98 protein-coding genes, 1 tRNA gene and 1 other RNA gene (2 of these 100 only partly in view) are annotated in these 112084 nt (G+C 72.5%); 54 read left to right on the plus strand and 46 right to left on the minus strand.

Features of this window, described 5'->3' with window-relative positions; genetic code table 11:
- The 5 genes from AC2EAQ_RS00275 to AC2EAQ_RS00295 all read left to right on the plus strand — a co-directional run.
- Positions 1–644, plus strand: partial view of a histone deacetylase family protein gene (locus tag AC2EAQ_RS00275; protein ID WP_484639664.1) — the 3' portion only. 313 nt of this gene lie to the left of the window's left edge; the window shows 644 of its 957 coding nt (coding positions 314–957); its start codon lies beyond the left edge, outside the window; its stop codon occupies positions 642–644.
- 27 nt (positions 645–671) lie between these two features.
- Positions 672–1397, plus strand: coding sequence for a nitroreductase (locus tag AC2EAQ_RS00280; RefSeq protein WP_484639665.1), 726 nt, complete (start codon positions 672–674; stop codon positions 1395–1397).
- An 11-nt stretch (positions 1398–1408) separates the two neighbouring features.
- Positions 1409–2143: a pseudouridine synthase gene (locus tag AC2EAQ_RS00285; protein ID WP_484639666.1), complete on the plus strand. Its 735-nt coding sequence runs from the start codon at positions 1409–1411 to the stop codon at positions 2141–2143.
- Between the two features lie 93 nt (positions 2144–2236).
- The gene (locus tag AC2EAQ_RS00290) at positions 2237–3661 is read left to right on the plus strand and encodes a sodium:proton antiporter (protein WP_484639667.1); all 1425 of its coding nucleotides are present in this window, start codon (positions 2237–2239) and stop codon (positions 3659–3661) included.
- 13 nt (positions 3662–3674) lie between these two features.
- A complete protein-coding gene (locus tag AC2EAQ_RS00295; RefSeq protein WP_484639668.1) occupies positions 3675–4649 on the plus strand; it encodes a 2-hydroxyacid dehydrogenase in 975 nt (324 codons plus the stop codon).
- Positions 4650–4680: 31 nt separating this feature from the next.
- Here AC2EAQ_RS00295 and AC2EAQ_RS00300 read toward each other — a convergent pair whose 3' ends face one another.
- Positions 4681–7386, minus strand: coding sequence for a PAS domain-containing protein (locus AC2EAQ_RS00300; RefSeq protein ID WP_484639669.1), 2706 nt, complete (start codon positions 7384–7386; stop codon positions 4681–4683).
- Positions 7387–7457: 71 nt separating this feature from the next.
- Here AC2EAQ_RS00300 and AC2EAQ_RS00305 point away from each other — a divergent pair, with 71 nt between their 5' ends.
- From AC2EAQ_RS00305 to AC2EAQ_RS00315, 3 genes are all read left to right on the plus strand, one after another.
- Positions 7458–8441, plus strand: coding sequence for an alpha/beta hydrolase family protein (locus tag AC2EAQ_RS00305; protein WP_484639670.1), 984 nt, complete (start codon positions 7458–7460; stop codon positions 8439–8441).
- Positions 8442–8513: 72 nt separating this feature from the next.
- Entirely contained in the window at positions 8514–9530 is a 1017-nt protein-coding gene (locus AC2EAQ_RS00310) for a methionine synthase (protein ID WP_484639671.1), read from the plus strand.
- 10 nt (positions 9531–9540) lie between these two features.
- Positions 9541–10272 (plus strand): 2OG-Fe dioxygenase family protein, encoded by a 732-nt coding sequence (locus AC2EAQ_RS00315; protein WP_484639672.1) that lies wholly within the window; start codon positions 9541–9543, stop codon positions 10270–10272.
- Here the strand turns inward: AC2EAQ_RS00315 and AC2EAQ_RS00320 are convergent.
- From AC2EAQ_RS00320 to AC2EAQ_RS00335, 4 genes are all read right to left on the minus strand, one after another.
- Positions 10238–10951 carry a DUF502 domain-containing protein gene (locus tag AC2EAQ_RS00320; protein WP_484639673.1) on the minus strand — a complete coding sequence of 238 codons (714 nt, stop codon included), beginning with the start codon at positions 10949–10951 and terminating at the stop codon, positions 10238–10240. The genes AC2EAQ_RS00315 and AC2EAQ_RS00320 overlap by 35 nt on opposite strands.
- 31 nt (positions 10952–10982) lie before the next feature.
- Positions 10983–11990, minus strand: coding sequence for a Gfo/Idh/MocA family protein (locus AC2EAQ_RS00325; protein WP_484639674.1), 1008 nt, complete (start codon positions 11988–11990; stop codon positions 10983–10985).
- A complete protein-coding gene (locus tag AC2EAQ_RS00330; RefSeq protein ID WP_484639675.1) occupies positions 11983–13884 on the minus strand; it encodes an ABC transporter ATP-binding protein in 1902 nt (633 codons plus the stop codon). Before AC2EAQ_RS00330 ends, AC2EAQ_RS00325 begins: the two co-directional genes overlap by 8 nt.
- A gap of 203 nt (positions 13885–14087) precedes the next feature.
- Positions 14088–16346: a TonB-dependent receptor plug domain-containing protein gene (locus AC2EAQ_RS00335; RefSeq protein ID WP_484639676.1), complete on the minus strand. Its 2259-nt coding sequence runs from the start codon at positions 16344–16346 to the stop codon at positions 14088–14090.
- Positions 16347–16421: 75 nt separating this feature from the next.
- Between AC2EAQ_RS00335 and AC2EAQ_RS00340 the strand changes: the two genes are divergently transcribed.
- From AC2EAQ_RS00340 to AC2EAQ_RS00350, 3 genes are all read left to right on the plus strand, one after another.
- The gene (locus AC2EAQ_RS00340) at positions 16422–17048 is read left to right on the plus strand and encodes an RluA family pseudouridine synthase (protein WP_484639677.1); all 627 of its coding nucleotides are present in this window, start codon (positions 16422–16424) and stop codon (positions 17046–17048) included.
- Positions 17049–17125: 77 nt separating this feature from the next.
- Positions 17126–17761, plus strand: coding sequence for a dioxygenase family protein (locus AC2EAQ_RS00345; RefSeq protein ID WP_484639678.1), 636 nt, complete (start codon positions 17126–17128; stop codon positions 17759–17761).
- 62 nt (positions 17762–17823) lie between these two features.
- Positions 17824–18564 (plus strand): SDR family NAD(P)-dependent oxidoreductase, encoded by a 741-nt coding sequence (locus tag AC2EAQ_RS00350; protein ID WP_484639679.1) that lies wholly within the window; start codon positions 17824–17826, stop codon positions 18562–18564.
- A 40-nt stretch (positions 18565–18604) separates the two neighbouring features.
- On the opposite strand, the gene AC2EAQ_RS00355 is transcribed toward AC2EAQ_RS00350, so the two are convergent.
- The 3 genes from AC2EAQ_RS00355 to AC2EAQ_RS00365 form a co-directional block, all read right to left on the minus strand.
- The gene (locus tag AC2EAQ_RS00355; protein WP_484639680.1) at positions 18605–19732 is read right to left on the minus strand and encodes a YbdK family carboxylate-amine ligase; all 1128 of its coding nucleotides are present in this window, start codon (positions 19730–19732) and stop codon (positions 18605–18607) included.
- Positions 19729–20958, minus strand: a complete 1230-nt coding sequence (locus AC2EAQ_RS00360) for a cation:proton antiporter (protein WP_484639681.1) — start codon at positions 20956–20958, stop codon at positions 19729–19731. The genes AC2EAQ_RS00355 and AC2EAQ_RS00360 overlap by 4 nt, the downstream gene beginning before the upstream one ends.
- A gap of 281 nt (positions 20959–21239) precedes the next feature.
- Positions 21240–22730, minus strand: coding sequence for a S10 family peptidase (locus AC2EAQ_RS00365; protein WP_484639682.1), 1491 nt, complete (start codon positions 22728–22730; stop codon positions 21240–21242).
- A gap of 52 nt (positions 22731–22782) precedes the next feature.
- Here AC2EAQ_RS00365 and AC2EAQ_RS00370 point away from each other — a divergent pair, with 52 nt between their 5' ends.
- The 3 genes from AC2EAQ_RS00370 to AC2EAQ_RS00380 all read left to right on the plus strand — a co-directional run bounded on the left by AC2EAQ_RS00370 (position 22783) and on the right by AC2EAQ_RS00380 (position 26679).
- A complete protein-coding gene (locus tag AC2EAQ_RS00370; RefSeq protein ID WP_484639683.1) occupies positions 22783–25101 on the plus strand; it encodes a YgiQ family radical SAM protein in 2319 nt (772 codons plus the stop codon).
- Between the two features lie 64 nt (positions 25102–25165).
- Positions 25166–25840, plus strand: a complete 675-nt coding sequence (locus AC2EAQ_RS00375) for a hypothetical protein (RefSeq protein WP_484639684.1) — start codon at positions 25166–25168, stop codon at positions 25838–25840.
- 2 nt (positions 25841–25842) lie between these two features.
- Positions 25843–26679: a cytochrome P460 family protein gene (locus AC2EAQ_RS00380; RefSeq protein ID WP_484639685.1), complete on the plus strand. Its 837-nt coding sequence runs from the start codon at positions 25843–25845 to the stop codon at positions 26677–26679.
- 30 nt (positions 26680–26709) lie between these two features.
- Here the strand turns inward: AC2EAQ_RS00380 and AC2EAQ_RS00385 are convergent, their stop codons facing one another.
- The 4 genes from AC2EAQ_RS00385 to AC2EAQ_RS00400 all read right to left on the minus strand — a co-directional run bounded on the left by AC2EAQ_RS00385 (position 26710) and on the right by AC2EAQ_RS00400 (position 29502).
- Positions 26710–27366, minus strand: coding sequence for a hypothetical protein (locus AC2EAQ_RS00385; protein ID WP_484639686.1), 657 nt, complete (start codon positions 27364–27366; stop codon positions 26710–26712).
- Positions 27367–27405: 39 nt separating this feature from the next.
- The gene (msrA, locus tag AC2EAQ_RS00390; protein WP_484639687.1) at positions 27406–28086 is read right to left on the minus strand and encodes a peptide-methionine (S)-S-oxide reductase MsrA; all 681 of its coding nucleotides are present in this window, start codon (positions 28084–28086) and stop codon (positions 27406–27408) included.
- Complete coding sequence (gene msrB / locus AC2EAQ_RS00395; RefSeq protein ID WP_484639688.1) at positions 28083–28577, minus strand: peptide-methionine (R)-S-oxide reductase MsrB; 495 nt, start codon at positions 28575–28577, stop codon at positions 28083–28085. The genes msrA and msrB overlap by 4 nt, the downstream gene beginning before the upstream one ends.
- Positions 28578–28815: 238 nt before the next feature.
- The gene (locus AC2EAQ_RS00400) at positions 28816–29502 is read right to left on the minus strand and encodes a DUF2726 domain-containing protein (RefSeq protein ID WP_484639689.1); all 687 of its coding nucleotides are present in this window, start codon (positions 29500–29502) and stop codon (positions 28816–28818) included.
- A gap of 228 nt (positions 29503–29730) precedes the next feature.
- Between AC2EAQ_RS00400 and AC2EAQ_RS00405 the strand changes: the two genes are divergently transcribed.
- The gene (locus AC2EAQ_RS00405; RefSeq protein ID WP_484639690.1) at positions 29731–30657 is read left to right on the plus strand and encodes a DUF808 domain-containing protein; all 927 of its coding nucleotides are present in this window, start codon (positions 29731–29733) and stop codon (positions 30655–30657) included.
- Positions 30654–30959, plus strand: coding sequence for a ComEA family DNA-binding protein (locus AC2EAQ_RS00410; protein ID WP_484639691.1), 306 nt, complete (start codon positions 30654–30656; stop codon positions 30957–30959). Before AC2EAQ_RS00405 ends, AC2EAQ_RS00410 begins: the two co-directional genes overlap by 4 nt.
- 24 nt (positions 30960–30983) lie before the next feature.
- Here the strand turns inward: AC2EAQ_RS00410 and AC2EAQ_RS00415 are convergent, their stop codons facing one another.
- The 7 genes from AC2EAQ_RS00415 to AC2EAQ_RS00445 all read right to left on the minus strand — a co-directional run bounded on the left by AC2EAQ_RS00415 (position 30984) and on the right by AC2EAQ_RS00445 (position 37781).
- On the minus strand, positions 30984–31394 hold the full coding sequence (locus AC2EAQ_RS00415; RefSeq protein ID WP_484639692.1) for an FKBP-type peptidyl-prolyl cis-trans isomerase: 411 nt from the start codon (positions 31392–31394) through the stop codon (positions 30984–30986).
- A gap of 64 nt (positions 31395–31458) precedes the next feature.
- Entirely contained in the window at positions 31459–33243 is a 1785-nt protein-coding gene (locus AC2EAQ_RS00420) for a glutamine--tRNA ligase/YqeY domain fusion protein (RefSeq protein WP_484639693.1), read from the minus strand.
- Between the two features lie 39 nt (positions 33244–33282).
- Positions 33283–33708 (minus strand): DUF2306 domain-containing protein, encoded by a 426-nt coding sequence (locus AC2EAQ_RS00425; RefSeq protein WP_484639694.1) that lies wholly within the window; start codon positions 33706–33708, stop codon positions 33283–33285.
- Between the two features lie 102 nt (positions 33709–33810).
- Positions 33811–34614, minus strand: coding sequence for a LytR/AlgR family response regulator transcription factor (locus AC2EAQ_RS00430; protein ID WP_484639695.1), 804 nt, complete (start codon positions 34612–34614; stop codon positions 33811–33813).
- Positions 34611–35669, minus strand: coding sequence for a sensor histidine kinase (locus AC2EAQ_RS00435; protein WP_484639696.1), 1059 nt, complete (start codon positions 35667–35669; stop codon positions 34611–34613). Before AC2EAQ_RS00435 ends, AC2EAQ_RS00430 begins: the two co-directional genes overlap by 4 nt.
- A gap of 88 nt (positions 35670–35757) precedes the next feature.
- Entirely contained in the window at positions 35758–36237 is a 480-nt protein-coding gene (locus tag AC2EAQ_RS00440; RefSeq protein WP_484639697.1) for a DUF1499 domain-containing protein, read from the minus strand.
- Between the two features lie 17 nt (positions 36238–36254).
- On the minus strand, positions 36255–37781 hold the full coding sequence (locus tag AC2EAQ_RS00445) for a helicase HerA-like C-terminal domain-containing protein (RefSeq protein ID WP_484639698.1): 1527 nt from the start codon (positions 37779–37781) through the stop codon (positions 36255–36257).
- Between the two features lie 112 nt (positions 37782–37893).
- Between AC2EAQ_RS00445 and AC2EAQ_RS00450 the strand changes: the two genes are divergently transcribed.
- From AC2EAQ_RS00450 to rng, 9 genes are read left to right on the plus strand one after another with little or no spacing between them, the layout of a single operon-like run.
- On the plus strand, positions 37894–38619 hold the full coding sequence (locus AC2EAQ_RS00450; RefSeq protein ID WP_484639699.1) for a YebC/PmpR family DNA-binding transcriptional regulator: 726 nt from the start codon (positions 37894–37896) through the stop codon (positions 38617–38619).
- On the plus strand, positions 38616–39908 hold the full coding sequence (gene purD, locus AC2EAQ_RS00455; protein WP_484639700.1) for a phosphoribosylamine--glycine ligase: 1293 nt from the start codon (positions 38616–38618) through the stop codon (positions 39906–39908). The genes AC2EAQ_RS00450 and purD overlap by 4 nt, the downstream gene beginning before the upstream one ends.
- Before the next feature lie 9 nt (positions 39909–39917).
- Positions 39918–40592, plus strand: coding sequence for a 1-acyl-sn-glycerol-3-phosphate acyltransferase (locus AC2EAQ_RS00460; RefSeq protein WP_484639701.1), 675 nt, complete (start codon positions 39918–39920; stop codon positions 40590–40592).
- The gene (hemF, locus tag AC2EAQ_RS00465) at positions 40589–41536 is read left to right on the plus strand and encodes an oxygen-dependent coproporphyrinogen oxidase (protein WP_484639702.1); all 948 of its coding nucleotides are present in this window, start codon (positions 40589–40591) and stop codon (positions 41534–41536) included. Before AC2EAQ_RS00460 ends, hemF begins: the two co-directional genes overlap by 4 nt.
- The gene (nadD, locus tag AC2EAQ_RS00470; RefSeq protein ID WP_484639703.1) at positions 41533–42114 is read left to right on the plus strand and encodes a nicotinate-nucleotide adenylyltransferase; all 582 of its coding nucleotides are present in this window, start codon (positions 41533–41535) and stop codon (positions 42112–42114) included. Before hemF ends, nadD begins: the two co-directional genes overlap by 4 nt.
- Positions 42115–42750 (plus strand): ribosome silencing factor, encoded by a 636-nt coding sequence (gene rsfS, locus AC2EAQ_RS00475; protein ID WP_484639704.1) that lies wholly within the window; start codon positions 42115–42117, stop codon positions 42748–42750. It abuts the gene before it with no gap.
- Entirely contained in the window at positions 42747–43217 is a 471-nt protein-coding gene (gene rlmH, locus AC2EAQ_RS00480) for a 23S rRNA (pseudouridine(1915)-N(3))-methyltransferase RlmH (RefSeq protein ID WP_484639705.1), read from the plus strand. The genes rsfS and rlmH overlap by 4 nt, the downstream gene beginning before the upstream one ends.
- Before the next feature lie 4 nt (positions 43218–43221).
- Positions 43222–43848, plus strand: a complete 627-nt coding sequence (locus tag AC2EAQ_RS00485; RefSeq protein WP_484639706.1) for a Maf family protein — start codon at positions 43222–43224, stop codon at positions 43846–43848.
- Positions 43849–43857: 9 nt separating this feature from the next.
- Positions 43858–45375, plus strand: coding sequence for a ribonuclease G (gene rng / locus AC2EAQ_RS00490; protein WP_484639707.1), 1518 nt, complete (start codon positions 43858–43860; stop codon positions 45373–45375).
- On the opposite strand, the gene AC2EAQ_RS00495 is transcribed toward rng, so the two are convergent.
- The 4 genes from AC2EAQ_RS00495 to AC2EAQ_RS00510 all read right to left on the minus strand — a co-directional run bounded on the left by AC2EAQ_RS00495 (position 45341) and on the right by AC2EAQ_RS00510 (position 50203).
- Entirely contained in the window at positions 45341–45823 is a 483-nt protein-coding gene (locus tag AC2EAQ_RS00495) for a hypothetical protein (protein WP_484639708.1), read from the minus strand. The genes rng and AC2EAQ_RS00495 overlap by 35 nt on opposite strands.
- The gene (locus tag AC2EAQ_RS00500) at positions 45820–47508 is read right to left on the minus strand and encodes a Vgb family protein (protein ID WP_484639709.1); all 1689 of its coding nucleotides are present in this window, start codon (positions 47506–47508) and stop codon (positions 45820–45822) included. Before AC2EAQ_RS00500 ends, AC2EAQ_RS00495 begins: the two co-directional genes overlap by 4 nt.
- An 81-nt stretch (positions 47509–47589) precedes the next feature.
- On the minus strand, positions 47590–49161 hold the full coding sequence (locus AC2EAQ_RS00505; protein ID WP_484639710.1) for a hypothetical protein: 1572 nt from the start codon (positions 49159–49161) through the stop codon (positions 47590–47592).
- A 40-nt stretch (positions 49162–49201) separates the two neighbouring features.
- Positions 49202–50203, minus strand: coding sequence for a Bug family tripartite tricarboxylate transporter substrate binding protein (locus AC2EAQ_RS00510; protein ID WP_484639711.1), 1002 nt, complete (start codon positions 50201–50203; stop codon positions 49202–49204).
- A 144-nt stretch (positions 50204–50347) separates the two neighbouring features.
- Here AC2EAQ_RS00510 and AC2EAQ_RS00515 point away from each other — a divergent pair, with 144 nt between their 5' ends.
- Positions 50348–51079: a GntR family transcriptional regulator gene (locus tag AC2EAQ_RS00515; RefSeq protein ID WP_484639712.1), complete on the plus strand. Its 732-nt coding sequence runs from the start codon at positions 50348–50350 to the stop codon at positions 51077–51079.
- Between the two features lie 81 nt (positions 51080–51160).
- Here the strand turns inward: AC2EAQ_RS00515 and AC2EAQ_RS00520 are convergent, their stop codons facing one another.
- From AC2EAQ_RS00520 to AC2EAQ_RS00555, 8 genes are all read right to left on the minus strand, one after another.
- On the minus strand, positions 51161–52423 hold the full coding sequence (locus tag AC2EAQ_RS00520; RefSeq protein WP_484639713.1) for a cytochrome P450: 1263 nt from the start codon (positions 52421–52423) through the stop codon (positions 51161–51163).
- A 134-nt stretch (positions 52424–52557) separates the two neighbouring features.
- On the minus strand, positions 52558–53637 hold the full coding sequence (locus AC2EAQ_RS00525; RefSeq protein WP_484639714.1) for an alpha/beta fold hydrolase: 1080 nt from the start codon (positions 53635–53637) through the stop codon (positions 52558–52560).
- Between the two features lie 44 nt (positions 53638–53681).
- Positions 53682–54428 (minus strand): arginyltransferase, encoded by a 747-nt coding sequence (locus AC2EAQ_RS00530; protein ID WP_484639715.1) that lies wholly within the window; start codon positions 54426–54428, stop codon positions 53682–53684.
- Positions 54425–55186 (minus strand): leucyl/phenylalanyl-tRNA--protein transferase, encoded by a 762-nt coding sequence (aat, locus tag AC2EAQ_RS00535; protein WP_484639716.1) that lies wholly within the window; start codon positions 55184–55186, stop codon positions 54425–54427. Before aat ends, AC2EAQ_RS00530 begins: the two co-directional genes overlap by 4 nt.
- Positions 55187–55193: 7 nt before the next feature.
- Positions 55194–56225, minus strand: coding sequence for a VWA domain-containing protein (locus tag AC2EAQ_RS00540; protein ID WP_484639717.1), 1032 nt, complete (start codon positions 56223–56225; stop codon positions 55194–55196).
- Positions 56222–57169: a DUF58 domain-containing protein gene (locus tag AC2EAQ_RS00545; protein ID WP_484639718.1), complete on the minus strand. Its 948-nt coding sequence runs from the start codon at positions 57167–57169 to the stop codon at positions 56222–56224. Before AC2EAQ_RS00545 ends, AC2EAQ_RS00540 begins: the two co-directional genes overlap by 4 nt.
- Positions 57170–57186: 17 nt before the next feature.
- The gene (locus tag AC2EAQ_RS00550; RefSeq protein ID WP_484639719.1) at positions 57187–58197 is read right to left on the minus strand and encodes an AAA family ATPase; all 1011 of its coding nucleotides are present in this window, start codon (positions 58195–58197) and stop codon (positions 57187–57189) included.
- Between the two features lie 19 nt (positions 58198–58216).
- Complete coding sequence (locus tag AC2EAQ_RS00555; protein ID WP_484639720.1) at positions 58217–59215, minus strand: S1C family serine protease; 999 nt, start codon at positions 59213–59215, stop codon at positions 58217–58219.
- A gap of 68 nt (positions 59216–59283) precedes the next feature.
- On the opposite strand from AC2EAQ_RS00555, the gene AC2EAQ_RS00560 reads away from it, so the two are divergent.
- The 15 genes from AC2EAQ_RS00560 to AC2EAQ_RS00630 all read left to right on the plus strand — a co-directional run bounded on the left by AC2EAQ_RS00560 (position 59284) and on the right by AC2EAQ_RS00630 (position 76378).
- Positions 59284–60159 (plus strand): TatD family hydrolase, encoded by an 876-nt coding sequence (locus tag AC2EAQ_RS00560; RefSeq protein ID WP_484639721.1) that lies wholly within the window; start codon positions 59284–59286, stop codon positions 60157–60159.
- Positions 60156–60707 carry a DNA-deoxyinosine glycosylase gene (locus AC2EAQ_RS00565; protein WP_484639722.1) on the plus strand — a complete coding sequence of 184 codons (552 nt, stop codon included), beginning with the start codon at positions 60156–60158 and terminating at the stop codon, positions 60705–60707. Before AC2EAQ_RS00560 ends, AC2EAQ_RS00565 begins: the two co-directional genes overlap by 4 nt.
- Entirely contained in the window at positions 60704–61459 is a 756-nt protein-coding gene (locus AC2EAQ_RS00570; RefSeq protein WP_484639723.1) for a spermine/spermidine synthase domain-containing protein, read from the plus strand. Before AC2EAQ_RS00565 ends, AC2EAQ_RS00570 begins: the two co-directional genes overlap by 4 nt.
- Positions 61459–63264, plus strand: coding sequence for a GspE/PulE family protein (locus AC2EAQ_RS00575; protein ID WP_484639724.1), 1806 nt, complete (start codon positions 61459–61461; stop codon positions 63262–63264). The genes AC2EAQ_RS00570 and AC2EAQ_RS00575 overlap by 1 nt, the downstream gene beginning before the upstream one ends.
- 111 nt (positions 63265–63375) lie before the next feature.
- Positions 63376–63843, plus strand: coding sequence for a tripartite tricarboxylate transporter TctB family protein (locus tag AC2EAQ_RS00580; RefSeq protein ID WP_484639725.1), 468 nt, complete (start codon positions 63376–63378; stop codon positions 63841–63843).
- 13 nt (positions 63844–63856) lie between these two features.
- Positions 63857–65365 (plus strand): tripartite tricarboxylate transporter permease, encoded by a 1509-nt coding sequence (locus tag AC2EAQ_RS00585; RefSeq protein ID WP_484639726.1) that lies wholly within the window; start codon positions 63857–63859, stop codon positions 65363–65365.
- Between the two features lie 4 nt (positions 65366–65369).
- Positions 65370–66563 (plus strand): 4-hydroxybenzoate 3-monooxygenase, encoded by a 1194-nt coding sequence (gene pobA, locus AC2EAQ_RS00590; protein ID WP_484639727.1) that lies wholly within the window; start codon positions 65370–65372, stop codon positions 66561–66563.
- A 17-nt stretch (positions 66564–66580) separates the two neighbouring features.
- On the plus strand, positions 66581–67828 hold the full coding sequence (gene otnK / locus AC2EAQ_RS00595; protein WP_484639728.1) for a 3-oxo-tetronate kinase: 1248 nt from the start codon (positions 66581–66583) through the stop codon (positions 67826–67828).
- On the plus strand, positions 67828–68487 hold the full coding sequence (locus tag AC2EAQ_RS00600; RefSeq protein WP_484639729.1) for a class II aldolase/adducin family protein: 660 nt from the start codon (positions 67828–67830) through the stop codon (positions 68485–68487). The genes otnK and AC2EAQ_RS00600 overlap by 1 nt, the downstream gene beginning before the upstream one ends.
- The gene (locus AC2EAQ_RS00605; RefSeq protein WP_484639730.1) at positions 68487–70109 is read left to right on the plus strand and encodes an MFS transporter; all 1623 of its coding nucleotides are present in this window, start codon (positions 68487–68489) and stop codon (positions 70107–70109) included. The genes AC2EAQ_RS00600 and AC2EAQ_RS00605 overlap by 1 nt, the downstream gene beginning before the upstream one ends.
- Positions 70106–71734 (plus strand): gamma-glutamyltransferase family protein, encoded by a 1629-nt coding sequence (locus AC2EAQ_RS00610; RefSeq protein ID WP_484639731.1) that lies wholly within the window; start codon positions 70106–70108, stop codon positions 71732–71734. Before AC2EAQ_RS00605 ends, AC2EAQ_RS00610 begins: the two co-directional genes overlap by 4 nt.
- A gap of 15 nt (positions 71735–71749) precedes the next feature.
- Positions 71750–72652, plus strand: a complete 903-nt coding sequence (locus AC2EAQ_RS00615; RefSeq protein WP_484639732.1) for a DMT family transporter — start codon at positions 71750–71752, stop codon at positions 72650–72652.
- A gap of 19 nt (positions 72653–72671) precedes the next feature.
- Positions 72672–73460 (plus strand): SDR family oxidoreductase, encoded by a 789-nt coding sequence (locus AC2EAQ_RS00620; protein WP_484639733.1) that lies wholly within the window; start codon positions 72672–72674, stop codon positions 73458–73460.
- 30 nt (positions 73461–73490) lie between these two features.
- Entirely contained in the window at positions 73491–75227 is a 1737-nt protein-coding gene (locus AC2EAQ_RS00625) for a M61 family metallopeptidase (protein ID WP_484639734.1), read from the plus strand.
- Between the two features lie 74 nt (positions 75228–75301).
- The gene (locus AC2EAQ_RS00630; RefSeq protein WP_484639735.1) at positions 75302–76378 is read left to right on the plus strand and encodes a DUF3108 domain-containing protein; all 1077 of its coding nucleotides are present in this window, start codon (positions 75302–75304) and stop codon (positions 76376–76378) included.
- A gap of 9 nt (positions 76379–76387) precedes the next feature.
- On the opposite strand, the gene AC2EAQ_RS00635 is transcribed toward AC2EAQ_RS00630, so the two are convergent.
- A complete protein-coding gene (locus tag AC2EAQ_RS00635) occupies positions 76388–76891 on the minus strand; it encodes a hypothetical protein (RefSeq protein ID WP_484639736.1) in 504 nt (167 codons plus the stop codon).
- A gap of 131 nt (positions 76892–77022) precedes the next feature.
- Between AC2EAQ_RS00635 and AC2EAQ_RS00640 the strand changes: the two genes are divergently transcribed.
- Positions 77023–77817, plus strand: coding sequence for an enoyl-CoA hydratase (locus AC2EAQ_RS00640; RefSeq protein ID WP_484639737.1), 795 nt, complete (start codon positions 77023–77025; stop codon positions 77815–77817).
- Between the two features lie 34 nt (positions 77818–77851).
- Here the strand turns inward: AC2EAQ_RS00640 and AC2EAQ_RS00645 are convergent, their stop codons facing one another.
- Together AC2EAQ_RS00645 and AC2EAQ_RS00650 are read right to left on the minus strand one after the other, a co-directional pair.
- Positions 77852–78871, minus strand: a complete 1020-nt coding sequence (locus tag AC2EAQ_RS00645; RefSeq protein WP_484639738.1) for a CsgG/HfaB family protein — start codon at positions 78869–78871, stop codon at positions 77852–77854.
- A 112-nt stretch (positions 78872–78983) separates the two neighbouring features.
- Positions 78984–80021, minus strand: coding sequence for a CDP-6-deoxy-delta-3,4-glucoseen reductase (locus AC2EAQ_RS00650; protein ID WP_484639739.1), 1038 nt, complete (start codon positions 80019–80021; stop codon positions 78984–78986).
- A 53-nt stretch (positions 80022–80074) separates the two neighbouring features.
- Here AC2EAQ_RS00650 and AC2EAQ_RS00655 point away from each other — a divergent pair, with 53 nt between their 5' ends.
- Positions 80075–80983, plus strand: coding sequence for an NAD-dependent epimerase/dehydratase family protein (locus AC2EAQ_RS00655; RefSeq protein WP_484639740.1), 909 nt, complete (start codon positions 80075–80077; stop codon positions 80981–80983).
- On the opposite strand, the gene AC2EAQ_RS00660 is transcribed toward AC2EAQ_RS00655, so the two are convergent.
- The 3 genes from AC2EAQ_RS00660 to AC2EAQ_RS00670 form a co-directional block, all read right to left on the minus strand.
- Positions 80980–82008, minus strand: a complete 1029-nt coding sequence (locus tag AC2EAQ_RS00660; RefSeq protein ID WP_484639741.1) for a S1C family serine protease — start codon at positions 82006–82008, stop codon at positions 80980–80982. The genes AC2EAQ_RS00655 and AC2EAQ_RS00660 overlap by 4 nt on opposite strands.
- A gap of 61 nt (positions 82009–82069) precedes the next feature.
- Positions 82070–82663, minus strand: coding sequence for a rhomboid family intramembrane serine protease (locus AC2EAQ_RS00665; protein WP_484639742.1), 594 nt, complete (start codon positions 82661–82663; stop codon positions 82070–82072).
- 22 nt (positions 82664–82685) lie between these two features.
- Positions 82686–82770: transfer RNA gene (locus AC2EAQ_RS00670), tRNA-Leu, on the minus strand.
- An 83-nt stretch (positions 82771–82853) separates the two neighbouring features.
- On the opposite strand from AC2EAQ_RS00670, the gene cysM reads away from it, so the two are divergent.
- Both cysM and AC2EAQ_RS00680 read left to right on the plus strand, forming a co-directional pair.
- On the plus strand, positions 82854–83759 hold the full coding sequence (cysM, locus tag AC2EAQ_RS00675) for a cysteine synthase CysM (RefSeq protein WP_484639743.1): 906 nt from the start codon (positions 82854–82856) through the stop codon (positions 83757–83759).
- A gap of 70 nt (positions 83760–83829) precedes the next feature.
- Entirely contained in the window at positions 83830–84057 is a 228-nt protein-coding gene (locus tag AC2EAQ_RS00680; RefSeq protein ID WP_484639744.1) for a sulfurtransferase TusA family protein, read from the plus strand.
- A 43-nt stretch (positions 84058–84100) separates the two neighbouring features.
- On the opposite strand, the gene galU is transcribed toward AC2EAQ_RS00680, so the two are convergent.
- On the minus strand, positions 84101–84967 hold the full coding sequence (galU, locus tag AC2EAQ_RS00685; RefSeq protein WP_484639745.1) for a UTP--glucose-1-phosphate uridylyltransferase GalU: 867 nt from the start codon (positions 84965–84967) through the stop codon (positions 84101–84103).
- Positions 84968–85051: 84 nt separating this feature from the next.
- On the opposite strand from galU, the gene AC2EAQ_RS00690 reads away from it, so the two are divergent.
- Positions 85052–86029, plus strand: coding sequence for an NAD(P)-dependent oxidoreductase (locus AC2EAQ_RS00690; RefSeq protein ID WP_484639746.1), 978 nt, complete (start codon positions 85052–85054; stop codon positions 86027–86029).
- Here AC2EAQ_RS00690 and AC2EAQ_RS00695 read toward each other — a convergent pair.
- Positions 85974–88805 (minus strand): valine--tRNA ligase, encoded by a 2832-nt coding sequence (locus AC2EAQ_RS00695; protein WP_484641127.1) that lies wholly within the window; start codon positions 88803–88805, stop codon positions 85974–85976. The genes AC2EAQ_RS00690 and AC2EAQ_RS00695 overlap by 56 nt on opposite strands.
- Before the next feature lie 134 nt (positions 88806–88939).
- Between AC2EAQ_RS00695 and AC2EAQ_RS00700 the strand changes: the two genes are divergently transcribed.
- Positions 88940–90352: a S41 family peptidase gene (locus tag AC2EAQ_RS00700; protein WP_484639747.1), complete on the plus strand. Its 1413-nt coding sequence runs from the start codon at positions 88940–88942 to the stop codon at positions 90350–90352.
- A 37-nt stretch (positions 90353–90389) separates the two neighbouring features.
- Here AC2EAQ_RS00700 and AC2EAQ_RS00705 read toward each other — a convergent pair whose 3' ends face one another.
- Complete coding sequence (locus tag AC2EAQ_RS00705) at positions 90390–91367, minus strand: GMP reductase (RefSeq protein ID WP_484639748.1); 978 nt, start codon at positions 91365–91367, stop codon at positions 90390–90392.
- Between the two features lie 252 nt (positions 91368–91619).
- On the opposite strand from AC2EAQ_RS00705, the gene AC2EAQ_RS00710 reads away from it, so the two are divergent.
- Both AC2EAQ_RS00710 and AC2EAQ_RS00715 read left to right on the plus strand, forming a co-directional pair.
- A complete protein-coding gene (locus AC2EAQ_RS00710; protein WP_484639749.1) occupies positions 91620–93467 on the plus strand; it encodes a putative bifunctional diguanylate cyclase/phosphodiesterase in 1848 nt (615 codons plus the stop codon).
- Between the two features lie 52 nt (positions 93468–93519).
- Positions 93520–95871: a UvrD-helicase domain-containing protein gene (locus AC2EAQ_RS00715; RefSeq protein WP_484639750.1), complete on the plus strand. Its 2352-nt coding sequence runs from the start codon at positions 93520–93522 to the stop codon at positions 95869–95871.
- Positions 95872–95905: 34 nt separating this feature from the next.
- Here AC2EAQ_RS00715 and AC2EAQ_RS00720 read toward each other — a convergent pair whose 3' ends face one another.
- The 4 genes from AC2EAQ_RS00720 to trxA all read right to left on the minus strand — a co-directional run bounded on the left by AC2EAQ_RS00720 (position 95906) and on the right by trxA (position 99862).
- Positions 95906–97582, minus strand: a complete 1677-nt coding sequence (locus tag AC2EAQ_RS00720) for a hypothetical protein (RefSeq protein WP_484639751.1) — start codon at positions 97580–97582, stop codon at positions 95906–95908.
- Positions 97583–97657: 75 nt separating this feature from the next.
- On the minus strand, positions 97658–97915 hold the full coding sequence (locus AC2EAQ_RS00725) for a type B 50S ribosomal protein L31 (RefSeq protein ID WP_484639752.1): 258 nt from the start codon (positions 97913–97915) through the stop codon (positions 97658–97660).
- A gap of 117 nt (positions 97916–98032) precedes the next feature.
- Positions 98033–99298, minus strand: coding sequence for a transcription termination factor Rho (gene rho, locus AC2EAQ_RS00730; protein ID WP_484639753.1), 1266 nt, complete (start codon positions 99296–99298; stop codon positions 98033–98035).
- Positions 99299–99532: 234 nt separating this feature from the next.
- Positions 99533–99862: a thioredoxin TrxA gene (trxA, locus tag AC2EAQ_RS00735; RefSeq protein ID WP_484639754.1), complete on the minus strand. Its 330-nt coding sequence runs from the start codon at positions 99860–99862 to the stop codon at positions 99533–99535.
- A gap of 103 nt (positions 99863–99965) precedes the next feature.
- Here trxA and AC2EAQ_RS00740 point away from each other — a divergent pair, with 103 nt between their 5' ends.
- From AC2EAQ_RS00740 to AC2EAQ_RS00755, 4 genes are all read left to right on the plus strand, one after another.
- Positions 99966–102539 carry a PD-(D/E)XK nuclease family protein gene (locus AC2EAQ_RS00740; RefSeq protein WP_484639755.1) on the plus strand — a complete coding sequence of 858 codons (2574 nt, stop codon included), beginning with the start codon at positions 99966–99968 and terminating at the stop codon, positions 102537–102539.
- Positions 102536–105826 carry a UvrD-helicase domain-containing protein gene (locus AC2EAQ_RS00745; RefSeq protein WP_484639756.1) on the plus strand — a complete coding sequence of 1097 codons (3291 nt, stop codon included), beginning with the start codon at positions 102536–102538 and terminating at the stop codon, positions 105824–105826. The genes AC2EAQ_RS00740 and AC2EAQ_RS00745 overlap by 4 nt, the downstream gene beginning before the upstream one ends.
- A gap of 183 nt (positions 105827–106009) precedes the next feature.
- Positions 106010–107806: a serine/threonine protein kinase gene (locus AC2EAQ_RS00750; protein WP_484639757.1), complete on the plus strand. Its 1797-nt coding sequence runs from the start codon at positions 106010–106012 to the stop codon at positions 107804–107806.
- Positions 107803–110250 (plus strand): protein kinase domain-containing protein, encoded by a 2448-nt coding sequence (locus tag AC2EAQ_RS00755; protein ID WP_484639758.1) that lies wholly within the window; start codon positions 107803–107805, stop codon positions 110248–110250. The genes AC2EAQ_RS00750 and AC2EAQ_RS00755 overlap by 4 nt, the downstream gene beginning before the upstream one ends.
- Here AC2EAQ_RS00755 and ffs read toward each other — a convergent pair.
- Positions 110246–110343, minus strand: an RNA gene (ffs, locus tag AC2EAQ_RS00760) — signal recognition particle sRNA small type. The genes AC2EAQ_RS00755 and ffs overlap by 5 nt on opposite strands.
- A 45-nt stretch (positions 110344–110388) precedes the next feature.
- Entirely contained in the window at positions 110389–111498 is a 1110-nt protein-coding gene (locus AC2EAQ_RS00765) for an AIR synthase-related protein (RefSeq protein WP_484639759.1), read from the minus strand.
- A 65-nt stretch (positions 111499–111563) separates the two neighbouring features.
- Between AC2EAQ_RS00765 and dnaX the strand changes: the two genes are divergently transcribed.
- On the plus strand, positions 111564–112084 hold the 5' portion of the coding sequence (gene dnaX / locus AC2EAQ_RS00770) for a DNA polymerase III subunit gamma/tau (protein WP_484639760.1). 1297 nt of this gene lie beyond the right edge of the window; the window shows 521 of its 1818 coding nt (coding positions 1–521); its start codon is at positions 111564–111566; its stop codon lies beyond the right edge, outside the window.

Below are 112084 nucleotides of genomic sequence, written 5' to 3' on the forward strand. Positions count from 1 at the left end.
ACGGCGAAGGCGTGGCCGCCAACCTGGCCGGGGGCACCCACCACGCCCAGGCCGACCGCGGCAGCGGCTACTGCGTGTTCAACGACGCCGCCGTCGCGGCGCGGCTGATGCAGGCCGATTGGCATCGCCTGCACCGCCAGCTCCTGCGGGTGGCGGTGATCGACCTCGACGTGCACCAGGGCAACGGCACGGCGTCGATCTTCCAGGACGACGACACCGTCTTCACGCTGTCGCTGCACGGGGCGAAGAACTTCCCCTTCCGCAAGCAGGCCGGCGACCTCGACGTGGACCTGCCCGACGGCTGCACCGACGAACCCTACCTGCAGGCCCTGGACGGTGCGCTGGACGCACTGTGGCGCCGCCATGGCGACACGCCGCCCGGGCTCGTGTTCTACCTGGCGGGCGCCGACCCGCACGAGGGCGACCGGCTCGGCCGGCTGCGGCTGACCGCGCAAGGGCTGGCCGAACGCGACCGCCGCGTGTTCGACGCCTGCCACGACCGCGGCATCCCGGTGGCCGTGAGCATGGCCGGGGGCTACGGCCGCGACATCGACGCCACCGTGGACGTGCACCTGACCACGTTGAAGACCGCCTTCCAGGCCTGGCAGCGCCGGGCCTCCGATTCACCCCGACAGGCGGCCTGAGCCCGCCCCACCGCACCGACGCCCTCCATGAGCATCCTCTCGCCCGCCCCGATCACGCCTGCCACCACCGCCGCCGTCGACGCCGCCATCGCCTCGCGGCGCTCGATCCGCGCCTTCCTGCCCACGCCGGTGCCGCGCGCCACCATCGAGGAGATCCTCGCCGTGTCGTCGCGCGCGCCGTCGGGCGTGAACACGCAGCCCTGGAAGGTGACGGTGCTCACCGGCGAGGCCAAGGCCGGCCTGTCGCGACGCATCCTGGCCGCGCACGACGCCAACGCGGCGTCGGGCTCCACCGGCGCCGACGTGGGCGAGTACGACTACTACCCGACCGAGTGGGTGTCGCCCTACATCGAGCGCCGGCGCAAGGTGGGCTGGGACCTGTACGGCCTGCTGGGCATCGCCAAGGGCGACAAGCCGCGCATGCATGCGCAGCACGGCCGCAACTACACCTTCTTCGACGCACCGGTGGGGCTGATCTTCACCATCGACCGCATCCTGCGCCAGGGCTCGTGGCTCGACTACGGCATGTTTCTCGAGAACGTGATGATCGCCGCGCGCGGCCGCGGCCTGGACACCTGCCCGCAGGCCGCGTTCATCGGCTTCCACAAGGAGATCGCCGCGCATCTGGCCCTGCCGCCGGGGGAGATGGTGGTGTGCGGCATGGCGCTGGGCTGGGCCGACGAGTCGGCGCCGGAGAACCGCCTCGTCACCGAGCGCGAGCCGGTGTCGGCCTTCGCCCGCTTCCTGGACTGAGCCGGCGCCCGATGCGCTGGTCGCAGGTGCTGTTCTCGCAGGGCTTCGGCACGCGGCGCGAGTGCGCGGCACTGCTGGCCGGCGGTGCCGTCGGCCACGCCGGGCAGGTGGTCGACGACGACGCCGACGTCGACACCGACGGCCTGGTGTTCGAGGTGGACGGGCGCGCCTGGCCCTTCCACGAGCGCGCGCTGGTGCTGCTGCACAAGCCGGCCGGCTACGAGTGCTCGCAGCGCCCGCGCCACCACCCGGGCGTGCTGACGCTGCTGCCGCCGCCGCTGCGGGTGCGCGGCGTGCAGCCCGTGGGCCGCCTCGACGAGGACACCACCGGGCTGCTGCTGCTCACCGACGACGGCGCGCTGATCCATCGCCTGACCTCGCCGCGACATCACGTGCCCAAGGTCTACGAGGTGGGATGCCGGCACCCGCTGGACGCGACGCAGGTGCAGCGCCTGCTCGACGGCGTGGTGCTCGACGACGACCCCGCGCCGGTGAGCGCGGCGGCGGCCGTGCAGGCCGGCCCGAGGGACCTGCGGCTGACACTGACGCAGGGCAAGTACCACCAGGTCAAGCGCATGCTGGCGGCGGTGGGCAACCGCGTGGACACGCTGCACCGCAGCGCCTTCGGCGGCCTCACGCTCGAAGGCGTGCCCGAGCCCGGCCAGTGGCGCTGGGTCCCGGCGGCCGAACGCGCGGCCCTGCTGGCGGCGCCGGCGCCGTCAGGTTCCGGTCAAGTGCCCGCCTAGAATCGCCCCGCCTCGACGCCGCTGGCGACCGTGCGTGCAGCAGCGCTGCAGAGCCGGGCCGGTTGCCGGTCCGACCCTTCACCGCCCGACGCCATGCCGCTTTCGATCCCGCGCCTTCCACGGTCCCTGGCCCTCGGCGCCGGCCTGGCCCTGCCGAGCCTGCCGTCGATGGCCGCCGATCTCGACGGCAGCCGACTCAGCGCGTGGTGGGGCCTGCCCTTCGCCGGGGTGCTGCTGTCGATCGCCCTGATGCCGCTGCTGCTGCCGCGGGTCTGGCACCACCACTTCGGCAAGATCGCCGCGGGCTGGGCCCTGCTGTTCGTGCTGCCGTTCGCGGCCACGCAGGGCGCGGCCATCACCGGGGGCCTGCTGGTGCACACGCTCGTGGCCGAGTACATCCCGTTCATCGTGCTGCTGGTGGCGCTGTACACCGCGGCCGGCGGCATCTACGTGCGCGGCAACCTGCACGGCAGTCCGGCCACCAACGTCGCGATCATGGGCGTGGGCTCGGTCCTGGCCAGCATCATGGGCACGACCGGCGCGTCGATGCTGCTGATCCGCCCGCTGATCCGTGCCAACGACAACCGCAAGCATGTGGCGCACGTGGTGGTGTTCTTCATCTTCACGGTCAGCAACGCCGGCGGCTCGCTGACGCCGCTGGGCGACCCGCCGCTGTTCCTCGGCTTCCTCAAGGGCGTCGACTTCTTCTGGACCGCGAAGCACATCTTCCCGGAGACCCTGCTGCTGCTGGGTTCGCTGCTGGCGATCTTCTACGTGATCGACACGTACTACTACCGCAAGGAGGGCGTGCTGCCCACCGACCCGACGCCCGACACGGCGCGATTCGGCCTCGACGGCGCGATCAACTTCCTGCCGCTGGGCCTGGTGGTCGGCCTGGTGCTGATGAGCGGCACCTGGAAGCCCGGCGTCTCGTTCGACGTGTGGGGTACGCAGGTCGAGCTGCAGCAGATCGTGCGGGACGTGCTGCTGGTGGGCGTGGCCCTGCTGTCCCTGGCGATCACGCCCAAGGGCGTGCGCGAGAAGAACCACTTCAGCTGGGCGCCGATGCAGGAGGTGGGCAAGCTGTTCATCGGCATCTTCGTCACCATGGTGCCCGTGCTGGCCATGCTGCGCGCCGGCGAGGCCGGGCCCTTCGCCGCGGTGGCCCGCGCGGTCACGGACGGGACCGGCGCGAACCTGCCCTGGGCCTACTTCTGGCTGTCGGGCGGGCTCAGTTCGTTCCTCGACAACGCACCGACCTACCTGGTGTTCTTCAACCTGGCCGGCGGCGACCCGGCGGCCCTGATGACCACCCATGCCGCCACGCTGGCCGCGATCTCCGCGGGCTCGGTGTTCATGGGCGCCAACACCTACATCGGCAACGCCCCGAACTTCATGGTCAAGGCGATTGCCGAGGACCGCGGCATCGCCATGCCGAGCTTCTTCGGCTACATGGCCTGGAGCGGCGTGGTGCTGCTGCCGCTGTTCGTGCTGATGACCTTCCTGTTCTTCGTCTAGCGAGGCATCGCCGATGCGTCCGTCCGTCCTGATCGCGCGCCAGATCTTCCCCGAGGTGCTGGCGCGCCTGCGTGAGCACTTCGACGTCAGCGTCAACGACGCGCCGGTGGACTGGCCGCGCGACGAGCTGGTGCGCCGGCTGCAGGGTCGGCAGGGCCTGTTCGTCGCGGCCAGCGAGCCCGTCGACGCCACCCTGGTGGCCGCCTGCCCGGACCTGCGCGCCGTGTGCTCCATGGCGGTGGGCTACAACAACATCGACGTGGCGGCGTGCGCCGCGCGCGGCATCGTGGTGACCAACGCGCCGGACGTGCTCACCGAGACCACCGCCGACTTCGGCTTCGCGCTGATGATGGCCACCGCGCGCCGCGTCGCCGAAGGCGAGCGGTTCCTGCGCGCCGGCCAGTGGAAGCGCTGGTCGCACGATTTCTTCTGCGGCGCCGACGTCCACGGGGCCACCCTCGGCATCCTGGGCATGGGCCGCATCGGCCAGGCCATCGCCCGCCGCGGCGCGCTCGGCTTCGGCATGAAGGTGATCTATCACAACCGAAGCCGCCTCGACCCGGCGCAGGAAGCGCCGCTGGGCGCACGCTGGGTCGACAAGGCCACGCTGCTGGCCGAGGCGGACCACCTCGTGCTGGTGGTGCCGTACTCGCCGTCGAGCCATCACGCCATCGGCGCGGCCGAGCTGGCGCAGATGAAGCCCACGGCCACGCTGACCAACGTGGCGCGCGGCGGCGTGGTCGACGACGCCGCGCTGGCGCAGGCGCTGGCCGAGCGCCGCATCGCCGCGGCGGGCCTGGACGTGTTCGAGGGCGAGCCGGCGGTGCACCCGGCGCTGCTGCAGGTGCCCAACGTGGTGCTCACGCCGCACATCGCCAGTGCCACGCTGGCCACGCGCATGAAGATGGCGATGCTGGCCGCCGACAACCTGATCGCCGTGCTGTCGGGCCGTGCACCGCTGACGCCGGTGACGCCCGCCGCGCGCTAGCGCGCGGGGCAGGGCGCCTGCCCGGCCCGCGTCAGGCCGTGTCCGGCACCGGCAGCAGCGCGTCGATCGCCTCGAGGAACCGGGTCAGGTCGATCGGCTTGGTCCAGTAGTCCGCGAAGCCGGCAGCCCGTGCGCGCTGCATGTCCTCGGCCATCGCATTGGCCGACAGCGCCACGCAGCGGGTGCCGGCGATGCGCGGGTCGGCGCGCAGCCGGCGCAGCACCTCCAGACCGTCGATGTCGGGCAGCTGCATGTCCACCAGCAGCAGGGCCGGGCGCAGCTCGGCGGCCAGGGCCAGCCCGCGCAGCCCGTCGGGCGCGCCGTGGAAGGCGATGTGCGGTCGCTGCGTCAGCAGCTCGCGCACGATCATCATGTTGACCTCGTTGTCCTCGATGTAGAGCACCGTCGGCCGGCCGGGGGCGCCGGCCGCGGGCGCGCGGCTGGCGGCCAGCGGCAGCCGCAGCTCGAACAGGCTGCCCTCGCCGCCGGTGCGCGCCAGGCGGATCGACCCGCCCATGCGCTGCGCCTGCGCCTGGGCGATGGCCAGGCCCAGGCCGTGCCCCTGCACCAGCGTGCTCTCGAAGGCCTCGAACAGCCGCTGTGCCACGGCCGGGTCGATGCCGGGCCCGCTGTCGGCCACCGTGAGCACCGCCTCGTGTTCGTCCTGCCGGGCGCTGATGCGGATCGAGCCGCCGGGACGGTTGAACTTGACGGCATTGCCCACCAGCTGGGCCACCACCTGCTGCACCCGCGACGGGTGCCCCCACACCAGGGCCGACAGGTTGCCGCGCACCACCTGCTGGCCGCGCACGGCGATGGTGGTGGCCAGCGGCGTCAGCGCGGCGTCCACCGCCGCCGCCAGGCTGACCGGCTCGCCCCCGGAGTCCGGCGCCGCCGGCTCGCTCAGGTCGAGCACACCGTCCACCAGCGTCAGCAGGCTCTCGCCGGCGGCCTGGATCTGCTCCAGCCGGCGCCGTCGCTGGGCCGGGTCGGTGCGGTCGCCCTCGGCCAGCAGCAGCTGCGTGAAGCCGAGCACCGCGTTCAGCGGCGTGCGCAGCTCGTGGCTGATGCGCGAGAACAGCAGGGACTTGGAGCGGCTTTCGCGCAGGGCCAGCTCGCGCTCGCGCTGCGCCCGCTCGAGCGAGCGCGACTCGGTCACGTCCCAGTTGACGCCCAGGCGCCGGATCACCCGGCCGTCGGCGTCGGTCAGCGCGACCGAGCGCGACGCGATCGTGCGCACCTCGCCGTCCGGGCGCCGGATGCGGAACTCGTAGGCGATCGGGTCGGCGCTTTCCAGCAGCGGCCGCGCCGCCGCCTCGGCCACGGCGCGGTCCTCGGGCAGCACCAGCTCGAGGCGCTCCGCCAGCGTCAGCGCGCGGTCGCGCGGGGGCAGGCCGCGCAGGCGGAACATCTGCTCGTCCCAGACGTCCTCGGACGTGGCCACGTCGTGCGACCAGGTGCCCATGCCGACGCTGGACACGGCCAGCGTCACGCTCTCGTGCGCCTCGCGCAGCCGCGTCAGCACCTCGCGCGGCTCGGTCACGTCGAGCATCACGCCGAAGGCGCGGCGCACGCCGTCGGAGTCGACCTCCTGCGCGCCGCGGATCTCCATCCAGCGCACCGCACCGTCGGGCCGGACGATGCGCGACTCGACCACCAGCGGCGTGCCCACCGGGCCGCGGAACCATTCCAGCACCTGCTGCGCGACACGGTCGCGGTCGGCCGGGTGCGCGTAGTGGCGCAGCGAGTCGCCCAGCCGCAGCGCGCCCAGGGCCGGGTCATGGCCGAGCAGCGTGAACATGCGCGAGCTCCACTGGGTGGAGCTGCCGTCCAGTGCCACCGACCACAGGCCCACGCGCGCCGCCTCGGCCGCGGCGTCGAGCCGGCGCGCCAGCTGCAGGGCCTGTTCGGTGCGGGCCTGCTGCTCGGTCACGTCCAGGCCCACGCCGATCATCGTGACCGGCTCGCCGCCGGCGCCGCGCTGGACCACGCGGCGCGTCAGGATGGTGCGATAGGTGCCGTCGGCGTGCCGGTAGCGCGTCTGCGTGTCGACCGGCAGGCCGGTGTCCACGGCCTTCTGGAACGCGAGGCGGAGTTCCTCCAGGTCGTCCGGGTGCACCCAGTCGCGCACCGTCTCGATCGGCACGCCCTCCGGGCCCATCGAGCGCCCCACCTGCTGCTGCACGCGCTCGTCGTGGTGGATGCGGCCGGTGGCGAAGTCGTAGCGCCACAGGCCGATGCCGGCCACCTGCAGCGCCATGTCGAGCTGGGCCGAGGCGCGCTGGGCCTGCACCGCGAGGCCGTGCGTCTCGGTGTCGTCGAGCATCACGCCGATCACCTTGTCGGGCCGCCCCTGCGCGTCGGCCGCGACGCGCCAGTGGGAGTGGATGTGCTTGAGCGAGCCGTCGGGCTGGCGCACGCGGTAGCGGTGCGAGTACAGGCCGGGCCGGCTCAGCGAGGCGAGGAACGCCTCGTCCAGACGGTCCTCCGGCAGGATGCGCTGCGAGGCCACGCCGAACGGCGGCGTGGAAGAGGCGTCCGCCTCGAAGCCGAAGAAGCGGAACACATGCCGGTCCCAGCGGCCTTCCAGCGTCCGCGGGTCGCGCTCCCAGATGCCGATGCGGCCGAAGTCCTGCGCCATGTCGAGCAGATCGTTCAGGCGGCGGTTCTCGGCCTGAAGGCGCGCCACCTCGGCCAGCGCGCGCTGCAATGCGTCCGTATCGTCGGGTCGTGACATCCTGTTCCGGAGTCTATGCGGTCGTTGCGGCCGGCAACACGGCGTTCACACGGGGTCGGCAGCATGCCGCCATGGACCGACGCAGTCTGCTGGCCGGCATCGCGGCCGCCACCACCCCGTTCGGCCCCGGCATCGCCCGGGCCTCGGCCGCCCACGAGGACCTGACCTGGCGCGACCCGGCCCGCGGCCGCGATCTGCCGCTGCGGGTGCGCTGGCCCGACGGCGACGCCCCCTGCGGCCTCGTGATCCACTCGCACGGCCTGGGCGGCAGCCGCGAGGGCGGCGACGTGTTCGGGCGGGCCTGGCGCGACGCCGGCCTCGCGGTGGTTCACGTGCAGCACCCGGGCAGTGACAGCCAGACGCTGCGCGATGGCCTGGTCGCACTGCGGCGGGCGGCCAGCGCCGACCAGCTGCTGGCGCGCGTGGGCGACGTGCGGTTCGTGCTCGACGAGGTGCTGCGCCGCGTTCGCGAACCGGGTTCGCCCTGGGCCCGCGTGCGGCCCGACGCCATCGGCGCGTCCGGTCATTCCTTCGGGGCCCAGACCGTGCTGGGCCTGGCCGGCAAGGCCTACCCGCGGCGCGGGCCGGTGCTGGCCGACCCCCGGTTCGCCGCCTTCGTGGCCTTCAGCCCCGCACCCGGTCGCGACGACCCGCAGGCTGCCGGCGCGCCGTTCGGCGACCTGCAGCGGCCGCTGCTGCTGCTGACCGGCTCGCTCGACGGCGACCCGCTGGGTCAGGCGTTCGGCGGCGAGGACCGGGCCCGTGTCTACGACGGCCTGCCGGCCGGCATCGACCGGCGGGCGCTGCTGTGGCTCGACGGCGCCGACCACATGACCTTCGGCGGCAACGAGGACCGGCGGCTCGCCGGTCGGGCCCGCGGCGGCCGCGGGGCGCGCGAGGCCCGCACGCTCGCGCTCGAGGCCGCCCACCAGGCGCTGATCGCGCGCATCACCACGCTGTGGTGGCACGGCCGGCTGCTGGGTGACGCGCAGGCGCGCGCTGCGCTGCAGCCGCCGGCCGGCCTCGGCCCCGGCGACCGCTGGCAGGCGGACTGAGCCGCGGGCGGCGCGGCACGCCCGCGCGCGGCGGGGCGGCTATCCTCGCAGCCCCACGACAGGAGACGCACCATGTTCCGCACCGCCATCGCCGGCAGCCTGCCCAAGCCGCACTGGCTGGCCGAGACGGGCAAGCTGTGGCCGCGCTGGCAGGCCGAGGGCGAGGCGCTGGCGCAGGCCCAGCGCGACGCCACGCTGCTGTGGATCAAGACGCAGGAGGACGCCGGGCTGTCGACCATCGGCGACGGCGAGCAGTCGCGCCAGCACTTCGTGCACGGCTTCCTCGAGCGGGTGCAGGGCATCGACTTCGAGCACAAGGTCGAGATGGGCATCCGCGCCGACCGCTACAAGGCGATGGTGCCGCAGGTGGTGGGGCCGCTGCGTCTGGACTGCCGCGTGCACGAGCCCGAGGCGAAGCTGCTGCGCGCCCATACGACACGCACCACCAAGTTCACGCTGCCCGGGCCGATGACCATCGTCGACACCGTGGCCGACCGCCACTACGGCGACCGCGCGAAGCTCGCCTTCGCGTTCGCCGAACTGCTCAACCGCGAGGCGCTGGCGCTGCAGGCCGACGGCATCGACATCGTGCAGTTCGACGAGCCGGCGTTCAATGTCTACATGGCCGAAGCCGCCGACTGGGGCGTGGCTGCGCTCGAGCGCGCCGCCCAGGGCCTGACCTGCCGCACCGCGGTGCACATCTGCTATGGCTACGGCATCGACGCGAACCGGCAGTGGAAGGACACGCTCGGACAGGAGTGGCGCCAGTACGCGCAGGTGTTCCCGGCGCTGGCGCGCAGCCGCATCGACCAGGTCAGCCTGGAGTGCATGCACTCGCACGTGCCGCTGGACCTGATCGGTCTGCTGGAAGGCAAGGACGTGATGGTGGGCGTGATCGACGTGGCCAGCGATGCGATCGAGACGCCCGACGAGGTGGCCGACACCATCGGCCGCGCGCTGCAGTTCGTGGCGCGTGACCGGCTCATCGCCTGCACCAACTGCGGCATGGCACCGATGGACCGCGGCGTGGCGCAGGCCAAGCTGCAGGCGCTGGCGCGCGGGGCCGAGGCCGCCGCGGCGCGCGCCTGAGGGCCGCGCCTTGCTCGCGCCCCCCATCACCGCACCGGCCGAGGTGGACGCGGCGCTGCGGCGCGACGGCCGCGCCGTGCTCGACGCCGCCGGTCTGTACCGCCTGCTCGGCGTGGCCTCCGGCGCGCTCGACCCCTGGAAGCCGTTCTGGGACCGGCTGCCACCGGACGCCCACCTGCGCGACGGCGGCCGCTACCGCCAGCGCCGGCACGGCTCCTTCGTCGTCGACACCGACCGCGTCACGCTGGCGCCGCACCGTGCGCACTGGCAACCGGTGGAATACAACGCGCTGCACGGCGGCATCGAGCGCTGGTTCGAGCCGATCGAGGCTGCACTGACGGCCGACGCCCTGTGGCCGCGCCTGCTGCGGATGCTGGCCGACCGCGCCGACGCGCTGCGCGGCGTGCAGCCCTGGTACGTGGAGGCGCATCCGTTCCGCATCGACACCGCGGGCGGCATCGGCCGTCCCACGCCCGAGGGCGCGCACCGCGACGGAGTGGACCTGGTGGCCGTGATCCTGGTGGCGCGCGAGGGCGTCAAGGGCGGCGAGACGCGCGTGTTCGACGCCGACGGGCCGGCCGGGCTGCGCTTCACGCTGGCCGAGCCCTGGTCGGCGCTGCTGCTCGACGACGCGCGCGTGATCCACGAGACCACGCCGATCCAGCCGCTGGACGCGTCGCGGCCGGGGCACCGCGACACGCTCGTGGTCACGCTGCGGGCGGGGGGCTTCCAGGGGCCGTGATCGCGGCCGGCCCGCCGTCGGCGCGCGGCAGGTACTGCGGCGAGGTCAGGCCCATCGACACGTAGATGCTGGTCACGGCCTCGACGCCGATGTCCGCCGGCGTGATCCAGGACTCGGGCACGTAGAGCAGGCCGCCGCCCACCGGCACCGGCGCGGTGGGGATCAGCACCGCCAGGCAGCGCTGGCCGTTCACCAGCACCGGCACGTCGCTGCCCAGCAGGGCCAGCGCCGCGCTGCTGCCCTGTGCGCTCGGCCCGCCGAAGTGGCACCACACCGCGCTCATCGACTTCAGGCCGCGCCCGTCGCCGGCCTCGTTGCTGCGCAGCAGGCCGACCATGCGCTGGATCAGGTCGTATACCGAGCCCACCAGCGGGATGCGCGACAGCAGCGCATGGGCGGCCGCGGCCAGGCCGCGCTGCAGCCCGGCTTCCACCAGCAGGCCCAGGCCGAAGATCGCCACCGCGACGATGGCCACGCCGATGGCGTAGCCCACCACCTCGGAAGCCCCGACGCCCAGGCCGATCGACACCAGCGTGCGCCCGACCACGCTGTCCGGGCCCAGCCACTTGATCAACACGCCGGCGGCCCAGGCGAAGATCAGCAGCGTGGCGGCCAGCGGCAGTGCGGCCAGCGCGCCGGTGGCGAAGATGCGCAGCAGGGTGCGGACGGGACGGATCATGCGCCGCGATGATACGGACCGCGCCGGCCCGTCATTCGAAGGGGTAACGCACGCCGATGCGCTCGCGCATGGCGTCCATCAGCTCGACCACCGCGAGCGACTCCGCCGGCGGCAGCACCGGGCTGGCCGCGAGACCGGCGCTCACGCAGCGCATCGTCTCCTCGATCTCGTATTCGAAGCCGTTGACGCGGAACGGGGTCTGCACGGTCTGCGGCGGTGCGCCGTCGCGCTCCAGCGTGGCGGCGGTGGCCTGCCAGAAGCCGCCACCGTGCACCACGATGCGGCCGCGCTCGCCCTGGATGCGGAACGCGTTGCTGCCGCTGCCGAACCAGCCGCAGGAAAACTGCGAGGTGCGGCCGTCGCCGAAGTCCAGCGTGGCGGCCAGCTGCACGTCCACCGGCTCGTCGCCCAGGCGCGCGCGCACGTCGAAGCCCTGCACCGGCACGCCGGGCAGCACCATGCGCGACACCGTGATGCTGTAGATGCCGATGTCCAGCAGCGTGCCGCCACCCAGCGCCGCGGTGTAGCGCCGGTCGCCGGGCCGTGGCGGGCGGTCGATCACGAAGTCGGACTGCATCGCCCGCACCGTGCCGATCTCGCCCGCGTCGAGCCAGGCACGCACCTCGGCGTACACCGGCAGGAAGCGGGTCCACACCGCTTCCATCAGGAACACGCCCCGTGCGGCGGCCAGTTCCACCAGCGGCCGCGTGGCCGCGGCACTGGGCGTGAGCGGCTTCTCGCACAGCACCGGCTTGCCGGCCAGCAGCGCGGCGCGCACCGGCGCCGCGTGGTGCGGGTGCGGCGTGCACACGTAGACCGCCTGCACGTCGTCGCGCGTCAGCAAGGCGGTGAGGTCGCTGCCGTGCACCGCCGGCGCCGTGCCGGGCACGGACCACTCGCGGGCGAAGGCCTCGGCGCGGCCGGCGTCGCGGCCGGCCACCACCGCCAGGCGTGCGCCCGGCACGCCGCGCAGCGCGCCCGCGAAGCGGCGCGCGATGTTGCCGGGGCCCACCAGGGCCCAACCGAAGGTGTCAGTCATCGACGAGCGAGTCCTTCTCGGGTGCGGGCCGGCCGGAAGCAACGGCCTCTTCGTCGACCTCCTCGCCGAGGAAGCCGCCGCTCTGGTGTTCCCACAGCCGCGCGTAGATGCCGCCGCGCGCCAGCAGCTCGCGGTGCGTGCCCTGTTCGACGATGCGGCCCTTGTCCATCACCACCAGCCGGTCCATCGCCGCGATGGTGGACAGCCGGTGCGCGATCGCCACCACCGTCTTGCCCTCCATCAGCCGGTACAGGCTGGCCTGGATCGCGGCCTCGACCTCGCTGTCGAGCGCGCTGGTGGCCTCGTCCAGCAGCAGGATCGGCGCGTCCTTGAGCATCACGCGGGCGATGGCGATGCGCTGGCGCTGGCCGCCGGACAACTTGACGCCGCGCTCGCCCACGTGGGCGTCGTAGCCCTTGCGGCCCTTGGGATCGACCAGGCTCTCGATGAACTCGCCGGCCTCGGCCCGCGCCGCCGCGGCGCGCATCTGCTCCTCGGTGGCGTCGGGACGGCCGTACAGGATGTTCTCGCGCACCGACCGGTGCAGCAGCGAGGTGTCCTGCGTGACCATGCCGATGTTGGCGCGCAGGCTTTCCTGCGTCACCGCGGAAATGTCCTGCCCGTCGACCAGGATGCGTCCCTGCTGGATGTCGTAGAAGCGCAGCAGCAGGTTCACCACCGTGCTCTTGCCGGCGCCGGACCGACCCACCAGGCCGATCTTCTCGCCCGGGCGGATGGTCAGCGAGAGGTCCTCGATCACGTGCCGCGTCGGCGCCGCGTCGGTGCCGTAGTGGAAGCCCACCGCGTCGAAGCGCACCTCGCCGCGCGGCACGGCGAGCGTGCCGGCACCGGGCTTGTCCACCACGCTGTGATGGCGCGACAGGATGCCGATGCCGTCGGCCACGGTGCCGATGTGCTCGAACAGCGACGCCAGCTCCCACATGATCCAGTGCGCGATGCCGTTCAGGCGCAGCGCCATCGCACTGGACGCGGCCACCGCGCCGGCGCCCACCTGGCCCTCGGACCACAGCCACAGCGCCAGGCCCATCGAGCTGCCGATCAGCGCCACCGACAGCGCCTGGTTGATCTGGTCGACCATTGTCACCAGGCGCATCTGCTGGTGCACCGTGCCGAGGAACTCGCCCATCGCCGAGCGCGCATAGGCCGCCTCGCGGTGCGTGTGCGAGAACAGCTTGACGGTGGCGATGTTGGTGTAGGCGTCGGTGATGCGGCCGGTCATCAGCGAGCGCGCGTCCGCCTGCTCCTTGGCCACCGCCGCCAGCTTGGGCACGAAGTACCACAGCGACGCGGTGTACAGCAGCAGCCAGCCCAGGAAGGGCGCCAGCAGCCAGGCGTCGAAGCCGGCCAGCACCCCGATCAGGGTCAGGAAATACACCACCACGTAGACCAGGATGTCCGACGCGATCATCCAGCAGTCGCGCACCGCCAGCGCCGTCTGCATCAGCTTGGTGGCGATGCGGCCGGCGAACTCGTCCTGGTAGAAGCTCATGCTCTGGCCGAGCAGCAGCCGGTGGAACTGCCAGCGCAGCCGCATCGGGAAGTTGCCCGCCATGGTGTTGAAGCGCATCAGCGCCCAGGCCAGCGTGACCACGAGGCTGGCGCCCAGCGCCACCGCGAGCCAGCCCAGGGTGTTGCCGTGGCGCTCCCACAGCTGCGCCGGCGGCACCGAGGCCAGCCAGTCGACGATGCGGCCCATGAACGCGAACATCAGGCCTTCGAAGGCACCGATGGCCGCGGCCAGCAGCGTCATCGCCAGCAGGTGCGGCCGCAGCCCGGCGGTGCAGGCCCACAGGAAGGGCAGCAGCCGGTCCGGCGCCGGTCGCACGGCGGCTTCGGGGTAGGGCGGGATCAGCCGTTCGAAGAAGGCGAACAAGGAAGGCGGCCTCGAGCGTGAAAAAGGGCGCAAGCGTAGCGCAGATGGGGCCGGTCCCCGGTGCTGTTCCGGGGACCGCGGCGCTGCGGCAACGCTAGGATGGCGGCTACTTCTGGCGAGCAATCGACCGCAACACTGGGCGGACCCCGGAACCCGTCACCGGCGCCGAAGTACCCCATCCCCCCGCGACGGCCGCGCCGTCGCTACAGCTTCATCTCCAGCCGCAGCTGCGCATTCACCCACGACCGCACGGTCGTGCGCGTGGATTGAAGCTGACCCTGGCTCTGCACCAGGGTCGTGTTCCAGGTGTCGGGCGCCAGCACGTTGGACAGCGTCAGCCGCAGCTTGGTGTCGGCGTCGAGCGCCCACAGCGCATAGGCGTCGACCACCGTCTTGCGCGACTGCACCGCCACCCGGTCGGCGTCCAGGCGCGTGCGGTAGCCGGGCGTGTGGTTGATGTTGCCGCCGAGCGTGAACGGCGTGCCGCGGAAGCGGTGGTCGGCGCCGAGGTTGAGCGTGCCGCCGGGCTGCTCGGCCAGACGGTTGTCGGGCCCCGGCACGGCGTCCACACGCGAGCTGTACAGCGATGCGTTGGCGCGCACCTCGGTGCGCGGGCCGTCGGTCACGAGCTGGTCGAGGCGGAACTTCGCCTCCAGCTCGATGCCGCGCGACAGCGCATTGCCGATGTTCTGCGGCCGCGACACGTAGCGCGGCTGGCCGGGCGACCAGCTCACGTCCTCCAGCGCCACCACGTTGCGGATCAGGTCGGTGATGCGGCGCACGAACAGGTTGGCCGACAGCACGCCGCCCTCGGCCAGGTAGCGCTCGGCGGCGAGGTCGATGCCCAGCGCGACCTCCGGCCGCAGGGCCGGATTGCCGGCCGTATCGGCCGAGATCTCGCTGTTGGGTCCCGGCGCCGGCTCGACCCGGTTCACCGAGGGGCGGCCGATCAGCTGGCCCAGGCCCGGGGCGCGGTAGCTGCGCGTCAGGCTGGCCCGCAGCTGGTCGCGCGCGCCGGGGGAGGGCTTCCACACCGCGTGCAGCAGCGGCGTCGTGACGCGGCTGCGGTTGCGGTTCTCGTCCTGGCCCTCGCCCTGGCCCCGGGTCGTGATGCCCTCGATGCGCAGACCCGCATGCACCGACCACTGCGGGTTGACGGTCCACTCGTCCTGCGCGTAGAGCGCGTAGCGGCGCGACGAGGCCTCCAGGTTCTCGCCGAACTCCGTGAGCTGCGGCACGCCGTTGCGCAGCGTCGTCTTGCTCTCGCGGCGCTGGTTGTCTTCCAGTTCGATGCCGCCCACCGCCTGGTGTCCGTCGCCCAGCAGCGACGACACCTTCAGGCTCAGCGTCGCATTGCGGTCGCGGTTGTCGGTGTCCTCGTCGTAGGTCTGGCTCAGCGTGTCCGTGGCGTCGAACTCGTCGCGGTGCTGCCGGCCGCGCCAATGCCCGTCGCCGAAGCCGGCGCGCCACTCCACGCGCGGGCCTGCGCCGAGGCGGTGGTTGACGTTGGCATTGAGCCGCGCCAACCGGAAGCGGCCTTCGGTGAGCGTGTCGCTGCGCGCGAACTCCGGCGGCGTGGCGCCGAACGGCTGGTCGAGCGTGCCGCGGCCGCGGTTGTCGCCCTCGCTGGCGATCAGCAGCGGCATCAGCATCAGGCTCGTGCCCTGGTCGTCGCGCCACTGGAGCCGGGCACTGGCATGCAGGCCGCGGCGCTGGTCGTCGCTGCGGAACAGGCCCGTGCGCTGCAGCACCGGCACGCCGGTGGCTTCGACGGTGTCGAGGCGGTCGCTTCGGCTCGGGGTGACGGTGCGGCGGTCGAACAGGGACAGCGAGCCGTTGACGATCCAGGGGCCGAAGGTGTCGTTGCGGGTCCAGGACAGCGACGGCGACACATGGCCGTCCTCGACGGCCAGGGCCACGTTCAGGTCGTTCAGGCGCTTGCGGAAGCCCTCGCGCAGCACGATGTTGATGGTGCCGGCGATCGCGCGCGCGCCGGTCTCGGCGGTGGGCGCGCGCAGGATCTCGATGCGCTCGATCTGCTCCGGCGGGATCGAGTCGAGCGAGAAGCCGGGCGCGATGCGCTCGCCGTCGACGAGGATCTGCGTGTAGCCGCCGGCCATGCCGCGCATGCGCGGGTTGCCGCCGCGGCCGGGCGCGCCGGGCACGGTGACGCCGGGCAGGCGCTTGAGCACCTCCAGCGTATTGGCGTCGCCGAAGCGCTCGATCTCCTCGCGGCCGATCACGATCTTGGCGGCGGTGGAGCGGCGCCGCTGCTGCTCGTCGTCGCCGCGCTGGCCACTGATTTCCACCCGCTGCGGTGCCCCGGCCTCCGGTGCCGGCGCGGGCGAAGGGGCGGGCGCGGGTGCGGGCGCCGGGGCCGGCGTCTGCGCCTGCGCACCGTGCGGCACCCAGGCGGCGGCCGTCACGGCGAGCATCAGGGGGCGCCATGCGAATGCAGTCATGGGAAATGATTGTGGTCGAGCGCTGCGGCCGTTGCCCGCGTCGGGGCTTGTCGCCGCCGCCGGACAATCCGGCCCGTGCAAGGCCTCACGCTGCTGTACTGCGACGACACGCTGCTGGCGGTGGACAAGCCCGCCGGCCTGCTGGCGGTGCCCGGCCGCGGGCCCGGCAAGAGCGACTGCGTCGCCGCGCGCGTGCAGTCCGACTGGCCCGACGCGCGGGTGGTGCACCGGCTGGACGAGGCCACCTCGGGCGTGATGCTGTTCGGCCGCGGCGCGGCCGCGCAGCGGGCGCTGTCGCAGGCCTTCGCCGGGCGCCAGGTGGACAAGCGCTACGAGGCCGTGGTGCATGGCCTGACGGCCGACGACGCCGGGCGCATCGAGCTGCCGCTGGCGGCCGACTGGCCGCGCCGGCCGCGCCAGAAGGTCGACGTCGAGCGGGGCAAGCCGTCGCGCACCGACTGGACGGTGCTGTCGCGCGACGCGCTCCTTCGGCGCACCCGGCTCGCGCTGGCGCCGCTGACCGGCCGCTCGCACCAGCTGCGCGTGCATCTGGCGTCGCAGGGGCATCCGATCGTCGGCGATGCGCTCTATGGCGACGGCACCGACGCCGAGCCCCGGCTGCTGCTGCATGCCTGCGAGCTGCGCCTGACGCATCCGGTGACCGGCCGGCCGGTCACCCTCGCCAGCCCGGTGCCGTTCTAGGGGCGGCGTGCAGGCATCGGGAACCCATGCCAGCATCGACGCTCCTACCGCGATCCCCTGGCCTGCCGGAGCCGCCGATGACCATGCCGTCGAACCACCGTCGCCACCTGCTGCGCCTGGCCGCCGCCAGCGTGGCGCTGCCCGCGCTGCACCTCGGGGCGCGCGCCCAGGCCGGCACGCGGCTGCGTCCGACGCCGGCCCAGACCGAGGGCCCGTTCTACCCGGTGGCGCTGCCGGCCGACAGCGACGCCGACCTGCTGAGCAACGGCGCACTGCGCTATGCGCAGGGCCGGCCGGCCTGGGTCGAGGGCACGCTGACCGACCTGGAAGGGCGCGCCCTGCGCGGCGGTGCGGTGGAGATCTGGCAGTGCGACCACCAGGGGCGCTACCACCATCCCGGCGACGGCGACCGCGCCGACCGCGCGTTCCAGGGGTTCGGCCGCGTCGAGGCCGACGCGCAGGGCCGCTGGCGCTTCCGCACGCTGCGGCCGGTGGCCTACGGCAGTCGCGCGCCGCACATCCACGTCAAGGTGAAGCTGGGGTCGCGCGAGCTGCTGACGACGCAGCTCTACGTCGAGGGCGACCCGGGCAATGCGCGCGACTTCGTCTGGTCGCGTCTGGGCGCCGAGGACCGCGCCCTGGTGACCGTGCCTTATGTCGCCGGCGCCGAGGGGCACCTCGCCGCGCGCTACGCGCTGGCCGTGGCCGCCTGACCGAGTCGCCGGACGCGCCGGCCTGACGGGCCCGCCCGCGCGGGGCCGCGTATCCTTGCGGCATGACCCCGCAACACCTCTTCATCGTCACCGGCGCGTCGCGCGGCCTGGGCCGGGCCGTGGCCGAACGGCTGGCGGGCACGGTCGGTCACGTCGTGCTCGGCCTGTCGCGAAAGGCGCCGCCGGCGCCCCCCGGCATCGAGCAATGGGCCGTCGACCTGGCCGACCCGCAGCCGGTGGCCGAGCGCCTCGCGGCGTGGCTCGGCGCCATCGACGCGTCGCGCTTCGCCAGCGCCAGCCTCGTCAACAACGCAGCGCTGCTGACGCCCCCCGCGCCGCTGGCGGACACCGACCTGGCCCTGCTGTCGAAGGCGGCGCGCGTGGGCCTGGAGGCACCGCTGCTGCTGTCGGCGGCATTCCTGCGCGCCACCCGCGGCTGGGCCGGGGTGCGGCGCGTGCTGCACGTGTCGTCGGGGCTCGGTCGGCGCGCGATGGCGTCGTCGGGGCCCTACTGCGCGGTCAAGGCCGGGCTCGACCACCTCGCCCGCGCCCAGGCGCTCGAGGAGGCGCTGCAGCCGAACGGGGCCCGCGTGTGCTCGCTGGCGCCGGGCGTGATCGACACCGACATGCAGGTGCAGTTGCGCAGCGCCGATGCGTCGGCGTTTCCGGACGTGGCCAACTTCCGCCAGATGAAGTCCGAGGGTCGGCTCGACACGCCGGCCGCGGCCGCCGCCCGGCTGGTGGCGTTCCTGCTGCGCGACGACTTCGGCAGCAAGCCGGTGGCCGACGTGCGGCAGGACTGACGCGCGGGCCGGTCGCGGCCCGGTCGGCGGCGCGGCGGGCTCAGGCCGGCCCGCCCTCGAAGCGCAGGCATTGCTGGCGCACCACCTCGGGCAGGTACTGCTCGCGCCCCTGTGCCGCGCGCAGCCAGGCCGCGTCGGTGCCCAGCGGCTGGTCCAGCGCCTCGCGCACCAGGGCCAGGCCGCGTTCGGCGTGCAGCTCGATGGCGTGCATCTCCACCGCCGCCAGGGTCTCGCGGATCAGCTCGCGCAGCGGCCGGTGCTCGGCGGTCTGCGCGTCCACCACCTCGCCGTCGAGGCCGAAGCGGCAGGCCTGGAAGCGGTTGTAGGTGTAGGCGAGATAGTCGTCCTCCTGCGGCTCGAAGGGGCGCTCGCGCGCCAGCCAGCGCGCCACGCATTGCAGGTAGGCGGCGATGGCCGCGGCACGTTCCACCGTCAGCGGCGTGTCCATCACCCGCACCTCGATCGTGCCGTACTCGGGCTTGGGGCGGATGTCCCAGTAGAAGTCCTTCATCGAGTCGACCACGCCCGTGCGCCGCATCTTCTCGAAGTAGACCTTGAACGCGTCCCAGGTCAGGTGGAAGGGCGAGCGCCCGGACAGCGGGAAGGCGAACACCGAGTTCAGGCGCGCCGATTGGAAGCCGGTGTCGGTGCCCTGCACGTAGGGCGACGACGCCGACAGCGCGATGACGTGCGGCACGTAGCGGCTCATCGCGTGCAGCAGCCACAGCGCCTCGTCCGGGCCGGGGCAGCCGATGTGCACGTGCTGGCCGAACACCGTGAACTGCTTGGACAGGTAACCGTACAGCTGCGACACCTGCTTGAAGCGCGGCGTGTCGAAGATGCGGCGCCGGCTCCAGTCCTGGAAGGCGTGCGTGCCGCCGCCGGCCAGGCGCAGGTTCAGGCGCCCGGCGTCTTCTACCAGCGCGTCGCGCACCTCGTGCAGCTGGCCGATCACGTCGCGGTGGCGCTCGCACACGCCGGTGGACAGTTCGATCATCGAGCTGGTGATCTCGGGCTTGACGTCGGCGGCCAGCTTGCGCCGGCCGGTCAGGCGCAGCAGGTCGGCCGCGCCGGGCGCGAGGTCGTAGTCGTGCCGGTTGACGATCTGCAGTTCCAGCTCGACGCCTAGCGTGAACGCGCGCGAGGGGGCGAACTCGCCGAGGCTCATCGCAGGGCCTCGCGTCGCGGCGGCTGCATGTCCACCTCGCCGGCGGCGCGCAGGCCGGCCATCACCGCCAGCGGCGCGGCCAGCTCCAGCAGCGCGATCACCGCCAGCATCACCGGCATCAGCTGCGCGCCGATGGCCGGGTGCTGGGCCGAGAAGTCCAGCGCCAGCACCCAGGCGGTGGCCGACATCGGCGTCAGGCCGATCGCCAGGCACGCGGCCTGGCCATAGCCCAGACCGCTCGGGCGCGCCGTGGCCATCACCGCCAGACCCTTGGCCAGCGCCCGTGCGGCCACCAGCGCCAGTGCCACGCCGGCCGCGGCGGCCAGCGCCTCCAGGGTCCAGGCCGACGACACGGCCACGAACATCACCAGCACCAGCACGCTGCCGGCGCTGCCGAAATGGCGCGGCCAGACCCAGGGCCGTTCGCTGCGGTTGGCCAGCCACATGCCCGCCAGCAGCGGCACCAGCAGCGCGGACAGCTGAAGCGTCTTGGCCAGCACCAGGGCCAGCAGCACGGCGGCCAGCAGCAGCACCATCGCGTTGTCCTCGCGCAGGTCGAAGCGGCGCGCGATCAGCGCCAGCCCCTCGCCGAGCGCGGCGCCGAGCAGGATCGAGCCGCAGAACGAGAACAGCACCGGCGACAGCGCGTCGAGCCAGGTGCGCGGGTCCGACAGCAGCAGGCCTGCCGACAGCAGCTTCATCGCCAGCACCGCGTACAGGGTGTTCAGCGCGGCCAGCGCGAGCAGGCGCTCGGTCACCTGGCCGGCCGCGTGCAGCTCGCCCACCACGCGCTGCAGCACCGCGGGCGACACGCACACGGCCAGGATGGCCAGCGGCGTGGCCACGTCGCCGCCCACGCCCAGCGCCTGTAGCACCACGAACACCGCCACGCCGGCGAGCAGCGCCTCCGCGATGCTGGTCACCAGCAGCCAGGGGTTGCGCACCAGCCAGCGCAGGCGAAGCCGGGCGCCGGCCTCGAACAGCAGCAGCGCCAGCGCGCCGTCGATGGCCACGCGCAGGGCCGGCTCGTCGCCTTCGGCGCCGCGGCCGGCGATCGCCAGCGCCGTGCCCACCAGCGCGTAGCCCACCAGGCGCGGCCAGCGCATCAGGCGCCACACCGCCTCGCCCACCAGGGCGGCGATCACCGCCAGCAGTGTGGCGCCGAGCAGCGTGTCGGGCGCCAGGGTCCAGGGGGTGGTGACGAGGGGCCAGAGGGAGTCGAGCATGGCGTCCAGTCGTGGTGTCGGGGCGGGTCGCGCATCGTGACCGCGCGCGGCGAAGCCCCTGTGTCAGAACGTGCACCAAAAAAGAACCCCACGGCCCGTGGGGTTCGAAAGCTCCTGACCTCGCGCAGTGCCGCGGACGGCGGGCTGCGTTCGGTAGGCCGACCTTACGCCAGCAGGGGGGAGGTCGAATCGGGGTATGCGAGCGGGAACTCCGGCGCCCGCGGCGGATCAAGGGCCGGCGCGGGCGCTGCGGGGCACGGGCGAGCCCATGGGGGGCCGCCTCATGCGGCCGCCAGCCAGGCCGCGAGGTCGCGGGCGAGCTTGTCCAGGTCGGCCTGCCGCGTGTACATCATGTGGCCCGCGTCGTAGTAGTGGTGCTGCACCCGCGCCATCACGTCGGCGGGCACGTCGAGCTGCGCCAGCGACCAGTCGCTGGCGCTGTAGGGCGTGCCCAGGTCGTAGCGGCCGCTGGCCACCAGCACGCGCAGGTGCGGGTTGCGGCGCAGCGCGCGCGACAGGTCGTTGCTGGTCGAGCAGAAGGCGTTGCCCATGTCGTCGCCGCGGTTCCAGTTCCAGGCCTTGTTCGTGTCCATCGACAGCAGCTCGTAGCGGCGCTCGTCCACCAGCCCGAGGGCGTCGGCGAAGTAGGCCAGCGCGGCCATGCCGTAGGGCGCGGCGATGGCCTCGATGCCGGGGTCGAACTCGAAGGCGCGGCCGCGCCGCGCACCCATCGGGCCGGTGGCGCGCGCGTCGAGCCGGCCCACCTGCCGCCCCTGGTCGCGCAGCAGTTCGAAGAAGAAGGTCTGGTCGTCGATGCGCAGGTTGTGCGCCTCGACCAGCGCGGCGGGCAGGCCGGTCAGCTCCGCCACGCGGCGCGCGATGCGGCGGCGCGCTGCGCCGCCCAGGCGCGCGCCGGCCTGCAGCGCCGCCACGTAGTCATCGGCCACGAAGGCCTCGGCGGCCTCGCGGGCCGCCTCGGGCGACGCGCCCGGCGCACCGCGCAGGCGGCCGTGGTACTGGGCCGTGGCGGCGAAGCCGGGCAGGAACAGCGAGTACGGCAGGTCGTTGCGCGGCGCGAAGACGAGGCTCTGCAGGTCCATCGCGCAGGACACGAGCACGAGGCCGGCCAGCGCCACGTTGGCGTTCTGCAGCGCGTCGGCCAGTGCGGCGCCGCGCGTGGTGCCGTAGCTTTCGCCGGCCAGATAGACTTTCGAGCCCCAGCGGCGGTGCCGCGTGAGCCAGCCGCGCATCACCTCGGCCAGCGCGGCGACGTCGCCGTCCACCGACAGCAGCGTCTTGCGGGCGTCGTCGCCCGCGGCGATCGACCAGCCGGTGTGCGGCGGGTCGATGAACACGAGGTCGAAGTGCGCCAGCCAGGTCAGCGGGTTGTCGGCGACCGCGTAGGGCGGGGCGGGCATGCTGCCATCGTCGGGCACCACCACGCGCTTGGGTCCGAGCGCGCCCAGGTGCAGCCACACCGACGACGAGCCCGGCCCGCCGTTGAAGGCGAAGCACACCGGTCGCTCGCCGGCGGTCGCGCCGTCGCATTGGTAGGCGGTGGTGAAGACGGCGGCCTGCGGCTCGCCGCGGTCGCTGCCGAAGCCCGTGGCCACGACCGGCAGGTACTCGCAGGTGCTGCGGTAGCTCAGCACGCGGCCGTCGGCCAGGGCGACGCGGCCGGTGGAGGCCACGGGCGCGCGGGCGAGGCGTTCCTCCACCGCCTTCTTCTCGCGGTCCTTGGTGTCGTCGGCGGGCTTGGTGTCGTCGGCCATGGTGTCGTGGGGTCTTGGAGGTGAATCGAGTGTAGGGGGGACAATAGCGCCGGTGAGCACCGCCACCCCCACCGCGCCGGCGCCCGCGCGCGCCCTGACGGGCTACCGCCCCTACTGGGCCAAGCGCTTCGGGCCCGCCCCCTTCCTGCCGATGAGCCGCGCCGAGATGGACGCGCTGGGCTGGGACGCGTGCGACATCATCATCGTCAGCGGCGACGCCTACGTGGACCATCCCAGCTTCGGCATGGCCGTGATCGGCCGCGTGCTGGAAGCGCAGGGCTTTCGCGTCGGGATCATCGCGCAGCCGGATTGGCAGTCGCCCGACGCCTTCCGCGCGCTTGGCCGGCCCACGCTGTTCTTCGGCGTGGCCGCCGGGAACATGGACTCGATGATCAACCACTACACCGCGGACCGGAAGATCCGCAGCGACGACGCCTACACGCCGGGCGGCGTGGCCGGCCGGCGCCCCGACCGCGCCACCCTGGTCTACACGCAGCGCTGCCAGGAGGCGTTCAAGGACGTGCCGGTGGTCATCGGCGGCATCGAGGCCAGCCTGCGCCGCATCGCGCACTACGACTACTGGCAGGACAAGGTGCGCCGCAGCATCCTGGCCGACAGCAAGGCCGACCTGCTGGTGTACGGCAACGCCGAGCGCGCCATCGTCGAGATCGCGCACCGCCTCGCGCGCCGCGAGCCGATCGAGGCCATGACCGACATCCGCGGCACCGCCTTCATGGTGCGCCAGGGCCGCGAGCCCGAGGGCTTCATGGCCATCGACTCCACCGAGGTGGACCAGCCCGGCCGCATCGACGACCACATCAACCCCTACCTGAGCACCGAGGACGCCGCGGCCTCGCAGGGGCAGGCCTGCGCGAAGGACGGCGACGCTGCGCCCGCCGCGACGGCCGTTCCCGCTACCGCGGTGGTGGCGATGCCGGTGTCGCGCCGCACCGGCGCGGTGAAGATGCCGCCGCGCGAGCGCACGGTGGTGCGCCTGCCGTCCTACGAGCAGGTGCGCGCCGACCCGGTGCTCTACGCGCATGCCAACCGCGTGCTGCACCTGGAGACCAACCCGGGCAACGCGCGCGCCCTGGTGCAGCGCCACGGCGAGCGCGACCTGTGGGTCAACCCGCCGCCGATCCCGCTGGCCACCGCCGAGATGGACCACGTGTTCGACCTGCCGTATGCGCGCAGCCCGCACCCGGCCTATGCCGACGAGACCGGCGGCCACGACGGGCCGACCAAGATCCCGGCCTGGGAGATGATCCGCTTTTCCGTGAACATCATGCGCGGCTGCTTCGGCGGCTGCACCTTCTGCTCGATCACCGAGCACGAGGGCCGCATCATCCAGAGCCGCAGCGAGGACTCGATCATCCGCGAGATCGAGGACATGCGCGACAAGGTGCGCGGCTTCACCGGCGTGGTCAGCGACCTGGGCGGCCCCACGGCCAACATGTACCGCATCGGCTGCAAGAGCCGCGAGATCGAGGCGGCCTGCCGCAAGCCCAGCTGCGTCTACCCCGGCATCTGCCCCAACCTGAACACCGACCACGGGCCGCTGGTGCGGCTGTACCGCCGGGCGCGCGCGCTGCGCGGCGTCAAGAAGATCCTGATCGGCTCGGGCCTGCGCTACGACCTCGCCGTGCGCAGCCCCGAGTACGTGAAGGAACTGGTCACGCACCACGTGGGCGGCTACCTGAAGATCGCCCCCGAGCACACCGAGAGCGGCCCGCTGTCGAAGATGATGAAGCCAGGCATTGGCAGCTACGACCGCTTCAAGCAGATGTTCGAGCAGTTCAGCGCCGAGGCGGGCAAAAAGCAGTACCTGATCCCGTACTTCATCGCGGCGCATCCGGGCACGAGCGACGAGGACATGATGAACCTCGCGCTCTGGCTCAAGCGCAACGGTTTCAAGGCCGACCAGGTGCAGACCTTTTACCCGTCGCCGATGGCCACCGCCACCGCGATGTACCACACGGATCTGAACCCGCTCAAGGGCATCAGCCGTGTCGAGGGCCGGGCGGACAGCGTGGACGTGGTGCGCGGCGAGCGGCGGCGGCGGCTGCACAAGGCCTTCCTGCGCTGGCACGACCCGAACAACTGGCCGCTGCTGCGCGACGCGCTCAAGCGCATGGGCCGCGCCGACCTGATCGGCAGCGGCAAGCACCAGCTGATCCCGACCTACCAGCCGGCCACCGACGGCGGTTACACCAGCGCGCGGCGCAAGAACTCCACGCCGCCGCGACCCGCGCGCGGCACCGTGCTCACCCAGCACACCGGCCTGCCGCCGCGCGCCGGCGTGGCGTCCGCGTCCGCGGCGGGCAAGCCCAAAGGCAAAGCGCGTGCCGGGCGCAAACCGGGAACACCCTGAGGCAGGAAACGGGGCGCTGCTGCGTAATCCGGGCACCTTCAACCGAAAAACCGGAGTCCCGCCCATGCGTCAAGCCCGCGTCCTGGCCCTCGCCGCCGCTTCCGCCGTCCTGCTCGCCGCCTGTGCCACCACGCCGCCCACGGGCCCGATGAGCTTCTTCATCACCAGCGTGGGCAGCGGCAAGGGCGCCGACCTTGGCGGTCTGGCCGGCGCCGACGCGCACTGCCAGAAGCTCGCTGCCGCCGCCGGCGCGGGCGGCAAGACCTGGCGCGCCTACCTGAGCGTGCCGCCGACCTTCCCGCAGGGCGCCACCCCCGGCGTGCCGGCCGTCAATGCGCGCGACCGCATCGGCAACGGCCCGTGGTTCAACGCCAAGGGCGAGATGATCGCGCGCGACGTGGCCCACCTGCACAACGGCAACAACATCACCAAGCAGACCGCGCTCGACGAGAAGGGCGGCATCGTGCGCGGCCGTGGCGACACCCCCAACGAGCACGACATCCTGACCGGCTCGCGCGCCGACGGCACCGCCTTCGCGCCGCAGACCGACACCACCTGCAAGGCGTGGACGAGCAGCACCGACGGCTCGGCCATCGTCGGCCACCACGACCGCATCGGCCCGATGCCCGAGAACTGGGCCAAGTCCTGGAACTTCTCGCACCAGAGCGCCGGCTGCAGCCAGGAAGCGCTGGTGCGCACCGGCGGCTCGGGCCGCTTCTACTGCTTCGCGACGAACTGACCATGGCCGCGGTGTCCGTGCGCGGGTCGGTGGCCCTGGCGGGCGCGGTGCTCGCGCTCGGCGCCAGCTGGGTGGCGGTGGGCCAGCAGGCCACCGTCGCGCCCGGGCCCAACAAGGTGGCGTTCCCGGAGAACTGGTCCAAGGGGGTGATGTACGGCACCGTGGACCGGCCGGACACCAAGCAGTACCGGGAGTTCTACACCACGCCCGACGTGATCGACGCCGTGCGCGCCGGCCGCCCGGTGCCCGACGGCGCGGTCATCGTGCTGGCCGCCTATGCGGCGCAGGTCGACGCCGCGGGCGTGCCGCTGAAGGACGCCAACGGCCGCTTCGTCAAGGGCAACCTCGTGGCGGTGAACGTGCAGCAGAAGAAGAAGGGGCACGGCGACGACATCCCGGCGTCGATCCGCAACGGTGACTGGCAGTACCAGTCGTTCGCGCCCGACGGCAAGGTCAACGACAAGGCCAACCTCACGGCCTGCTACCAGTGCCACCTGCCGTTCGCGCGCGACGAGTACCTGAGCAACCTGGCCAAGCTCAAGGGCACGTTTCCGAGCCAGGCGCAGGTGGCCGCGCGCAGCGGGCCGACCGAGGTGGCGATCGCCGGCTTCCAGTTCGGCCCGGGGGCGCTGAAGATCGCGGCCGGGCAGAAGGTCACCTGGACCAATGCCGACGACACGCCGCACCAGGTCACGCTGACCGGCGCCGACGGCCGGCGCAGCGACGTGATGCTCAAGGGCCAGAGCGCGACGATGCAGTTCGACGCCGCCGGCAACATCGCCTACGTGTGCGGCCTGCACCCGACGATGAAGGGCACGATCGAGGTCGCGGCGAAGTAGCGCCCGGCCGGGGCGCGCGCGTTGTGCGCGTCAGCTTCCGATGCGCGTGCCGAGCACCCGGCCGGTCTTCGGGTCCACCGAGCAGTGGTACGTGAAGTGCGTGGACGGCGCGTCGGACGCCGGCTGCGCCGTGCCCTGGCCGCGCAGCGCCGCATTGCCCAGGCTGTCCTGGTCCATCGCGCGCGTGTCGGGGTTGAACGCGATGCGCGACACGGTGGGCCAGCGCTTCTTCAGCGCAGCGGCGGCCGCCGACTCGCAGGCCAGCGGCGACACGTTGCTCAGGTCCGGCTCGACGCTGCGCACGGTCGGGGCGGCACTGTCGCCCGAGGGCGCCGCCTCGCGCACCACCACGCCGGTGACCTCGGCGCTGCGGGTGTCGAAGTTGCAGTTGTAGCTGAAGGGGCGCACGCCCGCCGCGGTCTTGACGCGGCCGGCGCCGCGCAGCACCACCTCGGCCGAATCGGCCGGGCCCGGCACGGGCGACGGTGCGGCGGTAAAGCTCACGTCGGTGGCGCCGGGGCGGGTGGATCCCATCGTGGCGCGCGCGGCGCGCTCGCAGGCTGCGGCGGCGGGCGACGCACCGGAGGCCGGGCGCGCCGCCGCAGCGGCGGACGCGGCCTGGGCGGCGGCAGGGCCGGCGCACACCGCGGCGCCGACGGCGATCAGGGCCAGTGACAAGGCACGCATGGGCGCAGTGTAGGCCCGTGCGCGGCGGCCCGGGCCCACCTACTTGCTGGTGGCGCCCGGGGGCACGGGCAGCCCGCCCCACAGCTCGCGCAGGCGCTCGTCGCGGCCGCAACCGTTGCGGTAGTAGCGGTAGCGCACCGGGTTCTTCTTGTAATAGTCCTGGTGGTATTCCTCGGCTGCGTAGAAGGGGCCGGCCAGGGTGATCTCGGTCACCACAGGCTCCTTGAACGGCTTGGTCTTCTCGAGCTTCTCGAGCGAGGCGCGGGCGGCGGCGAGCTGCTGCGCGTCGTGCACGAAGAGGCCGGTGCGGTAGGGCGAGCCGGCGTCGCAGAACTGGCGGTCCTTCGTGGTCGGGTCGATCGTGCGCCAGAAGTACTCGACCAGCTGCTCGTAGCTCACCACCTTGGGGTCGTAGATCACCTCCACCGCCTCGGCATGGCCGGTGCCCTTGGCCGCCACCTGCTCGTAGGTGGGGTTGGCGACCTTGCCGCCGATGTAGCCGGACACGGTGGACTTGACGCCCGGCACCTTGTCGAAGTCGGCCTCGACGCACCAGAAGCAGCCGCCCGCGAAGGTGGCCTTGGCCAGACCCGCCGGCGCCGCGGCGGGCGTGCGCGTGGTCTGCGCCTGCGGCGCGCCGAGCGCGAACAGCAGGCCCAGGGCCAGCGCCGCCAGGGCGCCGGCCGTCGCACGCCGGGACAGCAGGGCGGCGCGCATCATGCGGCCGCCGGCACGAACTTCAGTGCCACGCCGTTGTTGCAGTAGCGCAGCCCGGTGGGTCGCGGCCCGTCGTCGAAGACATGGCCGTGGTGACCGCCGCAGCGCGCGCAGTGGTACTCGGTGCGCGGCAGCACGAGCTTGAAGTCGCGCTTGGTGCCGAACACGCCCGGCAGCGTGGTGAAGAAGCTCGGCCAGCCGGTGCCGCTGTCGAACTTCATGTCGCTGGTGAACAGCGGCAGGTCGCAGCCGGCGCAGTGGAACGTGCCCTTGCGCTTCTCGTCGTTGAGCGGGCTGGTGAAGGCGCGCTCGGTGCCTTCCTCGCGCAGCACGTGGTACTGCGCCGGCGTCAGGCGCTGGCGCCACTGCGCGTCGGTCAGCACCAGCGGCTCGGGCCGCGGCGTGCCCGGCGGCGTGTCGGTCTTGCGCTGCGCCGCGGCGCTGCCGCCGAGGCCCAGGCCGGAAAGCAGGCCAAGCCAGTCGCGTCGTGTCATCGGAAACCTCGTTCGGTGGGGTGGTGCTGCACCAGTCGCACGGACAGCGCGCACCTTACACCCACGGAAAGAGCCTTGCAGAGCAGGCCCGGGCCGCCCCGACTCACGAAGGCCCGCCTCCAGCGCCGCGAAGCCGGCGCCGTTCCAGCAGACGCCGCGGATCCGGCTATGCCGGTCCGCCGGCGTCGCCCCCCCTGGGGGGGAGCGGCGAAGCCGCAACGGGGGGGGGGGGGCGTCGCTACGCCGCCCGTCGCGCCCCCCGCAGGTCCACCTGGTCGTCGTAGAAGCCCGAGGGCACCGGTTCGAGCTTGCCGTAGTCGGTGCTGTCGCCGTCGGCCAGCAGTTCCTGGATCTCGGCCACCGGCAGCAGGCGTCGCCCGCCGGCGTCGATGCGGGCCTGCTCCTCCTTCGACGCCGACTTCGGCACGAACAGCTCGCGCGCCTCGGCCACGCTGGGCAGGTCGTCCTCGTTCCACTCGTACACCTCGATGCCGGCGGCGCGCAGCACCTCCATCAGCCGCTGGTGGCGGCGCGCGGAGCGCTGCGATTCCTCGGCCGTGCGGACCTCGATGGCGGCGATGGCGCGCGAACTCGAATCGCACACCAGCACGTCCACCGCGAGCCGGCCGGCTCGCTGCAGCCATTGCTGGTACGGGTTGCGCGTGGGCACGCTGATGAAGCGCGACAGCGGCACCTGCGACAGGATCACGTGCCCCGGCAGGGCGCGGCGCAGCACCTCGAAGGCCTGGCGTTCGCCCAGCGTCATCACGCGCACGGCCTGCGGCGGCCAGGCCGCCACGGTGTCGAGCGAATCGTCGCGCTGGGGCGGGGGCGCCGCCTGGCGGCGGCGGATCAGCATGGCCGCCAGCAGCAGTCCCAGGCTGGCGATCAGGGCGGCGAGGGTGGTGGGCGTGAGCAGTTCCATGGGCTGGACAACGAAGGGTCGATGGGACGGAGGCGGTCGCCGGGTTATCGACAAGGCTAGGGCCCGCTCGATGCGCCGGCAAGGCGCCTTCCCGAGTTGTCGGCGTGAAATGTTCATTCCTTCGCATCGCGACGCGCCAATTCGGTAAGCAGGTGTTTCGCGGCCTGCCGCGACGCGTCGCATCGGCCCTCGGCTAAGCTGCGACCCCCTGCCCGACCCCCCAGCGCCATGGCCGCCAGCAGCCTGCTTGCCCTCATCGACGACATCGCCACCGTGCTCGACGACGTGGCGGTGCTGACCAAGGTGGCCACCAAGAAGACCGCCGGCGTGCTGGGCGACGACCTCGCGCTCAATGCCCAGCAGGTCGCCGGCGTGCGCGCCGAGCGCGAACTGCCCGTGGTGTGGTCGGTGGCCAAGGGCTCGGCGGTCAACAAGGCGATCCTGGTGCCGGCGGCGCTGGCCATCAGCGCGCTGGCGCCGTGGCTGATCACGCCGCTGCTGATCCTGGGCGGCCTGTTCCTCTGCTTCGAGGGCGTCGAGAAGCTCGCGCACAAGCTGCTGCACGACAAGGCCGACGACGACGCGCACCACGCCGATCTCACCCGCGCCCTGGCCGATCCCTCGGCCGACCTCGCCGCGCTGGAGCGCGACAAGATCAAGGGCGCGATCCGCACCGACTTCATCCTGTCGGCCGAGATCATCGTCATCGCCCTGGGCACCGTGGCCGGGCGGCCGCTGGGCACGCAGGTCGCGGTGCTGGTGGGCATCGCGCTGCTGATGACCGTGGGCGTCTACGGGCTGGTGGCGGCGATCGTCAAGCTCGACGACTTCGGCCTGCTGCTCACGCGCCGCGGCGGCGCGTCGGCGGCCGTGGGCCGTGGCATCCTGCGCGCCGCGCCGTGGCTCATGAAGGGCCTGTCGGTGGCCGGCACCGCGGCGATGTTCCTCGTCGGCGGCGGCATCCTGGTGCACGGTGCGCCGGCGCTGCACCACGCGCTCGAGGCGCTGCTGCAGCGCGTGGGGGGCGCGATGGCGCCGCTGGCCGAGATGCTCGGCAATGCGGTGGCCGGCATCGTCGCCGGTGCCGTGGTGCTGGCCGGGGTGACCGCGGTGCAATGGCTCTGGCGCCGCCTGCGTCCGGCGCAGCCTGCGTGACCCTGCGGCAGGCCGCTGCGGCCGCCCTCGCCACGCTGGTCCTGACGGCCCTGATGGCGCTGATGGCCGGCCCGGCCCGGGCCGCCGACCTCGACCTCGCCCGCGTCAACCGCGCCCAGCTCGAGCAGCTGCGTGGCATCGGCCCGCCATTGGCCGAAGCCATCCTCGCCGAACGCGCGGTGCGCCCCTTCGCCGACTGGCCCGACCTGATCGCCCGCGTCAAGGGCATCCGCGAGTCCAAGGCGCGCCAGCTCTCCGCCCAGGGCCTGCGCATCGACGGCAAGGCCTACGAAGCGCCGTAGCGGCGAAGCCGCTAAGGGGGACCGCTACTTCTTGATGCCCAGAAGCTCCACCTCGAAGTGCAGCGTCGCATTCGGCGGGATCGGCCCACCCGGCGTGCCGCGTTCGCCGTAGGCAATGCCCGGCGGGCAGGTGAGCTTGGCCTTGCCGCCCACCTTCATCTTCTGCACGCCCTCGGTCCAGCACTTGATGACCCCGTCGAGCGGGAACTCCGCCGGCTGGCCGCGGCCGTACGAGCTGTCGAACTCCTTGCCGTTGGGAAACGTGCCGCGGTAGTGCACGCGCACGACATCGGTGGCGGCGGGGCTGGCCCCCCTGCCGTCCTTCAGGGACTGGTAGACCAGCCCCGACGGTGTCGGGGCCTCGGCCTTCTTGGCCTGGGCGAAGGCGGGCGTCAGGGTCGCGCACAGCAGGGTCAGGGCGAGGATTGGTTTCATCGGTCGTGCGGGAGAGTCGGTTCGGAAGTGCGGATCATGGCACTGCGGCCGGCAACCAGGGGCTTCAGCGGCCCCAGCCGTCCTTCAGGCCGGTGATGCGGTTGAACACCGGGCGTCCGGCTGCGTGGTCGGTGCGGTCGGCGACGAAGTAGCCGTGGCGCTCGAACTGAAGCCGCGTCTCGCGCCCGCAGGCTCCGGCCGCCGGCTCGACATAGCCCTGCACGACGCGGCGGCTGGCCGGGTTGAGCACGCTGCGGAAGTCGCGACCGTCGGCGTCGGGCTGGTCCTCGGTGAACAGGCGCTCGAACAGGCGCAGCTCCGCGCCCACCGCGTCGTGCGCGCCGACCCAGGTGATCGTGCCCTTGACCTTGACCGCGTCGGCGCCGGGCGTGCCGCTCTTGGTGTCGGGCACCACGGCGGCCAGCACCGCCGTCACGCGGCCCGAAGCGTCCTTCTCGCAGCCGGTGCACTCGACCACCATGCCGTACTTCAGGCGCACCTTGTTGCCGGGGAAGAGGCGGAAGAAGCCCTTGGGCGGCACTTCGGCGAAGTCGTCGCGCTCGACCCAGACGCGCGGCCCGAGCGAGAAGCGGCGCTGGCCCAGGTCGGGCCGCTGCGGATGGGCCGGTGCCTCGCAGGGTTCGCGGTGCGCGTCGCTGCCGAACACGTCGGCCCAGTTGGTCAGGCGCAGCTCCACCGGATCGATCACCGCCATCGCCCGCGGCGCCTGGCCCTCCAGGTCCTCGCGCAGCGCGCCGTCGAGCACCGACATGTCGACCCAGATGTTGGTCTTGCTGGCGCCGGTGCGCTCGGCCATCAGGCGCAGGCTGGCCGGCGTGTAGCCGCGCCGGCGCAGGCCGAAGATGGTGGGCATGCGCGGGTCGTCCCATCCCTGCACGTGGCCCTCGTCGACCAGCGCCTTGAGCTTGCGCTTGCTGGTCATCACGCCATTGACGTTGAGGCGGCCGAACTCGTACTGCTTCGGCAGCGGCGCGGCCAGCAGCCCCAGGCGCGCCAGGTGCTCGAGCAGCCAGTCGTAGAAGGGGCGCTGGTCCTCGAACTCGAGCGTGCAGATGCTGTGCGTGATGCGTTCGAGCGCGTCCTCGATCGGGTGCGCGAACGTGTACATCGGGTACACGCACCAGGCGTCGCCGGTGGCGTGGTGCGTCGCATGCTTGATGCGGTAGAGGGCCGGGTCGCGCAGGTTGATGTTGGGCGAGGCCATGTCGATCTTCGCCCGCAGCACCGCGGCGCCGTCGGGCAGGCGGCCGCTCTTCATGTCGGCCCAGCGCGCGAGGTTCTCGTCGACGCTGCGGCCGCGGAACGGGCTGTCGGTGCCGGGCGTGCCGAAGTCGCCGCGGCGTGCGCGCATCTCCTCGGGCGACTGTTCGTCCACGTAGGCCAGGCCGTCGCGGATCAGCGCCTCGGCGGCGCGCGCCATGAAGTCGAAGTAGCTGCTGGCGTAGAACAGGTGGCTGGTGCCGCCTGCGTTCCAGTCGAAGCCGAGCCAGTGCACGGCCTCGATGATGGCGTCGACGTACTCCTGCTCCTCCTTCTCGGGGTTGGTGTCGTCGAAGCGCAGGTGGCACACGCCGCCGTAGTCGGCTGCCAGACCGAAGTTCAGGCAGATGCTCTTGGCATGGCCGATGTGCAGGTAGCCGTTGGGCTCGGGCGGGAACCGGGTGCGGACGCGCGCCGGGTCCGGTGCACCGGCGGCATGGTGGACGGCGTCGCCGGGCGTGCCGGCGAAGCGGCGGCCATCGTAGGTGCCGGCCGCGAGGTCGCGCTCGATGATCTGGCGCAGGAAGTTGGTGGGCTTGGCCGCGTCGGCAGGCTTGTCGGAGGACATGCGATCGATTCTATCGACCGGTTTCGCGGCGCCCCTCGCTCAGCCCACCAGCGTGCTCACGGCGCCCCAGAACTGGCGCCCGAGGAAGCGGCCGGGCAGCAGCGTGAACAGTCCGGCGACGACGCAGCCGCCGATGTAGAGCCCGCGCATCGCCTGGCGGTGGGCCTCGACCTGGCCGTTGCGGATCGCCAGCACCGCCCGCGGCAGCTGCACCGCCACCAGCACGGTGAAGAAGTGGATCGGCGTGAAGCCGGCGAGGTTGGGCATGCGGTAATCGCGGATGAAGGCGCTGCTGACCGTGGCGCCGGCCATCAGCAGCACCCAGGTCCAGCCGAGCGCGCGGTGCGACGGGGTGCCCTTGCGCCGTGCGAGCACGATGGCGCCGATCGCGACGGCGGCCGCGGCGCAGACGAGGTGGAAGAAGATCAGCGGCCGCTGCGACAGGAGTTGGGCGAAGGCTTGCATGCGGGGCAGTGTCGGCAGCCCTGCGCGCCGGGACCAGCGCGGCGGGACGAATCGACGAAGGCCGCGACGAAGCGGCGCCGTCACGCCGCGGCCGGGGGCGGCCTAAAGGCCCTTGAACAGGTGCGCGTACAGCCGGCTGGCCGTCAGCGTCTCGGGGCGGCCGCGCAGCATCAGCGTCACCTTGCCGGACTCCTCGCGCCGCGCCTGTGCGATGCAGCGCGCCTGCACGATGGTGCCGCGGTGCACCTGCCAGAAGCGCTGCGGATCGAGCTGGGGCAGCAGCTCCTTCAACGACAGCCGGATCAGGTGCTCGCGATCGGCGGTGATCACGCGCACGTACTTGTCGGCCGCCTCGAAGTAGATCACCTCGTCCACCGGCACCAGGTGCACGATGGCACCGACCTGGGCCTGGATCACGTCCAGGCGCGGCGCGGCCGGTACGGCCGCCACGCCGAGCAGGCTGCGCAGCTGCTCCACCGAGCGCTGCAGCGCGTCGGCCTGCGGCCCGCGTGCGGCCAGGCGCTCGCGCAGCCGCGCCACGCAGGCCGCCAGCCGCTCGCGCTGCACCGGCTTGACGACGTAGTCGACGGCCTGGGCGTCGAAGGCCTGCAGCGCGTACTGGTCGTACGCCGTCACGAACACCAGCAGCGGGAAGGGCCGGCCGGCATCGCCGCCCGGCCAGTCCTCGGCCAGGGCGCGCGCGGCCTCCAGGCCGTCGGCGCCGGGCATGCGGATGTCCAGGAAGCACACGTCGGGCGCTCGGGCCAGCGCCTGCGCCTGCGCCGTCAGGCCGTCGCCCACGGTGGCCACCACGTCCAGTTCGGGCCACAGCGCGGCCAGCTCCTGGCGCAGCGCGGCGGCGAGCAGGGGTTCGTCTTCGGCGATCAGCGCGGTGGGGCGGTTCATGTCGGTGACGTGGTGCGGGGAAGGGTGATGCGGGCCAGCGTGCCGCCGCCCGGCGCCGGGCCGAGCGTGAACGACGCGGCGCTGCCGTAGAGCGCCGCCAGCCGTTCGCGCACCTGGTGCGTGCCGAAGCCGGTGCCGGCCGGCGAGCGGGCCCCGGTCAGGCCCACGCCGCTGTCCTGCACGGTGAGCACGATCGAGTCGCCGTCAAGCGCGGCGGACACCGCGATGCGGCCCCCCTCGACCTGCGGCTCCAGCCCGTGCTGGATGCTGTTTTCCACCAGCGGCTGCAGCAGCAGCGGCGGCACCGGCTCGTCGCGCAGCGCGGCCGGCAGGACGAACGACACGGCCAGGCGCGGCCCCATGCGCACGGCCATCAGCGCGAGGTAGTCGCCCACGCGGTCGAACTCGGCGTGCAGCGGATGGGTCTGCGCCCGGCTCGCGCTGAGCGTGGCGCGCAGGAAGGCGATCAGCCGGTCGAGCATGGCCTGCGCCTGCGGCGGGTCGAGCGCGATCAGCACGCGCAGGTTGGCCAGCGTGTTGAACAGCATGTGCGGCTCGAGCTGCGACTGCAGCAGCCTGAGCTGGTTCTCGGCGGCGGCGCGCTGCGCCCGCTCGGTCCGGGCCTCGCTGGCGGCCAGCCGCGCCCGTCCCCAGGACACGAGCGTGAAGCCGACCGAGGCGACCAGGCTCACCGAGACGATGATCACCAGCGTGCGCCACCGTTCGAGACCCGGCGCCGGGATCGGTGAGCCGAGCATCCAGCCGGCCAGTGCATAGCCGCCCTGGATGCCGATCGCCACGCCCACCACGATCACGACCATGGTGACTGGCCAGCCCGGCCAGCCCTCGCGACCCATCAGGCGCGCCGCAAGGCGCCGCCCGCCGTCGATCACGAATTGGCAGATCAGCCCGATGCACAGCGAGTAGACCAGGTTGATGACGAACCGTTCGTCGAACGCCAGCGCGAAGAACAGCGCGATCGCCGCCGCCAGCGGCACGCCGATCAGCAGGTGCTTCAGCACGAAGGCCAGCGGGCGGGGCAGGGCGTCGAGCATGGGGCGCAGCATGGGGCCTTGCGGTGCGCGGGTCGAGCGCCGGGCGACGAAGCGGCGCGGGCCGGCGCGAAACGACGCCGGTGCGCCGTCAGCCGGCGGCGGCCAGGCGCTGGCGGATCTGCTCGATGCGCGCGCGGTTGACGCCGAAGTCCTTGCGCCCCACGCGCGAGGCCGAGCGCACCTGCACCACGCCGGCCGACGGGTCGACCCAGAACTCCACGTCGTCGACGAAACGCATCATTGCGGTGGTGAAGCGGGCGTAGAGGTAGTCGTCGCGCCGCTCCACCACTTCGGCGCCGGGCAGGTCCTCCACCACGGCGGCGATGCGGGCGATGCTGGCGCGGGCGTCGCCGGCCATCGGCAGCGGGGCGATGCGGGCGTAGTCGCGCAGGGGCGCGTCGGGCCACAGGTCGGCCTGACTGGTGACGCTGTTGGGCGTGCGCGATGGCGGCTTCAGGCGCCCGTCGCGCACCCCGATCTCGGCCGGCGGCCGGCCGGAGAACGCCCCAAGCCGGGCGGCCACCAGCACCACCACGACCAGCAGGGCGAGCCAGATCACGGCATGCATCGCGGTGCGCCTCGCGTTCAACGGCGACGGCTGCCGCCGAGCAGCGAGCCGAGCACGCCGCGGACGATCTCGCGGCCCACCGCCGAGCCCACCGTGCGCACGGCGCTCTTGGCGGCCATCTCGGCCAGGCCGTCGCGCTTGCCGCCGCGCGGGCCGGTGCTGCCGAACAGGATGTCCTTCAGGCCGTCCATCATGCCGCCGCCGGAGGCGGCCGCCCCGCCGGCGCCCGCACCCCCTGCGGTGGCGGCGGCCGCGGCGTCGGCTGCCGCCGCGGAGCGCGCCTTGAGCTTCTCGTACGCCGACTCGGTGTCCACCGTCTTCTCGTACACGCCGGCCACCAGCGACGACGCCACCAGCGCCTTGCGCTCGGCCGCGTCGATCGGGCCGATGCGGCTGCCCGGCGGCAGCACGTAGACGCGCTCGGTCACCGATGGCCGCCCCTTCTCGTCCAGGAAGCTGACCAGGGCCTCGCCGACGCCGAGTTCGGTGATGGCGGTCTGGATGTCGAGCTTGGGGTTGGCGCGCATGGTGGAAGCGGCCGACTGCACGGCCTTCTGGTCGCGCGGGGTGAAGGCGCGCAGCGCGTGCTGCACCCGGTTGCCGAGCTGGCCGAGCACGGTGTCCGGGATGTCCAGCGGGTTCTGCGTCACGAAATAGACGCCCACGCCCTTGGACCGCACCAGCCGCACCACCAGCTCGATGCGCTCGAGCAGCACCTTCGGCGCGTCGGTGAACAGCAGGTGCGCCTCGTCGAAGAAGAAGGCCATCTTCGGCTTGTCGAGGTCGCCCACCTCGGGCAGCGTCTCGAACAGCTCCGACAGCATCCACAGCAGGAAGGTGGCGTACAGCCGCGGCGCGTTCATCAGCTTGTCCGCGGCGAGGATGTTGACGACGCCCTGGCCCTTCTCGGTCTGCATGAAGTCGTTGATGTCGAGCATCGGCTCGCCGAAGAAGCGGTCGCCGCCCTGTTCCTCGATCTGCAGCAGCCCGCGCTGGATGGCGCCCACCGACGCCGCGCTGACGTTGCCGTAGGCGGTGGTGAACTGCTTGGCGTTCTCCCCCACGTACTGCAGCATCGCGCGCAGGTCCTTCAGGTCCAGCAGCGCCAGGCCGTTGTCGTCGGCGATCTTGAACACCAGGTTGAGCACGCCGGCCTGGGTCTCGTTGAGGTCGAGCATGCGGGCCAGCAGCAGCGGGCCCATGTCCGACACGGTGGCGCGCACCGGGTGGCCCTGTTCGCCGTACACGTCCCACAGGGTGGTCGGGCAGCGGGTGGGCACGGGCGCGTCGAGGCCGCGGTCCTTCAGGATCTTGGCCACCTTCTCGGGCAGCGCGCCGGTCTGGCTGATGCCGGTCAGGTCGCCCTTGACGTCGGCCATGAACACCGGGATGCCCAGGGTGGAGAAGCTCTCGGCGATCTTCTGCAGCGTGATCGTCTTGCCGGTGCCGGTGGCGCCGGTGATCAGGCCGTGCCGGTTGGCCAGGGACGGCAGCAGGTGGCAGGCGATGTCGCCGTGCTTGGCGACGAGGATCGGATCGGGCATCGGACGGCTCCCCCGGGGCTGCGGATGGCGGCGAGTCTAATTCCGAAGCGGCGGCGGGCGCGGCCCCCCGTAGAATTCCGCCCTCCCCAACTGACGCAGAAGCGATTTCCCGATGGCCGGTCATTCCAAGTGGGCGAACATCCAGCACCGCAAGGGCCGCCAGGACGAGAAGCGCGGCAAGGTCTGGACCCGCGTCATCCGCGAGATCATGGTCGCCGCGCGCCAGGGCGGGGGCGATGCGTCGGCCAACCCGCGCCTGCGCCTGGCCATCGACAAGGCCAAGGCGGCCAACATGCCCGCCGACACGATCAAGCGCAACATCGACAAGGCCACCGGCAACCTCGAGGGCGTGCAGTACGAGGAGATCCGCTACGAGGGCTACGGCATCGGCGGCGCGGCCATCATCGTCGACACCATGACCGACAACCGCGTGCGCACTGTGGCCGAGGTGCGCCACGCCTTCAGCAAGTACGGCGGCAACCTCGGCACCGAGGGCTCGGTGGCGTTCCAGTTCAAGCACTGCGGCCAGCTGCTGTTCGCGCCCGGCACGAGCGAGGACAAGGTGATGGAAGCCGCGCTCGACGCCGGCGCCGAGGACGTGGTCACCGGCGACGACGGCTCGATCGAGGTGCTGACCGCGCCGGCCGACTTCGAGGCCGTGAAGAACGCGCTCGAGGCCGCCGGCCTGAAGCCCGAGCTGGCCGAGGTGACGATGCGCGCCGAGACCCCGGTGCCGCTGGCCGGCGACGACGCCCAGCGCATGCAGAAGCTGCTCGACGTGCTCGAAGATCTCGACGACGTCCAGGAGGTCTTCCACAACGCCGAGATCGCATCATGATGGTGCTGGTGATCGGCAGCGGCGCGCGCGAGCACGCGCTCGCCTGGAAGCTGGCGCAGTCGCCCAAGGTGCAGCGCGTGTATGTGGCGCCGGGCAACGGCGGCACCGCGCTCGACCCGGCGCTGGTCAACGTGCCGATCACCGACCTGGCCGCGCTGGCCGACTTCGCGGCCCGCGAGCGCGTGGCGCTCACCGTCGTCGGCCCCGAGGCGCCGCTGGCCGCGGGCGTGGTGGACCTGTTCCGCAGCCGCGGGCTGCGCATCTTCGGCCCCACCCGGGCCGCCGCCCGGCTCGAAAGCTCGAAGGACTTCGCCAAGGCCTTCATGCAGCGCCACGGCATTCCCACCGCGCGCTACGCCACCTTTGAGGACGCAGCCCAGGCGCATGCCTACGTCGACGCGCAGGGCGCGCCGATCGTCGTCAAGGCCGACGGCCTGGCCGCCGGCAAGGGCGTGGTCGTCGCCGCCACCGCCGCCGAGGCGCACGCGGCGATCGACTTCATGCTGTCCGCCGATGCCGGCGTGGCCCACGAGGCCGGGCGCGCGCGCGTGGTGATCGAGGAGTTCATGGACGGCGAGGAGGCCAGCTTCATCGTCGTGACCGACGGCCGACAGGCGCTGGCGCTGGCCACCAGCCAGGACCACAAGCGCATCGGCGACGGCGACACCGGGCCCAACACCGGCGGCATGGGCGCCTACTCGCCCGCGCCGGTGGTCACGCCGGCGGTGCATGCGCGCGTGATGCGCGAGGTCGTCAACCCCACCATCGCCGGCATGGCGGCCGAGGGCCATCCGTTCGGCGGCTTCCTCTACGCCGGCCTGATGATCGACGCCGCCGGCAACCCGCGCGTCGTGGAGTTCAACGCGCGCCTGGGCGACCCCGAGGCGCAGGTGCTGCTGATGCGCCTGAAGAGCGACCTGCTCGACCTGCTGCTGGCCGCCACCGACACCCAGGGTGCCGGCGTGCGCGACCTGGAGCTGCAGTGGGACCGGCGCAGCGCGCTGGGCGTGGTCATGGCCGCCGGCGGCTACCCGGCCAGCCCGAGGAAGGGCGACGCGATCACCGGCCTGCCCGCGGGCACCGAGGACATGCAGGTGTTCCATGCCGCCACCGTGCGACGCGACGACGGCACGCTGGTCACCAGCGGCGGCCGCGTGCTCACGGTCACGGCGCTGGGCGAGCCGCTGCGCGGCGCCCAGCAGCGGGCCTATGCCGCGCTGGAAGGCATCCGCTTCGACGGCATGCAGTTCCGCCGCGACATCGGCCACCGTGCGCTCAAGCCGCGCTGATCGGCACCGATGACCCCCACGCCGGCCGCGCTGCCCCCGGGTTTCGAGATCACCGAACGGCCGGTGCAACTGCAGGGCAGCGCGGTGGCCCGCGCCATCCTGGCGGCCTTCGGCTGGCGCATCGTGTTCGACGGCCTGCCCGGCAAGCAGGGCGTGCTGATCGCCTATCCGCACACCTCCAACTGGGATTTCGTCGTCGGCCTGCTCACCAAGTGGGCGCTCGGCATTCCGCTGCACTTCTGGGGCAAGGACTCGCTGTTCAAGGTGCCGGTGTTCGGCCGCTGGATGCGCTGGGTGGGTGGCGTGCCGGTGGACCGGCGCGACCCGCGCGGCGTGGTCGGCGACATGGTCGAGCGCTTCCGGCGCGCGCGCGAGGCCGACGAGTTCCTGTGGCTGGCCCTCGCGCCCGAGGGCACGCGCAGCTACACCGATCACTGGCGCAGCGGCTTCCACCGCGTGGCGCTGCAGGCCGGCGTGCCGCTGGGCCTGGCCTTCTTCGACTACGCCGAGCGCCGCGTCGGCGTGGACAGCTACATCCGGCTGAGCGGCGACCCGCAGGCCGACATGGCCGCGATCGCGGCCCGACTGGCCCATCGCCGCGGCTGCCGGCCCGAGCTGGCCGCGCCGGTGCGGCTGCCCCCCAACGACGCGAACACTGCCAGTGCCAAGGAGCCCCGGCCATGAAGCGAGAAGACGCCGTCACCCAGGTCCGCAGCTGGCTGCTCGGCCTGCAGCAGCGCATCGTCGACGCGCTCGAGACGGAGGACCCGTCTGGCCGCTTCATCCGCGACGAATGGGTCAAGCCGCCGGGCGAGCGGCTGCAGGGCGAGGGCGTCACGCGGCTCGTCGAAGGCGGCGCGCTGCTCGAGCGCGGCGGCGTGGGCTTCTCCCACGTGCGCGGCCCTGCACTGCCGCCGTCGGCCACGCAGCACCGGCCGGAACTCGCCGGCGCGCCGTTCGAGGCCATGGGCGTGTCGCTGGTGTTCCACCCGCGCAACCCGCACGTGCCCACGGTGCACATGAACGTGCGCATGCTGGCCGCCGGCCATGACGGGCAGGAGCCGGTCACCTGGTTCGGCGGCGGCATGGACCTCACCCCCTACTACGGCGTGCATGCCGACGCGGTGCACTTCCACCGCACCTGCCGCGACGCGCTGGCGCCCTTCGGCGACGACAAGTACCCGCGCTTCAAGCAGTGGTGCGACGAGTACTTCTTCCTCAAGCACCGCAACGAACCTCGCGGCGTCGGCGGCGTCTTCTTCGACGACTTCTCCGAGCTGGGCTTCGAGCGCAGCTTCGCGATGCAGCGCGCCGTGGGCGACGCCTTCCTCGACGCCTGGCTGCCGATCGCGCGCGCGCGCCGCGCCGCGCCCTACGGCGAGCGCGAGCGCGACTTCCAGGCCTACCGGCGCGGCCGCTACGTGGAATTCAACCTCGTGTGGGACCGCGGCACGCTGTTCGGCCTGCAGTCGGGCGGCCGCACCGAGAGCATCCTGATGTCGCTGCCGCCGGTGGTGACCTGGCGCTACGACTGGCGCCCCGAGCCCGGCACGCCCGAGGCGGTGCTGTACGACGAGTTCCTGCGACCGCGCGACTGGGCCGGCGGGGTGGACGGGAAGGGCGCTTGAGACGCGTCGGCCTGTTCGGCGGCACCTTCGACCCGCCGCACGCGGCGCACCTGGCCCTGGCCCGGGCCGCGCGCGACGAACTGCGGCTGGACGAGGTGCGCTGGATCCCCGCCGGAGCGCCCTGGCAGAAGACGCGGCGCATCAGCGCCCCCGCGCACCGCGAGGCCATGGTGCGCCTGGCCATCGAGGGCGAGCCGCGCTTCGTGCTCGACCGCTGCGAGATCGAGCGCGATGGCCCCACCTACACCGTCGACACCGTGCGCGCCTGCGCGGCGGCCGAGCCCGGCGCGCAGTGGTTCCTGATCATCGGCGCCGACCAGTACGCCGGCCTGCACACCTGGCGCGACTGGCGCGAGGTGCTGGCCCGCACGACGCTGGCGGTGGCCAACCGCCCCGGACCGATGCCGGCGCCGGACCCCGAGGTGCTGCGCCAGCCGCACCGCGTGGTGCCGCTGCCGATGCTCGACGTGTCCGCCACCGACATCCGCGCGCGCGTCGCGCAGGGCCTGCCGGTGGACTCGATGGTGCCGCCCGCGGTGGCACGCTATATTGACCAGCACCGGCTCTACAGGGACTGAATGGACATCCGCAAGCTGCAACGCGCCATCGTCGACGGTCTCGAAGACGTCAAGGCGCAGGACATCCGCGTGTTCAACACCGAACACCTGTCGCCCCTGTTCGAGCGCGTCATCGTCGCGTCGGGCACGAGCAACCGCCAGACCAAGGCGCTCGCGTCCAGCGTGCGCGACTCGGTCAAGCGGCGCGGCATGGAGGTGATGCGCACCGAGGGCGAGGACAACGGCGAATGGATCATCGTCGACTGCGGTGCGGCCGTCGCGCACATCATGCAGCCGGCCATCCGCCAGTACTACAACCTGGAAGAGATCTGGGGCGACAAGGCGGTCAAGCTGAAGATGGGCGACACCGCAGCGCGCGGGCTGCCCAAGGCGGAGACGCCGGCGCAGGCCAAGGCCGCGGCGAAGAAGACGGCGGCGAAGAAGACCGCTGGCGGGAAGGCGGCGGCCGGCAAGGCGGCACCGGCCAAGGGGGCCTCGGCCTCCGGCCCGGCCGCCCGCAAGGCGCCCGCCGCGCGCAAGGCCGGCAGCGGCACCGCCGCGCCGAAGAGCGCACCGCGCCAGGCCGCCGCGAAGCCCTCGCGCCAGGCCGCCGGCGCGCCCGCCAAGGCCGCACCGCGCCGCAAAGCCGGCACATGAAGCTCGCGCTGGTCGCCGTCGGCCAGCGCCAGCCGGCCTGGGCCGACGCGGCCTTCGACGACTTCGCCAAGCGATTCCCGCCCGAGTGCCGGCTCGAGCTGAAGGCCGTCAAGGCCGAGCCGCGCACCAGCGGCAAACCGGTTGACGCGCTGATGGCCGCTGAGGCCGATCGCATCGAGCAGGCCTGCCCCAGGGGCGCGCGCCGCGTGGTGCTCGACGAGCGCGGCGAGCGGCGCACCACGGCCCAGCTGGCCGAGCGCCTGCGCTTCTGGCTCGGCGACGGCCGCGACGTGGCCCTGCTGATCGGCGGCCCGGACGGGCTCGACCCGCGCCTGAAGGCCAGCGCCGACGAGACCCTGCGCCTGTCGGACCTGACGCTGCCGCACGCGTTCGCGCGCGTGTTGCTGGCCGAGGCGCTGTACCGCGCGTGGTCGGTCACGGCCGGCCACCCCTATCACCGCGAATAGGCGGATGACCCACGCCTTCGTCTACCTCGCGTCGCAGAGCCCGCGCCGGCGCCAGCTGCTCGACCAGATCGGCGCGCGCCACGAGCTGCTGCTGCCCGGCCCCGACGAGGACGCCGAGGCGCTGGAGGCCGTGCGACCGGGCGAGCTGCCGGCCGCCTATGTGGTGCGCGTCACCCGCGCCAAGCTCGGTGCGGCGCGCGAGCGCCTCGCGCGGCGCCGCCTGCCCGCGGCGCCCGTGCTGTGCGCCGACACCACGGTGGCCCTGGGGCGGCGCATCCTGGGCAAGCCGGCCGACGCCGCCGAGGCGCGCGACATGCTGCAGGCCCTGTCCGGCCGCAGCCATCGCGTGCTGTCGGCGGTGGCGCTGTGGACCGGCACGCGCCGCATCGAGGCGCTCAGCCTGTCGCGCGTGCGCTTCGCCGTGCTGCCGGCGCCGGTGATCGACGCCTACATCGCCGGCGGAGAGCCGTTCGGCAAGGCCGGCGCCTACGCGATCCAGAGCGCGCTGGCGGGCTGGATCGATCGCATCGACGGCAGCCACAGCGGCATCATGGGCCTGCCCCTGGCCGAGACGGCGGCGCTGCTGCGGCGCGCCGGCGTGGCCCATACGCTGGACGGCGCGCCCGCATAGACTGCACCCATGGCCACGCAGGACATCCTCGTCAACTGGACCCCGCACGAGACCCGTGTGGCGGTGATCGAGAACGGTGCGGTGCAGGAGCTGCACCTCGAGCGCGCGCTGGAACGCGGGCTGGTGGGCAACGTCTACCTGGGCAAGGTGGCGCGCGTGCTGCCGGGCATGCAGAGCGCCTTCATCGACATCGGCCTGGAACGCGCCGCGTTCCTGCACGTGGCCGACCTGCACAACGCGGCCACCGGCGGTACCGGCCGCGGTGGCAACGGCAACGGTGCCAGCGGCGAGGCGGCGGCGCAGGTGCCGATCGAGCGCCAGGTGTTCGAGGGCCAGACGCTCACCGTGCAGGTGGTCAAGGACCCGATCGGCACCAAGGGCGCGCGGCTGTCCACCCAGGTGAGCATCGCCGGGCGGCTGCTGGTGCACCTGCCGCAGGACAACCACCTGGGCATCAGCCAGAAGATCGGATCGCCCGAGCTGCGCGAGCAGCTGCGCCAGCGCCTGAACCTGCTGGTGGGCAAGGAGGAGGGCGCAGCGCCCTACACCGGCGGCGGCTTCATCCTGCGCACCAATGCCGAGGACGCGACCGACGCCGAGCTGGCCGACGACATCGCGTACCTGCGCAAGACCTGGACCGGCATCCGCGAGCGCGCGCTGGCGTCGCCCGCGGGCACGCTGCTGCACCAGGACCTGACCCTGGCCGAACGCGTGCTGCGCGACCTGGCCAGCGACGAGACCGGCACCATCCGCATCGACTCGCGCCTGCAGTACGAGCACCTCAAGGCCTTCGGCGACGTGTACACGCCCGGCTCGGTGCGCAAGCTCGCGCACTACACCGGCGAGCGGCCGATCTTCGACCTGTTCAACATCGACGAGGAGATCCGCAAGGCGCTGTCGCGGCGGGTGGACCTCAAGAGCGGCGGCTACCTGATCGTCGACCAGACCGAGGCGCTGACCACGGTGGACGTGAACACCGGCGGCTTCGTCGGCGCGCGCAACTTCGACGACACGATCTTCAAGACCAACCTCGAGGCGGCCGGCGCGATCGCGCGCCAGCTGCGGCTGCGCAACCTGGGCGGCATCGTCATCGCCGACTTCATCGACATGACGCGCGAGGACCACCAGCAGGCGGTGCTGGCGGAGTTCCGCAAGCAGCTCGCGCGCGACCGCGTGCGCACCACGGTGAGCGGCTTCACCCAGCTCGGCCTGGTGGAGATGACGCGCAAGCGCACGCGCGAGAGCCTGGCGCACCTGCTGTGCGAGCCGTGCCCCACCTGCGACGGTCGCGGGATCCTCAAGACCGCGCGCAGCGTGTGCTACGACATCCTGCGCGAGGTGCTGCGCGAGGCGCGCCAGTTCGACCCGAAGGAGTTCCGCGTCGTGGCCAGCGCCGCGGTGGTGGAGATGCTGCTCGACGAGGAGAGCCAGCACCTGGCCGGCCTGTCGGAATTCATCGGCAAGCCGATCTCGCTGTCGGTGGAGCCGTCGTTCACGCCGGAGCAGTACGACATCGTGCTGCTGTAGCCGCCCGTTGCCCCGCCGCGGCCCGCCACCGGCGCCATGCCAGCGGCGCGAGCATGCCGCCGAAGGCCATGCCCAGGGTGAAGACGAAGGGCTGTGGCAGGTCTGGGCCCAGGCCCGCCAGCCGCGCCGCCAGCACGCACCACAGCGGCATGGTCAGCCCCATGACGGCCAGTTCCGCCAGCGCCGATCGCCAAGGGCGGCCGTTCCCGGCGGGGTGCCTCCATTTGTTGCGCGAGGGCAGCCCGAGACACAGCAGGCCCATGGCCAGGAAGGACCAGGTCCACACCTGACCGAGGCCTTCGATCCACAGCGCAACGGCCCGGGACGGCGAAGCCACCGGCGCACTGCAGCGGTCGAGCCACAGCACGACGTCCAGGCTCTGCGCGTCGGCCCAGGCGGCCGCGGCCAGCAGCGCCGACGCGACAGCGGCGCGCCGGCCCCGGCTCATACGCGCACGATGCGATAGATCGCGCTTTCGAGGTCCGACGAGAAGTAGATCGTGCCGTCGCTGCCGACGGCCACGCCGGTCTGCAGGTAGCAGGGCGGGCCAGCGGGCGACTGGGCCCCGATCGGCAGGCCACCCGCGATCTCGGTGACCGCACCGGTGGCGACGTTGATCGAGACGATGCGCTGCCGGCCCACGTCCGCGACCACCAGGGACCCGTCGCGGGCCAGTGCGATGCCTTCGGGCCCCGTCAGGCCGGTGGCGATGCGCTGCGTCGCGCCCGTGGTGGCGTTGACCCGCGAGACGGCGCCGGCGGCCCACTCGGTGACGAAGTAGGACGTGCCGTCGTAGGCCAGGCCCACCGGCGTCACGAGCCCGGTGGCCAGCGCCGTGCGAGCGCCGCCGCCGGCGGGGACCCGGGTCAGCTGACCGAGCGCGAGTTCGGCCACCACCAGGGTGCCGTCGTTCTGCCGCACCGCGTCGTGCGGCGCCGTGAAGCCGTTCTGCAGGAACACCGTCGCCCCCGTGCTGCGGTCCATCACCTGCACCGTGCCGGCGAACCAGCTCGACATCACGATGTGCGTGGTGCTGGCCGTGACGCTGGACGGATAGGGCAGCAGGTCGGCCACGGGGCGCGCGATGTCCGTGACGGCGCCGGTGCGCGGGTCGATGCGGCGCAGTGCGAAGAAATCGGCGAGGTAGAGCGTGTCGCCGCCGCTGCCGGTGCCCAGGGCGAGCCCGGCCGCGGTGGACAGGGTCGACGCGGTGAGGGTGCGCACCGTGCCGCCCAGGCCGGTGGCGACCGTGTAGTTCTCGTAGATCTGGATGCTGTTGTCGGAGGGGTTGGAGATGTGGATGCGGTCCTGGGCGTCGATCGCCAGGTTGTCCAGCCCCTTCTTCAGCTGCGGCTGCTGGGCCGCCACGCTGACCTGCCGGGTGACCGCGTCGATGCGCACCAGCTGGCCGCGCGCCACGTCCACCACCCAGATGTTGCCGCGCGAGTCCAGGTTCACCGCGCCGGGCGTGCCCAGTCCCGAGGCCAGCGTCGTCACCGTCACCGGCGTCGTGGACACGTCGATCGAGACCACTTCGCCCCGGTTCCACAGCGGCCCGTACAGCAACCCGTTCGGCCCGAACTGGAAGCCGTTGAGACCGGCGGTGCCGATGCCCGGCGGCGCGGAGTCCAGGTTCTGCGCGATGCGCGTCGCGGCGCCCGTCGCCGGGTCCACCTGCCACAGTGCATCGGCCAGGAAGCACTGGCTGACGAACAGCCGCCCATCGGGGTGGAAGGCCAGGGAGTTGATCCCGGGCAGCGTGGCATTGAGCGTGCTGGCCGTGCCGTTGGCGCGGCGCACCTGCAGCTGACCCAGCAGCAGGGAGGTCCAGAAGATGTCGCCATTGGGGGCCACGGCGATGTCGTCGGCCATGCCCGAAGGCTGACCGGCGGCCGTGGCGGGCCCGAAGAGCCGGGTGGCGGCGCCCGTGGTGCGGTTCACCTCGAACAGGCCCTGGCCGAGCACGGTGCCGGCATACAGGCGCCCGGTGGCGTCGAAGGCCATGCCGTTGATGCCCTGGAACGGCGAGCCGCCGGTCAGCCGCTGGACCAGCCAGGCTTCGTCGTCGGAGCCGCCGCAGGCGGCCGACAGGGCACCGGCTCCCAGGGCCATCAGGTAGGCACGTCGGTTCATGATCATGTTGTCCTCCTCCTGCGGCGCGTCCAGCGCCCTGTGGGTCGTGTTCGCAGCGCCGATGGGCTGCGCCTGTGGGTGTCAGTCGCCGGACGGCGAGCAGCAGTTGCCGGGCAGCACCGGGGCCTGCACGCCGCTGTGCGCGCAGCAGCCGCCCTTCCACCACCTCGCGCCCTCGCCGCGGCAGTACTTGTCGTCGGCGCCGACCATGTGCATGAACATCGGGTGGTAGTTGCGGCAGACCTCGAGTTCGGTCTTCACCCAATGCAGCGGATCGCGCGCGTAGTGGTCCCAGTAGTTGCCGGCCATGTTGATGCCGGGCACGGCGGGGTTCCAGCTCTCGTCGAGCCAGAGGTCCGCGTTGCCGTACTTCGCGCACAGCTTGCGGATCGCGGGGTCGTCCAGCGCGAGCAGCCGGCCGTTCTCGATGATGTTCTCGTTGTCGCCCGAGCGCTCGACGCTGTAGGTCGGGAAGTACAGGTGCAGGTGCCAGTGGCCCACCGGGTGGCCCATGCGGGCGGCCTCGCGCTCGGCCATCGACGAGATGATGGTGCCGAAGCCCATGTGGATCACACCCGAGCGCACGCGCTCGTACAGGCAGTTCACGAAGCCCGACGGGAAGTCCTTGCGCGGCCGGTGGATGTGCGGGTTGGTGCCGATCGAGGCCTCCCACCAGTACATCAGGCCCTTGCCGGGGAAGGTGGGGTACTGCAGGTGCTCGGTCTGCTGCATCAGCGCGCGCAGCTTGTTGCCGAACTCGCCGCCGGCGTTGATCTTCGTGATCTTGGAGTTCTCCACCACCAGCTGCGTCCAGTCGCATGGGGCGATGTGGTTGGTGGTGCCCGCGATGACGCCGCAGCCGTCCTCCTTGAACGGCAGGAACATCCAGGGCCGGCCGGTCACGTGGCCCGGCAGGTAGGTCTTGCCGAAGTGCTCGTTGCCGCGCCACGTGGCCGCGGTGAGGTCGGGGTGGTAGAACTCGCGCCGCTCGTCCCAGTAGTCGTCGTGGTTCGTGAACTCGATGTCGGTGCCTTCGGGGTCGACGATGCGGGCGCGCCGGGCGGTGCGGATGCGGTCCCAGGTCCAGCGGTCGATCGCGTTGATCACCTCGATGGGCATCGCATGCGCCGGCGACGCCAGGATCTCGGGCGTGATGAACGGCATGCGCTGGATCTTGATCAGCCGCTCGGCCAGCACCGGGCCGCCGTAGCCCATCAGGATCTTGTCGTACTTCTGCTTCTTCTCCTCCTCCTCCCACATGTCCATCCACTCGGCCAGTTCCTTGGTGCGGAACAGGTAGTAGTCGACCTCGTCGGCGCCGACCCAGGGCTTCACGGGTCCCCGGTCGATGCGCAGGATCTCGTAGCGGACCTTGTAGCGCTCGAGGATCTTCTGGCAGGCGCGGATGACGAGCTCGCTGTGCCAGTTGTCCACCCGCAGCAGGACGCGCTCGCCTTCCTTCAGGTCCCAGCAGGCGTTCAGGCCATGGTTGTAGGGCCGGCGCGCCACATGCTCCAGGTACGGCAGCAGCTGGTCCTCGTGGCTGATCTCGACGAAGGGCGGGCAGCGCGGCTTGCGGCTGTCCAGCAGGGGCGGCGTCGCATGCCGGGGCAGGCCCGGCGGCGGCAGGGGAGGCAGGTCGAAGGTGTCCATCCTGAACGGGGCTTGGGGCAACGGGGCGTGGGGGGGCAGTTCAGTCCACGGTGGCGCCGGAGCGCTTGACGGCCGCGCCCCAACGCTGGATCTCGCTTTGCACGAAGCGGCCGAGCTCGGCCGAGGGCAGCGGGGCGGCCTCGGCGCCGCGGTCCTGCAGCTGCTTGCGCAGCTCCGGCGAGGCCAGCGCCTTCTGCACGGCCGACTCCACGCGGGCGATCACCGCCGGGGGCGTGCCCTTGGGGGCGAACACCGCGTCCCACGCGCTGACATCGAACCCGGGCACGCCGGACTCGGCGATGGTGGGCACGTCGGGCATGGCCTGGACGCGCTGCGCGGTGGACACGGCCAGGGCCCGCAGGCGCCCGGACCGCACCTGCGGCGCCGCGTTGGGCATGATCTCGATCATCACGTCCACCTGCCCGCCGATCAGATCGGTGATGGCCGGCGCGCCGCCGCGGTACGGGATGTGCACCACCGCCAGGCCGACCGTGGACTTGAGGATCTCCATCGCCAGGTGCGACGTGGTTCCATTGCCGGCCGAGCCGTAGGTGAACTTGCCGGGCTTGGACTTCAGCTGGGCCAGCAGCTCGGGCATGGTCGTCGCGGGGAAGTCCGGCCGCACCACCGCCAGCGTGGCGATGCGGGTCAGGCGCGACACCGGCTCGAAGTCGCGCGCCGGGTCGAAGCCCGTCGACTTGTACAGGGTGTGGTTGATGCCGAAGGTGCCGTTGGTGCCGTACAGCAGGGTGTAGCCATCGGCGGGCGCCTTGGCCGCGGCCTGCGAGCCCACGTTGCCGCCGCCCCCGGCGATGTTCTCGACCACCAGCGGCTGCCCCAGCTCGCGGGCCACCTGTGTCATCACCAGACGGGCCAGGATGTCGCCGCCACCGCCCGCCGGGAACGGCACGATCAGGCGGATCGGCTTCGAGGGATAGGGCGCCGCCGGCTGGGCCTGGGCCCCGATCCCGGCCCCGAGCAGGCCGGCGGCCAGGGCCAGTGCCATCCGGCGTCGCGCCGGCGAGTTCTTTGCTGTCGACATGGGACTTCCTGATGGGGTGTGGAGGGCTGTTTGCATGCATTGTCTTTGATTTAGATCATCAAATCAGAGTGGTAACCCTTGATTGCATGCATTCATGCGTGGTAGCTGCTCGTTCCAGTCCGGGTCTTGATCCACAATCCGGACATGGCATCCCAGATCGACCGTGTGTCCGCGGCGTTGCGCCAGCGCATCCTCAGCGGGCAGCTGACGGCCGGCGAACGCGTGCTGGAAGTGCAGTTCGCGGCCGAGCTGGGCGTGTCCCGGACCCCCCTGCGCCTGGCGCTGGAGGAGCTCGAGCGCCAGGGCCTGCTGGAGCGTCTGCCCAAGCGCGGCTTCAGGGTGCGCGGCTTCACCATCGACGCGGTGTCGATGGCGATGGAGGTGCGGGGCGTGCTGGAAGGGATGGCGGCCCGCAAGGTGGCCGAAGCGGGTGCGCCCACCGCCACGGTGCGCGAACTTCAGGAATGCGTCTGGCAGGGCCGCGAACTGATCGACAAGGCCCGTCGTGATGCCGCTCCCGTGGACACCGACGGCTGGGCCGCGATGAATGCCCGGTTCCACGGCGCGCTGGTGGCTGCGGCCGGCAACTCGGCGCTGACGTCGGCGCTCGAGCACATCGGCCGCACGCCGATGGTCTGGCCGGGGGCGCTGTGGGTCAGCGGACACAACGCCACGCTGGAACTCGACTTCGTGGAGCGCGCGCAGCGCGACCACGACGACATCGTGCGCGCCATCGAGGCCAAGGAGGGCGCCCGGGCGGACTTCCTGATGCGCGAGCATGCGCGCCGCAGCGCCGAGAACAAGCGGGCCCTGGCCGCGGCCCTGCAGGTCGACGCGGCGGCGATCACGCTGACGCGGGCGGTGCCGAGCCTCTAGCCGCAGGGACGGTGACAGGACGTTCGTCGCGTCCTGCCCCGGGCATGTACGGCGGTCACGGCGGTGGGCGACCGGGTCGTGTCAGTCGGACCGGACCGTCAGCGATTTCAGCCCGCGCAGGTTGATCATCGGCCGCCAGGCCGGCTTCCGGTCCTCCAGCGTCAGGGTGGGGAAGCGCCGCAGTAGCGTGTCGAACGCCACTTCGGCTTCGAGCCGCGCCAGCGGTGCGCCGACGCAGTAGTGGACGCCGCCGCCGAACGACAGCTGGGGGTTTACCGCGCGGCCGATGTCGAATCGCTCCGGCGCGTCGAACACGGCAGGATCATGGTTGGCGGCGCCGATCAGGCAGTAGAGCACCTCACCCGCAGGCACCGTGACGTCGTCGATATCCCAGGGCTCGACCGTGGTGCGCGCCACCATATTGACCGGGCTGTCGTAGCGCAGCATCTCGTCCACCGCGCACGGCAACAATGCGGGTTCGCGCCGCAGCCGGGCCAGTTGATCGGGATGCTGAAGCAGTGCCAGCAGGCCGTTGCCCAGCAGGTTGGTCGTGGTCTCGTGGCCCGCGATGAACAGCAGCACCAGGTTGGCCATCAGCTCGTCGTCGTCGAACCGGGGGTCGTCGCGCTGTGCCGCGAGCATGCGGTCGAGCACGCCCCGGCCAGGGGCCGCGCGGCGCCGCGCCACCTGCGCGCGCAGGAAGTCGCCGAGGGCCGCCACCGCCTCGGCGCCGCGGGCGCGCTCGGCACGGCTGGCCAGCGGCTCGACGACGCAGGCCGCGGCGTCCGACCAGGCCTTGGCCTGCTCGAAGTCGCCCCCGTCGACGCCCAGCATGTCGCAGATGACGCGGATCGGCAGCACCTGCGCGAAGCGGGCCATGAAGTCGAACGGCTGCGCGTCGGGCAGGGCATCCAGCAGGCGCTGCGCCGCGGTCTCGACGGCGTGGCGCAGGTCGCGCGTCGCGGCCGGCGTGAACGCCGCTGACACGGCGCGGCGCATGCGGGCGTGGGTGTCGGTGTCATTGAACAGCATGAAGCGTTCGGCGGCCTGCTCCAGCGCCGAGCCGGCGCCGAACGGGCGCAATGCGGCATAACCTTTGCTCCGCCTCGGGTCGCGGCTGAGATGGCTGCTCTGCATCGCGCGCCGGCAGTCGGCATGGCCGAGCAGCAGCCACAGGCCCTGCGTGTCGCGGTGCACGCGGCCACGCTCGCGCAGCCCGCGTGCGTGGTCGCGCGGACGCAACAGCCAGGCCGGGTCGCGCAGGTCGGCCACGTCGCGGGCCAGGGTCGGGATCGGCCGGGCTGCCTTGGGCGCCGGGGCGATGGTGTCGGTGTCGGGGTTCATCGGGCCTCCTTGCCGGTCGGCGGCGGCGCGGGAGTCCGGCGCCGCCTCGTGGCGTGCGGCGTCATGGTCAGGCGGCGGGTCGCCGTGCGACAGTCGGCGCCCTACGGTAGCGGGAGCCCGGAGCGGCGCCGCGACTACGGTAGAAGGCGGTACACGTGGGCCCGGCTCACCGCTTCGGAGCGGTTGCGCGCGCCCAGGGCAGCCAGCGCCCGGGCGACGTGCATCTCCACCGTGCGCGGGCTCAGGCCGAGGTCGCGCGCGATCTCCTTGTCGCCTCGCCCGCGTGCCACCTGCGCCAACACCTCGCGCTGGCGCGGCGTGAGCTGTGGCAGGGCCTGCGGGGCATCGCCATCCTCGCGCGGCAGCGCGGCGAGGAACTGCGACATCTCGCGCTGCAGCGTCGGCCAGCCGGCGTCGGTGTCCAGCGGGAGGTGGTTGCGCCCGGGTACCTGCACCCAACGGGCGCCGGGGATCAGCGACGCCACCAGCTCGCCCTCGCGCGGCAGGATCATCGAGTCGCCGGCCACATGCATCACCAGTGTCGGGCAGCGCACCTGCGGCGCGTCGGTGCGCGCGTCGAGCTCGAAGAACGCCTGCATGTAGCGCGCAGCCATCGGGCCGCTGACGCTGTGCCGATGCAGCGCGTCGTAGTCCTCCAGCACGTCCGCCGGTGCGGCCGGCAGCAGGTGGGCCGAGAACAGCCTGCGGAAGTTGCTCGCGTCGTGGCCCCAGCCCAGCTCGGCGATGCGCACCATTTCGGCGAAGACGGCCTGCGACTTGGGCGACAGGCCCTGGTGGAAGACGCCCCGCACGAAGCTGGCATACAGCACCAGCGCGCGCACCCGCTCGGGGTGGCGCACGGCGTAGCGGATGGCGATGGCGGCGCCCTGCGAGATGCCCAGCAGCACGAAGCGCTGCTGTCCGCTGGCGTCGGCCACGGCCTCCAGGTCGCGCACCCAGGCGTCGAGCGAGACCTCGTCGACGTCGCGGTCCGACAGGCCGCAGCCGCGAGCGTCGTACCAGAGAAGGGTGTGGTCGCGTGTCAGCGTGTCGACCCAGTGGCGCGAGGATCTCAGCTGCGAGTCCGCCTGCACGTTGCCGAGCCAGTTGGCGGCCTTGATGATCAGCGGCCCCTGGCCCGCGGCGCGCAGGGCCAGGCGCACGCCATCGGCGGTGCTGCAATAGCCGAGCGCGTCGGCGGTCGTGTTGGGCATGGCGCGGATCGTGGCGGTGCGCCCGGACACCGCGGCGTCGCCGGTCAGCCCTGGGGCCCGGGCACCCACTGCCCGTCCACCAGCACCTCGTTCGGGCCGAACTGGGTCTTGTAGGCCATCTTCGGGCTGGCGCCGATCCAGTAGCCGAGGTAGACGTGCGGCAGCTGCAGCGTGCGCGTCTGCTCGATCTGCCACAGCACGCTGTAGGTGCCGTAGCTGGTGCCGGCCTCGGGCTCGTAGAAGGTGTAGACGGCCGACAGCCCGTCGTCGAGCACGTCGAGGATCGACACCATCTTCAGCGCGCCCAGCGTCTGGCCCTCGGCGGCCGGTTCGCGGAACTCCACCAGGCGCGAGTTGACGCGGCTCTGCAGCAGGAACTGGGTGTACTGGTCGACGCTGTCGTGGTCCATGCCGCCGCCGGCGTGGCGCCCGCTCTGGTAGCGCAGGTAGAGCTGGTAGTGCTCGGGCAGGAAGCCCAGGCGCAGCACGCGCGCCACCAGGTGCGAGTGCGCCTTCCAGGCCCGGCGCTGGCTGCGCGTGGCCTGGAAGCCGGCCACCGGCACGCGCAGCGGCACGCAGGCGCGGCAGCCGTCGCAGTGCGGGCGGTAGGTGAACATGCCGCTGCGGCGAAAGCCCGCCGCCACCAGGCCCGAGTAGGCGTCGGCGTTGATCAGGTGGCTGGGCGTGGCCACCTGGGACCGCGCCATGCGCCCCGGCAGGTAGCTGCACGGGTAGGGCGCGGTCGCATAGAACTGCAGCGACGCGAGCGGAAGTTCCTTGAGGGCGGTCATGCGGCTTGGGCACCGGGCGCCAGCAGGGGGTCCCAGTGCGACGGATCATAGGTCCATGCGGGGGGCGGCGGGGCCCCCAGGTTGAGGGCGAGGTGGCGCTCGAACGCGGGGCGGGGGATCTCCCGGGCACCGAGGCTGGCCAGATGCCGGGTGGCCTGCTGGCAGTCGATCAGCTCGATGCCGTGCCCGCGGCAGAAGGCCACCAGCGCCGCCAGCGCGATCTTCGACGCGTCGGTGGCATGCGAGAACATCGACTCGCCGAAGAACATGCGGCCGATGCCCACGCCGTACAGGCCGCCGACGAGCCGGCCGCCGACCCAGGTCTCCACGCTGTGCACGAAGCCGGCGCGGTGCCATGCGCGGTAGGCGTCGCGCAGCTCCGGCACGATCCAGGTGCCGGGCTGGCCGTCGCGCGGGGTGTCGGCGCAGGCCCCGATCACCGCGTCGAACGCGCTGTCGAAGCGGATCTCGCAGCCCGGCGTGGCCAGGAAGTGGCGCAGCGTCTTGCGCAGCGACCGGTGCAGGCGGAACTGCGCCACCGGCAGCACCATGCGCGGGTCGGGTGCCCACCACAGCACCGGCTGGCGCGGGCCGTACCAGGGGAAGATGCCGTGGCGGTAGGCCTGCTCCAGGCGCCATGGGCTGAGCGTGCCGCCGCCGGCCAGCAGGCCCGGCGCGTCGGTGCCCGGGCCCAGCGCGTCGCGCGTGGGCGGAAACGGCGTGCGGTCCTGCGGGTCGTCGGGCAGCCAGGCGATCACCGGCGCGTCAGGCCACGCGGCCGAACCACCACACCGACAGGCCCGCGGCCAGCAGCATCAGCAGGGCGCCCACGCCGGCGAACAGCGCGGTCACCTCGGTTTCCTTCTTCTGCGAGGTCAGGCGCGCACCGAGCGACTGGTACACCTTCTTCAGGTCGAGCGCGGTGCCGGCGTAGAAGTACTCCGCGCGCGTGGCCATCGACACCTGCTTGAGCGTCTCCTCGTCCAGGCGCACGCGCATGCTCCAGCCGTCGAAGCCGATCGTGTCGCCTTCCTTGGTGCCGATGCCCACGGTGTAGACCTTCACGCCGCGGTCGGCCGCCATGCGCGCCGCGTCCATCGAGTCCGGGCCGGTGGTGCGCTGGCCATCGGTGAGCAGGATGATCGCCGCCGACGCATAGCTGCCGGGCTCCACCGGGGTGAACTCCTTCTCCTTGGGCTGCTCGCCCAGCGCGCGGGGCATCGTGCGCGCGCCGGTCACCTGCGACAGGTCGATGCCGGCGTCGGGGAAGATCGCGGCCAGGCTGAGGATCAGGCCGCTGCCGATGGCGGTGGCGCGCTGCAGCTGGAAGCGGTCGATCGCGGCGATCACCTCCTCGCGCGACAGCGTCGGCGGCTGCACGATCGCCGCCGTGCCGGCGAACGACACCACGCCCACGCGCACCGTGCGCGGCAGCTCGGCGATGAAGGCCTTGGCCGCGTTCTGCGACGCCACCAGACGGTTCGGCTCGACGTCCGTGGCGCGCATCGAGCCCGACACGTCCATCGCGAGGATCACGGTCTGCTCCACCAGCGGCAGCGTGATCACCGCGGTGGGCCGCGCGCCGGCGACGATCAGTGTGGCCAGCGACAGCAGCATCAGCACGGGCGGCACATGGCGCCGCCACAGGCGCTGGTTGCCCATGGCCTCCTTGACGATCGACAGGCTGGACCACGCCACCGCGGTGCGCTTGCGCCGCCGCAGCAGCCAGACGTAGCCCGCCACCAGCAGCGGCAGCAGCAGCAGCAGCCACAGGGCTTCTTCCCAGATGAAGTTCATGCAAGCCTCCGGGTCAGGGGCAGGGCGCCGGCGGCCATGCGGCTGCGCTGCCGCCGCGCGTCCACGAACGCCAGGATCGCGTCGGCGAGGTCGGCGTCGGTCGCCAGTTCGAGGGTGTCCACGCCGGCCCGTGCCAGGGCCGACCGCAGCTCGGCCTCGCGCCGCTGCGCCGCGGCCTCGAAGCGCTCGCGAAAGCCGCGCGCGCCGGTGTCGACGAAGATCTGCTCGCCGGTCTCGGCGTCCTGCATCAGCACCAGGCCCAGCTCGGGCAGCGTCATCTCCAGCGGGTCGAACAGGCGCACCGCCACGACGTCATGCCGCTGGGCCAGCCGCGCCAGCGGCGCTTCCCAGCCGGCCTCGCTGATGAAGTCCGACACCACGAACACCGTCGAGCGGCGGCGGATCGAGGGGCGCGCCCGGTCGATGAGGTCGGCCAGGCGCGTGGTGCCGGCCGCGGCCGCGGCCTGGCGGGCGCGCATGCGCTGCATCATGTGCATCACGTGCAGGCGGCCGCTGCGCGCCGGCAGCACGGTGTCGATCTGGCTGCCGTACATCACGGCGCCGGCGCGGTTGCCGTGACGCAGCACCAGGCTGGCCATCACGCCGAGGAAGGCCTCGGACACGTCGCGCTTGCGGCGCTGGGAGCCGAAGTCCACCGACGCGCTGAGGTCGAGCAGGAACCACGCCGTGAGGTCGCGCTCCTCGAGGAACTCGCGCACGTGCGGAACCGACAGGCGCGCGGTGACGTTCCAGTCGATGTGACGCACGTCGTCGTGCAGCTGGTACTCGCGCAGGTCGGCCAGGTCCACGCCGTGGCCGCGGAACAGGGTGCGGTAGTCGCCCTGCAGCGCGCCGTCCAGGCGCTTGAGCACGGTCCACTCCAGGCGCTGCATCAGCGCCTGCACCGACGGTTGCGCGACCGGGTCGACGTGGGCTTCAGGCATGGACTTCGCGCACCGATTCAGGCATTGGCGACCGCGCGCTCGTGCGCCAGCGGGCGCGGCGGCGCCGGCAGCGACTTGACCACGCGCTCGATGAAGGTGTCGGCGGTGAGCCCGTCGGCCAGCGCCTCGTAGGTGAGCGTGACGCGGTGGCGCAGCACGTCGGGCACCAGGTCGAGCAGGTCCTCCGGCAGCACGTAGCTGCGGCCGCGCAGGAAGGCCAGCGCGCGGGCCCCCTCGATCAGCCAGATGGTCGCGCGCGGGCTGGCGCCGAAGGCGACGTACTTCGCCAGGTCGGCCTGGCCCACCTTGGCCGGCTCGCGCGTGGCGGCCACCAGCTTGACCGCGTAGGTGATCAGCGCGGGGTCGACATAGGCATTGCGGCATTCGCGCTGCAGCTGCGCGAGCTGCTCGGTGGTCACCACCGAAGCCACCTCGATGGCCGGGCCGATGACGCGCTCGACGATGACGAATTCCTCGTCCTCGGTCGGGTAGCCCACCAGCACCTTCATCATGAAGCGGTCCACCTGCGCCTCGGGCAGCGGGTAGGTGCCCTCGGTCTCGATCGGGTTCTGGGTGGCCATCACGAGGAAGGGCTCGGGCACGCGGTGCGTCTGCCCGGCGATGGTGACCTGGCGCTCCTGCATCACTTCGAGCAGCGCGCTCTGCACCTTGGCCGGCGCGCGGTTGATCTCGTCGGCCAGCAGCAGGTTGGTGAACACCGGGCCGAGCGTGGTGCTGAAGTCGCCCGTCTTCTGGTTGAACACGCGCGTGCCGACCAGGTCGGCCGGCACCAGGTCGGGCGTGAACTGGATGCGCTTGAACTGGCCCGAGAACGACCGCGCCAGCGTCTTGACGGTCAGCGTCTTGGCCAGGCCGGGCACGCCCTCGACCAGCAGATGGCCCTGCGCCAGCATCGCCACCAGCACGCGCTCGAGGAACTTGTCCTGGCCCACCACCACCCGCTTCACCTCGTAGAGCAGCTGCTCCATGAGGGTTCCGGACTGGCTGGCTCCGATGCGGTCGGTCATGGATCGGTCTCCTGTGGGGTCAGAAAGGCGGCAGGCCCGCGGCCTGGGCGGCGTTCTCGATCGGCACGGCGAAACCGATGCCGACGAAGAAGCGCTCCTGCGTCGGGTTGTAGATGGCGGTGACGATGCCCACCACCTCGCCGTCGTCGGTGACAAGCGGGCCGCCCGAGTTGCCCGGGTTGGCGGCGGCGTCGAACTGGATCAGGTTGGTCAGGATGCGCTGGCCCTCGGGCGAGCGGAACTCGCGCTTCAGGCCCGACACCACCCCATGGCTCACCGACGGCCCGATGCCGAACGGGAAGCCGACCGCGGTGACATGGTCGCCCGGGGCGAGGTCGGCGGTGGAGCGCATCGTGGCGGCCTGCAGGTCGTCGGGGATCCTGCGCGCCTTCAGCACGGCCAGGTCGTTCTGCGGCTGCAGGCCGACGATGTCGGCGTCGGACTCCAGGCCGTCGGCGAAGATCACCTTGATGCGTTGCGCGCCGTGCACCACATGCAGGTTGGTCAGGATGGTGCCGTTGTCGACGATGACGACGCCGCTGCCGACGCCGCGCTCCTCGGGCTCTTCCGGCTCGGGGCCGACCTGCGGCTTCGCGCGTGGCGCCTTGGCCGACTTGGGGTCCTTGGCGTCCTTCGGGTCGGTCTTGGGCTGCGGCCGCGAATAGCCCACCACCTTGACCACCGAGCCGCGCACCGCCGCGTAGGCCTTGGCCGCCGGCGAGGGCAGGGTGGTCTTGGACAGCGTGTGCAGCACCGCGCGGTCGATGTCGCGCTGGGTCAGCGGCTTGGGCAGCAGGCCGGCGCCGAACTGCCAGGCCAGCACCGCCAGCATGCCGAGCAGGGCCAACAGCGGCAGCATGCGGCGCAGACGCCGCCGCGGGGCGGGAGCGGCTTCCACCGCGGGCCCCGGCGTGTCCGACGGGCCGGGCGTGGCGGCAGCGGGCGCGGAAGGCGCAGCCGGCGACGCGGTCCGGGCTTCGGACCGGCGGGGGGCGCTGTACAGCGGTGCTCGCTTCATGGCTGGACTCCTGCCGCGTAGTCGCCACGGTAGCATGCAGCGGCAGGCCGTGCATGACAATGGTCGCGATGAGTGCTCCGCCGCGGTGGGTCGACACCCACTGCCACCTCGATGCGCCCGAGTTCGACGCCGACCGCGACGCCGTGGTCGCGCGGGCCCGCGCCGCCGGTGTCGCGCTGCAGGTGCTGCCGGCGGTGAACGCGGCGGCCTTCGACTCGGTGCGCGCGCTGGCACACCGGCACGGCCTGGCCTATGCGCTGGGCATCCATCCCCTGGAGGTGGACGCGGCGCAGGACGCCGACCTGGACCGGCTGGAGGCCGCGCTCGCCGCGCACCGCGACGACCCGCGGCTGGTGGCCGTGGGCGAGATCGGGCTCGACCACTTCGTGCCCGGGCTGGACCGGGAGCGGCAGGACCGCTTCTATGCGCACCAGCTCAAGCTGGCGCAGCGCTTCGGCCTGCCGGTGATCCTGCACGTGCGGCGCTCGGCCGACGGCCTGCTGCGCCAGCTGCGCCGCATCGACGTGCCCGGCGGCATCGCGCATGCGTTCAACGGCAGCGACACCCAGGCGGCGCAGTTCGCGCAACGCGGGTTCCGTCTCGGCTTCGGCGGCGCGATGACCTTCGAGCGCGCGCTGCAGATCCGGCGCCTGGCCGCGGCGCTGCCGGAGGAGGTGCCGGTGCTGGAGACCGACGCGCCCGACATCCCGCCGCAATGGCTCTACGTGCGCGCCGAGCTGCGCGACGCCCGCCCGCCGTCGCGCAACGAGCCGGCCGAGCTGCCGCGCATCGCGCGCACGCTGGCCGACCTGCGCGGCTGGTCCCTCGACGACACGGCCCGGCGCACCCTGGCCAACGCAACGGCCGCGCTGCCGCGCCTGGGCGCCCTGGCCGGCGCATCCGGCGCCGCAGCCGTGCCGCCGGTGGCGGGGGGCGCGCCATGACGGCGGCGGCGCCGGCGCGGCCGGCCGACCGCCGGCGGGCCGAGCCCGCGCCTGCGCAGCGCCTGCTCGGCCTGCCACCGGTGGCGTCGCGCGAGGCGCGGCTGCTGGTGCTGGGCAGCTTTCCCGGCGCGGCGTCGCTGGCGGCGCAGCAGTACTACGCGCATCCACGCAACCAGTTCTGGCCCCTCGTCGGCGCGCTGTGGCGGACCGACCTCGCGGCCTGGCCGTACCGGCGCCGCGTCGCCGAGGCGCGCCGGCGCGGGCTGGCGATCTGGGACGTGTACGCGGCCTGCCGCCGCGAGGGCAGCCTGGACAGCGCCATCGAGGCGGCCGAGCCGAACGACATCGCCGCGCTGGCCCGGCGCCTGCCGCGCCTGGCCGCGATCGCCCACAACGGCGGCGAGTCGGCGCGCTCGATGCGCCTGACGGCCGCGCTCGGCCTGCCGGTGCTGCGGCTGCCGTCCACCAGCCCCGCCAACGCGAGCTGGAGCTTCGAGCGCAAGCTCGAGGCCTGGCGCGAGGCATTCCGCGTGGCGGGGATCGCATGACGCGCCACGAGTTGCCGCTGGCCACGATCGCCGAGCAGGACGGTCTGCGCACGCTGCACCTCGGCGACACCCCCTGGGTGCAGGGCGCCATGCTGGTGCATGCGCCGCGCGTGATCGTGCTCGAGTACGTGCAGCGCATGATGGCCTGGATGCTGTGGCGGCCGGTGGCCGAGGTGTCGCGCGGCCATGCGGTGCAGCTCGGCCTGGGTGCGGCCACGATCACTCGCCACTGCCGGTCGGTGCTGCGGATGGACCGGGTGACGGCGGTGGAGATCAACCCGGCCGTCATCGCCGCCTGCCGGCACGGCTTCCGGCTGCCGCCGGACGATGAACGCCTCTCGGTGGTGCAGGCCGATGCGGGTGATTGGGTCGCCGACCCGGCCCACGCCGGTTCGGCCCAGGTGCTGTGCGTGGACCTGTACGACCACGAGGCGGCCGCCCCGGTGCTCGACAGCGCCGCGTTCTATGCCGGCTGCCGCGACGTGCTGGCCGACGGCGGCGTGATGACCGTGAACCTGTTCGGTCGCGCGTCGAGCTTCGCCGCCAGCGCGCAGCGCATCGCCGCCGCGTTCGGCCGCGACCAGGCCTGGCACCTGCGCGCCACGCGCGAGGGCAACACCGTGGTGGTGGCCGGCCGTGGCCTGCGCGTGCCCGACCGTGAGGAACTTCTCGTCCGGGCCGAGGCCATCGAGCGGCGCACCGGCCTGCCGGCCCGAAAGTGGCTGCGGATGGTGCGACCATTGCAACCCTGATGAAAGCCTCGACGATTCCCTCCGGCCGGCTCGACTGGCGCTCGCTGCTGCAGGGCTTGCAGGGCGACGGCGTGGTCAGCGCGGAGGACGCCGCGCGGGTGCGCGCGCGCTTCGGCGCCGGCGACTCCAGCCAGCATCCGCTGCTGCGGCTGGGCAATGCCAGCCTGGTGGACGCGCGCCCGGGCGCCAAGGGCCGCACGCTCGACGTCGAGGCGCTGACCGAATGGCTGGCCGGCCACATGGGCCTGGCCTACCTGCGCATCGACCCGCTCAAGGTGGACGCCGGCCGCGTGGCCGACGTGATGTCGGTGGCCTATGCCGAGTCGCGCCGCGCGCTGCCCGTGTCGGTGGCGCTGAACGAGGTGACGGTGGCCACCTGCGAGCCGGCTGACGTGGACTGGGTGCGCGAGATCGAGGCCCACACCCGCAAGCGCCTGCGCCTGGTGGTCGCCAATCCGAACGACATCGCCAAATACACCACCGAGTTCTACACGCTGGCGCGCTCGGTGAAGGCGGCGGCCAAGACCGGCGAGGCCAGTGCGCTGGCGAGCTTCGAGCAGCTCGTCGAGCTGGGCCGCAGCAACAAGCAGCTCGACGCCAACGACCAGGGCGTGGTCCAGGTGGTGGACTGGCTGTGGCAGTACGCGTTCGACCAGCGCGCCAGCGACATCCACCTCGAGCCGCGGCGCGAGATGGGCGCCATCCGCTTCCGCATCGACGGCGTGCTGCATACGGTGTACCAGGCGCCGATCACGGTGATGAACGCGATGACCGCGCGCATCAAGCTGCTGGGCCGCATGGACGTGGTCGAGCGGCGCCGGCCGCAGGACGGCCGCATCAAGACGATCCGCCCCGACATGGCCGGCCAGCCCGGCGGCGAGGTCGAGATGCGCCTGGCCACGCTGCCCACGGCCTTCGGCGAGAAGCTCGTGATGCGCATCTTCGACCCGCAGACGGTGGTCAAGGGCGTGGAAGCGCTGGGCTTCGGCGCGTTCGAGGCGCAGCGCTGGAACGAACTCACCTCGCGCCCGCACGGCATCGTGCTGGTCACCGGCCCCACCGGCAGCGGCAAGACCACCACGCTGTACTCCACGCTCAAGCGTCTGGCCACCGACGAGGTCAACGTCTGCACCGTGGAGGACCCGATCGAGATGATCGAGCCCGCGCTGAACCAGACCCAGGTGCAGCCGGCGCTGGACTTCAGCTTCGCCGAGGGCGTGCGCGCGCTGATGCGCCAGGACCCGGACATCATCATGGTGGGCGAGATCCGCGACCTGGAGACCGCCGAGATGGCGATCCAGGCCGCGCTGACCGGCCACCTCGTGTTCAGCACGCTGCACACCAATGACGCCGCCAGCGCGATCACGCGCCTGGTGGACCTGGGCGTGCCGCCGTACCTGATCTCCGCCACCGTCATCGGCGTGCTGGCGCAGCGTCTCGCGCGCACGCTGTGCCCGGCCTGCAAGCAGCCCGACGAGCATGCCGATCGAGCGCTGCTGGACGCTGCCATCGCACCGTGGAAACTCAAGGGCCAGCCCAAGGTGTACCGGGCGGTGGGCTGCATCGAATGCCGCAAGACGGGCTTCCGCGGCCGCGTCGGCTTCTACGAACTGCTCGTGATGAGCGAGAACGCCCGGCTGCACGTGCACCCGGTGCTCGATGCCGACGCGCTGCGCCGGCAGGCGCTGGCCGAAGGCATGCACCCTTTGCGTGCGGCCGGCGTCATGAAGGTGGCCGAGGGCGTCACCACGCTCGAGGAAGTGCTGCGCACCACGCCGGCCTGGGAGGGCCACGGCGCAGGCTGATCGCCGCTCCTTCGAGGGGCGCGCGCATGGCGTTACGTGGAAACCACAGGGGGTCTCCGGAGGGCGCTGCCTAGAATGCGCCGAGCCGGCCCTGCCCGGAGGAGACCTTGAATGAAGATTAAGAGCGAGCGCGACTTCTGGTCGGGCCTGATGTTTCTCGTGGTCGGCATCGCCTTCGCCTGGGGCGCGACGGCCTACAGCTTCGGCAGTTCGGCCCGCCCGGGGCCGGGCTACTTCCCGTTCGGCCTGGGCGTCATCCTGGCCATCCTGGGCGGCCTCGTGCTGTTCAAGGCCCTGACCATCGAGACCGACGACGGCGAGCCGATCGGCGGCTTCGCGTGGCGGCCGCTGATCGTCATCACGGTCTGCGTTGGCCTGTTCGGCGCGGTCCTGCCGCGGCTCGGGCTGATCATCTCCCTGCCGCTGCTCGTCATCGCGTCGAGCTGGGCCAGCGACGAGTTCAGCTGGAAGGCCTCGGTGATCAACGCGGCCGTCCTCACGGCGATGTCGTGGGTGATCTTCGTCAAGGGGCTGTCGCTCACCATCCCCGTGTGGCCCGTGTTCGCCACCGCCACCTGACCGGAGCCGCCCCATGGACCTGATCCAGAACCTCGGCATCGGCTTCGCCACTGCCTTCACGCTCACCAACCTGCTGTACGCCTTCGGCGGCGCGGTGCTCGGCACGCTGATCGGCGTGCTGCCCGGCCTCGGCCCGGTGGCCACCATCGCGATGCTGCTGCCCAGCATCTACGCGCTGGACGCGACCCCGGCGCTGATCATGCTGGCCGGCATCTACTACGGCGCGCAGTACGGCGGCTCCACCACCGCCATCCTGATCAACGTGCCGGGCGAGTCGAGCTCGGTGGTCACCGCGATCGACGGCTACCAGATGGCGCGCCAGGGGCGTGCCGGTGCAGCGCTGGCCGCCGCCGGCCTGGGCTCGTTCTTCGCGGGCTGCGTCGGCACGCTGATCATCGCGGCCTTCGCGCCGCCGCTGACCGAGCTGGCCTTCAAGTTCGGTCCCGCCGAGTACTTCTCGCTGATGGTGCTGGGCCTCATCGGTGCCGTGGTGCTGGCCTCGGGCTCGCTGATCAAGGCCATCGCGATGATCATCCTGGGCCTGCTGCTGGGCCAGATCAACACCGACGTGATCTCGGGCGTGCCGCGCTACAGCTTCGACATTCCCGAACTCACGGACGGCATCGGCTTCGTCACGATCGCGATGGGCGTGTTCGGCTTCGGCGAGATCATGGCCAACCTGGGCCGTCCGGCCGAGCACCGCGAGGTGTTCACCAAGGACGTCAAGGGCCTGTGGCCGACCAAGGAGGACTTCCAGCAGGCGTGGCCGTCGGTGCTGCGCGGCACGGCGCTGGGCTCGCTGCTGGGCGTGCTGCCAGGCGGCGGTGCGCTGCTCGCGGCGTTCGCCACCTACACGATGGAGAAGAAGCTCGCCGGCCCGACCAGCCGCTTCGGCAAGGGCGACATCCGCGGTGTGGCCGGCCCCGAGAGCGCCAACAACGCCGGTGCGCAGACCAGCTTCATCCCGATGCTCACGCTGGGCATCCCGCCCAACCCGGTGATGGCGCTGATGGTCGGCGCGATGACCATCAAGGGCATCCAGCCCGGCCCGCAGGTGATGACCAGCAACCCCGAGCTGTTCTGGGGCCTGATTGCCAGCATGTGGATCGGCAACCTGATGCTGGTGATCCTGAACCTGCCGCTGATCGGCATCTGGATCAAGCTGCTGACGGTGCCCTACCGCGTGCTGTACCCGGCGATCCTGTCGTTCTGCTGCATCGGCCTGTACACGCTGAACAACAACAATTTCGACGTCTACATGGCCACGCTGTTCGGCATCGTGGGCTACGTCTTCTACAAGCTGCACTGCGAGCCGGCGCCGCTGCTGCTGGGCTTCATCCTCGGGCCCATGATGGAGGAGAACCTGCGCCGCGCGCTGCTGCTGTCGCGCGGCGACTGGACCACCTTCGCCACCCGGCCGCTGTCGGCGGGCCTGCTGCTGGCGTCGCTGGCGATGGTCGTCATCGTGATGCTGCCGTCGATCAAGAAGAAGCGCCAGGAAGCGTTCCAGGAAGAGGACTGATCGCATGCCCGCGTCGGCGGCACGCACCCAGGTCGCGATCGTCGGCGCCGGGCCGTCGGGGCTGCTGCTCGGGCAGCTGCTGTCCAACGCGGGCATCGACAACGTCATCGTCGAGCGGCAGAGCCCGGACTACGTGCTCGGCCGCATCCGGGCCGGCGTGCTGGAACAGACCACCGCCGACCTGCTGGACGAGGCCGGCGTGGGCGCGCGCATGCACGCCGAGGGCCTGTGGCACGACGGCTTCGAGCTGTGCTTCGGCGGCGCCCGGCACCGCATCGACCTGGCCGCGCACACGGGTGGCAAGCGCGTCATCGTCTACGGCCAGACCGAGGTCACGCGCGACCTGATGAACGCGCGCGCGGCGGCCGGCCGGCCCACCGTGTACGAGGCCAAGGACGTCGCCCCGCACGACTTCGACGGCACCTCGCCGCGCCTGACCTACACCCACGAAGGTCGCCCGCACGAGCTGCGCTGCGACTTCATCGCCGGCTGCGACGGCTATCACGGCGCCTGCCGCGCTGCCGTGCCGCCGGCCGCGCTGTCGATCTTCGAGAAGGTCTATCCCTTCGGCTGGCTCGGCATCCTGGCCGACACGCCGCCCGTGTCGCACGAGCTGATCTACTCGAACCACGAGCGCGGCTTCGCGCTGTGCTCGATGCGCTCGCCCACGCGCACCCGCTACTACGTGCAGTGCTCGCTGCACGACAAGGCGGAGGACTGGTCCGACCAGGCGTTCTGGGACGAACTGCGCCTTCGCCTCGACCCCGAAGCCGCCGAGCGCATGGTCACCGGCCCGTCGATCGAGAAGAGCATCGCGCCGCTGCGCAGCTTCGTGGCCGAGCCGATGCGCTTCGGCTCGATGTTCCTCGCCGGCGACGCGGCGCACATCGTGCCCCCCACCGGCGCCAAGGGCCTGAACCTCGCCGCGTCGGACGTGCGCTTCCTGTCGCGCGCGCTCATCGAGCACTACCGCGATCGCAGCGACGAAGGCATCGACCGCTATTCCGAGCGCTGCCTGGCACGGGTCTGGAAGGCCGAGCGCTTCTCGTGGTGGTTCACGTCGCTGACGCACAAGTTCCCCGACACCGGCGCCATCGGCCAGCGCCTGCAGCGCGCCGAACTCGACTACCTGGTCCGGTCGCGGGCCGCCACCACCGCCATGGCGGAGAACTACGTCGGGCTGCCCTTCGATGCCTGATCGCTGCTGAGGCTGCCATGCTGCTGGGCTGCATCGCCGACGACTTCACCGGGGCCACCGATCTGGCCAACAACCTGGTGCGCGAGGGCATGCGGGTGGTGCAGGCCATCGGCGTGCCGTCCGGCCCGATCGACGGCGTGGACGCGGTGGTGGTGGCGCTCAAGTCGCGCACCTGCCCGGTGGACGACGCGGTGGCCCAGTCGCTCGCCGCGGCGGCGTGGCTGCGCAGCCAGGGCGCGCACCAGCTGTACTTCAAGGTGTGCTCCACCTTCGACTCCACGCCGCAGGGCAACATCGGCCCGGTGGCCGAGGCGCTGATCGGCTTCACCGGCGCGCGCGTGGTGCCCGTGACACCGGCCTTTCCGGCCACCGGCCGCACCGTCTACCAGGGGCACCTGTTCGTCGGCGACCTGCTGCTGTCGGACAGCCCGATGCGGCACCATCCGCTGACACCGATGACCGACGCCAGCCTGGTGCGCGTGCTGCAGGCGCAGTGCCGCACGGAGCGCGTCGGGCTCGTGGCGCACCGCGACGTGGCGCAGGGCGCGGCCGCCATCGAGGCGCGGCTCGAGGCGCTGGCCGGGCAGGGCGTGCGGCTGGCCGTCGTGGACGGCATCGGCGACGCCGACCTGCGCACGCTGGCCACGGCGTCGCGCCAGCTGCCGTTGGTGGTGGCCGGTTCGGGGCTGGCCATCGGCATTCCGGTCCAGCATGGCCTTGTGCCCAGCGCCCAGGCCGCGGCGCTGCCGCCGGCCGGCGGCACGGCCGCGGTCGTGTCGGGCAGCTGCTCGGCCGCCACCAATGCGCAGGTGGCCGACTTCCGCGCCCACGGTGGCGCCGCGTTCGCGGTGGACCCGCTGCGCATCGCCTCGGGCGAGGACGTCGCCGCGCAGGCCCTGGCCTTTGCGCGGCCGCGTCTGGGCGACGCCCCGGTGCTGGTGCACGCCACGGCCGAGCCCGACGCGGTACGCGCGGTGCAGCAGCAGCTCGGCGCCGAGCGCGCCGGGGCGCTGGTCGAGGCCACGCTGGCGCGCGTGGCGCAGGGCCTGGTCGACGCCGGCGTGCGCCGGCTCGTCGTGGCCGGCGGGGAGACCTCCGGTGCCTGCGTGCAGGCCCTGGGGCTGACGCGCCTGCGCATCGGCCCGCAGATCGACCCCGGCGTGCCGTGGTGCCATGCGCCGGAGCGCGGGCTGCACCTGGCCCTGAAGTCGGGCAACTTCGGCAGCGTGGACTTCTTCCGCCGCGCGTTCGAGCGGCTGCCGTGATGTCCGACGAATCGTCGCTGCGCGAGGCGGTCTGCCGCGTCGGGGCGTCGCTGCACGCGCGCGGCTACGTGCATGCCACGGCCGGCAACATCAGCGTGCGGCTGCCCGACGGTTGGCTCATCACGCCCACCGACGCCAGCCTCGGGGCGCTCGATCCGGCGCGCCTGGCGCGCATCGACGCGCAGGGTCGGCAGACCGGCGGCGACACGGCCAGCAAGACGCTGGCACTGCACCGTCGCATCTACGACGCCGCGCCCGAGGCGCGCTGCGTCATCCACACCCACAGCACCCACCTCGTGGCGCTGACGCTGCAGGGCGTCTGGCGCGACGACGACATCCTGCCGCCGATCACGCCGTACTTCGTGATGAAGGTCGGCCACGTGCCGCTGATCCCGTACCACCGCCCCGGCGACCCGGCGGTGGGCGACGCGGTGGCCGCGCGCATCGCGGCGTTCGCCGCGCGCGGCACGCCGATCCGTGCCGTGATGCTCGACCGCCTGGGCCCCAACGTCTGGCACCGCACGCCGGCCGAGGCGATGGCGGTGCTCGAGGAACTGGAAGAGACCGCCCGGCTGTGGCTGATGTGCCAGCCGCGGCCCGAGCCGTTGTCGGAGGACCGCATCCAGGCGCTGCGGCTGGCCTTCGGCGCGGCCTGGTGATGGCCGGGCTGGCGTCGCGCCTCCTGTCGGTTCCGGCGCTGGCGCCGCTGCAGGGGCGCACCTTCCGCATGCTGTGGTTCGCCTGGGCGGCGGCCAACCTCACCATGTGGATGAACGACGTCGCCGTGGCCTGGCTGATGACGCAGCTCACCACCAGCCCGGTGATGGTGGCCCTGGTGCAGACGGCGTCCACGCTGCCGGTGTTCCTGCTCGGCATCCCCAGCGGTGCACTGGCCGACATCGTCGACCGCCGCCGCTACTTCGCGGCGACCCAGCTCTGGGTCAGCGTCAACGCCCTGGTGCTGGCCACGCTGCTGATGCTGGACCTGATGACCGCACAGCTGCTGCTGGCGCTGACCTTCGTCAACGGTGTCGGCCTGGCGATGCGCTGGCCGGTGTTCGCCGCCATCGTGCCCGAGGTGGTGCCGCGCGCCCAGATGCCGGCGGCGGTCACGCTCAACGGCATCTCGATGAACCTCGCCCGCGTGGTCGGCCCGGTGCTGGCCGGCGCGCTGCTCGCGGCGTTCAGCGACGCGCTGGTGTTCGCGCTCAATGCCGTGCTGGCCGCGGTGGCGTTCGGCCTGATCCTGACCTGGAAGCATGAGCCGCGGGCGAGCGCGCTGCCCGGCGAGCGCTTCGTCGGCGCGCTGCGTGCCGGCGTCAACTTCGCGCTGCAGTCGCCGCGCCTGCGCCAGGTGCTGCTGCGGGTGTTCCTGTTCTTCTTCCAGTCCACGGCGCTGGTCGCGCTGCTGCCGCTGGTGGCGCGCGACATGCACGGCGGCGGGCCGGCCACCTTCACCGTGATGCTGGCCTGCCTGGGCGGCGGCGCCGTGGTGGCCGCGCTGCGCTTTCCCCATTGGCGCGCGCGCTGGAGCCGCGACCAGTTCATCCGCGTGGGCACGCTGGTCCAGGCCGCGCTGTCGGTGCTGATCGTCTACGTGCACGAGCTGTGGGTGGCACTGCCGGCCATGGTGCTGGTGGGCATGGCGTGGATCTCCGTGGCCAACTCGCTCACGGTGTCGGCCCAGCTCGCGCTGCCCGACTGGGTGCGCGCGCGCGGCATGGCGATCTACCAGACCGCGCTGATGGGCGGCGCCGCCGCCAGCTCCATCGTCTGGGGCCAGGTGGCCGGATGGATCGACGTGCCGGCCGGCGTGGCGGGAGCGGCGCTGTTCGGCATGGCCGGGCTGGTGGCGCTGCGCCGCCAGACGCTCGAAGGCCGCCCCGACCCCGACTTCACGCCGCAGCCGGTGCGCACGCCGCTGGAGCCCGCGGTGGACGTGGCGCCGGAGGACGGCCCCGTGATGGTGATGGTGGAGTACACGATCGACCCGTCGCGCAGCGCCGAGTTCGCCCAGGTGATGCAGCGCACGCGGCGCGCCCGGCTGCGCCAGGGTGCGCTGTCGTGGGGCCTGTTCCGCGACGCGGCGCATCCCGAGCGCTGGATCGAATACTTCATCGACGAGAACTTCGTCGAGCACCAGCGTCGCCTCGAGCGCTTCTCCGCCTTCGACGCCGGCCTGCGCGAGGAGCGGCTGGCCTTCCACGTCGCCCCGGAGCCGCCGCGGGTCACGCGCTACATTGGGCAATCGCTCGACACGCAGTCCCCGCCCCCGACATGACTTCCACCGCTTCCCACGCATTCGACTTCGCCACCGGCTACGCAAGCCAGCGCTCGCCGGTGTTCGCCCGCAACATCGTCTCCACCTCGCACCCGCTGGCGGCGCAGGCGGGCCTGCGCATGCTGGCCGCCGGCGGCAATGCGGTCGACGCGGCCATCGCCACCGCGGCCTGCATGACCATCGTCGAGCCGTGCAGCAACGGCCTCGGCTCGGACGCCTTCTGCATCCTCTGGGACGGGCAGCGCCTGCACGGCCTCAATGCGTCGGGCACCGCGCCCGGCGCCTGGACGCCGGCGTACTTCGAGCGCCGCCATGGCGGCCGCATCCCGCCGCGCGGCTGGGACAGCGTCACCGTGCCCGGCGCGGTGTCCGCCTGGGCCGCGCTGTCCGAGCGCTTCGGCCGCCTGCCGTTCGCCGACCTGATGGCACCGGCGGCCGAGATCGCCGAGCGCGGCTATGCCGTGCCGGTGGTGGTGCAGCAGAAATGGACGCTGGCCGCCGGCGTGCCGGAGCTGGTGAGCCAGCCGGGCTTTGCCGACACCTTCCTGCCGCGCGGGCGCGTGCCGGCGGTGGGCGAGCGCTTCGCCATGCCGAACGCGGCGCGCGCGCTGCGCCTGATCGGCGCCACGCGCGGCGAAGCGTTCTACCGCGGCGAGATCGGCGCGGCCATCGCCGCCTTCGCGCGAGCCCACGACGGCGCGATGACCGAGGCCGACCTCGCCGCCTACCGGCCGGAATGGGTCGAGCCGCTGGCGCAGGCCTACCGCGGCTACACGCTGCACGAGATTCCCCCCAACGGGCAGGGCATCGCCGCGCTGATGGCGCTGGGCATGCTGGAGCACTTCGACCTCGGCTCGATGGACCTGGACAGCGCGGCCTGCCAGCACCTGCAGATCGAGGCGATGAAGCTCGCCTTCGCCGACGTGTACCGCTTCGTCGCCGACCCGCGCCACATGGAAGGTCCGCCGAGCCGGCTGCTCGACCCGGCCTACCTCGCGTCGCGGGCGCGCCTGATCGACCCGTCGCGGGCGCAGCAGTTCGGGCCCGGCTACGGCCTGAAGGGCGGCACCATCTACCTCACCGCCGCCGACGAGAGCGGCATGATGGTCAGCTACATCCAGAGCAACTACATGGGCTTCGGCTCGGGCGTGGTGGAGCCGACCTTCGGCGTCAGCCTGCAGAACCGCGGTCACGGCTTCACCACCGACGCACGGCATCCCAACGGCGTGGCGCCGGGCAAGCGGCCGTTCCACACCATCATCCCGGCCTTCCTCACGCGCGACGGCCGCCCGGTGATGAGCTTCGGCGTGATGGGCGGCAACATGCAGCCGCAGGGCCACCTGCAGACCCTGGTGCGCATGCTCGACCACGCCCAGAACCCGCAGGCGGCCTGCGACGCGCCGCGCTGGCGCTTCAACGCCGGGCTCGAGCTCAACGCCGAGCGCCACTGGCCGGCCGCCACGCTGAGCGGCCTGCAGTCGCTGGGCCACCAGCTCGTCGGGCTGGACGACAGCTACATGGACTTCGGCGCCGGCCAGTTCATCTGGCGCCTGGGCGACCCCGCCGTCGACGGCTATGTGGCCGCCAGCGACTCGCGGCGCGACGGTGCGGCCGCGGGCTGCTAGGCGCCGCTGCCGGACGTGACCGCCAGTCCTGCCCAGGCCGCGCCGCTGTGGCACGGCATCGCGCTGGCCACCGCGGGCGCGGTGGCGTTCTCCGGCAAGGCGATCCTGGCCAAGCTGATGTACCGGCATGGCGTCGACGCGGTGCAGGTGCTGTTCTTCCGCATGGCGATGTCGCTGCCGCTGTTCCTGGCGCTGGCGTGGTGGGCCGGCCGCGGCAAGCCGCCGCTGACGCGGCGCGACTGGATGGCGGTCACCGGGCTCGGCTTCTGTGGCTACTACCTCGCCAGCATGCTCGACTTCATGGGGCTGATGTACGTGTCGGCCAGCCTGGAGCGGCTGATCCTGTATCTCAACCCGACCGTGGTGCTGCTGCTGTCGGCGCTGCTGTTCAAGCGCGCGGTCGGCCTGCGCGAGCTGGGCGCGATGGCCGTCAGCTACGCCGGCGTGGTGATGGTGTTCGGCCAGGAGCTGCGCCTGCAGGGCAGCGACGTGGCGCTGGGCAGCGCGCTGGTCTTCGGCAGCGTGCTGGCCTATGCGGTGTACCTCGTGGCCGGCGGGGAGGTCGTGCGGCGGCTCGGGGCGCTGCGCCTGACCGGCGCGGCCACCAGCATGGCCTGCGTGTTCGCGATCGCGCAGCTGTTCGTGCTGCGTCCCGCCAGCGCCATGCTGGTGCCCGAGCCGGTGCTCTGGCTGTCGCTGTGCAATGCGGTGTTCACCACCTTCGCGCCGGTGCTGATGGTGATGATGGCCGTCGAGCGCATCGGAGCCACGCTGGCGGCGCAGTGCGGCATGGTCGGGCCGATGAGCACGGTGCTGCTGGGTACGCTGCTGCTGGGCGAGCCGTTCACCGGCTGGCTGGTGGCCGGCACGGTGCTGGTGTTGCTGGGCGTGTGGCTGCTGGCCCGCGCCAAGGGTTGAACGCAGGAGGAGCAAGGCGATGGATCTGGGCATTGCAGGACGCTGGGCGCTGGTGTGCGCCGCAAGCAAGGGGCTGGGCAAGGGCTGCGCCGCGGCGCTGGTGCGCGAGGGCGTCCACGTGGCGATCACCGCGCGCGGTGCCGAGGCGCTGGAGGCCACGGCCGCCGAACTGCGCGCGCTGAACCCGGCGGTGCAGGTGCGCACCGTGGCGGGCGACATCACCACCGCCGACGGCCGCGCCGCGGCGCTGGCCGCGCTGCCGCAGGTGGACATCCTCGTCAACAACGCCGGCGGTCCGCCGCCGGGCGACTTCCGCGACTGGGACCGCGCCGCCTGGATCGCCGCGCTGGACGCCAACATGCTGACGCCGATCGAGCTGATGAAGGCCACCGTGGACGCGATGGCCGAGCGCGGCTTCGGCCGCGTGGTCAACATCACCTCGGGCGCGGTGAAGGCGCCGATGGACGTGCTCGGCCTGTCCAACGGCGCGCGCTCGGGCCTCACCGGCTTCGTCGCCGGGCTGGCGCGCCAGAGCCGGCTGGCCAGCCGCAACGTCACCATCAACAACCTGCTGCCCGGGGCCTTCGACACCGACCGCCTGCGCAAGACGATGCAGGGTGCGGCGGACAAGACGGGCAGGAGCATCGAGGAGCTGGCGGCGGCGCGGGCCAAGGGCATCCCGGCGCAGCGCTTCGGCACGGCCGACGAGTTCGGCGCGGCGTGCGCCTTCCTGTGCAGCGCGCAGCTGGGCTACCTGACCGGCCAGAACATCCTGATCGACGGCGGGTCCTACCCCGGCACCTTCTAGGGCGGGTGCCGCGGCGGCGACAATCCACGCATGCCCACGTCCACGATCGACTACCGGATCGACGTCCACGATCCCCAGGCCCACCACTACCGCGTGACGCTGCGCGTGCCGGCGCCCGCCGCGGCGCAGCGCCTGTCGCTGCCGGTGTGGATCCCCGGCAGCTATCTCGTGCGCGAGTTCGGTCGCCACCTGTCGGGCCTGCAGGCGCGGCAGGGCCGGCGGGCCGTGGCGCTGGCGCAGGTCGACAAGACCACCTGGCAGGCCGACTGCCGCGGCGATCAGGCGCTGGAGGTCAGCTACCTCGTCTACGCCTTCGACAGCTCGGTGCGCACCGCGTTCCTGGACGCGCAGCGCGGCTTCTTCAACGGCACCAGCGTGTGCCTGCGGGTCGAGGGCCGCGAGTCCGACGTGCACACGGTCGAACTGGGCGGGCTGCCGCGCGGCTGGCAGGTGGCCACCGCGATGGCGCCGCGCGGCCCGCGCCGCTTCGAGGCGGCGGACTACGACGAACTGGCGGACCACCCGTTCGAGCTCGGCCCGTTCTGGCGCGGCCGCTTCGACGCGCACGGCGTGCCGCACGAGTTCGTCGTCGCCGGCGCCTGGCCGGGCTTCGATGGCGAGCGGCTGCTGGCCGACGCCAGGCGCATCTGCGAGGCGCAGATCGCGTTCTGGCACGGCCCGCGCAAGCCCCGGGCGCCTTTCGACCGCTACGTCTTCATGCTGGCCGCGGTGGACGACGGCTACGGCGGGCTGGAGCACCGGGCCAGCACGGCCCTCATCGCGCGGCGGCGCGACCTGCCGCAAAAGGGCGTGACCGCGCTGACCGACGGCTACGTGACGCTGCTCGGCCTCGTGTCGCACGAGTACTTCCACACCTGGAACGTCAAGCGCATGCGGCCGGCCGCCTTCGCCCGCTTCGACTACACGCGCGAGAACTACACTGACCTGCTCTGGTTCTTCGAGGGCTTCACGTCCTACTACGACGACCTGCTGCTGGTGCGCGCCGGCCTGATCGACGCGCCGCGCTACCTGGGCCTGCTGGCCAAGACGATCAACGGCGTGGCAGGCACGCCGGGGCGCCGGGTGCAGAGCGTGGCGCAGGCCAGCTTCGACGCCTGGGTCAAGTACTACCGGCCGGACGAGAACACGCCCAATGCGACGGTGAGCTACTACACCAAGGGCTCGCTGGTGGCCCTGGCGCTGGACCTGACGCTGCGCGCCGAGGGCCGGGGCACGCTCGACGACGTGATGCGCTGGCTCTGGCGCGCCAGCGGCGGCGGCCCGATCGACGAGGCCGGCATCGCCGCGGCGCTGGAAGCCGTCGGCGGGCGCTCGTATGCACGCGAGCTGGCGGCCTGGGTGCATGGCACCCGCGAGCTGCCCCTGCCGGCGCTGCTGGCCGGGGCCGGCGTGACGGTGCGCGAGGACAAGCCCGCGTTCGCCGCCACGCTGGGTCTGCGCGTGACCGAGGGCGCTGCGGGCGTCACCGTGAAGCATGTGCTGGCCGGCGGCCCGGCGCAGCGCGCCGGCGTGTCGGCCGGCGACGAACTGCTGGCGGTGGACGGCTGGCGCCTGCGCCGGCTCGACGAGGCGCAGCAGTGGATCGAACCGGGCCGCCGCTTCGAGCTGCTGCTGTCGCGCGACCAGCGGCTGCAGGCCCTGTCGCTCAAGCCCGACGCGAAGGCGCAGCCGACCACGGCCCTGATCCCGGCGGCCTCGCCGCCCCAGGCGGCCGCGACCCTGCGGCGGTCGTGGATCGGGCACTGACCGACGGCACCCCGGCGCGGTCGGGCCGGCCCCGCCGCGGCCGCCATGGCGCGTGGCTGGCGGTTGTCGCAGCGGTGTTGCTGCTTCATGGCCTGGCCGTCGTGTGGCTGCAGGACGCGCTGGGCGGCTGGGGCGCGGGCGCCCATGCCGCCGTGCACCGCATGGAGGTGGCCTTCGTGCAGCCGCTGGCGCCGGCTGCACCGCCCACGGCCGCGCCGGTGCCTGCGGCACGGCGCACGCCGCGGCCGACCCGTGCCGCCGCACCGGCCGAGCCCGCCAGCGCACCGCGTCCCGCCGAGCCGGCACCGGTTCCGGCGCCCGAGCCGACGCCGGCGCCCGTGGCGCAGTCCGAACCCGTGGTGCCGGACGGGCCGCCGACGGCCTCCGCTGCGAACGCCGTCGTGGCCGCAGCCTCCGAGCCGGCTGCCCCGGTCGCGGCAGCGTCTGCCGCGCCGGCCGTGGCCTTCGAGTGGCCGCCGTCGACGCGGCTGACCTATACGCTGCAGGGCAACTACCGCGGCGACGTGCAGGGCAGCGCACGCGTGCAGTGGGTGCGAGAGGGGCTGCGCTACCAGGTGCACCTCGACGTGATGGTCGGCCCGTCGTTCGCCCCCTTCGTGGCCCGGCGCATGACCAGCGACGGCGAGCTCGGCCCCGGCGGGCTGGTGCCGCAGCGCTACGAGGAGACGACCAAGGTCGCCTTCCAGTCGCCGCGGCGGGCGCTGGTGCAGTTCGCGCCGGGCATGGCGACCCTGGCCAACGGCAGCACGCGCGAGGTGCCGCCCACGGTGCAGGACACGGCCAGCCAGTTCGTCCAGCTGACCTGGCTGTTCACGACGCAGCCGGCGCTGCTGACGGTGGGGCGCACGGTGGAGGTGCCGCTGGCGCTGCCGCGCCGCACCGACCGCTGGCTCTACGACGTCGTCGCGCAGGAGCGTCTGTTCACGCCGGTGGGCGAGGTCGACGCCTTCCACCTGAAGCCGCGCCGCGCCGAGCAGCGACCGCGCGGCGAACTCAGTGCCGAGGTCTGGTTCGCGCCGTCGTTGCAGTACCTGCCGGTGCGCATCCGCATCCAGCAGGACGCGGACACGTATGTGGACCTGCTGATGGACGCCGCGCCGCTGCAGGCGGCGCCGCAGGCGCCGCGCTGAGACCGGCGCTCAGGGGTTGTCGTCGGACAGGAAGCGGTCAGCGAAGGCCTGGGCCGCCGCTGCGCCGCGCACGTTGAGCAGCAGCTGGGCGGCCGACACGAGCAGCGGGCGCAGCTCCGGCATGGCCTTGACCTTCTCGAGCTTGATCGAGATGCCCTCGGCGGCCGGGCCGAGCTGATCGTTCAGGTGGCGCACTGCGTCGCGGCGGATCGAGTCCACCGACACCACCGACTTGCGTGGCGCCGGGGCTGGCGCCGGCGCCGCGGCGGCTGCCGGCTCGGCACGACGCTCCGCCGGGGCGTCGGGCTGGGTCGAGACGACCTCGATGAAGCCGTCGCGCTCGAGCGATTCCAGCGTGGCCTTGGGTTCGGCCAGGATGAGCTTCTCCAGTTCGGTGTCGGACTTGCGTCCGTCGACCAGGATCAGCGCCTGGCGCAGGCGCGGCAGCAGCCGGTGGGCCCGAGTGTCGATCTCGGCCTGGCCCTTCGCGGTCTTGCGGTAGACGGTGCTCATCGGCGTCAGGATAGCGTCAGCCCGGCCCGCTTCCAACCCGGTGGGGCCCGCTGCGGCGCACCAGTCGTGTGCTTGCGCACGTATAGTCGATTGCAGGCGCGCAGGCCGCGCGTGCAAACGTGACATACACCATGAACTACGAATACATCCTTGTCGAAAGAAGGGACGCCGGCGACGGGGCCCTGGCCACCCTGCTGGTCACCCTGAACCGCCCCAAGCAGCTCAACGCGCTGAACGACCGGCTGATGGACGAGCTGGGCCACGCGCTGATCGCCGCCGATGCCGACCCTGGCGTGGGCTGCGTGGTCATCACCGGCAGCGACAAGGCCTTCGCCGCCGGCGCCGACATCGGCGCGATGGCCGACTACAGCTACATGGACGCCTACCTGGGCAACTACATCACCCGCAACTGGGAGAAGCTGCGCAACGTGCGCAAGCCGGTGATCGCCGCGGTGGCCGGCTTCGCCCTCGGCGGCGGCTGCGAGCTGGCGATGATGTGCGACTTCATCATCGCCGCCGACACGGCCCGCTTCGGCCAGCCCGAGATCAAGCTGGGCATCGTGCCCGGCGCCGGCGGCACGCAGCGCCTGCCGCGCGCGGTGGGCAAGGCCAAGGCGATGGACATGGTGCTCACCGGCCGCATGATGTCGGCCGAGGAGGCCGAGCGCGCCGGCCTGGTCAGCCGCGTCGTGCCGGCCGCGTCGCTGCTCGAGGAGGCCCTGGCCGCGGCGGCCACCATCTGCAACTTCAGCCTGCCCGCGGTGATGATGGCCAAGAACTGCGTCAACCGCGCCTTCGAGTCGGGCCTGGCCGACGGCGTGGCCTACGAGCGGCAGGTGTTCCACTCGCTGTTCGCCACCGAGGACCAGAAGGAAGGCATGGCCGCCTTCGTGGCCAAGCGCAAGCCGGCCTTCAAGCACCGCTGACGGCCCGGGGGGCCGCCCCGCGGGCGGCCCGTCGTCAGGGCTTGCGCAGCAGCACCTTCTTGACCCAGCCGTCGCCGTTGGGCGAGGTCACCTTGACGAAGCCGTTGCGTTCCTCGCCGAGGAACAGCACCTCGTCGGTCTTGGTCAGGCTCATCACGACCGCGCCGTTGTCGGCGGGCGTCTTCAGCACCTTGACGCCGGCGATCTTGGCCATCATCACGTCGCCCGCGTTGGCGGCACCGGCCTGCACGCTGGCGGCGGCATTGGCCTGCGACGCCGGCCCGGCCTTGGCCTGGACCAGGCTCGGGCTGTTGCGGATGGCGCGCACGATGTTGTTCCAGTTGTCGAGGAACGACGCCGTGATCACCTTGCCCTCGTTGGTGTTGGTGTAGCCGCCCAGCGAGGCGCCGCCGCCGGCGCCGAACAGCGCGCCGCCGAGGGCAAAGTCGGTCTGCTTGGCGCTGCCTTCCGCGGCCGCCACCTGGATGCCCGATCGCGTGTCGGACACCAGCATGCTGGTCTGGGCCTCCTTGAACTTCAGGCCGCCCGCCACCGCGCCGACCACGGCGCCGGCACCGCCGAGCCGGCCCAGCAGGCCACCGATCGCGCCGCCCACGCCGCCGGCATTGTTCTCGCTGAACACCACGTTGGGCGTCACGATGAAGTCGGCCGCGACCATCTGGCCCTTGCCGATGTTCTGGTCGGCCTGCATCTGACCGCCAGCCGCCAGCGCCCGCTCCTGCATCATGTTCTGCATCGCGACGCCGCGCTCGACCACCTGGAAGCAGTTGGACTGCTGCACCATCATGCGGATCAGCCCGGTGGGCGACTGCAACCCGTAGCGGCCGAGCGCCGCGATGACCTGGCTCTGCGCTTCCACCACCGCCAGCGTGCCCAGTGGCGCGTCGCACTTCTCGAGCTGTGCGCTCGCGTTCTGGGCGCCGCCGGGGCCGGCACTGCCCTGGGCGGCCGATCCGCCTTCACCGAGGGTCTGGGCCTGCGCGGCGGCGCAGAACGCGAAGGCGGCCGCGGCCACCGCAAGACGTGTCGTCATCGGGATCCTCCTGGGGGTCATGCGTCGATTCTGCGTCGCGCGACGGGCCCTGTCATGCGGGGAACGCGGGATGGCGCTGCACGCGCCAGGCCGGCGGGCCCGACCGCCAGGCTCAGCCGGCGTGGCGATCGCGCTCGGAGGTGAAGCTGTCGGCGAAGAACTGCCCGTCCGGCAGGCCGCAGCGGGCCACGAAGTCGCGCCGGGCGGCGTCCACCATCGCCGGGGCGCCGCAGGCGTAGACCTGGTGGCCGGACAGGTCCGGCAGGTCGGCCATCACCGCCTCGTGGACCAGACCGGTGCGGCCGCTCCAGCCGTCGGCGGCACCAGCCTCGGACAGCACCGGCACGTACTGCAGCCAGGGCAGGGCGGCGGCCGCCTCGAGGGCCCAGTCGTGCAGGTACAGGTCGGCGCGGCGCCGGCAGCCCCAGTACAGCACGGCGCGGCGCTGGAGGCCCTGCGCGCGCATGTGCTCGACGATGGCCTTGATCGGCGCCAGGCCGGTGCCCGAGGCCAGCAGCACGATCGGCGCGTCGCTGTCCTCGCGCAGGAAGAAGGTGCCCAGCGGCCCTTCCAGGCGCAGGATCTCCTTTTCCTTCATCGCGCCGAACACGTGGTCGGTGAACAGGCCGCCGGGCATGTGGCGCAGGTGCAGCTCGATCATCGGCGGGTTGCCGAGCGCCTCGGGCGCATTGGCCATCGAATAGCTGCGGCGCGCGCCGTCGCGCAGGATGAACTCCACGTACTGACCGGCGCGGTAGCGCAGCGACACGGTGGCCGGCAGCTGCAGCTTCATCACCATCACGTCGGGCGCCGGGCGCGCCAGGCTGGCCACGCGCGCCGGCATCTTGAGCACCGGCTGCTCGCCGGCGCCGGCCACCGTGCGCGCCTCGATCACGCAGTCGGTCTGCGGCGTGGCGCAGCACGGCAGCACCCAGCCGGCGGATTCCTCCTCGGGCGGCAGCGTGCGCACCTGGTGCGCGCCGTGGATCACGCGGCCCTCGACCAGCCGGCTCTTGCACGAGCCGCAGGCGCCGTCGCGGCAGCCGTAGGGCAGGCCGATGCCGGCGCGGATGGCCGCGGCAAGGATGGGTTCGTCGCGCGCCACGTCGAACGCGACGCCCGCGGGCTGCACGGTGACCTTGAACGTCATGAACGGAGCGGCCTGTCTCTACACTGTCGGCCCCACATTGTCCCCGACCCCGGATGACCCTGCCTTCCGCCGCCCTGCGCCGACCGACGCTGCTCGTCGTGGGCTGCGGCGATGTCGGCCTGCGCGTGCTGCGCCTGCTCGGTGGTCGTCTTCGCGTGCTGGCGCTGACCTCCAGCGCCGGCCGGCACGCCGCCCTGCGCAAGGCCGGTGCGGTGCCGCTGGCCGGCAACCTCGACGACCCGGCGTCGCTGGCCCGACTGGCCGGGCTGGCCGATTGGGTGCTGCACCTCGCGCCGCCGCCGGGGCAGGGTGCGGACGACCCGCGCACCGCGGCGCTGCTGCGCGCCCTGATGCGCAGCCCGCGCGTGTCGCGCGTGGTGTACGCCAGCACGTCGGGGGTGTACGGCGACGCTGCCGGCGCGCGCTTCGACGAGACGCGCCCCGCCGCGCCGCAGAGCGACCGCGCCTGGCGGCGCGTCGACGCCGAGCGCCGCGTGCGCTGGTACGGCCGTGCCACCGGCGCGGCCTGCAGCGTGCTGCGCGTGCCCGGCATCTATGCGCTCGACCGGGAAGGCGGCGACCCGCGCGAGCGCGTGCGGCGCGGCGCACCGCTGCTGGCAGCGGCCGACGACGTGTTCACCAACCACATCCATGCCGACGACCTCGCGCGATGCTGCGTCGCTGCGCTGTTCCGCGGCGCGCCGCAGCGGGTCTATCACGCCAGCGACGACAGCGAGCTGCGCATGGGCGAGCACTTCGACGCCGTGGCCGACGCGTTCGGCCTGCCGCGCGCGCCGCGCCTGACGCGCGAGGCGATGCGCGCCGCGGTGTCGGACATGCAGTGGAGCTTCCTGCGCGAGTCGCGCCGCCTCGACAACCGGCGCCTGCACCGCGAACTGCGGGTGCGCCTGGCGTGGCCGACGCCGGCCACCGCCTGGGCCGCGGCCTCCGGGCGGCGCTAGACCCCGCTGGCGCGCCGGAGCTGGCGCTGGCGGTCCACGGTGCCGACGGTCACCTTGAGCGCCTGACCCTGGCGCTCGAGATCGAGCGACACCTCGCGCTCGGCGTCGCCGCGCCACAGTTCGGTCCACAGCCCGTCGAGCGTGGACACCGGCTTGCCGTCGATGGCCACGATGCGGTCGCCGACCCGCAGGCCGCCGGCCTCGGCCGGGCTGTCGTCGGCCACGCGCACCACGCGCAACTGCCCGCGCTGCTCCACGCAGTTGACGCCGAGCCAGGCCCGCCGGCTGGCCGCGGACGCGCCGGTGCGCCGCATCTCGCCCAGGATCGGGCGCAGCAGGTCGGTCGGCACGAACATGTTGCCGGGCAGCCGGGGCGCGTCGTCGCCGGCGGCATTGCCCACCACCAGCGAACCGATGCCGACCAGCTCGCCACGCGGATTGAACAGCCCGGCGCCGCTGTGGTCGGTGCGCGGCGGCGACGTGAACAGCGCGTCGTCGATGCGGTACTCCCAGTAGCCGGCGAAGGCCCGGCGCGACACCATGCGCGCGGCGCTGAGCTGGCCGGCGGGCTCGCCGCTGACCACCAGCAGCGTGTCGTCGGCCGCGATCTCCGAGGACCGCCCGATGGGCGCCGGCACGACGTTCAGCGGCGCCAGCGCCTGCACGAGGCCGAAGCCGGTGGCCAGGTCGTAGGCCACCACGCGGGCCGGCAGGTTGCGCCCGTCGTCCAGCACGAGCTGCACTTGGTCGGCTTCGAGGATGAGGTAGCCGATGGTGAGCACAAGGCCGTCGGCGCCGATGACCACGCCCGAGCCCTGGCGCACGCGGCCGAGGGTATTGTTGGAGCGCGCGTCGGGGACGGCCAGGGTCTGCAGGCCGACCACCGCGTTGGCGGCCCGTTCGAGGGCGCGCGACTGGGCCTCGAGCGCGGAACCGCCGGCCGGCGCCGGTGACGGCGAGGACGCCAGCGCGGCGCCGCACAGGCAGCCCAGGCCGACCAGAAGCCATGACAGTCGCCACTTCATCGCACACCTCCCCAGGGCGCAAGGATGCGCCGGAAGGCCGGGCGATGCAACGACCGTGCCGTCAGCGGCGGCGGCCGAAGGGGGACTGGCCGCGCCAGTAGCGGATCATCAGGAAGCCGCCGAGCATGCCGCCCAGGTGGGCGAAGTGCGCGATGCCGCCGCTGCCGAGGAAGCCGAACACGAGTTCGAGGCCGCCGAACACCGCCACAAAGATCTTGGCCTTCATCGGGATCGGCGGGAACAGCGGCATGATGACCCGGTTCGGGAACAGCATGCCGAAGCCCAGCAGCAGCGCGAACAGCGCGCCGGAGGCACCCACGGTCGGGGCGCCCGAACCGATGAGGAAGGTCCAGCCCAGCTGCACGGCCGCGGCGGCCAGCGCGCCGGCCAGCAGGAAGTGCACGAAGCGCTTCTGGCCCCACAGCCGCTCCAGTTCGCTGCCGAACATCCACAGGCCGAGCATGTTGAAGAACAGGTGGCCCATGTCGCCGTGCAGGAAGGCGTAGGTCAGCAACTGCCACGGCATGAACTGTCCGCTGGCCAGCGGCCAGAGCGCGAACAGCGATTCCACCCAGCGCCCGGCCAGGAACTGCAGGCAGAAGATGGCCGTGCAGGCCAGCATGAAGGCTTTGGTGACCGGTGGCAGCGGGGGCATCGGCGGACGGGCTGGGAGGAGTTGGTGCCTCGGGCCGGACTCGAACCGGCACGCCTTTCGGCGGGGGATTTTGAGTCCCCTGCGTCTACCGATTTCGCCACCGAGGCCAGGTGCGCGCGCATCAGCGCGACGGGCGCGGATTATCACACGCCCCCCTGCGGCGACGCGGCGGCGCTGCGACAATCGCGGCATGCCCCAGTACAAGACCCTCGAAGACGCCATCGGTGGCACGCCGCTGGTGCGGCTGCAGCGCCTGCCGGGTGCCGACCACGCCCGGCGCGGCAACGTGTTCCTCGGCAAGCTCGAGGGCAACAACCCGGCCGGCTCGGTGAAGGACCGGCCTGCCATCAGCATGATCGCCCGCGCCGAGCAGCGCGGCGACATCAAGCCGGGCGACGTGCTGATCGAGGCCACGTCCGGCAACACCGGCATCGCGTTGGCGATGGCGGCGGCGATCCGCGGCTACCGCATGCTGCTGATCATGCCGGAGGACCTGTCGATCGAGCGCGCGCAGACGATGAAGGCGTTCGGCGCCGAACTGGTGCTCACGCCCAAGTCCGGCGGCATGGAGTACGCACGCGACCTGGCGATGCAGATGCAGGCCGACGGCAAGGGCCGCGTGCTCGACCAGTTCGCCAACCCGGACAACCCGCTCGTCCACTACGAGACCACCGGGCCCGAGATCTGGCGCGACACCGAGGGGCAGGTGACGCACTTCGTCAGCGCGATGGGCACCACCGGCACCATCACCGGCGTGTCGCGCTACCTGAAGGAAGTGAATCCGGCGGTGCGCATCGTCGGCGCCCAGCCGTCGGAAGGCTCGCGCATCCCGGGCATCCGCAAGTGGCCCGAGGCCTACCTGCCGAAGATCTACGACCCGACCCACGTCGACGAGATCGTGCTGGTGTCGCAGGCGGAAGCCGAGGACATGGCGCGGCGGCTGGCGCGCGAGGAAGGGCTGTTCGCCGGCATCTCGGCGGCGGGGGCCTGCGTGGCCGCGCTGCGTCTTGCCGAGCGCCTGGAGCGCGCCACGATCGTCTTTATCGTCTGCGACCGCGGCGACCGCTATCTCTCCACCGGGGTGTTTCCGGCCTGAGGGCCGGCCCGGTGCAGGCCCGACAACCCTGATTCGTGCGGCCGCTGCCGCGCGCCTAGAATCCCGCCCCATGCAAGCCCAGAAAGAACTCGACACGCGCGGCCTGAACTGCCCCTTGCCGATCCTCAAGGCCAAGAAGGCCCTGACGGACATGCTCTCGGGCGAGGTGCTCAAGGTCGTGGCCACGGACCCCGGCTCGGTGCGCGACTTCCAGGCGTTTGCGCGCCAGACGGGCAACGAACTGGTCGAGCAGGTGACGGGCGAAAAGGAATTCGTCCACTACCTGCGCCGCAGGTAGGCCGGGCGCCGACCCGGCGCGCGCCCCGGGCGCGGCCGTGGCGCTAGAGCTTCAGGCTCTTCAGATAGTCGCGGAAAGCCCCCCCGAGCACGGGGTGCTCGAGCGCCAGTTCGACATTGGCCTCCAGGAAGCCTTCCTTGCTGCCGCAGTCGTAACGACGGCCCTCGTACTGGTAGGCGAAGACCTTCTCGCGCCGCAGCAGCCCGGCGATGCCGTCGGTGAGCTGGATCTCGCCGCCCACGCCCCGCTTCTGCGTCGCGATCTCGTGGAAAACCCCAGGGGTCAGGATGTAGCGGCCCGCCACGCCCAGGCGCGACGGCGCGTCCGCGGGCTTGGGCTTCTCGACGATGCGTTCGATGTTGAGCAGGCGCGGCGCCACCGAGGTGCCGGCCACGATGCCATAGCGCTGGGTGTGCTCGGCGGGCACTTCCTGCACCGCCAGGATCGACACCCGCCACTCGGCGTACTGCTCGACCATCTGGGCCAGGATCGGCTTGTCGTGCACCATCAGGTCGTCGGCCAGCAGCACCGCGAAGGGCTCGTTGCCCACCAGGCGCTGGCCGCACAGCACGGCGTGGCCCAGGCCCAGCGCCTGCGCCTGGCGCACGTAGATGCACTCCATGTCATCGGGCTTGACGCTGCGCACGATGTGCAGTAGTTCCTGCTTACCCGCCTGTTCGAGGGCTACTTCCAATTCGAAGGTCATGTCAAAGTGATCCTCAATGGGTCGCTTGTGGCGGCCCGTGACGAAGATCATTTCTCTGACTCCGGCGGCGTACGCCTCTTCGACCGCGTACTGAATCAGCGGTTTGTCGACCACCGGCAGCATTTCTTTGGGCTGGGCCTTCGTGGCCGGCAGGAATCGGGTACCGAGACCTGCCACGGGGAAGATCGCCTTGCGGATGTGCATCTACTTACAATCAGGGTTGGGAGCCGCGCAGATTCTGGCATGCAGGGATGACCTGGCAGCCGTGAATCCTGCTCGTGAAGTCGCATGGATGTGCTGATCGTCGAGCCGCTCGAACCCGAGGTGATGCAGTGGCTCGGAGAGCGTCATGCCGTGCGCTACGCGCCGGAGCTGGCGCGCGACCCCCGCGCGCTGCGGCAAGCCCTGTTCAACGTGCGCGCGCTGGTGATCCCGCCGTCGGTGGCGCTGGACGCCCAGGCCCTGCACTACTCGCCCGTGCTGCGCGCGGTCGGCCGCCTGTCCGCCGGCGCCGAGAACATCGACCTGGACGCCTGCGGCCGCGCCGGCGTCGAGGTGGTCCGCAGCGTCACCGCCAGCGCGGTGGCCGAGGCCGAGTTTATGATCGGCGCGCTGCTGCAGATGTTCCGCCGCGTGCCGGTGCTCAGCCCCGAGGGCCTGCTGGTCGGGCGCGAGCTGGGCGGCGCGACGATCGGCCTGGTGGGCATGGTGCCCGCCGCCCGTGCGCTGGCGCAGCTGCTCACCGCGTTCGGCTCGCGCGTCATCGGCTACGACCCCGCGGTGCACGCCTCGGACAACGTCTGGAGTCGCTGGCGCGTGGAACCGGTGCCGTTGCGCGAGCTGATGGAAAACAGCGACGGCGTGTGCGTGCAGCTGACCTACTTTTCGCGCTACCAGGGCCTGATCGGCGAGCGCTTCCTGCCCTACTGCAAGCCCAACCAGGTCATGGTGAGCGTGGCGCATTCCAGCGTGTTCGACGAACACGCGCTGGCCGAGGTGCTGGCCACCGGCCGCATGGCGGCGGCGTGGTTCGACAGCCTCGAGCCCGGCCTGCTGGACGCGGGGCGGCCGCTGGCGCAGATCGACACGCTGCAGGTCACGCCGCGCGTGGCCGCCACCACGCGCGAGTCGCGCGTGCGCGCGGCCTGGGCCGTGGCGCGCCGCATCGACGAGCTGCTGTCGGCCGACACCACGCCGCAGCGCGGCGAGTTCAAGCCGACGGCAGACGTGCCGCTTGATCTGCCAGACGCTGAAGCGTCCGGCTGAATTCCGCCACGCGCTCGCGCTCCTGCGCCACCACGGCGGCCGGGGCCCGCTCCACGAAGCTGGCATTGCCCAGCTTGCCCTCGGCCTTGGCGATCTCGCCCTTCAGGCGGGCGATCTCCTTGGCCAGGCGGGCCCGCTCGGCGTCGACGTCGATCTTGACTTCCAGCGCCAGGCGCACGTCGCCGGCAATCGCCACCGGCAGCGACTGCGTGGCCGCGGCAAACGCCGCGTCCGCCTCGATGCGCTGCACGTCGCCCACCTTGGCCAGCGCCTTGAGCAGCGGAGCGGCAGCGTCGAGGAAGGGCGCGTCGCCCTGGGCCAGCAGCGGCACGCGCTCCGCCGGCGACAGGCCCATCTCGCTGCGCAGGTTGCGGCAGGCGCCGACCACGGCCTTCAGTCGCGCCATCCAGGCGTCGGCGGCGGTGTCGATGCGCTCGGGCTGGGCCACGGGGTAGGGCGCCATCATCACGCCGGCCGGGTGCGTGCCGGCGCGGCCGGCCACCGGGGCCACCGTTTCCCAGAGCTCGGCGGTGATGAAGGGAGCCAGCGGGTGCAGCAGGCGCAGCGTGGTCTCCAGCACGCGGATCAGCGTGCGGCGCGTGGCGCGCTGCTGCGCCGGGGTGCCGCCGGCGATCTGGGCCTTGGCGATCTCCAGGTACCAGTCGCAGTATTCGTTCCAGACGAAGTCGTACGCCGCCGCGGTGGCGAGGTCGAGCCGGTAGTCCGCGAAGGCCTGCGCCACGGCGGCCTCGACGCGTTGCAGCTCGCCGGTGATCCAGCGGTCGGCCTGCGAGAAGTGCAGGTAGGGCTCGGTGCTGCCGCCGGGCTCGCATTCGGCCTTGGCGTGGTCCTTCAGGCCGCAGTCCTGGCCTTCGCAGTTCATCAGCACGAAGCGGGTGGCGTTCCAGAGCTTGTTGCAGAAGTTGCGGTAGCCCTCGCAGCGCTTGGTGTCGAAGTTGATGTCGCGGCCGAGGCTGGCGTAGCTGGCCATCGTCAGGCGCAGCGCGTCGGCGCCGTAGGCGGGGATGCCCTCCGGGAACTCCTTCTTCACGCGCGCGGCGATCTTCGGCGCCGTCTCGGGCCGGCGCAGGCCGGTGGTGCTCTTCTTCACCAGCGTGTCCAGGTCCACGCCCTGGATCAGGTCCACCGGGTCGAGCACGTTGCCCTCGCTCTTGCTCATCTTCTGGCCGTGCGAGTCGCGGATCAGGCCGTGGATGTAGACGTGGCGGAAGGCCGGCTTGCCGGTGAAGTGCGCGGTCATCATGATCATCCGCGCGACCCAGAAGAAGATGATGTCGAAGCCGGTGACCAGCACGGTGGAGGGCAGGAACAGGTCCTGCTCGACGCTCTTGCCCGGCCAGCCCAGGGTGGAGAACGGGAACTGCGCCGCCGAGTACCAGGTGTCGAGCACGTCGGGGTCGCGCGTCAGCCTGCGGCCGGGCGCCTGGGCCTGCGCCTCGGCCTCGCTGCGCGCCACGTAGACCCTGCCGTCCTCGTCGTACCACGCGGGGATCTGGTGGCCCCACCAGAGCTGGCGCGAGATGCACCAGTCCTGGATGTTCTTCATCCACTGGTTCCAGGTGTTGACCCAGTTGTCCGGCACGAAGCGGACCTCGCCCGAGTCCACCAGCTTCATCGCCCGGCCGGCGATCGACTCGCCGTCGCGGCCGGCCTTGGTCATTGCCATGAACCACTGGTCGGTGAGCATCGGCTCGACCACCTGGCCGGTGCGAGCGCAGCGCGGCACCATCAGCTTGTGCTTCTTCGTCTCGACCAGCAGGCCCTGCGCGTCGAGGTCGGCCACCACGCGCTTGCGCGCCTCGAAGCGGTCCAGGCCGCGGTAGGCCGCCGGCGCCTCGCCGTTGATCTTCGCGTCGGGCGTCAGCACGCCGATCATCGGCAGGCCGTGACGCTGGCCGACGGCGTAGTCGTTGTGGTCATGCGCCGGCGTCACCTTGACCACGCCGGTGCCGAACTCGCGGTCGACGTAGTCGTCGGCGATGACCGGGATCGTGCGGTCGGTCAGCGGCAGCCGCACGCGCCGGCCCACCAGCGCCGCATAGCGCTCGTCCTCGGGGTGCACCATCACCGCGGTGTCGCCGAGCATCGTCTCCGGGCGCGTGGTGGCCACCACCAGCGAGCCCGAGCCGTCCTCGAGCGGATAGCGGATGTGCCAGAGGAAGCCGTCCTCCTCCTCGCTCTCGACCTCGAGGTCGGAGACGGCGGACATCAGCACCGGGTCCCAGCTCACGAGGCGCTTGCCGCGGTAGATCAGGCCCTCCTCGTACAGGCGCACGAAGGTTTCGTTGACCACGGCGGACTGCGTCGCGTCCATCGTGAAGTACTCGCGCGACCAGTCCACCGTGTCGCCGATGCGGCGCATCTGGCCGGTGATGACGTTGCCCGAGGTTTCCTTCCAGGCCCAGACGCGGCGCATGAACTCGTCGCGGCCCAGGTCGTGGCGCGACAGGCCCTGCTCCTGCAGCTGGCGCTCGACGACGATCTGCGTGGCGATGCCGGCGTGGTCGGTGCCGGGCAGCCAGAGCGTGTTGAAGCCGCGCATGCGGTGCATGCGGGTCAGCGCGTCCATGATGGCGTGATTGAAGCCGTGCCCCATGTGCAGCGTGCCGGTCACGTTGGGCGGCGGCAGCTGGATCGAGAAGGACGGCCGCGACGGGTCCAGCGTGGGCCGTGCCGCGCCGCTGGCTTCCCAGCGCGGGGCCCAGCGGGCCTCGATGGCGGCGGGTTCGAAGGACTTGGCGAGCTCGGAGGACATGCGGTCGGGCGCGTCGGTGACGGTTGTTGACAAGCGACTCCGCTCGTCGACGGACAATCCTGTCAACGCAAACGCAGCCTGCGGGGTTGCAACGATTGTAGATTCAGGGTCCGCCGCGGCCCGAGGAGAGCCCTGTGTCCCAGAACCCGACCCATGCCCTTCGACGCCTGGCCTGGGCGCTGCCGATGCTGCTGGCCGCCTGCGGCGGTGGCGGCGGCGACAGCGGCGGCCAGCCGCCCGCGGCCAGCTGCAACGTGCCCGACCGGCAGGCCTGGGTCCGCAACTACTTCCTCGACGACTACCTCTGGTACCGGCTGAGCCCGAGCCCCTCGCCGACGGGCTATGCGGACGTGGACTCCTACTTCAACGCGCTGCTCTATCGCGGCGGCGACCTCATCCCCAGTGGTGGCGGCGCGCGCTGGCCCGCCGACCGCTACAGCGGCTTCCAGTCCACCGAGAGCTTCAACCGCTTCTTCGGCGACGGCCAGACGCTGGGCTGGGGCGTGGCGGTCAACGGCCTGGAGGCCGTCGCCCAGGGCCAGACCCGACTCTTCGTGCGCTACATCGAGCCGGGCTCGCCGGCGGCCTCCACGGCCGCCCTGGCCGGCGGCATGCGCCGCGGCGACGAGATCCTGTCGATCAACGGCGTGCCCGCGGCCACCGTGATTGCCAACAACGACTTCAGCGGGCTGTCCGCGTCGGGCGAGGGCGCGTCGCTCCAGCTGTCGGTGCGCCGGGGCGCCGGGCCGGCCACGGCGGTCAACCTGTCGGCGGCGATCTTCGCGCTGACGCCGGTGCAGACGATCCAGAACGGCCAGGTGGTGCTCAGTCAGAACGGCCGCCGCATCGGCTACGTTTTCGTCAAGGACATGATCAACCAGGTGAGCACGCCGCTGGCGTCCACCATGACCAGCCTGCGCAACCAGGGCATGCAGGATCTGGTGCTCGACCTGCGCTACAACGGTGGCGGCCGGGTGGCCATCGGTGCCACGGTGGCGTCGCACGTGGCCGGCAACCGCGGTGCCAACCGGGTCTACGCGTCGCTGCTCTACAACGACCGGAACACCGGCAACAACCAGGACTTCCTGTTCTCCAACCCCGGCGCCTGGGTGGGCCTGGGCACGGTGTACGTGCTGGCCGGCGAGCGCACCTGCTCGGCCAGCGAGCAGGTGGTCAACGGCCTGCGCGGCGTGGGCGTCAACGTGGTGCTGATCGGCGACACCACCTGCGGCAAGCCGGTGGGCTTCAACCCCACCGACGACGGCTGCGGCACCACCTACAGCGTGGTCACGTTCGAGAGCGTCAACGCGCAGAGCCAGGGCCGTTACTTCGACGGGCTCACGCCCACCTGCGCCGTGGCGGAGGACTTTTCTCGACCCATCGGCGACCTGGCCGACCCGCTGCTGGTGACCGCTGCGCACGTGGCCGACAACGGTTCGTGCCCGGTGGCACTCACGCGCGAGACGCCGCAGTCGCGCTCGGTCACCGGCCGGGCCCGCTACGACGGTGCCGACGGTGGCGAGCGCACCGGCATGAGCGCGCGCTGAACGCGGATGCGGCGCGACCGGCGCGAGCGCCGGCGGGTCACATGAACAGGTGCTCGCCGGCGTTCTCGCCGCCCAGGATCACGTAGTTCACCTTCTTCAGGTCGGCCAGCTGCGTGCCGCCGGCATAGCTGATCGAGCTCTGCAGGTCCTCGCGCATCTCGCGCAGCGTGTCGGCCAGCCTGCCCTTGATCGGCTCGAGGATGCGCTTGCCCTCGACGTGCTTGTACTCGCCCTTGTTGAAGTCCGACGCGCTGCCGTAGTACTCCTTGTAGAGCCGGCCGTCGACCTCGACCGTCTGGCCCGGGCTTTCCTCGTGGCCGGCGAACAGCGAGCCGATCATCACCATCGACGCGCCGAAACGGATGCTCTTGGCGATGTCGCCATGGTGGCGGATGCCGCCGTCGGCGACGATCGGCTTGGTGGCCACCCGCGCGCACCACTTCAGCGCCGACAGCTGCCAGCCCCCGGTGCCGAAGCCGGTCTTGAGCTTGGTGATGCACACTTTGCCCGGGCCCACGCCCACCTTGGTGGCGTCGGCGCCCCAGTTCTCCAGGTCGATCACGGCCTCGGGCGTGGCCACGTTGCCGGCGATCACGAAGGCCTGGGGCAGCTTCGCCTTGATGTGCTCGATCATCGCGCGCACGCTGTCGGCATGGCCGTGGGCGATGTCGATGGTGATGTAGTCGGCGCCGGTGCCGTCGGCGGCGAGGCGGTCCACCGTGTCGCGGTCGGCGTCCTTGACGCCGACGCTGATCGACACGAACAGGCCCTTGTCGCGCATGGCCCGCGCGAACGCCACGTTGTCGAGGTCGAAGCGGTGCATCACGTAGAAGTGGTTCGCGCGCGCCAGCGACTCGACGATGGCCTCGTCGACCACCGTCTTCATGTTGGAAGGCACCACCGGCATCGCGAAGCGTCGCGGGCCGAAGGCGATGCCGGTGTCGCACTGGGCGCGGCTTTCCACGCGGCACTTGCGCGGCAGCAGCAGGATGTTGTCGTAGTCGAAGATTTCCATGGTCAGGCTCCGTCGGTTGCGGGGAGAGCGCTTGACCTGGTGCACCGGCGTTCCGAGAAGCCACGGGCTGGGCGTGGGCCGGAACTCGAACCGGGCACCAGAATTTGGGCCCGGTGGCGAATTCTACGCGGACGAACCGGCGTGCTTCGTGCTGCATTGCTCAACGTGGGCCCGCGCAGCCCCCGGCACAGGGGGGAGCGCTCCCGATAATCGATAGGGCCCGGATGGTCCGGTGCCGATGGACCTGCACGAGTGACGAGCCGTTTGCCGCCGGAGACGAGTTCCAGCGCCCAGGGCAGCCCCCTGGAGGCGCTGCGGCGCTGGCTCGGCGTGGGCTCGGGCTTCTCGTCGTCGACCCGGGACGCCCTGCTCGACGCGCTGTTCGAGCGCGCCGGCGACGGCCTGTTGGTGTGCGACGCCCAGGGCCTGGTCGTCACCTGCAACGCCGTGGCGGCACAACTGCTGCGCACCGAGGCCGCCTCCGTGGTCGGGCGCCCGATCACCGAGTTCGTCGAGCAGGGCCCGCCCGGGCGCCGGCCGCCGCTGCGCGACGGGCCGGCGGCCAGCCGCGCCGGCCCGGATGGCACGGCCCAGCCCTTGCAGCTGACGCTGACGCCCTTCGAGTCGTCCAAGGGGCCGCAATGCGTGGTGCGCGTGCGCGACGGCACCGAGCGCGCCGATGCGCAGGAGCGCTTGCGCCAGCTCGCCAACTACGACAGCCTGACCGGGCTGCCCAACCGGGCCCTGTTCCGCGACCGACTCGCCCAGGCCATGGCGCGATCCCAGCGCAGCGGCAGCGCGATGGCGCTGATGTTCCTCGACCTGGACCGCTTCAAGGTCGTGAACGACGATCTCGGACACGAGGTCGGCGACCGCCTGCTGCGTCACGTGAGCCAGGCGCTGACGCAGTGCCTGCGCGCGGCCGACTCGGTGGCGCGCGACGGCGAGCAGCCGCACACGCTGTCGCGCCTGGGCGGCGACGAGTTCACCGTGATCATCGAGAACGTGGGCAGCGCCGAGGACGCCGCGCATGTCGCGCGCCGGATGCTCGACGCGCTGAACGAGCCCTTCCGCGTCGGCGACGAGGAGATCGTCATCTCGGCGTCGATCGGCATCTCGATGTACCCGACCGACGACATCGACCTGGACACGCTGATCCGCCACACGGACATGGCGATGTACCGGTCCAAGTCGCTCGGCCGCGGCACCTACAGCTTCTTCAGCGACGACCTCACCGCCGCCGTCACCGCGCGCGTGTCGCTCGAGGGCAGCCTGCGCCGCGCGATCGAGCGCCAGGAGTTCGTGCTGCACTTCCAGCCCAAGGGCGACCTGCGCTCCGGGCAGGTCACCGGCGTCGAGGCCCTGGTGCGCTGGCACCGGCCCGGCCATGGCATGGTGCCGCCGGACCGCTTCGTCAGCGTGCTGGAGGACACCGGCCTGATCCTGCCCGTGGGCGCCTGGGTGATCCGCGCGGCCTGCGAGCAGCTGGCGGCCTGGGACCGCATGGGCCTGCCGGCGATCCGGCTCGCGGTGAACCTGTCGGCGCGGCAGTTCCGCCATCTCTACCTCGCGTCGCTGGTCGAGGACTCGCTGCGCCAGAACGACATCGACCCGCAGCGCCTGGAGATCGAGCTGACCGAGTCGCTGCTGATGGAGGACAACGACACCACGCGCTCGATGCTGGAGAGCTTCCGGCGCCTGGGCGTGCGGCTGGCGATCGACGACTTCGGCACCGGGCACTCGTCGCTCAGCTACATCAAGCGCTTCTCGATCGACACGCTCAAGATCGACCGGTCCTTCGTGCAGTCGCTGCCCGACAACGAGGAGGACGCGGCGATCTGCGCCGCGGTCATCGCGCTGGGCCGCAGCATGCGCATGAATGTGGTGGCCGAGGGCGTGGAGACCGCCGAGCAGGCGCAGGTGCTGCGCGACCTGGGCTGCGACGAGATGCAGGGCTACTGGCTGGGCCGTCCGATGCCGGGCGCCGAGTTCGCGGCCTGGCTCGTCAACCACAACCGCACCCGGTCGCGGCGCCGCTCGCGCAGCCGCTACAGCGACACCAGCCCGATGACCCTGTTCACGCTGCTCGACGGCGCCTGAGCGGCGCGCGGGCCCGGGCGGCGCGCGGGGCGCGCGCTCCTAGAATGGGTCGATGTCCCTGCCTGTCGATGCCGGCCCCGCCGATCCGCTGCTGCGCCACCTGAACCCCGAGCAGCTCGCCGCCGTCACGCTGCCCGCGGTGCCCGCCCTGATCCTGGCCGGCGCCGGCTCCGGCAAGACCCGCGTGCTGACCACGCGCATCGCCTGGCTGCTGTCCACCGGCCAGGTGTCGCCCGGCGGCGTCCTCGCGGTGACCTTCACCAACAAGGCGGCCAGGGAGATGCTGACCCGGCTGTCCACCCTGCTGCCGGTGAACGTGCGCGGCATGTGGATCGGTACCTTCCACGGCCTGTGCAACCGCTTCCTGCGCGCGCACTGGAAACTCGCCGGCCTGCCGCAGGGCTTCCAGATCCTCGATTCGGCCGACCAGCTGGCCGCGGTCAAGCGCGTCGTCAAGGCGATGAACCTCGACGAGGAACGCTTCGTGCCCAAGCAGGTGGCGTGGTTCATCGCCGGCCGCAAGGAGGACGGGCAGCGCCCGGCCGACGTGGACGCGCCCGACCCGCACACGCGCAAGATGGTGGAGGTGTATGCCGCCTACGAGGCGCAGTGCCAGCGCGAGGGCGTGGTCGACTTCGGCGAGCTGATGCTGCGCAGCTACGAGCTGATGCGCGACCACGATGCCGTGCGCGAGCACTACCGGCGGCGCTTTCGGCATGTGCTGGTGGACGAGTTCCAGGACACCAACCGCCTGCAGTACAAGTGGCTGCAGATGTTCGCGCCGCCGGGGCCCACGGGACAGGGCGTGTTCGCCGTGGGCGACGACGACCAGAGCATCTACGCCTTCCGCGGCGCGCTGGTGGGCAACATGGCCGACTTCGAGCGCGAGTACCGCGTGCCGCAGGTCATCAAGCTGGAGCAGAACTACCGCTCCTTCGGCCACATCCTCGACGCGGCCAACGCGCTGATCTCGCACAACCTGCGCCGCCTGGGCAAGACGCTGCGCACCGACGCCGGCGCCGGCGAGCCGGTGCGCGTGTACGAGGCCGCCAGCGACTACGCCGAGGCGCAGTGGCTGCTCGACGAGGCGCAGCAGCTGCACCGCGGTGGCATCGCGCGGGCGCAGATCGCGATCCTGTACCGCAGCAATGCGCAGAGCCGGGTGCTGGAGAGCGCGCTGTTCAACGCCGGCATCCCGTATCGCGTCTATGGCGGCCTGCGCTTCTTCGAGCGCGCCGAGGTCAAGCATGCGCTGGCCTACCTGCGCCTGATCGAGAACCCCAACGACGACACCAGCTTCCTGCGGGTGGTGAATTTCCCGGCGCGCGGCATCGGCGCGCGCACCGTGGAGCAGCTGCAGGACGCGGCGCGCGCCAGCGGCCGCAGCCTCGCGCAGAGCGTGTCGGCCGTGCCGGGCAAGGGCGGCGCCAACCTCGCGGGCTTCAACGCGCTGGTCGAGCGCATGCGGGAGGCCACCCACGGTGCCACGCTGCGCCAGATCATCGAGACGGTGCTGCGCGATTCCGGCCTGGTGGACTTCTATCGCCTCGAGAAGGAAGGCCAGGAGCGCATCGAGAACCTCGACGAACTGGTCAACGCCGCCGAGGCCTTCGTCACGCAGGAGGGCTTCGGCCGCGACGCGGTGGCGCTGCCGGTGGACGAGCAGGGGCCCGGCGCCATCGTCGGCGGTGTGCCGCTGCCCGCGGAGGCGCTGGCGCCCGACGCCGACACCGGCGAGATCGTCAGCCCGCTGGCGGCCTTCCTCACCCACGCGGCGCTGGAGGCCGGCGACAACCAGGCCCAGGCGGGGCAGGACGCGATCCAGCTGATGACGGTGCACTCGGCCAAGGGCCTGGAGTTCGACGCGGTGTTCATCACCGGCCTGGAGGAAGGCCTGTTCCCGCACGAGAACTCGATGTCGGACCACGACGGGCTGGAGGAGGAACGGCGCCTGATGTACGTGGCGATCACGCGCGCGCGCCAGCGCCTGTACCTGTCGTTCTCGCAGACGCGCATGCTGCACGGTCAGACGCGATACCACGTCAAGAGCCGCTTCTTCGATGAACTGCCGGAAGAGCACCTGCGCTGGCTGACGCCGCGCAACCAGGGTTTCGGGTCGGGCTATGCGCGCGAGTACCAGAACGCCTGGGCACGCGGCAGCGGCCTGGGCTCCATCGTCGGCGCGGGGCGCGTGGCTGCACCGCCCGCGACGCCGGCGTTCACGCCCAAGGCGGCAACGTCGCACGGCCTGCGGCCAGGCCAGGGCGTGTTCCACAACAAGTTCGGCGAGGGCGTGGTCGTCACGCTGGAAGGCAGTGGCGACGACGCGAGGGCGCAGGTCAACTTCGGCCGCCATGGCATGAAGTGGCTGCAGCTGTCGATCGCCAAGCTGACGCCGACCTGAGCCTGTCGGACCGCGCCGGATTCCTGCGCTTCGGTCAGGACGGCTCGGCCACCGGCTTGCGGCGCAGGACCACGGTGGCCTCGTCGCGGTCGGTCGGCCGGCGCACCCGCGCCACCAGTTCCCAACCCGCCGGCACGGCCACGGACTCGCCACGCCGCTCCTGGCGCAGCCGCACCGCACAGCTGCTGCCGGCACCCGGCCGTCCTTCGACGCGCCAGCGCCCGTACTGCTCCAGCGACGCCAGCGCCGCGCGCGAGTAGCCCGGCGCCGCCACGCAGGCCCCGGTGGGCACGTGCAGGGCAATGCGCGCCACCCACGGCCGGTTGCTGCGCGCGTAGTCCAGCAGCGGCAGCCACAGGGTCATCAGCAGCAGCCAGGCCAGAGCCACACCGCCCGCGGGGAGCACGAGACTCTTCCACAGCGCGTGCTGGTGGCGGCCGGTACGCCAGCGCACCAGCGCCAGCCACGCCAGCGTGGCCAGCACGGCCAGCGCGAAGGCCAGCGGCGAGAAGCTCGCCGCGAAGCCCGGCGCCAGCTTGGCGATGTTGGCGGCGGGCTTGGCCGGCACGCCGGTCAGCATTGCCGCGTACATGACCCAGATCGTGATCGCGATGATGCTGAAGGCGAAGACCGAGAACCAGTCGATGGCCGAGGTGGCGCTGCGCTTGAGCGTCGGCAACGCGAAGGCGGCGAGCACGGCGAAGGCCGGCAGGCCGATCATCAGCGCGCGGTCGTTGCCGCCACCGGCCACGCAGGCCGCCAGCGACACGCCGGCCAGCGCCAGCGGCACCGCCACGTGCCGCCGCGTCAGATGGTGGCGCCAGCGCCAGACCGTCCACAGGCCCAGCAGCCAGGCCGGCCACAGGAACCACAGCAGCAGCCGGGTCAGCTGCAGGCCCTGAGCGACCGTGGCTTCGAGTCCGACGCGCCAGGCCCAGGTGCCGCTCCATGCGGCGACGGCGGCCGCGAGCACCGTCGCACCGATGATCCACGGCGCGTAGGCGCGACCCTCGGCATAGCTGGAGCGGGCCGCGATGGCGGCGCCGGCCACCCCGAGCAGCACGGCCATCATCGGCGCTCCGCACAGCGCCAGCAGCGGCAGGGCCGCCAGCACGGCCCAGCGCGCGCGATGCACCCGGTAGGGTGCGGCCGCCAGCGACCACAGCGCCAGCGCGGCCGCGAACATCTGGACCAGCTCGGGCGTCGTTTCGTGGCCCAGCTGCAGCAGCCCCAGGGTGGCGATCAGCGCGAGCAGGGCACCGTCGGCCATGGCGCGGGCGTAGCCGACGAGGTCGGCCTCGCCGCCGAAGGCGAAGGCGACCGGCTGGGCGGCCTCCGTGCGGGCCAGCTGGAACGTGGCGTACCAGGTGAGGACGAGCACCAGCGCCAGCAGCACGGCGAACGGCAGGCGCGCCGCCAGGGCGGGGTCGACCCAGGGCGAGAGCCAGGCGATCGCGCCCGCACCGAGCCAGTGGGGCAGCAGCGCGTTGTCCAGCGGCAGGCCGCCCACGGTGGGCGCGAGCCACGAGGTACGTCCTTCGGCCATCGCCAGCATGTAGCCGAAGGCGGCCTGATCGGCATTGCGCCAGGGGTCGCGCCCGAACACCCCGGGCAGCACGTAGGCGGCGCAGAACAGCAGCAGCGCCAGGCGCGGCAGCCGCTGCACGGCGCGCTGGGTGACGAGGGCCGGCGTGGGCGTGACGGAATTCACGGGCGGATCATGGCGCGGGCACAACAAAAAGGGCAGCCGAAGCTGCCCTGATCGGTGCGCAACTGGCGCCCGGCATCACTTCTTGATGCCGACCTTGAACTTGTTGCGGAACTTCTCGACCCGGCCGCCGAGGTTGTCGACGCTCTTCTGGGTGCCCGTGTAGAACGGGTGCGACTCACTGGACGTTTCCATCTTGAACAGCGGCAGCTCGCGGCCGTCGTCGAGCTTGATGGATTCCTTGGTCTGCACCGTCGAGCGGGTCACGAACTGGAAGCCGTTGGACAGGTCCTGGAAGACCACGTCGCGGTACGCGGGATGGATGCCGTCTTTCATGGGGTTCTCGCTGGGTAGGTGGGGAGCCACGCTCGCGGGCGCCGGCCCCGGGCCGGCACCGCCACGGCGCACTTGCCCGTTGCGGAAAAACGCGGATTATAGGCGACGAGCCGAAACTCAGCCGCCGCGCCGCATCATGTCGAAGAAATCGAGGTTGTTCTTCGACGCCTTCATCTTGTCGAGGATGAACTCCATCGCCTCGATCTCGTCCATCGGATAGAGCAGCTTGCGCAGGATCCAAGTCTTCTGGAGGATCTCGGGCTTGAGCAGCAGCTCCTCGCGCCGCGTGCCGCTCTTGTTGATCAGGATCGACGGGTAGACGCGCTTCTCGGCCATGCGGCGGTCCAGGTGGATCTCGCAGTTGCCGGTGCCCTTGAACTCCTCGTAGATCACCTCGTCCATCTTGGAGCCGGTGTCGATCAGCGCGGTGCCGATGATGGTCAGCGAGCCGCCTTCCTCGACGTTGCGGGCCGCGCCGAAGAAGCGCTTGGGGCGCTGCAGCGCATTGGCGTCCACGCCGCCGGTCAGCACCTTGCCGGAACTGGGCAGCACGTTGTTGTAGGCGCGGGCCAGGCGGGTGATCGAGTCGAGCAGGATCACCACGTCCTTGCGCAGCTCGACCAGGCGCTTGGCGCGCTCGATCACCATCTCGGCCACCTGCACGTGGCGCGCGGCCGGCTCGTCGAAGGTGGAACTGATGACCTCGCCGCGCACGGTGCGCACCATCTCGGTCACTTCCTCCGGACGCTCGTCCACCAGCAGCACGATCAGGTGGACGTCCGGATGGTTGGCCACCAGGGCGTGGGCCAGCTGCTGCATCATGACCGTCTTGCCGGTCTTGGGCTGGGCCACCAGCAGGGCGCGCTGGCCCTTGCCGATCGGTGCCACCAGGTCGATGATGCGGCAGGTGATGTTCTCGTCGGCCTTCAGGCCGTCGCGTTCCAACTTGAACTGCTCTTTCGGGAAGAGCGGCGTCAAGTTGTCGAACATGATCTTGTGCTTGTTCTCCTCGGGCGTCACGCCGTTGACGCGATCGACCTTGACCAGCGCGAAGTAGCGTTCGCCGTCCTTGGGGACGCGGACCTCGCCTTCGATCATGTCGCCGGTGTGGAGATTGAAGCGGCGGATCTGGCTCGGCGACAGGTAGATGTCGTCGGTGGACGCCATGTAGCTGGTGTCGATCGAGCGCAGGAAGCCGAACCCGTCGGGCAGGACCTCCAGCACCCCGTCGCCGAACACCTGCTCGCCGGCCTTGGCGCGCTTCTTCATGATCGCGAACATCAGCTCCTGCTTGCGCAGGCGGGCGACGTTCTCGATCTCCAGCTCCTCGCCCATCTTGATCAGGGCGGAGACGTGCTGTGCTTTGAGTTCTGACAGGTGCATAGGAAGGATGAACCCTCGGTGCGACGGCCGCGCCTGCCAAGCGCTGCCGCCCGTGTCGGCCCCGTGGAGAAGGGGTGTACTGACCCTGCACCCCGACCCGGGCGCGCGTGTGGCACACCAGGGCAGGACGTCAGGGGAGGGGCCGGGACCGTGCGCCGGGAGCCTCAACTGAGGCCGTCGTCCAGCGCCGCGGTGGCAATCTGTGGCCGGCCCAGAGGACCGGCAATGCGGAGATTATAGGTGACTGTCGATGAAGGCCGTGAACTTGGCCTTCGGATGGGCGCCCACCAGGGTACCGGCCAGCTGGCCACCCTTGAAGAGCATCAGCGTCGGGATACCGCGGATGCCGAACTTGCCCGGCACTTCCTGGTTCTCGTCGACGTTCATCTTCGCGATCTGGAGCTTGTCGCCGTACTGCTTGGACAGCTCGTCCAGGATCGGGGCGATCATCTTGCACGGGCCGCACCATTCGGCCCAGTAGTCCACCAGCACCGGCTTGTCGGACTTGAGGACGTCGCCCTCGAACGAGGCGTCGGTCACGTGCTTGATCAGTTCGCTGCTCATCGCGGTTTCCTTAGGGGCTCTGCGGGCGACATGGGGCGTCGAGAGCACAATGATTCTGACACAGCCCCCGTGGCCCTGCAGGCCGGGGCACGGGGAGTCCTCAATGACGGCGATAGTTCGGCGGCAGCTTCATTCCTGGCTCATCGACGGCAGCTTCTGGCCCGCGCTTGCGGCCGAGGCCTGCCAGTGGTGGGCCGCCGAGGCCGTCCCGCTGCGCGAGGCCACGATGCTGCTGCCCCATCCCGCCCTGCTGCCGGTCGCGCGCTCGGCCTTCGCGCGCCGGGGCGGCTGGCAGCCCCGCATCGAGACGCCTGCGACGCTGGCTGATGCGCTCGGCCCGGGGCCGGCCCCGGCCGACGGCGCGCTCACGGGGGACCGCGTCACCGACCGCCTCGTGGTGTCGTCGATGCTGCTGCGCGAGCAGGCCTTCATGCAGTGGCGCGAGCGCGAACCGCGCGCCTTCGCCGCGGCAGTGGACGCGGTGGTCGACACGGCCCAGGGCCTGGCCCGGGCCGCGCGGGAGCAGCCGCCCGCCGCGCGGGCCGGCTGGTGGGGCGCCGTGCTGGACGCGCTGCCGCCGGCGGGCGGGCCGGGTGCGATCGAGCGCCAGTTGGCCCGCCTGGCCGTGCAATGGGCCGCCGAGGCGGCCGCGCCTGCGACCGATCGACTCTGGCACCGGCCTCTGCCGGGCCTGGCCGGTCTGGCCCTGGGCGGCGGGGACCCCTTCATCGACCGCCTGCTCGACGTGTCGGCGCAGGCCGGCCACCGCGTGCTCCGGCTCGAGGCCGACCCGCCCGCCGACGCCCCGTTTGCCGCCGCGGCCGCCTGGCCCGAGCCCCGGCGCCTGCGCGTCGAGACCCTGGAGGACGAGGCCGCCGCGGCCGCGCTGGCCGTGCTGGACGCCGTGGATGCCGGACGCGTACCCGTGGCGCTCGTGGCCGAGGACAGGCTGGTGGTGCGCCGCGCCCGCGCCCTGCTGGAACGCGCCGGCGTGGCCCTGGCCGACGAGACCGGCTGGACCCTGTCCACCACGCGGGCCGCGGCCGGCCTGATGGCCTGCCTGCGCGCCGTGCTGCCCACGGCCGGTCGCGACACCCTGGTCGAGGCGATGAAGGCGGCCGGACCTGCCTCGGCCGAGACGGCCGCCGCGCTGGAAGACGCATGGCGGCGCGAGCGGACACCGGGCGACGAGGCCCGGGCCGGCCAGCAGGCCTTCACCGGCCGGCTGGCGCTGCTGCGACTGGCGGGCACGCCGTCCCTGATGGCCTGGCTGGACGCGCTGGAGGCGGCGTTGCCGGACCTGACGGCCGCGCTCGCCACCGATGCCGCCGGGCGCCAGGTGCTGGGCGCGCTGCGATTGGGGCGGGACCGGCGGCGCGAGCCGGCGCCCTGGGTGCGCGCAGCACGGGGCACGCCGCTCGATCTGGCCGGCTTCATCGACTGGGTCGACCGCACGCTCGAATGCAGCAGCTTCGTGCCGGCCTCGCCCGCCGGTGCGCCGGTGGTCATCACGCCCCTGGCGCTGGCCGCGGGCCGTCCGTTCCCGGCCGTGGTGTTCCCGTCGTGCGACGAGCGCCACCTCGGGGCGTTCCGCGCGGCGCCGGGGCTCGTGCCCGACGCCGTGGCGCAGCAGCTCGGCCTGCCTGCCGCGTCGACACGCCAGCGAGAACGCGAGGCGTTGTCCTTCGCCGCCGTGCTGCGCACGCCCGGCGTCGTGCTGGTTCGGCGCAGCCATGACGGCGCCGAGGCGCTGGCGCCGAGCCCGTGGGTCGAGCTGGTGCGGCTGGCGCGGCGACGGGCGGGCAGGGACGACGCCGACGAGCAGGTGCTGGCGCTGCCGCTCGGGCGCGTGGCGCGTCAGCCGGTCACCCGCCCCGCGCCGTCCTTCGGCGACCGCCTGCCCGAGCGCCTGTCGGCCACCGCGGTGGAAGCGTTGCGCGAGTGCCCCTACCAGTTCTTCGTGCGCGAGGCGCTCGGGCTGCGCGAGACCGGCGAACTGGACGAGGAGGCCGACCACGGCGACTACGGTCGCTGGCTGCACGCCACGCTGCACGACTTCCACACGCGTCGCAGCGGTCAAGACGACCGGGCCGAGCTGATGGCCGCAGCCGACGCCGCCCAGGAGGCGCTCGCGCTGGACGCGGCGCAGATGTGGCCCTTCCGCGCCGCGTTCGGCGACTTCGCCACGCGATACCTCGATTGGCTGCACCAGCGCGACAAGGCGGGCTGGCGCTTCGCCGCGGGCGAGGTCGAGCGGCGCACCGCGCCGGGCGCCCTGGGGGGCGTCGCGATGGACGGTCGCCTGGACCGCATGGACCGGGACGCGCAGGGCCGCCTGATGGTCATCGACTACAAGACCGGCCGCGTCGACACGCTCAAGCGTCGCGTCAAGCAGCGGCTGGAAGACACGCAGCTCGCGTTCTACGCCGCCCTGGTGGCCAGCGACGACGGTGCGCCGCCGCGCGCGGTGTACCTGCCGCTGCGCGACAAGGACGCCGTGGTCGAGATCGAGCACGAGGACGTGGCCGAGACCGCGCGCCAGCTCATCGACGGCCTGGGCGCCGACCTCGCCGCGTTGCGCTCGGGCGCGGGCGCCGCCGCGCTGGGCGAGCCCCCGGCCTGCGACCACTGCGCCGCACGCGGGCTGTGCCGGCGCGACCACTGGAGCGACGCATGAGCGGCGCCGCCTACCGGCTCGACGGTCAGGTGGTCGCGCCCGGGGCCTTCTACGCCACCGCCTGCGACCCACGCCGGCATGTCGTGGTGGAGGCCTGCGCCGGGGCCGGCAAGACCTGGATGCTGGTGGCGCGCATCGTGCGGGCCCTGCTCGACGGCGCCGCGCCGCAGGAGGTGCTGGCCATCACCTTCACCCGCAAGGCGGCCGGCGAGATGCGCACGCGCCTCGTCGAAGGCCTGCGGCGCTGCTCCCGCATGACGGCCGACGAGGCGGCGGCCGAGCTGGTGCGCTACGGGCTGGCGCCCGAGCCCGCCCGGCAGCGGGCCCCCGAGCTGATTGGCCTGTACGAGCGGCTGCTGCACGGTGGCCGGATGGTCGAGGTGCGCACCTTCCATGCCTGGTACTCGCAGCTGCTGCGCGCCGCGCCGCTCGAACTGCTGGCCGACCTGCAGCTTGCGCCGGGCCTGGCGCTGATCGAGGACATCGAGGACCTGCGGCCCGACCTGATGAAGGCCTTCCACCGGTCGCTGCTGGGCGACGCTGCACTGGGCGACGACTACCGCCGGCTGGCCGAGCGCCACGGCCGGCATGTGCTGAACCAGTGGCTCGCCAAGGCCATCGAGCGCCGCACCGAGATCGAGCTGGCCGACGCCGCGGGGGTGCTGGAGCACAGCGTGGAGCCCGCGGCACGCCGCGACGCGCACCTGGAGGTGCTCGACGCGGGCTTCGTCGGGCAGGCGCAGGCGCTGGCCCGGGCCCTGGGGACGCGCGCGGCGAAGAGCGTCAAGGCCGAGGCCGCCGCGCGGGGCGTGGTCGACGCGCTCGCGTGCGACGACGCGGCCGGGCGCTACCAGGCGCTGCGGGAGACGCTGTTCACCGAGAAGGGCCGCGGCACGCCGCGCAAGCAGCTCGGCGACCTGCCCGAGCAGGCGCGGATGTGCGACACGCTCGACGCCATCGAGCGCGACCTCGCCCAGCAGCATGCGCACGAGGACCATGTCGCCCTGTCGCGGCTGTCGCGCCGGCTGTTCGCCTGCCACACCGAGGTGAAGGGCCGCCGCGGGCTGATCGACATGGCCGACCTGGAGCGGGTGGCGCAGGCGCTGCTGTCGAGCCACGAGCTGTCGGGCTGGGTGCAGGAACGGCTCGACGCGCGCGTGCGCCACCTGCTGATCGACGAGTTCCAGGACACCAGCCCGCTGCAATGGCAGGCGCTGCATGGCTGGCTGTCGGCCTATGCGGGCGCAGGTGGCGACGGGCCGCGCCTGTTCATCGTCGGCGACCCCAAGCAGAGCATCTACCGTTTCCGCCGTGCCGAGCCGCGTGTGTTCGAGGCGGCGCAGCGTTTCGTCGTCGACGCGCTGCAGGGCACGCTGGCGGCCTGCGACCACACGCGCCGCTGCGCGCCCGGCGTCGTCGCGGTGGTCAACCAGGTGTTCGCCGGCCTGGCCGCCGAGGGGCGCCTGCCCGGCTGGCGTGACCACACCACCGAGGTGGCGGCCGACCCTGATGCCGGCCCCGCGCTGCTCGCGCTGCCCACGGCCGAGCGGGTGACGCGGGCCGGGGCCACCGGCGACCGCGACCGCGTCTGGCGCGAGTCGCTGGTCGAGCCGCGCCATGAGCCCGACGAGGAGTCGCGCGGGCCCGAAGCCGCCGAGGTGGCCCGGGCGATCGCGGCGCTGGTGCGCGGGCAGGGCGTGCCGCCGGGCGAGATCTTCGTGCTGGCGCGCAAGCGCGAGGTGCTGCGCCATGCGGCCGACGCCCTGGCGGCCCTGCACCTGCCGCACGTGGCGATCGAGGGGCTGAAGCTGGGCGACCTGCCCGAGGTGCAGGACCTGCTGGCCGTGCTCGACGTGCTGGCGTCTCCAGGCCAGGCGCTGTCGCTGGCGCGCGCATTGCGCAGCCCGATGTTCGGCGCCGCCGACGAGGACCTGCTCTGGCTGGCGCGCCGGTCCGGCGCCGCCGGGGGGTGGCGGGCCGCCCTGGCCGGCGCGGCGGACGACCCCGCGGCGCCACAGTCCCTGCGGCGCGCCGCCACGCTGCTGGCGCGCTGGCAGGCCCAGGCGGCGATGCTGCCGCCGCACGACCTGCTCGACCGCATCGTGCACGACGCCGACCTGCTGCCGCGTCTGGCGGCCGCCGTGCCGCCGGACCGTCATGCCCGCGCGATGCAGGCCGTGCCGGCGCTGCTGGCGTGTGCGCTCGACCTCGACGGCGGCCGCTACGCGTCGCCGTATGCGTTCGTGCGGGAGCTGCGCCGGCGCAGCATCGAGGCCCCCCTGCTGCAGACGGAGCAGGCGGTGCAGCTGCTCACCATCCACGGCGCCAAGGGCCTGGAGGCGCGCCACGTGTTCCTGATGGAGGCCGCGCCCGTGCCGCCGCGCCCCGACACCGCCACCGTGCTGGTGGACTGGCCGGTCGACGCCGCGGCGCCGCGGCGCGTGGCCTTCGTGGCCAGGGAGACGCAGTGCCCGCCGTCGCTGCAGCCGCTGCTGGCCCAGGAGCAGGCCGCGCGCGACCGCGAGGAGGCCCATGCGCTGTACGTGGCGCTGACCCGCGCGGAGACTTCGCTCGTGATCAGCCGCACGCTGCTGAAGGGCGGGGGCGGGCCCGGCTCCTGGTGGGAGCGGCTGGCGCCGCTGGCCCAGGGCTGGACGCCGCCACCGGCCCCGCCGGGGGCCAGCGATCCCACCGAGGCGACCTGGGTCGACCTCCGGCTCGGGGACCGTTCGGGCGTGGCGGTGCCGCCGGATCAGCCGCTGCCGGCCGTTCCGCCGACGTCGGTCGCGCCGCCGGCCGACGCGGACGACACCCTGGCGCGCGTCGGCGACGCCTTGCATCGCACGCTGGAATGGGCGTCGGCCGGGCCGCTGCCGGACGCCGACGGCCTGCAGGCGCTGGCCGCGGCGGCCGCGCGCGCCTTCGGCGTCGCCGACGACACGGCCGTGCTGCAGGGTGCCCGCGCCATCCTCGACAGCCCGCAGTGCCGGCGCTTCTTCGACCCGCTCACGGTGGCCTGGGCCGACAACGAGGTCACCGTGGCGGGTGACGGCGGCGAGGTGCGGCGCATCGACCGCCTGGTGCGCCTGCGCGGCGACGACGCGGGCTGGTGGGTGCTGGACTACAAGCTCGGCGCCGCGCCGCAGGCCGTGCCCGCGTACCTGGACCAGCTCGGCGGCTATCGGCAGGCCGTGGCGCGGCTGGTGCCGGGCGAGCCCGTGCGCGCGGCCTTCGTCACCGGGCGCGGCGAGCTGATCGAGCTGCCGGGCACGTCGGTGCAGCCCTAGGCCGGCCCCGGCCCGAAGCTGGGCCGCAAACGCCCGGCTGTTCGGGCCTTCGACGCCGCGCTGCCCGGCGTCCAATCGGCAGACGACCCTGCCTGCGCGATGACCGATTTCGCCCCCAGTTCCCACGCCCCTCTCCAGCCCCTGCCGGGCGTAGCTGCCGCTCCGGGTGCACGGCCGGCGGCCGTGCGCCGCCTGGGCCGCTTCGAGCTGCGCTCGCTGGTCGGGCGCAGCGCGCACTCGATGGCCTGGCGCGTGGGCGACCCGCGCACCGGCCATGAACTGCTGCTGGTGATGCCGCGCCGGCAGCCGCCGGACCCGACGGCGCTGCAGGCCTGGCTGGACAACGCCCGCCGTGCGGCCCGCCTGACCCATCCGCACCTGGGGCACGTGGTCGAGGTCGGCGAGCAGGAACGCTGGCCCTACGTGGCCTACGACGGCGGCGACGCCGTCACGCTGGCCGAGCACGCCGCCGCGCGCAGCGCGCGCCGCGACACCGACGCCCCCTCGGACGTGGCGCGCTGGATCGCGCAGGCCGCCAGCGGGCTGGCCTTCGCCCACGACGCCGGCCACGCCCATCGCGATGTGCAGCCCTGGCTGATCACGCTGTCCGAGACCGGCGCGGTGCGCGTGCTGGGCCTGGAGGTGGCCCCGCCGGGTGCCGTGCCCGTGTCGGACTGGAAAGACGACGCCACCGTCGGCGGCACCGAGCGCCAGGCGCTGCGCGGCGCCGCCGAGCGCGACGTGCTCGCGCTGGCGGTCGTGATGCATGCCCTGCTGACCGGTACGCCGCCGCTGGACGAGCCCGACGTGGCGTCGGTGCTGTCGCGCATGGCACCGGCCGGTCGCGAGCCGGTGCGCCTGCCCTGGGACCTGCCGCGGCCGGTACCGGACGTGCTGCGCGCCATCGCCAACCGCGCCACCGACCGCCAGCCGCGCCAGCGCTATCGCAATGCGCGCACGCTGGTGCGGGCGCTCGAAGGCTTCCTCGAGGCCGACGCCCACCAGGGCGCCGACGCCCATGCGCAGCTGGTCGACCGTGTGCGCCAGATCGGCGTGCTGCCGGCCCTGCCCGGCGCGGCGGCCCGCGCGGCCCGCCTGGCCCTGATGGAGCGCGAGCACACGGAAGAGCTGGCGCAGGTGGTGCTGCGCGACCCGGCGCTGTCGTTCGAACTGCTGCGCACGGTGAACAGCGCGCAGCACAGCGTGGAGTCGCAGGCCTCGCTGCTGGCCGGCAGCGGCCCGGTGCTCACCGTGCGCCGCGCGGTGGCCATGCTCGGCCTGGACGGCGTGCGCCGCTGCGCCCTGGCGCTGCGCGACTGGCCGGGACCGCTCGACGCCACGGCGGCGCAGGAGCTGCAGCAGGCGATCGCCCTGGCCCAGCGCGCCGCGCGCCTGGCCCAGCTGCTGCGGCCGGCCGGCTACGACGGCGAGATGGTGTCGCTGGTGACGCTGCTGCAGAACCTGGGCCGGCTGCTGGTGCAGTACCACTATCCCGACGAGATCCGCCAGGTGCGGCGGCTGATGCTGCCGGCCCCAGGCCCGCGCGACGGCGACCCGGACCAGCCCGGGCTCGACGAACAGACGGCGGCGTTCGCCGTGCTGGGCGCCGACATCGAATCGATGGGCGCCGCGGTCGCGCGCTGGTGGGGCCTGGACGATTCGGTGCTGCACATGATCCGTCGCCTGCCCACCGGTGTGCCGGTGCGCAGCGTCGACACCGACGACGACATGCTGCGCACCGTGGCCAGCGCCGCCAACGAGGCCATGGACGTGCTGTCGCTGTCGGGCACGCGCCAGGCCGCGGCGCTCGAACGGGTGGCACTGCGTTACGCGCGCACGCTGAGCCTGAACGTGCGCGACCTCGTGGCCGCCGTGCAGGCCAGTGCGACCGTGGCCAGCGCTGCCGCTGCGCTGGCCGAGCCACCGGCGCCGCAGGCCCAGGACCCGTCCCCGGCGCCGCGTGCGGCGGACCCGGCATGAACGCGCGCACCGGCCACCAGCGCATCGGCCGCTTCGCGCTGCTGCGCGAACTCGGGCGCGGCGCCCAGGCCACGGTCTGGCTGGCCTACGACGACCGCCTGGACCGCGAGGTGGCGCTCAAGCTGCTGGACACCACGTCCGACGAGCTCACCATCGACCAGTGGCTGCACGAGGCCCGCTCCGTCAGCCGCCTGTCGCACCCCAACCTGGTGCCGGTGTTCGAGGCCGACGAGTCGGGCGGCCGACCCTACCTGGTGTTCGAGTACGTGGCCGGGCCCACGTTGTCGGCCCACCTGCGCGAGCGCGGCGGCATGCTGCCCGCGCGCGAGGCCGTGGGCCTGATGCTGGGCGTGCTGGACGCGCTGGCGGCGGCCCACGAGCGCGGCATCGTGCACCGCGACCTGAAGCCGTCCAACGTGCTGATCGACGCGCAGGGCCGCGCCCGCGTGATGGACTTCGGCATCGCCGCGCGCATGAAGGACCCGCGCGAGGCCGGCGTCGTGTGCGGCACGCCGGGCTACATCTCGCCCGAGGCGGCCCGCGGCGCGGCGCCTCAGCCGGCGATGGACCTGTTCGCCGCCGGCGTGATGCTGGCCGAGATGGTCGGCGGCCGGCGCCTGATCACCGAGCGCGACCCGATGAAGGCGCTCGAGCGCGTGCAGCGCGAGGACCTCCAGCTGGCCGCCACCACGGCGGGCGGCGAGGCGATCGACGAGTCGCTGCGCGCGATCGTGCAGCGCGCGCTGGCGCGCGACCCCGCGGCGCGCACGCGCAGCGCGCAGGCCCTGCACCAGGCGTTGTCGCAGTGGCTGCAGGGCGGCACGGCGCCCGCCCCGGGGGCCGACGCCGGGGCCGACACCGGTGGCGCGGCCCAGGGCCATGCCACGCTCGACTTCCTGCTGCGGCGCATGAAGACGCGCGCCGACTTCCCGGCGCTGTCGGACGCGGTGGTGCGCATCCAGCGCGTGGCCAGCTCGGAGAAGGACAACCTGTCGACGCTGGCCGACGAGATCCTGAAGGACGTGGCGCTCACCAACAAGCTGCTGCGCCTGGTGAACTCGGCGCACTACAGCGCCGCCGGCGGGGCCGTCAGCACGGTGTCGCGCGCGGTGGCGCTGGTGGGCTTTGCCGGCATCCGCAACATGGCGCTGTCGCTGGTGCTGCTGGAGCACATGCAGGACAAGCGCCACGCCGAGCAGCTGAAGGAGGAGTTCCTGCGCGCACTGATGGCCGCCACGCTGGCCAACGAGCTCACGCCCACGGCGCGCGAGGCCGAGGAGAGCTTCCTGGCCGCGATGTTCCAGAACCTGGGCCGACTGCTGGTGGAGTTCTACTTCCCGCAGGAGGCGATCCAGGTGCGCGAGCTGGCGCGCCCGGCCACGGCGCGCAGCGCGGCGCTGGACGAGGCCACGGCGGCGCAGCGCGTGCTGGGCCTGTCCTTCGGCGACATCGGCCAGGGCGTGGCCAAGGCCTGGGGCCTGCCCGACACGCTGCAGCGCGCGATGCGCGTGCCCGAGGGCGAGCCGCCGTCGCGGCCGGTGGGCCGCCACGGCCTGGACCGGCAGCGCTGGCTCGGCCGCATGGCCACCGAGGTGGCCGACGCGATGCTCGACGACGGGGCCGACGCCGGCCGCCGCATCGAGGCCATCGCCGAGGGCTACGGCCGCTCGCTCGAGGTGAAGCCCGAGCAGGTGCAGGCCGCGTCGGCGCGGGCGCAGGAGCGCCTGTCGCAGCTGGCCCAGGCGATGCAGATCAACCTCGGCAGCAAGGCGCGTGCGCGCCACCTGCTGCCCGCCCCCGCGGCCGAGCCGGTGCCTGACACGCTCGACCAGCACACGCTCAAGGCCACCGACATGGCCCCGCTGGACGCGGCCGACGACAAGACCCTGGTGCAGCCGCGCCCACGCGATGCGGCCCTGGTGGCAGACATGCTCGCCCAGGGGGTGCAGGACATCACCCAGCACATGGTGGCCGACGGCTTCAAGCTCAACGAGGTGCTGCGCATGATCCTGGAGACCATGATCCGTGCGCTGGGCTTCCGCCGCGTGGTGTTCTGCCTGCGCGACCCGAAGACCAACCAGCTCACCGGCCGCTTCGGCCTGGGCGAGGACGCGGCGCAGGTCGCCGCCGCGATCCAGGTGCCGCTGAAGCCGGCCCCGGGCGCGCCGCCCGACCTGTTCACCGCGGTGTGCGCCAAGGGCGCCGACACGCTGATCGCCGACGCGACGCAGCCCGCGATCGCCAGCCGCCTGCCGGCCTGGTACGTGAAGAAGGTGAACGCGCCGTCGTTCCTGCTGCTGCCGCTGCTGCTCAAGGGCGCGCCGTTCGCGCTGATCTACGCCGACCAGGCGCAGCCGGGCGGCATCGAGCTGGGGGAGAAGGAACTGGCGCTGCTGCGCACGTTGCGCAACCAGGGCGTGATGGCCTTCAAGCAGGCAGGGTGACGAGCCTTACCCCCGGCACTGGTTGCAACGCTAAGGGCTGCTTGGTTCCCCACCTGACCCGGTTGGGCGCGCTTCCATGCGGGGAGGCCCGTCGGGGCGGATTGTAGTCGGCCGGGCCGACCGGGGCCCGGCGGCCGCTCAGCGCAACTGCAGCGCGTCGTCGCCGTAGCGTAGGGACAGCGGCTCCACCAGCAGCTGCTTGTCGCCGGCTTCCACGCGCCCGGCCACCCAGGCGTCGACGCCCTGGGCCCGCGCCACGGCCACCGTGCGCTCGGCGTCCTCGGCGGCGACGAAGATCGCGAAGCCCGCCCCCATGTTGAAGGTGGAGTACGCCTCCTGCGCGTCGTGGCCGGCATGGCGCGCGATGAACGCCAGCACCGGCGGCACCGGCGGCACCTGCGTGATGCGGTAGGTGAAGCGCCCCGGGTGGCGCAGCAGCTTGCGCCAGCCGTGGCCGGTGATGTTGGCGCAGTAGTGCGGCGCGATGCCCGCCTTCCACAGCGCCTCGGTCACCGGCGAGTACAGCGTGGTCGGCGCGAGCAGCGCGTCGCCATAGGGGGTGCCGGCCGCGTCCACCGGCGTCAGCCAGCCCTCGGGCAGGCGCTCGACCACCTTGCGCGCCAGGCTCACGCCGTTGGCATGGATGCCCGACGAGGCCAGCAGCACGATCGCGTCGCCCGGCCCGAGGCGGTCGCCCACCGACAGGCGCTGCTTGGGGTTGACGATGCCGGTGCAGCTGGCGGCCAGGTCGATCCGCCCGGCCTCGACGATGCCGGCCAGCGCCGGCGTCTCGCCGCCGCCCCAGGCCACGCCGCACACCTCGCAGGCGCGGCGCCAGCCGGCCACCAGCGCCTGCGCCCGGGTCGCGTCGCCGAACCAGTCGCTGCCGCCGGCGGCCCAGTAGGCCTGCACCACCAGCGGCGTGGCGCCCACGGTGATCAGGTCGTTGACCGCCATCGCGATCGTGTCCTGCGCGATGCCGGCGTAGTAGCTGCGGCCGGTCAGGCGCGCCATCTCGTCGGCCACCAGCGCCTTGCTGCCCAGGCATTCGACGATGCTGGCCAGGTAGAACGGACCGACGTCGACCACGTAGGCCGACTCGCCGCGCGAGGCGGCCACTTCGGTGAAGCCATGGGCCGCCAGCTGCGTGGCGGTGGAGGCCGCGGCGCGCTGCGCGGCCACCTTCAGCGGGTCGATCTTGTCGTAGTCGACGCCGGCCTGGTCGTACGTCAGCGAGCTCGTGGTCATGGCGGCGGATTATCCGGCAGGCCCGGGCACGGGCCGCGACCGGGCCGCCCTCTAGAATCGTCCGCATGAGTTACGTGGTGCTCGCGCGCAAGTACCGGCCGCGGCGGTTCTCGGAGATGGTGGGCCAGGACGCGGTGGTCACCGCGCTCACGCACGCCCTCGAGCAGCGCCGCCTGCACCACGCCTACCTGTTCACCGGCACGCGCGGCATCGGCAAGACGACGGTATCGCGCATCCTGGCCAAGAGCCTGAACTGCACCGGGGCGGACGGGCAGGGCGGGATCACCGCCGCGCCCTGCGGCGTGTGCACCGCCTGCACCGAGATCGACGCCGACCGCTACATCGACTACATCGAGCTCGACGCCGCCAGCAACCGCGGCATCGACCAGATCCGCGACCTGCTCGAACGCGCGGCCTACAAGCCCAGCGTCGGCCGCTTCAAGATCTTCATGATCGACGAAGCGCACCAGCTCACGAAGGACTCGTTCAACGCGCTGCTCAAGACGCTGGAGGAGCCGCCCGAGTACCTGAAGTTCGTGCTGGCCACGACCGACCCCGAGAAGATGCTCCCCACGGTGCTGTCGCG

The organism is Aquabacterium sp. T101, assembly GCF_057219775.1.

What these genes read in the sequence shown, in the direction of transcription:
- AC2EAQ_RS00280 (WP_484639665.1), top strand. Translation starts at nt 672, where the DNA reads ATGAGCATCCTCTCGCCCGCCCCGATCACGCCTGCCACCACCGCCGCC.
- AC2EAQ_RS00285 (WP_484639666.1), top strand. Translation starts at nt 1,409, where the DNA reads ATGCGCTGGTCGCAGGTGCTGTTCTCGCAGGGCTTCGGCACGCGGCGC.
- AC2EAQ_RS00290 (WP_484639667.1), top strand. Translation starts at nt 2,237, where the DNA reads ATGCCGCTTTCGATCCCGCGCCTTCCACGGTCCCTGGCCCTCGGCGCC.
- AC2EAQ_RS00295 (WP_484639668.1), top strand. Translation starts at nt 3,675, where the DNA reads ATGCGTCCGTCCGTCCTGATCGCGCGCCAGATCTTCCCCGAGGTGCTG.
- AC2EAQ_RS00300 (WP_484639669.1), bottom strand. Translation starts at nt 7,386, where the DNA reads ATGTCACGACCCGACGATACGGACGCATTGCAGCGCGCGCTGGCCGAG.
- AC2EAQ_RS00305 (WP_484639670.1), top strand. Translation starts at nt 7,458, where the DNA reads ATGGACCGACGCAGTCTGCTGGCCGGCATCGCGGCCGCCACCACCCCG.
- AC2EAQ_RS00310 (WP_484639671.1), top strand. Translation starts at nt 8,514, where the DNA reads ATGTTCCGCACCGCCATCGCCGGCAGCCTGCCCAAGCCGCACTGGCTG.
- AC2EAQ_RS00320 (WP_484639673.1), bottom strand. Translation starts at nt 10,951, where the DNA reads ATGATCCGTCCCGTCCGCACCCTGCTGCGCATCTTCGCCACCGGCGCG.
- AC2EAQ_RS00325 (WP_484639674.1), bottom strand. Translation starts at nt 11,990, where the DNA reads ATGACTGACACCTTCGGTTGGGCCCTGGTGGGCCCCGGCAACATCGCG.
- AC2EAQ_RS00335 (WP_484639676.1), bottom strand. Translation starts at nt 16,346, where the DNA reads ATGACTGCATTCGCATGGCGCCCCCTGATGCTCGCCGTGACGGCCGCC.
- AC2EAQ_RS00345 (WP_484639678.1), top strand. Translation starts at nt 17,126, where the DNA reads ATGACCATGCCGTCGAACCACCGTCGCCACCTGCTGCGCCTGGCCGCC.
- AC2EAQ_RS00350 (WP_484639679.1), top strand. Translation starts at nt 17,824, where the DNA reads ATGACCCCGCAACACCTCTTCATCGTCACCGGCGCGTCGCGCGGCCTG.
- AC2EAQ_RS00355 (WP_484639680.1), bottom strand. Translation starts at nt 19,732, where the DNA reads ATGAGCCTCGGCGAGTTCGCCCCCTCGCGCGCGTTCACGCTAGGCGTC.
- AC2EAQ_RS00360 (WP_484639681.1), bottom strand. Translation starts at nt 20,958, where the DNA reads ATGCTCGACTCCCTCTGGCCCCTCGTCACCACCCCCTGGACCCTGGCG.
- AC2EAQ_RS00365 (WP_484639682.1), bottom strand. Translation starts at nt 22,730, where the DNA reads ATGGCCGACGACACCAAGCCCGCCGACGACACCAAGGACCGCGAGAAG.
- AC2EAQ_RS00375 (WP_484639684.1), top strand. Translation starts at nt 25,166, where the DNA reads ATGCGTCAAGCCCGCGTCCTGGCCCTCGCCGCCGCTTCCGCCGTCCTG.
- AC2EAQ_RS00380 (WP_484639685.1), top strand. Translation starts at nt 25,843, where the DNA reads ATGGCCGCGGTGTCCGTGCGCGGGTCGGTGGCCCTGGCGGGCGCGGTG.
- AC2EAQ_RS00385 (WP_484639686.1), bottom strand. Translation starts at nt 27,366, where the DNA reads ATGCGTGCCTTGTCACTGGCCCTGATCGCCGTCGGCGCCGCGGTGTGC.
- msrA (WP_484639687.1), bottom strand. Translation starts at nt 28,086, where the DNA reads ATGATGCGCGCCGCCCTGCTGTCCCGGCGTGCGACGGCCGGCGCCCTG.
- msrB (WP_484639688.1), bottom strand. Translation starts at nt 28,577, where the DNA reads ATGACACGACGCGACTGGCTTGGCCTGCTTTCCGGCCTGGGCCTCGGC.
- AC2EAQ_RS00400 (WP_484639689.1), bottom strand. Translation starts at nt 29,502, where the DNA reads ATGGAACTGCTCACGCCCACCACCCTCGCCGCCCTGATCGCCAGCCTG.
- AC2EAQ_RS00405 (WP_484639690.1), top strand. Translation starts at nt 29,731, where the DNA reads ATGGCCGCCAGCAGCCTGCTTGCCCTCATCGACGACATCGCCACCGTG.
- AC2EAQ_RS00415 (WP_484639692.1), bottom strand. Translation starts at nt 31,394, where the DNA reads ATGAAACCAATCCTCGCCCTGACCCTGCTGTGCGCGACCCTGACGCCC.
- AC2EAQ_RS00420 (WP_484639693.1), bottom strand. Translation starts at nt 33,243, where the DNA reads ATGTCCTCCGACAAGCCTGCCGACGCGGCCAAGCCCACCAACTTCCTG.
- AC2EAQ_RS00425 (WP_484639694.1), bottom strand. Translation starts at nt 33,708, where the DNA reads ATGCAAGCCTTCGCCCAACTCCTGTCGCAGCGGCCGCTGATCTTCTTC.
- AC2EAQ_RS00430 (WP_484639695.1), bottom strand. Translation starts at nt 34,614, where the DNA reads ATGAACCGCCCCACCGCGCTGATCGCCGAAGACGAACCCCTGCTCGCC.
- AC2EAQ_RS00435 (WP_484639696.1), bottom strand. Translation starts at nt 35,669, where the DNA reads ATGCTCGACGCCCTGCCCCGCCCGCTGGCCTTCGTGCTGAAGCACCTG.
- AC2EAQ_RS00440 (WP_484639697.1), bottom strand. Translation starts at nt 36,237, where the DNA reads ATGCATGCCGTGATCTGGCTCGCCCTGCTGGTCGTGGTGGTGCTGGTG.
- AC2EAQ_RS00445 (WP_484639698.1), bottom strand. Translation starts at nt 37,781, where the DNA reads ATGCCCGATCCGATCCTCGTCGCCAAGCACGGCGACATCGCCTGCCAC.
- AC2EAQ_RS00450 (WP_484639699.1), top strand. Translation starts at nt 37,894, where the DNA reads ATGGCCGGTCATTCCAAGTGGGCGAACATCCAGCACCGCAAGGGCCGC.
- purD (WP_484639700.1), top strand. Translation starts at nt 38,616, where the DNA reads ATGATGGTGCTGGTGATCGGCAGCGGCGCGCGCGAGCACGCGCTCGCC.
- AC2EAQ_RS00460 (WP_484639701.1), top strand. Translation starts at nt 39,918, where the DNA reads ATGACCCCCACGCCGGCCGCGCTGCCCCCGGGTTTCGAGATCACCGAA.
- hemF (WP_484639702.1), top strand. Translation starts at nt 40,589, where the DNA reads ATGAAGCGAGAAGACGCCGTCACCCAGGTCCGCAGCTGGCTGCTCGGC.
- rsfS (WP_484639704.1), top strand. Translation starts at nt 42,115, where the DNA reads ATGGACATCCGCAAGCTGCAACGCGCCATCGTCGACGGTCTCGAAGAC.
- rlmH (WP_484639705.1), top strand. Translation starts at nt 42,747, where the DNA reads ATGAAGCTCGCGCTGGTCGCCGTCGGCCAGCGCCAGCCGGCCTGGGCC.
- AC2EAQ_RS00485 (WP_484639706.1), top strand. Translation starts at nt 43,222, where the DNA reads ATGACCCACGCCTTCGTCTACCTCGCGTCGCAGAGCCCGCGCCGGCGC.
- rng (WP_484639707.1), top strand. Translation starts at nt 43,858, where the DNA reads ATGGCCACGCAGGACATCCTCGTCAACTGGACCCCGCACGAGACCCGT.
- AC2EAQ_RS00495 (WP_484639708.1), bottom strand. Translation starts at nt 45,823, where the DNA reads ATGAGCCGGGGCCGGCGCGCCGCTGTCGCGTCGGCGCTGCTGGCCGCG.
- AC2EAQ_RS00500 (WP_484639709.1), bottom strand. Translation starts at nt 47,508, where the DNA reads ATGAACCGACGTGCCTACCTGATGGCCCTGGGAGCCGGTGCCCTGTCG.
- AC2EAQ_RS00505 (WP_484639710.1), bottom strand. Translation starts at nt 49,161, where the DNA reads ATGGACACCTTCGACCTGCCTCCCCTGCCGCCGCCGGGCCTGCCCCGG.
- AC2EAQ_RS00510 (WP_484639711.1), bottom strand. Translation starts at nt 50,203, where the DNA reads ATGTCGACAGCAAAGAACTCGCCGGCGCGACGCCGGATGGCACTGGCC.
- AC2EAQ_RS00515 (WP_484639712.1), top strand. Translation starts at nt 50,348, where the DNA reads ATGGCATCCCAGATCGACCGTGTGTCCGCGGCGTTGCGCCAGCGCATC.
- AC2EAQ_RS00520 (WP_484639713.1), bottom strand. Translation starts at nt 52,423, where the DNA reads ATGAACCCCGACACCGACACCATCGCCCCGGCGCCCAAGGCAGCCCGG.
- AC2EAQ_RS00525 (WP_484639714.1), bottom strand. Translation starts at nt 53,637, where the DNA reads ATGCCCAACACGACCGCCGACGCGCTCGGCTATTGCAGCACCGCCGAT.
- AC2EAQ_RS00530 (WP_484639715.1), bottom strand. Translation starts at nt 54,428, where the DNA reads ATGACCGCCCTCAAGGAACTTCCGCTCGCGTCGCTGCAGTTCTATGCG.
- AC2EAQ_RS00540 (WP_484639717.1), bottom strand. Translation starts at nt 56,225, where the DNA reads ATGAACTTCATCTGGGAAGAAGCCCTGTGGCTGCTGCTGCTGCTGCCG.
- AC2EAQ_RS00545 (WP_484639718.1), bottom strand. Translation starts at nt 57,169, where the DNA reads ATGCCTGAAGCCCACGTCGACCCGGTCGCGCAACCGTCGGTGCAGGCG.
- AC2EAQ_RS00550 (WP_484639719.1), bottom strand. Translation starts at nt 58,197, where the DNA reads ATGACCGACCGCATCGGAGCCAGCCAGTCCGGAACCCTCATGGAGCAG.
- AC2EAQ_RS00555 (WP_484639720.1), bottom strand. Translation starts at nt 59,215, where the DNA reads ATGAAGCGAGCACCGCTGTACAGCGCCCCCCGCCGGTCCGAAGCCCGG.
- AC2EAQ_RS00560 (WP_484639721.1), top strand. Translation starts at nt 59,284, where the DNA reads ATGAGTGCTCCGCCGCGGTGGGTCGACACCCACTGCCACCTCGATGCG.
- AC2EAQ_RS00565 (WP_484639722.1), top strand. Translation starts at nt 60,156, where the DNA reads ATGACGGCGGCGGCGCCGGCGCGGCCGGCCGACCGCCGGCGGGCCGAG.
- AC2EAQ_RS00570 (WP_484639723.1), top strand. Translation starts at nt 60,704, where the DNA reads ATGACGCGCCACGAGTTGCCGCTGGCCACGATCGCCGAGCAGGACGGT.
- AC2EAQ_RS00575 (WP_484639724.1), top strand. Translation starts at nt 61,459, where the DNA reads ATGAAAGCCTCGACGATTCCCTCCGGCCGGCTCGACTGGCGCTCGCTG.
- AC2EAQ_RS00580 (WP_484639725.1), top strand. Translation starts at nt 63,376, where the DNA reads ATGAAGATTAAGAGCGAGCGCGACTTCTGGTCGGGCCTGATGTTTCTC.
- AC2EAQ_RS00585 (WP_484639726.1), top strand. Translation starts at nt 63,857, where the DNA reads ATGGACCTGATCCAGAACCTCGGCATCGGCTTCGCCACTGCCTTCACG.
- pobA (WP_484639727.1), top strand. Translation starts at nt 65,370, where the DNA reads ATGCCCGCGTCGGCGGCACGCACCCAGGTCGCGATCGTCGGCGCCGGG.
- otnK (WP_484639728.1), top strand. Translation starts at nt 66,581, where the DNA reads ATGCTGCTGGGCTGCATCGCCGACGACTTCACCGGGGCCACCGATCTG.
- AC2EAQ_RS00600 (WP_484639729.1), top strand. Translation starts at nt 67,828, where the DNA reads ATGTCCGACGAATCGTCGCTGCGCGAGGCGGTCTGCCGCGTCGGGGCG.
- AC2EAQ_RS00605 (WP_484639730.1), top strand. Translation starts at nt 68,487, where the DNA reads ATGGCCGGGCTGGCGTCGCGCCTCCTGTCGGTTCCGGCGCTGGCGCCG.
- AC2EAQ_RS00610 (WP_484639731.1), top strand. Translation starts at nt 70,106, where the DNA reads ATGACTTCCACCGCTTCCCACGCATTCGACTTCGCCACCGGCTACGCA.
- AC2EAQ_RS00620 (WP_484639733.1), top strand. Translation starts at nt 72,672, where the DNA reads ATGGATCTGGGCATTGCAGGACGCTGGGCGCTGGTGTGCGCCGCAAGC.
- AC2EAQ_RS00625 (WP_484639734.1), top strand. Translation starts at nt 73,491, where the DNA reads ATGCCCACGTCCACGATCGACTACCGGATCGACGTCCACGATCCCCAG.
- AC2EAQ_RS00635 (WP_484639736.1), bottom strand. Translation starts at nt 76,891, where the DNA reads ATGAGCACCGTCTACCGCAAGACCGCGAAGGGCCAGGCCGAGATCGAC.
- AC2EAQ_RS00640 (WP_484639737.1), top strand. Translation starts at nt 77,023, where the DNA reads ATGAACTACGAATACATCCTTGTCGAAAGAAGGGACGCCGGCGACGGG.
- AC2EAQ_RS00645 (WP_484639738.1), bottom strand. Translation starts at nt 78,871, where the DNA reads ATGACGACACGTCTTGCGGTGGCCGCGGCCGCCTTCGCGTTCTGCGCC.
- AC2EAQ_RS00650 (WP_484639739.1), bottom strand. Translation starts at nt 80,021, where the DNA reads ATGACGTTCAAGGTCACCGTGCAGCCCGCGGGCGTCGCGTTCGACGTG.
- AC2EAQ_RS00655 (WP_484639740.1), top strand. Translation starts at nt 80,075, where the DNA reads ATGACCCTGCCTTCCGCCGCCCTGCGCCGACCGACGCTGCTCGTCGTG.
- AC2EAQ_RS00660 (WP_484639741.1), bottom strand. Translation starts at nt 82,008, where the DNA reads ATGAAGTGGCGACTGTCATGGCTTCTGGTCGGCCTGGGCTGCCTGTGC.
- AC2EAQ_RS00665 (WP_484639742.1), bottom strand. Translation starts at nt 82,663, where the DNA reads ATGCCCCCGCTGCCACCGGTCACCAAAGCCTTCATGCTGGCCTGCACG.
- cysM (WP_484639743.1), top strand. Translation starts at nt 82,854, where the DNA reads ATGCCCCAGTACAAGACCCTCGAAGACGCCATCGGTGGCACGCCGCTG.
- AC2EAQ_RS00680 (WP_484639744.1), top strand. Translation starts at nt 83,830, where the DNA reads ATGCAAGCCCAGAAAGAACTCGACACGCGCGGCCTGAACTGCCCCTTG.
- galU (WP_484639745.1), bottom strand. Translation starts at nt 84,967, where the DNA reads ATGCACATCCGCAAGGCGATCTTCCCCGTGGCAGGTCTCGGTACCCGA.
- AC2EAQ_RS00690 (WP_484639746.1), top strand. Translation starts at nt 85,052, where the DNA reads ATGGATGTGCTGATCGTCGAGCCGCTCGAACCCGAGGTGATGCAGTGG.
- AC2EAQ_RS00695 (WP_484641127.1), bottom strand. Translation starts at nt 88,805, where the DNA reads ATGTCCTCCGAGCTCGCCAAGTCCTTCGAACCCGCCGCCATCGAGGCC.
- AC2EAQ_RS00705 (WP_484639748.1), bottom strand. Translation starts at nt 91,367, where the DNA reads ATGGAAATCTTCGACTACGACAACATCCTGCTGCTGCCGCGCAAGTGC.
- AC2EAQ_RS00715 (WP_484639750.1), top strand. Translation starts at nt 93,520, where the DNA reads ATGTCCCTGCCTGTCGATGCCGGCCCCGCCGATCCGCTGCTGCGCCAC.
- AC2EAQ_RS00725 (WP_484639752.1), bottom strand. Translation starts at nt 97,915, where the DNA reads ATGAAAGACGGCATCCATCCCGCGTACCGCGACGTGGTCTTCCAGGAC.
- rho (WP_484639753.1), bottom strand. Translation starts at nt 99,298, where the DNA reads ATGCACCTGTCAGAACTCAAAGCACAGCACGTCTCCGCCCTGATCAAG.
- trxA (WP_484639754.1), bottom strand. Translation starts at nt 99,862, where the DNA reads ATGAGCAGCGAACTGATCAAGCACGTGACCGACGCCTCGTTCGAGGGC.
- AC2EAQ_RS00740 (WP_484639755.1), top strand. Translation starts at nt 99,966, where the DNA reads ATGACGGCGATAGTTCGGCGGCAGCTTCATTCCTGGCTCATCGACGGC.
- AC2EAQ_RS00745 (WP_484639756.1), top strand. Translation starts at nt 102,536, where the DNA reads ATGAGCGGCGCCGCCTACCGGCTCGACGGTCAGGTGGTCGCGCCCGGG.
- AC2EAQ_RS00755 (WP_484639758.1), top strand. Translation starts at nt 107,803, where the DNA reads ATGAACGCGCGCACCGGCCACCAGCGCATCGGCCGCTTCGCGCTGCTG.
- AC2EAQ_RS00765 (WP_484639759.1), bottom strand. Translation starts at nt 111,498, where the DNA reads ATGACCACGAGCTCGCTGACGTACGACCAGGCCGGCGTCGACTACGAC.